This window comes from Alkalibacillus salilacus, assembly GCF_030812915.1.
Classification (GTDB): domain Bacteria; phylum Bacillota; class Bacilli; order Bacillales; family Alkalibacillaceae; genus Alkalibacillus; species Alkalibacillus salilacus.
On record NZ_JAUSTQ010000002.1, the window covers coordinates 1 to 115,343 of the forward strand.

At 37.0% G+C, this 115,343-nt stretch carries 120 protein-coding genes and 2 pseudogenes (1 of these 122 running past the window's edge); 11 read left to right on the plus strand and 111 right to left on the minus strand.

The window, feature by feature from the left end; genetic code table 11:
- Nucleotides 1-362: 362 nt before the first annotated feature.
- The 37 genes from lhaT to J2S77_RS02300 all read right to left on the minus strand — a co-directional run bounded on the left by lhaT (nucleotide 363) and on the right by J2S77_RS02300 (nucleotide 33,365).
- Nucleotides 363-944, minus strand: coding sequence for a lipoprotein heptaprenylglyceryl N-acetyltransferase LhaT (gene lhaT / locus J2S77_RS02120; protein ID WP_306974221.1), 582 nt, complete (start codon nucleotides 942-944; stop codon nucleotides 363-365).
- A gap of 72 nt (nucleotides 945-1,016) precedes the next feature.
- Nucleotides 1,017-1,868: a menaquinol-cytochrome c reductase cytochrome b/c subunit gene (locus J2S77_RS02125; RefSeq protein WP_306974223.1), complete on the minus strand. Its 852-nt coding sequence runs from the start codon at nucleotides 1,866-1,868 to the stop codon at nucleotides 1,017-1,019.
- A gap of 30 nt (nucleotides 1,869-1,898) precedes the next feature.
- Nucleotides 1,899-2,573 (minus strand): menaquinol-cytochrome c reductase cytochrome b subunit, encoded by a 675-nt coding sequence (gene qcrB, locus J2S77_RS02130; RefSeq protein WP_167262401.1) that lies wholly within the window; start codon nucleotides 2,571-2,573, stop codon nucleotides 1,899-1,901.
- Between the two features lie 3 nt (nucleotides 2,574-2,576).
- Entirely contained in the window at nucleotides 2,577-3,086 is a 510-nt protein-coding gene (locus tag J2S77_RS02135; RefSeq protein ID WP_306974226.1) for a Rieske (2Fe-2S) protein, read from the minus strand.
- Between the two features lie 159 nt (nucleotides 3,087-3,245).
- Nucleotides 3,246-3,707, minus strand: a complete 462-nt coding sequence (locus J2S77_RS02140; RefSeq protein ID WP_306974228.1) for a DUF2487 family protein — start codon at nucleotides 3,705-3,707, stop codon at nucleotides 3,246-3,248.
- 12 nt (nucleotides 3,708-3,719) lie between these two features.
- Nucleotides 3,720-4,265, minus strand: coding sequence for a ReoY family proteolytic degradation factor (locus tag J2S77_RS02145; protein WP_306974229.1), 546 nt, complete (start codon nucleotides 4,263-4,265; stop codon nucleotides 3,720-3,722).
- Between the two features lie 9 nt (nucleotides 4,266-4,274).
- Complete coding sequence (locus tag J2S77_RS02150) at nucleotides 4,275-5,528, minus strand: tetratricopeptide repeat protein (protein ID WP_306974231.1); 1,254 nt, start codon at nucleotides 5,526-5,528, stop codon at nucleotides 4,275-4,277.
- Between the two features lie 15 nt (nucleotides 5,529-5,543).
- On the minus strand, nucleotides 5,544-6,848 hold the full coding sequence (gene aroA / locus J2S77_RS02155) for a 3-phosphoshikimate 1-carboxyvinyltransferase (protein ID WP_306974233.1): 1,305 nt from the start codon (nucleotides 6,846-6,848) through the stop codon (nucleotides 5,544-5,546).
- Nucleotides 6,849-6,860: 12 nt separating this feature from the next.
- A complete protein-coding gene (gene aroB, locus J2S77_RS02160) occupies nucleotides 6,861-7,967 on the minus strand; it encodes a 3-dehydroquinate synthase (protein ID WP_306974235.1) in 1,107 nt (368 codons plus the stop codon).
- Entirely contained in the window at nucleotides 7,964-9,130 is a 1,167-nt protein-coding gene (aroC, locus tag J2S77_RS02165; protein ID WP_306974237.1) for a chorismate synthase, read from the minus strand. Before aroC ends, aroB begins: the two co-directional genes overlap by 4 nt.
- A 14-nt stretch (nucleotides 9,131-9,144) precedes the next feature.
- The gene (locus J2S77_RS02170) at nucleotides 9,145-9,921 is read right to left on the minus strand and encodes a CheR family methyltransferase (protein ID WP_306974239.1); all 777 of its coding nucleotides are present in this window, start codon (nucleotides 9,919-9,921) and stop codon (nucleotides 9,145-9,147) included.
- A gap of 158 nt (nucleotides 9,922-10,079) precedes the next feature.
- The gene (gene ndk, locus J2S77_RS02175; protein WP_306974241.1) at nucleotides 10,080-10,526 is read right to left on the minus strand and encodes a nucleoside-diphosphate kinase; all 447 of its coding nucleotides are present in this window, start codon (nucleotides 10,524-10,526) and stop codon (nucleotides 10,080-10,082) included.
- A gap of 73 nt (nucleotides 10,527-10,599) precedes the next feature.
- Nucleotides 10,600-11,565: a polyprenyl synthetase family protein gene (locus tag J2S77_RS02180; RefSeq protein WP_306974243.1), complete on the minus strand. Its 966-nt coding sequence runs from the start codon at nucleotides 11,563-11,565 to the stop codon at nucleotides 10,600-10,602.
- Between the two features lie 21 nt (nucleotides 11,566-11,586).
- Nucleotides 11,587-12,291, minus strand: coding sequence for a demethylmenaquinone methyltransferase (locus J2S77_RS02185; protein ID WP_306974245.1), 705 nt, complete (start codon nucleotides 12,289-12,291; stop codon nucleotides 11,587-11,589).
- 11 nt (nucleotides 12,292-12,302) lie between these two features.
- Nucleotides 12,303-12,941 carry a heptaprenyl diphosphate synthase component 1 gene (locus J2S77_RS02190; RefSeq protein ID WP_306974247.1) on the minus strand — a complete coding sequence of 213 codons (639 nt, stop codon included), beginning with the start codon at nucleotides 12,939-12,941 and terminating at the stop codon, nucleotides 12,303-12,305.
- A 190-nt stretch (nucleotides 12,942-13,131) separates the two neighbouring features.
- Nucleotides 13,132-13,404, minus strand: coding sequence for a non-specific DNA-binding protein Hbs (hbs, locus tag J2S77_RS02195; protein ID WP_306974248.1), 273 nt, complete (start codon nucleotides 13,402-13,404; stop codon nucleotides 13,132-13,134).
- A 445-nt stretch (nucleotides 13,405-13,849) separates the two neighbouring features.
- Nucleotides 13,850-15,328, minus strand: coding sequence for a stage IV sporulation protein A (gene spoIVA / locus J2S77_RS02200; RefSeq protein ID WP_306974250.1), 1,479 nt, complete (start codon nucleotides 15,326-15,328; stop codon nucleotides 13,850-13,852).
- 123 nt (nucleotides 15,329-15,451) lie between these two features.
- The gene (locus J2S77_RS02205; protein ID WP_306974253.1) at nucleotides 15,452-16,195 is read right to left on the minus strand and encodes a YphF family lipoprotein; all 744 of its coding nucleotides are present in this window, start codon (nucleotides 16,193-16,195) and stop codon (nucleotides 15,452-15,454) included.
- A gap of 16 nt (nucleotides 16,196-16,211) precedes the next feature.
- On the minus strand, nucleotides 16,212-16,412 hold the full coding sequence (locus J2S77_RS02210) for a DUF2768 domain-containing protein (RefSeq protein ID WP_306974254.1): 201 nt from the start codon (nucleotides 16,410-16,412) through the stop codon (nucleotides 16,212-16,214).
- 177 nt (nucleotides 16,413-16,589) lie between these two features.
- Nucleotides 16,590-16,853 (minus strand): stage VI sporulation protein F, encoded by a 264-nt coding sequence (locus tag J2S77_RS02215; RefSeq protein WP_306974255.1) that lies wholly within the window; start codon nucleotides 16,851-16,853, stop codon nucleotides 16,590-16,592.
- Nucleotides 16,854-16,920: 67 nt separating this feature from the next.
- Nucleotides 16,921-17,937 (minus strand): NAD(P)H-dependent glycerol-3-phosphate dehydrogenase, encoded by a 1,017-nt coding sequence (locus J2S77_RS02220; RefSeq protein ID WP_306974257.1) that lies wholly within the window; start codon nucleotides 17,935-17,937, stop codon nucleotides 16,921-16,923.
- Nucleotides 17,938-17,952: 15 nt separating this feature from the next.
- The gene (der, locus tag J2S77_RS02225) at nucleotides 17,953-19,263 is read right to left on the minus strand and encodes a ribosome biogenesis GTPase Der (protein WP_306974259.1); all 1,311 of its coding nucleotides are present in this window, start codon (nucleotides 19,261-19,263) and stop codon (nucleotides 17,953-17,955) included.
- An 83-nt stretch (nucleotides 19,264-19,346) separates the two neighbouring features.
- Nucleotides 19,347-20,486, minus strand: coding sequence for a 30S ribosomal protein S1 (gene rpsA, locus J2S77_RS02230; protein ID WP_306974261.1), 1,140 nt, complete (start codon nucleotides 20,484-20,486; stop codon nucleotides 19,347-19,349).
- A 68-nt stretch (nucleotides 20,487-20,554) separates the two neighbouring features.
- Nucleotides 20,555-21,136 carry a lysophospholipid acyltransferase family protein gene (locus J2S77_RS02235; RefSeq protein ID WP_306974263.1) on the minus strand — a complete coding sequence of 194 codons (582 nt, stop codon included), beginning with the start codon at nucleotides 21,134-21,136 and terminating at the stop codon, nucleotides 20,555-20,557.
- 20 nt (nucleotides 21,137-21,156) lie between these two features.
- The gene (gene cmk / locus J2S77_RS02240; protein WP_306974265.1) at nucleotides 21,157-21,816 is read right to left on the minus strand and encodes a (d)CMP kinase; all 660 of its coding nucleotides are present in this window, start codon (nucleotides 21,814-21,816) and stop codon (nucleotides 21,157-21,159) included.
- Between the two features lie 35 nt (nucleotides 21,817-21,851).
- On the minus strand, nucleotides 21,852-22,508 hold the full coding sequence (locus tag J2S77_RS02245; protein WP_306974267.1) for a flagellar brake protein: 657 nt from the start codon (nucleotides 22,506-22,508) through the stop codon (nucleotides 21,852-21,854).
- Between the two features lie 91 nt (nucleotides 22,509-22,599).
- Nucleotides 22,600-23,931, minus strand: coding sequence for a germination protein YpeB (ypeB, locus tag J2S77_RS02250; RefSeq protein ID WP_306974269.1), 1,332 nt, complete (start codon nucleotides 23,929-23,931; stop codon nucleotides 22,600-22,602).
- A gap of 13 nt (nucleotides 23,932-23,944) precedes the next feature.
- Nucleotides 23,945-24,751 carry a spore cortex-lytic enzyme gene (gene sleB / locus J2S77_RS02255; RefSeq protein WP_370871779.1) on the minus strand — a complete coding sequence of 269 codons (807 nt, stop codon included), beginning with the start codon at nucleotides 24,749-24,751 and terminating at the stop codon, nucleotides 23,945-23,947.
- Nucleotides 24,752-24,878: 127 nt separating this feature from the next.
- Entirely contained in the window at nucleotides 24,879-25,838 is a 960-nt protein-coding gene (locus J2S77_RS02260; RefSeq protein WP_306974908.1) for an asparaginase, read from the minus strand.
- Nucleotides 25,838-26,824, minus strand: a complete 987-nt coding sequence (locus J2S77_RS02265; protein WP_306974272.1) for a YpdA family putative bacillithiol disulfide reductase — start codon at nucleotides 26,822-26,824, stop codon at nucleotides 25,838-25,840. The genes J2S77_RS02260 and J2S77_RS02265 overlap by 1 nt, the downstream gene beginning before the upstream one ends.
- A 107-nt stretch (nucleotides 26,825-26,931) precedes the next feature.
- Nucleotides 26,932-28,206, minus strand: coding sequence for a Glu/Leu/Phe/Val family dehydrogenase (locus tag J2S77_RS02270; RefSeq protein WP_306974274.1), 1,275 nt, complete (start codon nucleotides 28,204-28,206; stop codon nucleotides 26,932-26,934).
- A gap of 121 nt (nucleotides 28,207-28,327) precedes the next feature.
- Nucleotides 28,328-29,263, minus strand: coding sequence for a D-alanine--D-alanine ligase family protein (locus J2S77_RS02275; protein WP_306974276.1), 936 nt, complete (start codon nucleotides 29,261-29,263; stop codon nucleotides 28,328-28,330).
- Nucleotides 29,264-29,278: 15 nt separating this feature from the next.
- The gene (locus J2S77_RS02280; protein ID WP_306974278.1) at nucleotides 29,279-29,857 is read right to left on the minus strand and encodes a genetic competence negative regulator; all 579 of its coding nucleotides are present in this window, start codon (nucleotides 29,855-29,857) and stop codon (nucleotides 29,279-29,281) included.
- 153 nt (nucleotides 29,858-30,010) lie between these two features.
- Nucleotides 30,011-30,289, minus strand: coding sequence for a hypothetical protein (locus tag J2S77_RS02285; RefSeq protein ID WP_306974280.1), 279 nt, complete (start codon nucleotides 30,287-30,289; stop codon nucleotides 30,011-30,013).
- A gap of 5 nt (nucleotides 30,290-30,294) precedes the next feature.
- Nucleotides 30,295-30,876, minus strand: a complete 582-nt coding sequence (locus J2S77_RS02290; protein ID WP_306974282.1) for a CPBP family intramembrane glutamic endopeptidase — start codon at nucleotides 30,874-30,876, stop codon at nucleotides 30,295-30,297.
- Between the two features lie 10 nt (nucleotides 30,877-30,886).
- Nucleotides 30,887-32,326: a RecQ family ATP-dependent DNA helicase gene (locus J2S77_RS02295; protein WP_306974283.1), complete on the minus strand. Its 1,440-nt coding sequence runs from the start codon at nucleotides 32,324-32,326 to the stop codon at nucleotides 30,887-30,889.
- Nucleotides 32,319-33,365, minus strand: coding sequence for a YpbB family protein (locus J2S77_RS02300; RefSeq protein ID WP_306974284.1), 1,047 nt, complete (start codon nucleotides 33,363-33,365; stop codon nucleotides 32,319-32,321). Before J2S77_RS02300 ends, J2S77_RS02295 begins: the two co-directional genes overlap by 8 nt.
- 116 nt (nucleotides 33,366-33,481) lie before the next feature.
- On the opposite strand from J2S77_RS02300, the gene J2S77_RS02305 reads away from it, so the two are divergent.
- Nucleotides 33,482-33,706 carry a ferredoxin gene (locus tag J2S77_RS02305; RefSeq protein WP_306974286.1) on the plus strand — a complete coding sequence of 75 codons (225 nt, stop codon included), beginning with the start codon at nucleotides 33,482-33,484 and terminating at the stop codon, nucleotides 33,704-33,706.
- 97 nt (nucleotides 33,707-33,803) lie between these two features.
- Entirely contained in the window at nucleotides 33,804-34,298 is a 495-nt protein-coding gene (locus J2S77_RS02310) for an inorganic diphosphatase (RefSeq protein ID WP_306974911.1), read from the plus strand.
- 46 nt (nucleotides 34,299-34,344) lie between these two features.
- Here the strand turns inward: J2S77_RS02310 and J2S77_RS02315 are convergent, their stop codons facing one another.
- The 33 genes from J2S77_RS02315 to J2S77_RS02475 form a co-directional block, all read right to left on the minus strand.
- On the minus strand, nucleotides 34,345-36,102 hold the full coding sequence (locus J2S77_RS02315) for an ATP-binding protein (protein ID WP_306974287.1): 1,758 nt from the start codon (nucleotides 36,100-36,102) through the stop codon (nucleotides 34,345-34,347).
- Nucleotides 36,102-36,818 carry a response regulator transcription factor gene (locus J2S77_RS02320; RefSeq protein ID WP_306974289.1) on the minus strand — a complete coding sequence of 239 codons (717 nt, stop codon included), beginning with the start codon at nucleotides 36,816-36,818 and terminating at the stop codon, nucleotides 36,102-36,104. Before J2S77_RS02320 ends, J2S77_RS02315 begins: the two co-directional genes overlap by 1 nt.
- 26 nt (nucleotides 36,819-36,844) lie before the next feature.
- The gene (ccsB, locus tag J2S77_RS02325; RefSeq protein ID WP_306974291.1) at nucleotides 36,845-38,035 is read right to left on the minus strand and encodes a c-type cytochrome biogenesis protein CcsB; all 1,191 of its coding nucleotides are present in this window, start codon (nucleotides 38,033-38,035) and stop codon (nucleotides 36,845-36,847) included.
- A 27-nt stretch (nucleotides 38,036-38,062) separates the two neighbouring features.
- Nucleotides 38,063-39,694, minus strand: coding sequence for a cytochrome c biogenesis protein ResB (gene resB / locus J2S77_RS02330; protein ID WP_306974293.1), 1,632 nt, complete (start codon nucleotides 39,692-39,694; stop codon nucleotides 38,063-38,065).
- Between the two features lie 16 nt (nucleotides 39,695-39,710).
- Entirely contained in the window at nucleotides 39,711-40,253 is a 543-nt protein-coding gene (resA, locus tag J2S77_RS02335) for a thiol-disulfide oxidoreductase ResA (RefSeq protein ID WP_306974295.1), read from the minus strand.
- A gap of 66 nt (nucleotides 40,254-40,319) precedes the next feature.
- Nucleotides 40,320-41,063 carry a pseudouridine synthase gene (locus J2S77_RS02340; RefSeq protein WP_306974297.1) on the minus strand — a complete coding sequence of 248 codons (744 nt, stop codon included), beginning with the start codon at nucleotides 41,061-41,063 and terminating at the stop codon, nucleotides 40,320-40,322.
- Between the two features lie 83 nt (nucleotides 41,064-41,146).
- Complete coding sequence (locus tag J2S77_RS02345; protein ID WP_306974299.1) at nucleotides 41,147-41,674, minus strand: spore maturation protein; 528 nt, start codon at nucleotides 41,672-41,674, stop codon at nucleotides 41,147-41,149.
- Complete coding sequence (locus J2S77_RS02350; protein WP_306974301.1) at nucleotides 41,671-42,264, minus strand: nucleoside recognition domain-containing protein; 594 nt, start codon at nucleotides 42,262-42,264, stop codon at nucleotides 41,671-41,673. The genes J2S77_RS02345 and J2S77_RS02350 overlap by 4 nt, the downstream gene beginning before the upstream one ends.
- On the minus strand, nucleotides 42,258-43,163 hold the full coding sequence (locus J2S77_RS02355; protein ID WP_306974303.1) for a D-alanyl-D-alanine carboxypeptidase family protein: 906 nt from the start codon (nucleotides 43,161-43,163) through the stop codon (nucleotides 42,258-42,260). The genes J2S77_RS02350 and J2S77_RS02355 overlap by 7 nt, the downstream gene beginning before the upstream one ends.
- 149 nt (nucleotides 43,164-43,312) lie before the next feature.
- Nucleotides 43,313-43,774, minus strand: a complete 462-nt coding sequence (locus tag J2S77_RS02360; RefSeq protein WP_306974912.1) for a DUF3907 family protein — start codon at nucleotides 43,772-43,774, stop codon at nucleotides 43,313-43,315.
- Nucleotides 43,775-43,812: 38 nt separating this feature from the next.
- On the minus strand, nucleotides 43,813-44,385 hold the full coding sequence (scpB, locus tag J2S77_RS02365) for an SMC-Scp complex subunit ScpB (RefSeq protein WP_306974305.1): 573 nt from the start codon (nucleotides 44,383-44,385) through the stop codon (nucleotides 43,813-43,815).
- Nucleotides 44,372-45,124, minus strand: coding sequence for a segregation/condensation protein A (locus J2S77_RS02370; RefSeq protein WP_306974307.1), 753 nt, complete (start codon nucleotides 45,122-45,124; stop codon nucleotides 44,372-44,374). The genes scpB and J2S77_RS02370 overlap by 14 nt, the downstream gene beginning before the upstream one ends.
- 420 nt (nucleotides 45,125-45,544) lie before the next feature.
- A complete protein-coding gene (locus J2S77_RS02375; protein ID WP_306974310.1) occupies nucleotides 45,545-45,889 on the minus strand; it encodes a GNAT family N-acetyltransferase in 345 nt (114 codons plus the stop codon).
- Between the two features lie 181 nt (nucleotides 45,890-46,070).
- On the minus strand, nucleotides 46,071-46,502 hold the full coding sequence (locus tag J2S77_RS02380; RefSeq protein ID WP_306974312.1) for a peptidylprolyl isomerase: 432 nt from the start codon (nucleotides 46,500-46,502) through the stop codon (nucleotides 46,071-46,073).
- A 20-nt stretch (nucleotides 46,503-46,522) separates the two neighbouring features.
- The gene (lysA, locus tag J2S77_RS02385; RefSeq protein WP_306974313.1) at nucleotides 46,523-47,800 is read right to left on the minus strand and encodes a diaminopimelate decarboxylase; all 1,278 of its coding nucleotides are present in this window, start codon (nucleotides 47,798-47,800) and stop codon (nucleotides 46,523-46,525) included.
- Nucleotides 47,801-47,919: 119 nt separating this feature from the next.
- Nucleotides 47,920-49,341 carry a spore germination protein gene (locus J2S77_RS02390; RefSeq protein WP_306974914.1) on the minus strand — a complete coding sequence of 474 codons (1,422 nt, stop codon included), beginning with the start codon at nucleotides 49,339-49,341 and terminating at the stop codon, nucleotides 47,920-47,922.
- A gap of 65 nt (nucleotides 49,342-49,406) precedes the next feature.
- Nucleotides 49,407-49,757, minus strand: coding sequence for a stage V sporulation protein AE (gene spoVAE / locus J2S77_RS02395; RefSeq protein ID WP_306974916.1), 351 nt, complete (start codon nucleotides 49,755-49,757; stop codon nucleotides 49,407-49,409).
- 2 nt (nucleotides 49,758-49,759) lie between these two features.
- Entirely contained in the window at nucleotides 49,760-50,770 is a 1,011-nt protein-coding gene (gene spoVAD, locus J2S77_RS02400; protein ID WP_306974918.1) for a stage V sporulation protein AD, read from the minus strand.
- Between the two features lie 10 nt (nucleotides 50,771-50,780).
- On the minus strand, nucleotides 50,781-51,233 hold the full coding sequence (spoVAC, locus tag J2S77_RS02405; protein WP_306974315.1) for a stage V sporulation protein AC: 453 nt from the start codon (nucleotides 51,231-51,233) through the stop codon (nucleotides 50,781-50,783).
- Between the two features lie 15 nt (nucleotides 51,234-51,248).
- Nucleotides 51,249-51,668 carry a stage V sporulation protein AB gene (locus J2S77_RS02410; protein WP_306974921.1) on the minus strand — a complete coding sequence of 140 codons (420 nt, stop codon included), beginning with the start codon at nucleotides 51,666-51,668 and terminating at the stop codon, nucleotides 51,249-51,251.
- The gene (locus tag J2S77_RS02415) at nucleotides 51,658-52,269 is read right to left on the minus strand and encodes a stage V sporulation protein AA (RefSeq protein ID WP_306974317.1); all 612 of its coding nucleotides are present in this window, start codon (nucleotides 52,267-52,269) and stop codon (nucleotides 51,658-51,660) included. Before J2S77_RS02415 ends, J2S77_RS02410 begins: the two co-directional genes overlap by 11 nt.
- Nucleotides 52,270-52,393: 124 nt before the next feature.
- Nucleotides 52,394-53,146, minus strand: coding sequence for an RNA polymerase sporulation sigma factor SigF (gene sigF, locus J2S77_RS02420; protein ID WP_306974320.1), 753 nt, complete (start codon nucleotides 53,144-53,146; stop codon nucleotides 52,394-52,396).
- 5 nt (nucleotides 53,147-53,151) lie between these two features.
- Entirely contained in the window at nucleotides 53,152-53,592 is a 441-nt protein-coding gene (gene spoIIAB / locus J2S77_RS02425) for an anti-sigma F factor (protein ID WP_167262453.1), read from the minus strand.
- A complete protein-coding gene (gene spoIIAA, locus J2S77_RS02430) occupies nucleotides 53,589-53,942 on the minus strand; it encodes an anti-sigma F factor antagonist (protein ID WP_306974323.1) in 354 nt (117 codons plus the stop codon). The genes spoIIAB and spoIIAA overlap by 4 nt, the downstream gene beginning before the upstream one ends.
- A 101-nt stretch (nucleotides 53,943-54,043) precedes the next feature.
- Nucleotides 54,044-55,186 (minus strand): D-alanyl-D-alanine carboxypeptidase family protein, encoded by a 1,143-nt coding sequence (locus J2S77_RS02435; protein ID WP_306974325.1) that lies wholly within the window; start codon nucleotides 55,184-55,186, stop codon nucleotides 54,044-54,046.
- A 154-nt stretch (nucleotides 55,187-55,340) separates the two neighbouring features.
- On the minus strand, nucleotides 55,341-56,645 hold the full coding sequence (locus tag J2S77_RS02440) for a pyrimidine-nucleoside phosphorylase (RefSeq protein WP_306974327.1): 1,305 nt from the start codon (nucleotides 56,643-56,645) through the stop codon (nucleotides 55,341-55,343).
- Nucleotides 56,646-56,659: 14 nt separating this feature from the next.
- Nucleotides 56,660-57,481 (minus strand): purine-nucleoside phosphorylase, encoded by an 822-nt coding sequence (locus J2S77_RS02445; RefSeq protein WP_306974329.1) that lies wholly within the window; start codon nucleotides 57,479-57,481, stop codon nucleotides 56,660-56,662.
- Nucleotides 57,482-57,556: 75 nt separating this feature from the next.
- Nucleotides 57,557-58,735, minus strand: coding sequence for a phosphopentomutase (gene deoB, locus J2S77_RS02450; RefSeq protein WP_306974331.1), 1,179 nt, complete (start codon nucleotides 58,733-58,735; stop codon nucleotides 57,557-57,559).
- A gap of 111 nt (nucleotides 58,736-58,846) precedes the next feature.
- Nucleotides 58,847-59,734, minus strand: coding sequence for a site-specific tyrosine recombinase XerD (xerD, locus tag J2S77_RS02455; protein ID WP_306974922.1), 888 nt, complete (start codon nucleotides 59,732-59,734; stop codon nucleotides 58,847-58,849).
- A 146-nt stretch (nucleotides 59,735-59,880) separates the two neighbouring features.
- The gene (fur, locus tag J2S77_RS02460; RefSeq protein WP_306974333.1) at nucleotides 59,881-60,318 is read right to left on the minus strand and encodes a ferric iron uptake transcriptional regulator; all 438 of its coding nucleotides are present in this window, start codon (nucleotides 60,316-60,318) and stop codon (nucleotides 59,881-59,883) included.
- 110 nt (nucleotides 60,319-60,428) lie between these two features.
- Nucleotides 60,429-61,061 (minus strand): stage II sporulation protein M, encoded by a 633-nt coding sequence (spoIIM, locus tag J2S77_RS02465; RefSeq protein ID WP_306974335.1) that lies wholly within the window; start codon nucleotides 61,059-61,061, stop codon nucleotides 60,429-60,431.
- A 78-nt stretch (nucleotides 61,062-61,139) separates the two neighbouring features.
- Nucleotides 61,140-62,303, minus strand: a complete 1,164-nt coding sequence (locus J2S77_RS02470; RefSeq protein WP_306974337.1) for an endonuclease Q family protein — start codon at nucleotides 62,301-62,303, stop codon at nucleotides 61,140-61,142.
- Between the two features lie 4 nt (nucleotides 62,304-62,307).
- On the minus strand, nucleotides 62,308-62,859 hold the full coding sequence (locus J2S77_RS02475; RefSeq protein WP_306974339.1) for an NUDIX domain-containing protein: 552 nt from the start codon (nucleotides 62,857-62,859) through the stop codon (nucleotides 62,308-62,310).
- A gap of 225 nt (nucleotides 62,860-63,084) precedes the next feature.
- Between J2S77_RS02475 and J2S77_RS02480 the strand changes: the two genes are divergently transcribed.
- The gene (locus J2S77_RS02480) at nucleotides 63,085-63,939 is read left to right on the plus strand and encodes an MBL fold metallo-hydrolase (protein WP_306974340.1); all 855 of its coding nucleotides are present in this window, start codon (nucleotides 63,085-63,087) and stop codon (nucleotides 63,937-63,939) included.
- A gap of 143 nt (nucleotides 63,940-64,082) precedes the next feature.
- Nucleotides 64,083-65,009, plus strand: a complete 927-nt coding sequence (locus J2S77_RS02485; RefSeq protein WP_306974342.1) for an aldo/keto reductase — start codon at nucleotides 64,083-64,085, stop codon at nucleotides 65,007-65,009.
- A gap of 65 nt (nucleotides 65,010-65,074) precedes the next feature.
- On the opposite strand, the gene J2S77_RS02490 is transcribed toward J2S77_RS02485, so the two are convergent.
- Both J2S77_RS02490 and J2S77_RS02495 read right to left on the minus strand, forming a co-directional pair.
- Nucleotides 65,075-66,037 (minus strand): MBL fold metallo-hydrolase, encoded by a 963-nt coding sequence (locus J2S77_RS02490; protein ID WP_306974343.1) that lies wholly within the window; start codon nucleotides 66,035-66,037, stop codon nucleotides 65,075-65,077.
- Between the two features lie 67 nt (nucleotides 66,038-66,104).
- Nucleotides 66,105-67,721 (minus strand): M20/M25/M40 family metallo-hydrolase, encoded by a 1,617-nt coding sequence (locus J2S77_RS02495; RefSeq protein WP_306974344.1) that lies wholly within the window; start codon nucleotides 67,719-67,721, stop codon nucleotides 66,105-66,107.
- A 70-nt stretch (nucleotides 67,722-67,791) separates the two neighbouring features.
- Between J2S77_RS02495 and J2S77_RS02500 the strand changes: the two genes are divergently transcribed.
- From J2S77_RS02500 to J2S77_RS02515, 4 genes are read left to right on the plus strand one after another with little or no spacing between them, the layout of a single operon-like run.
- A complete protein-coding gene (locus J2S77_RS02500) occupies nucleotides 67,792-68,511 on the plus strand; it encodes a glycerophosphodiester phosphodiesterase (protein WP_306974345.1) in 720 nt (239 codons plus the stop codon).
- 6 nt (nucleotides 68,512-68,517) lie between these two features.
- Nucleotides 68,518-69,537 carry an NADPH dehydrogenase NamA gene (namA, locus tag J2S77_RS02505; RefSeq protein WP_306974347.1) on the plus strand — a complete coding sequence of 340 codons (1,020 nt, stop codon included), beginning with the start codon at nucleotides 68,518-68,520 and terminating at the stop codon, nucleotides 69,535-69,537.
- Nucleotides 69,538-69,561: 24 nt separating this feature from the next.
- Nucleotides 69,562-70,488: a ribonuclease Z gene (gene rnz / locus J2S77_RS02510; protein WP_306974349.1), complete on the plus strand. Its 927-nt coding sequence runs from the start codon at nucleotides 69,562-69,564 to the stop codon at nucleotides 70,486-70,488.
- Nucleotides 70,489-70,491: 3 nt separating this feature from the next.
- The gene (locus tag J2S77_RS02515; protein ID WP_306974351.1) at nucleotides 70,492-71,865 is read left to right on the plus strand and encodes an aldehyde dehydrogenase; all 1,374 of its coding nucleotides are present in this window, start codon (nucleotides 70,492-70,494) and stop codon (nucleotides 71,863-71,865) included.
- Nucleotides 71,866-71,909: 44 nt separating this feature from the next.
- Here the strand turns inward: J2S77_RS02515 and J2S77_RS02520 are convergent, their stop codons facing one another.
- The 5 genes and pseudogenes from J2S77_RS02520 to J2S77_RS02545 form a co-directional block, all read right to left on the minus strand.
- Nucleotides 71,910-73,142, minus strand: coding sequence for a DNA polymerase IV (locus tag J2S77_RS02520; RefSeq protein ID WP_306974353.1), 1,233 nt, complete (start codon nucleotides 73,140-73,142; stop codon nucleotides 71,910-71,912).
- Nucleotides 73,143-73,213: 71 nt separating this feature from the next.
- Nucleotides 73,214-74,335, minus strand: a complete 1,122-nt coding sequence (locus J2S77_RS02525; protein WP_306974354.1) for a M20/M25/M40 family metallo-hydrolase — start codon at nucleotides 74,333-74,335, stop codon at nucleotides 73,214-73,216.
- 19 nt (nucleotides 74,336-74,354) lie between these two features.
- Nucleotides 74,355-75,902: an acyl-CoA carboxylase subunit beta gene (locus tag J2S77_RS02530; protein ID WP_306974356.1), complete on the minus strand. Its 1,548-nt coding sequence runs from the start codon at nucleotides 75,900-75,902 to the stop codon at nucleotides 74,355-74,357.
- Nucleotides 75,903-75,913: 11 nt separating this feature from the next.
- Nucleotides 75,914-76,712: pseudogene (mce, locus tag J2S77_RS14425) on the minus strand (methylmalonyl-CoA epimerase).
- A 17-nt stretch (nucleotides 76,713-76,729) separates the two neighbouring features.
- Nucleotides 76,730-78,388, minus strand: a complete 1,659-nt coding sequence (locus tag J2S77_RS02545; protein ID WP_306974361.1) for an acyl-CoA mutase large subunit family protein — start codon at nucleotides 78,386-78,388, stop codon at nucleotides 76,730-76,732.
- A gap of 143 nt (nucleotides 78,389-78,531) precedes the next feature.
- Here J2S77_RS02545 and prli42 point away from each other — a divergent pair, with 143 nt between their 5' ends.
- Nucleotides 78,532-78,675, plus strand: a complete 144-nt coding sequence (gene prli42 / locus J2S77_RS02550) for a stressosome-associated protein Prli42 (RefSeq protein WP_306974363.1) — start codon at nucleotides 78,532-78,534, stop codon at nucleotides 78,673-78,675.
- A 184-nt stretch (nucleotides 78,676-78,859) separates the two neighbouring features.
- Nucleotides 78,860-81,892: an efflux RND transporter permease subunit gene (locus J2S77_RS02555; RefSeq protein ID WP_306974365.1), complete on the plus strand. Its 3,033-nt coding sequence runs from the start codon at nucleotides 78,860-78,862 to the stop codon at nucleotides 81,890-81,892.
- 36 nt (nucleotides 81,893-81,928) lie between these two features.
- Here the strand turns inward: J2S77_RS02555 and J2S77_RS02560 are convergent, their stop codons facing one another.
- From J2S77_RS02560 to J2S77_RS02605, 10 genes are all read right to left on the minus strand, one after another.
- A complete protein-coding gene (locus J2S77_RS02560; protein ID WP_306974367.1) occupies nucleotides 81,929-82,882 on the minus strand; it encodes an aromatic acid exporter family protein in 954 nt (317 codons plus the stop codon).
- A gap of 106 nt (nucleotides 82,883-82,988) precedes the next feature.
- Entirely contained in the window at nucleotides 82,989-83,420 is a 432-nt protein-coding gene (locus J2S77_RS02565; RefSeq protein ID WP_306974369.1) for a BrxA/BrxB family bacilliredoxin, read from the minus strand.
- Between the two features lie 140 nt (nucleotides 83,421-83,560).
- The gene (locus J2S77_RS02570) at nucleotides 83,561-84,832 is read right to left on the minus strand and encodes a dihydrolipoamide acetyltransferase family protein (protein ID WP_306974371.1); all 1,272 of its coding nucleotides are present in this window, start codon (nucleotides 84,830-84,832) and stop codon (nucleotides 83,561-83,563) included.
- A 33-nt stretch (nucleotides 84,833-84,865) separates the two neighbouring features.
- A complete protein-coding gene (locus J2S77_RS02575; RefSeq protein ID WP_306974373.1) occupies nucleotides 84,866-85,849 on the minus strand; it encodes an alpha-ketoacid dehydrogenase subunit beta in 984 nt (327 codons plus the stop codon).
- 2 nt (nucleotides 85,850-85,851) lie between these two features.
- Complete coding sequence (locus J2S77_RS02580; protein ID WP_306974374.1) at nucleotides 85,852-86,862, minus strand: thiamine pyrophosphate-dependent dehydrogenase E1 component subunit alpha; 1,011 nt, start codon at nucleotides 86,860-86,862, stop codon at nucleotides 85,852-85,854.
- Nucleotides 86,863-86,880: 18 nt separating this feature from the next.
- Nucleotides 86,881-88,302: a dihydrolipoyl dehydrogenase gene (gene lpdA / locus J2S77_RS02585; protein ID WP_306974376.1), complete on the minus strand. Its 1,422-nt coding sequence runs from the start codon at nucleotides 88,300-88,302 to the stop codon at nucleotides 86,881-86,883.
- A gap of 27 nt (nucleotides 88,303-88,329) precedes the next feature.
- A complete protein-coding gene (gene buk / locus J2S77_RS02590) occupies nucleotides 88,330-89,400 on the minus strand; it encodes a butyrate kinase (protein WP_306974378.1) in 1,071 nt (356 codons plus the stop codon).
- 19 nt (nucleotides 89,401-89,419) lie between these two features.
- On the minus strand, nucleotides 89,420-90,517 hold the full coding sequence (locus tag J2S77_RS02595; protein WP_306974380.1) for a Leu/Phe/Val dehydrogenase: 1,098 nt from the start codon (nucleotides 90,515-90,517) through the stop codon (nucleotides 89,420-89,422).
- 18 nt (nucleotides 90,518-90,535) lie between these two features.
- Nucleotides 90,536-91,435 (minus strand): phosphate butyryltransferase, encoded by a 900-nt coding sequence (gene yqiS / locus J2S77_RS02600; protein WP_306974381.1) that lies wholly within the window; start codon nucleotides 91,433-91,435, stop codon nucleotides 90,536-90,538.
- Nucleotides 91,436-91,470: 35 nt separating this feature from the next.
- Nucleotides 91,471-93,525, minus strand: a complete 2,055-nt coding sequence (locus tag J2S77_RS02605) for a sigma 54-interacting transcriptional regulator (protein WP_306974382.1) — start codon at nucleotides 93,523-93,525, stop codon at nucleotides 91,471-91,473.
- Nucleotides 93,526-93,659: 134 nt separating this feature from the next.
- Between J2S77_RS02605 and J2S77_RS02610 the strand changes: the two genes are divergently transcribed.
- A complete protein-coding gene (locus J2S77_RS02610) occupies nucleotides 93,660-93,878 on the plus strand; it encodes a DUF2627 family protein (protein ID WP_306974384.1) in 219 nt (72 codons plus the stop codon).
- Between the two features lie 43 nt (nucleotides 93,879-93,921).
- Here the strand turns inward: J2S77_RS02610 and J2S77_RS02615 are convergent, their stop codons facing one another.
- The 24 genes and pseudogenes from J2S77_RS02615 to spoIIIAA all read right to left on the minus strand — a co-directional run.
- Nucleotides 93,922-95,274, minus strand: a complete 1,353-nt coding sequence (locus J2S77_RS02615; RefSeq protein WP_306974386.1) for an aspartate kinase — start codon at nucleotides 95,272-95,274, stop codon at nucleotides 93,922-93,924.
- A 117-nt stretch (nucleotides 95,275-95,391) separates the two neighbouring features.
- The gene (gene spo0A, locus J2S77_RS02620) at nucleotides 95,392-96,171 is read right to left on the minus strand and encodes a sporulation transcription factor Spo0A (RefSeq protein WP_306974388.1); all 780 of its coding nucleotides are present in this window, start codon (nucleotides 96,169-96,171) and stop codon (nucleotides 95,392-95,394) included.
- Nucleotides 96,172-96,380: 209 nt separating this feature from the next.
- A pseudogene (gene spoIVB, locus J2S77_RS02625) lies at nucleotides 96,381-97,355 on the minus strand (SpoIVB peptidase); the annotation flags it as partial.
- 258 nt (nucleotides 97,356-97,613) lie between these two features.
- Nucleotides 97,614-99,335, minus strand: a complete 1,722-nt coding sequence (gene recN, locus J2S77_RS02630; RefSeq protein ID WP_306974392.1) for a DNA repair protein RecN — start codon at nucleotides 99,333-99,335, stop codon at nucleotides 97,614-97,616.
- 17 nt (nucleotides 99,336-99,352) lie between these two features.
- The gene (gene ahrC / locus J2S77_RS02635) at nucleotides 99,353-99,802 is read right to left on the minus strand and encodes a transcriptional regulator AhrC/ArgR (protein WP_167262497.1); all 450 of its coding nucleotides are present in this window, start codon (nucleotides 99,800-99,802) and stop codon (nucleotides 99,353-99,355) included.
- 23 nt (nucleotides 99,803-99,825) lie between these two features.
- Nucleotides 99,826-100,647, minus strand: a complete 822-nt coding sequence (locus J2S77_RS02640) for a TlyA family RNA methyltransferase (protein ID WP_306974925.1) — start codon at nucleotides 100,645-100,647, stop codon at nucleotides 99,826-99,828.
- 5 nt (nucleotides 100,648-100,652) lie between these two features.
- The gene (gene dxs, locus J2S77_RS02645; RefSeq protein ID WP_306974394.1) at nucleotides 100,653-102,545 is read right to left on the minus strand and encodes a 1-deoxy-D-xylulose-5-phosphate synthase; all 1,893 of its coding nucleotides are present in this window, start codon (nucleotides 102,543-102,545) and stop codon (nucleotides 100,653-100,655) included.
- A gap of 52 nt (nucleotides 102,546-102,597) precedes the next feature.
- The gene (locus J2S77_RS02650; RefSeq protein ID WP_306974397.1) at nucleotides 102,598-103,182 is read right to left on the minus strand and encodes a hypothetical protein; all 585 of its coding nucleotides are present in this window, start codon (nucleotides 103,180-103,182) and stop codon (nucleotides 102,598-102,600) included.
- Nucleotides 103,183-103,880: 698 nt separating this feature from the next.
- Nucleotides 103,881-104,753: a polyprenyl synthetase family protein gene (locus tag J2S77_RS02655; protein WP_306974398.1), complete on the minus strand. Its 873-nt coding sequence runs from the start codon at nucleotides 104,751-104,753 to the stop codon at nucleotides 103,881-103,883.
- Nucleotides 104,750-104,986, minus strand: a complete 237-nt coding sequence (locus J2S77_RS02660) for an exodeoxyribonuclease VII small subunit (protein ID WP_306974400.1) — start codon at nucleotides 104,984-104,986, stop codon at nucleotides 104,750-104,752. The genes J2S77_RS02655 and J2S77_RS02660 overlap by 4 nt, the downstream gene beginning before the upstream one ends.
- On the minus strand, nucleotides 104,986-106,338 hold the full coding sequence (gene xseA, locus J2S77_RS02665) for an exodeoxyribonuclease VII large subunit (protein WP_306974403.1): 1,353 nt from the start codon (nucleotides 106,336-106,338) through the stop codon (nucleotides 104,986-104,988). The genes J2S77_RS02660 and xseA overlap by 1 nt, the downstream gene beginning before the upstream one ends.
- A gap of 5 nt (nucleotides 106,339-106,343) precedes the next feature.
- Nucleotides 106,344-107,204, minus strand: coding sequence for a bifunctional 5,10-methylenetetrahydrofolate dehydrogenase/5,10-methenyltetrahydrofolate cyclohydrolase (locus tag J2S77_RS02670; RefSeq protein ID WP_306974405.1), 861 nt, complete (start codon nucleotides 107,202-107,204; stop codon nucleotides 106,344-106,346).
- Between the two features lie 12 nt (nucleotides 107,205-107,216).
- Nucleotides 107,217-107,597 carry a transcription antitermination factor NusB gene (nusB, locus tag J2S77_RS02675; RefSeq protein WP_306974407.1) on the minus strand — a complete coding sequence of 127 codons (381 nt, stop codon included), beginning with the start codon at nucleotides 107,595-107,597 and terminating at the stop codon, nucleotides 107,217-107,219.
- Nucleotides 107,598-107,777: 180 nt separating this feature from the next.
- Nucleotides 107,778-108,182 (minus strand): Asp23/Gls24 family envelope stress response protein, encoded by a 405-nt coding sequence (locus tag J2S77_RS02680; protein WP_306974409.1) that lies wholly within the window; start codon nucleotides 108,180-108,182, stop codon nucleotides 107,778-107,780.
- Between the two features lie 17 nt (nucleotides 108,183-108,199).
- Nucleotides 108,200-109,552, minus strand: coding sequence for an acetyl-CoA carboxylase biotin carboxylase subunit (gene accC, locus J2S77_RS02685; RefSeq protein ID WP_306974411.1), 1,353 nt, complete (start codon nucleotides 109,550-109,552; stop codon nucleotides 108,200-108,202).
- A gap of 14 nt (nucleotides 109,553-109,566) precedes the next feature.
- A complete protein-coding gene (gene accB / locus J2S77_RS02690; protein WP_306974412.1) occupies nucleotides 109,567-110,070 on the minus strand; it encodes an acetyl-CoA carboxylase biotin carboxyl carrier protein in 504 nt (167 codons plus the stop codon).
- Between the two features lie 196 nt (nucleotides 110,071-110,266).
- Nucleotides 110,267-110,872 carry a SpoIIIAH-like family protein gene (locus J2S77_RS02695; RefSeq protein WP_306974414.1) on the minus strand — a complete coding sequence of 202 codons (606 nt, stop codon included), beginning with the start codon at nucleotides 110,870-110,872 and terminating at the stop codon, nucleotides 110,267-110,269.
- Between the two features lie 2 nt (nucleotides 110,873-110,874).
- Nucleotides 110,875-111,498 (minus strand): stage III sporulation protein AG, encoded by a 624-nt coding sequence (gene spoIIIAG, locus J2S77_RS02700; RefSeq protein ID WP_306974416.1) that lies wholly within the window; start codon nucleotides 111,496-111,498, stop codon nucleotides 110,875-110,877.
- On the minus strand, nucleotides 111,498-112,097 hold the full coding sequence (gene spoIIIAF, locus J2S77_RS02705; RefSeq protein WP_306974418.1) for a stage III sporulation protein AF: 600 nt from the start codon (nucleotides 112,095-112,097) through the stop codon (nucleotides 111,498-111,500). The genes spoIIIAG and spoIIIAF overlap by 1 nt, the downstream gene beginning before the upstream one ends.
- 11 nt (nucleotides 112,098-112,108) lie before the next feature.
- Nucleotides 112,109-113,293: a stage III sporulation protein AE gene (gene spoIIIAE / locus J2S77_RS02710; RefSeq protein WP_306974420.1), complete on the minus strand. Its 1,185-nt coding sequence runs from the start codon at nucleotides 113,291-113,293 to the stop codon at nucleotides 112,109-112,111.
- A 17-nt stretch (nucleotides 113,294-113,310) separates the two neighbouring features.
- On the minus strand, nucleotides 113,311-113,697 hold the full coding sequence (gene spoIIIAD, locus J2S77_RS02715) for a stage III sporulation protein AD (RefSeq protein ID WP_306974423.1): 387 nt from the start codon (nucleotides 113,695-113,697) through the stop codon (nucleotides 113,311-113,313).
- A gap of 14 nt (nucleotides 113,698-113,711) precedes the next feature.
- Nucleotides 113,712-113,921, minus strand: coding sequence for a stage III sporulation protein AC (gene spoIIIAC / locus J2S77_RS02720; protein WP_167262511.1), 210 nt, complete (start codon nucleotides 113,919-113,921; stop codon nucleotides 113,712-113,714).
- Nucleotides 113,922-113,934: 13 nt separating this feature from the next.
- Nucleotides 113,935-114,447, minus strand: a complete 513-nt coding sequence (gene spoIIIAB / locus J2S77_RS02725; protein ID WP_167262512.1) for a stage III sporulation protein SpoIIIAB — start codon at nucleotides 114,445-114,447, stop codon at nucleotides 113,935-113,937.
- A protein-coding gene (spoIIIAA, locus tag J2S77_RS02730) for a stage III sporulation protein AA (RefSeq protein ID WP_306974426.1) crosses the window boundary here: on the minus strand, nucleotides 114,392-115,343 show its 3' portion. Its footprint extends 32 nt past the window's final position; the window shows 952 of its 984 coding nt (coding positions 33-984); the start codon falls outside the window, past its right edge; it ends in the stop codon at nucleotides 114,392-114,394. The genes spoIIIAB and spoIIIAA overlap by 56 nt, the downstream gene beginning before the upstream one ends.

Here is a 115,343-nt window from a genome sequence, read left to right on the forward strand (position 1 = left end):
TTTACCCATAAGAAAAACACCTCCTAAATTGTCGATTACTACCAAATACGACATAGGGGGTGTTTTTTCCTGTCTCAAATTATTGGGTCACTCTATTAATCGTTCGGAGGATTTTTATATTCAGTCTTTTGTGTATTGAAACTTCCATATAGATTGAGTTGGTTTCTTTTTTGATTAGACTGGTATAACCTTACACCAACATATAATAAAGTTAACAATACAATACATGTAATAACAATAATCATCTGAATTAATTCCTGTGAAGATACTATCAGCGAGCTAATTGTAGAATACCAGTTATTTATCACCCATTCAGAAATGACCATAATCTGACGTTCCCCTTTTAATCAGTTAATTTATATTTATGTCAGATTAGCGGTCTGTGTTCGTTTGATACAGAGAAAATATACAAGTGTGATCGATAATAAACTTAACCAAAATGTGAAATAACCAATATGTTGCTCATATTCAGTCAGTGTAGAATACATTGGCATTTGACCATAAACATAATCAATGATGTCATTATGTAATGTCCATATAGCAGCAACGATTAAGTGACGCCATTCTATCTTGTAAAAAGGTGCAAATAATAGCGCTTGTATAGCCATAGCTCCATGTGAAACGATGAGCATCAGAGACATGATACCGACTTCTTGACCATTAAAATAAGTTAGAATATTCATGACCACTGCCCATACACCATACTTGAATAAAGTCACCATCGCCAACGCCTCAACATAGCCAAAATGTCGACCAATTAAAAATCCAACTAATACAATAACGAAAAATAATGAAGCTGTCGGGCTATCTGGAACAAATGGGATAAAAACTGTTGATGTAATCTCTAATTGTGGTTGATACCATATGTAACCATAGATGGTCCCGAAAAAGTTAACGATCAATAAAAATACCAACAATCTTCGGTCTAAGAGCAAATATTTCATAAATTGACTCCTATCTAAAATGAACTATGAAAAATAAAGAGCTGACTTGTTGTTAAGTCAGCTCTTGTACCATTACGATTCTGAATCACTATTTTCGCCTTCACTACTTCCTTCGCTACTTCCTTCGCCATTACCTTCACCTTCACCATCTGATGATGGACGGTTATCAACAATGAAATTAGCAAGGTTTTCAAGTTCTTCATCAGAACCCTCGAATTGATTAGCCGGCATATCTCCTATACCATTACGGGCTATATCTTTAACAGCATCGACGTTCATTTGTGATTCTAATAAGGATGGTCCCATTCCTGCATTACCACCCATATTTTCACCGTGACAACTCATACAATTATTAGAGTATGCTTCGTAACCAGGGTGCTCTGTATCGACTTCGTGTTCAGTAGCATTGGCAATTGAATATTGCTCACGCTGCTCCCAGTCAACAGCCGTCACTGAAACATATGTTAACCAAACAGTTGCAATAACACCCATTAACATCATGCCATTAGCAATAGGTCGTTGAGATGGGCGTCGGCCTGGGCCACGGTCTAAGAAAGGTGCTAGTAATAGTGCACCAAATGCGAGACCCGGAATACCAACTGTTCCGATCACAACATAATCAGCTGATGCGAATTCAAACTTTAATAACTCATATAAGAATAAGAAATACCAGTCAGGAAGTGGAATATAAGCTGAGTTGTTCGGGTCAGCTTGTTGTTCCAAAGGTGATGGTGCTACGGCAACTAAGCATAAAAAACCAATTAAGAAAACTGCACCAACAAGCCATTCTTTTAACAAAAAGTTTGGCCAGAACGCTTCCGTACGACCAGGATATTCAGAATAATCTTTAGGGATCGTATTACGTTGACCTTTGTCTTGGATACGTGAGTCTCCGACAAATTTCATTCCTTTACCTTTGTGCACAGTGTTCCCTCCTTTTCAGACGTTTTTATCTTATAATGGACCTGAAATACCTTGACGACGGATCATAATGAAGTGAGCTGCCATCAAGCCAAATAATGCTGCTGGTAAAAAGAATACGTGAATCGCAAAGAATCTTGTTAAGGTTTGAGCACCAACAATCTCCGGATCACCAGCTAAAAGCGTTTTAATATCTGTACCTATTACTGGTACACTTTCAGCAATCTCAAGACCAACTTGCGTTGCGAAGAATGCTTTATTATCCCATGGTAATAAATAACCAGTAAAACCTAGTCCAAACATAACAAAGAATAATAGAACACCCACAACCCAATTCAATTCACGCGGCTTTTTATAAGCACCTTGGAAGAAAACACGCAAGGTATGTAAGAAAATCATGACGATTACTACACTCGCGCCCCAGTGGTGCATACCTCTAACAATTTGTCCATGTGCAACTTGTGATTGAAGATACTCAACCGAAGCGAAAGCATTTTCAATATCTGGCACATAATACATGGTTAAGAACATTCCTGACAGCACCTGGATAACCGTAACGAAAAAGGTTAGTCCACCAAAACAATATACGAATGCTGAAAAGTGGTGAGCTGGGTTAACATGCTCAGGAACTTCGTGGTCAGCGATATCGCGCCAAATCGGCGTAATATCAAGTCGTTCGTCAACCCAATCATATAATTTTTGAAGCATCTATTACGCCCCTCCTCTCGGTTGAGCCTTACCTAGGTAAAGCTTACCTTCTTCTACGCGATATTCATAAGCTGGTAGTGGTGCAGTTGGTGGAGTATCCGCAATATTGACACCCATCCGATCATAACGACCATTGTGACAAGGACAGAAGAATTCATTATCATGATCCCCAGACTCCCAGTCTACTGTACAACCTAAATGAGTACAGACAGGTGATAACGCTAAGATCTCATCGTTTTCAGTTCGATAAATCCAAGCAGTTTGTTCACTCTCAGATTCATACCAACCATCTTCTTGTGGTACTGTAAAAGATTTACGTTGTGGTTCTTGAGTTATTTCGCTTACATCCATAACATACTGAAAGTCACTTGAACCTTCTGCTTGCAATAATGGATCTACAGCCATACCAACCATTGGTGAAACCATTGCAGCCCCCATAAAACCACCAACACCAGTCAGCGTGTAGTTTAAGAACTGTCTTCTAGAAACTTGGTTATTTTTCTTTTCGCTCATGTCTTTCCCCCCTATCCAATCTATTCAACGTTCAGGGTATTTTACATATTTATTAGGACAATATCATAATAGCGTATCCCACCATTTCGGTCAATAAAAACTCGTTCAAGAATCGAAAAATGTCACAATTTCTTTACAATATTGTCATAAAGATTTCTATTACCATTGTTCTTTAATTAGCGTTTTTAATTCATTTGCATGTGATTGAATCATTTGTTGAGTTTCAATTTGGTTCAAGTCATTTTCTGTTGGTGCTGGTAGCCAAATGAGTTCGCCATTTAATTCACTCTGGTGCTTTCGCCATTTATTATCAAACGTAAAAAGCATGACATGTTTGAATGGTTGCCGTTGAATTAATTCATCAACACTTGTCCTTAATCGCTCAACCTCTAATTCTAGTGTGTTTTGTTTCATGTAATGATATACAGGTAACAACAACACTCGTCCTTTAAAATGCTTTTCAATCTGCGACATTAGAATATACATAGCTTCTGATTGGAATGTATATTTCTTTAATTCATCATCAGTTTCAAATGAAAAAGGAACGAGTGGTATCACTGCCGTATCTATATAATCCTTTGCTTGGATAAATTGTTGAATATCATTATACGTCCATTTCAAAATCGTCATCCCCTATTCACTCATTTGGTTCCGCTGGTTTAATAACCAGCTGTAAAAATAAAATGCCTCATCATCACCGTTGTCTAATGATTCATCTATTTTCAATTTCAATTGTGTCATATAGTGTTCATCTGTAACAAATTGTAAAAGTGAATCAACCATTTGATAATCACTTTCTTCTAAATAATAATCATCTGGAAGATACGGATTATCTGTTAAGACATCGCTATGGGCTGTTGACTGCCTAACTTCTGGGAAGTTCAACTCGATATAAAGATCTTCTTGATGATTCATCCGAATATCATGAAATGCTTTTTCAACTTCAGAAGTAACCACATGTTCTTTATAATATCGAAAAGGCCTTTTGTCTTGCGAGTCAACTGATACAACCATGCCACGTGGGCATAAATGGGCTTCATAGACAAAGTGGATGTGATTCAATAATTCATCACGTTTTAAAATATAATCAAACAACCAAACGATTTCACGCTTCGGTAATTCAAATTGATTTAGAAACCAATTTAAAAAAACCTTTTTTTGAATTGGTGAGACATGCATTCAAACACCTCATTCATCTTGGATTCGTGCTACAAACTCACGGATTTCTTCGTCATCAGGTATAATTTGTAAATATTTTGTCAGTTGTTTTAATGCAAGTTCAGTTTCGCCTTCTTCCATTAAGAACAGACCGTATTCTTTAAGGAAATCAGGATCATTTGCATATGATATTGCCGCTTGCTTGTACATATTTTTCGCTTGATCAAATTCCTCTAGTTCATTATAAATTTGTGCTGAACGCCAATTTAATACAACTGGGTAGCCTTCATAACTCATAAGTTCGTCCACTAATTCTTTAGCCTTCATATACTCATCATTTTCAAAGTAAATATGAAGTAACATCTCTGCTCCATCTTCATAAGCTGGATCAATGGCTAATGACTCCTGAAGATAATGGACGGCATCTTCTGACTTTTGTAATTTCATGGCATACTGTGCTGCTAATAAATATAACTCATTATTATGTTCATCTTTTTGAATACCTTGAACAGTTGTATCAAATGCCTCTTGTACAGCTCCTTCTTCATAAAGGGCTTGAGCTAACATAGGATAAACACTTGTATATTCTGGATCTAGGTCAATCAACTGATTCCAAACTCTTGTGCAAATATCATAGCGATCTAATTGATAAGCTGTATAACCATACTTGAATAATTGGTCAGGTGTTTCAAGTTCAATTTGTTCATAATAGTGAAGAGCTTGCTCCCAATTACCTACAGACGATAGTGATTCAGCTAATCGTTCCTTAATATTAACAACACTAATTTCTCCGTCATATTTTTCAACCTTTTCGTAATATGGAATTGATTTCTGATATTCACCATTAGAAAAAGCTAATTCACCCAATGCTAAATCGATAATTGGTTCTTCTGGATCAACAGCTTTGGCTTCATTCAGCTTCTTTTCAGCAACTTCATATAAACCTTGTGATTGATATAAATCTGCTAACTGTACTAATGCAGGAATATACGCTTCTGCTTCTTCATCAATATCCTCTAATAGATCTATGACTCGATCATCTTCCCCTAAGTCTGTGTATATTTCAGCTAATAGCAATTTCACATAATGGTCGTCCGGATATAGAACAAGCATATCTTCATAAACTTCTTTAGCGTCGTTCAATAATCCCCATTCTTGTAATAACTGTGCAATATCGAGTCGCTCAGCATCATCCGCTTCAGCGACATAGTCTTTTAATAGTTGAACTGCTTCGCTAATTTTACCTTCATTTTTTAATTCTAAAGCTTCACTAATTGTTTCCATAATATATACACCTTTCTATTCATCTCGTACATAATCCTGCAAAATACCATTCAAATTTTGGAAAAAATTTGGATAAGATATGTTGATACAATCAATATTATCAATAATCACTGGGGTGTTGCTAATAAAAGACGCTACGACTGCTAACATTGCCATTCGGTGATCATTGTATGATGTGACGTGACCCCCCTTGAGATCACTTTTTCCTTCAATTTTAATTGATTCTTCTTCCTCGTTTAAATTAGCACCTAGAGAATTTAATATTTCAACAGTTGCATGAATTCGATCTGTCTCTTTAAACCTTAGTTCATTAATATGTTCTAAAGTCATGGTCCCTTCTGTTTGTGTTGCAACAAGAGCTAATAAGGGGACTTCATCAATAAGGGAAGGAATTTCTTCTTTCGACAAGGAAGTAGGCATTAATGTCGAAGACCGAACATAAACATCTCCAACAGGTTCTAACCCTACGTAGTCTTTAACAGTCACATCAATAGATGCACCCATTCGTTGCAATACACGAATAAATCCAATCCGTGTTTCATTCAAGCTTAAATCTTCAAGCTGCAATTCACTATTTGGTGTTATAACTGTTGCTGCTATCCAAAAAGCCGCAGATGAAGGATCACCAGGTATGGTAAGATGAGCCCCTTTAAGAAACTGCTTACCTTCTACAGAACGAAGTGTATGGTCTTCATCAATAGTTCCACCAAAAGCTTTTACCATCTTTTCGGTATGATCACGCGTTTTAATCGGCTCTCTAACTATTGTTTTTCCGTATGTGGACATCCCTGCTAAAAGAATAGCAGATTTTACTTGTGCACTAGGGAGTGGTAATTCATAAGATATTGATTTTAATTCTGATCCTTGAATAATAAATGGCAACCGATCAGGTTCACCTTCAAATGTAAATCGAGCACCCATAGTGGATAAAGGGCCAATCACGCGTTTCATCGGTCGCTGTTTTAGTGATTCATCACCGGTCAGTTTAACTGGATGTTGAAAGGCTGCCAAAACCCCCGATAACAATCTTGCCGTTGTTCCAGAGTTTCCTAAATTAATAGGTTGTTTTGGAGGACGCCATGAGCTAATACCAGGGCTTTCAATAAATGTTTGTTGACCAACTGTTTGTATATCTACACCCAATGCTTGGCATGCTTCAATCGTACTTTTGCAATCTTCAGAATCTAACAACCCATTAATGACACTCTGTCCTTTTGCCATTGCAGCTAACAATACCCCGCGATGACTCATAGATTTGTCACCCGGGACTTTAAGTCGACCATTAATAATACAGTTAGGAAAATGATAAGCGTTATTCATACTACCCCCCCTTTAAGTCAGAACATTTAAATATTTATATTGATTCAGTCGTTCGACAAATTTTACTAATAATTTGTTTAGTTCATTAATAGAGAAAGTCTTAGCATAAGGTTTACCCATGTTTTCTAATAAAATACATGTTATATTCCCCGTTTGATTCTTTTTGTCGTGCTTCATAGCTTGAATTAAAGAATCGCATCGCCATTCAGCTAAATTTAATGAATAACCTAGTGTTGTTAACCAATGCAACAGCCCTTCATGAAAGAAGGGATCACGACGTTTCTGAACCTGGTCAGATAAATATAAGTCGAATAATATCCCAATCATGACAGCCTCACCATGAGTCACTTTATATTCACTATATACTGATTCTATGGCGTGACCTAGTGTATGGCCAAGGTTCAAGACTTGCCTCAAATTCTGTTCATATTCATCTTGTTCGATGATTTGTTTTTTCACAAGAATGGACTGAGTTAATATATTTTCAATTTCATAACTAGTCATTTGAGTAAAATCATTCACTTCGGCAATCATCTCGTGTAAAGGGTCAGGCATTAAGTAACTATGTTTCACAACTTCCGCAAAACCTGAGCGAAATTGAAGCGAACTCAATGTATCTAACATTTCATAATCATATAACACGATATTTGGAGAATAAAAATGGCCAATAATATTTTTTATATAATGATGATTAATAGCTACCTTTCCGCCGACGCTACTATCATGCGCGAGTAATGTCGTAGGCATTTGAACAAAGCCAATTCCTCGCATATATGAAGATGCAACAAAACCTGCCAAATCACCTGTAACGCCACCACCTAGAGCAATAATAGCAGAATGACGATCAAAATAATTTTCACTCAAAAAAGTAATAATAGATTCGAATTGATCAATATTTTTGGACTTTTCACCTTCAGGGATTACATAGTCAAAAACATCATAAGATTGACTTAACTGCGATTTAAGATCTAATAAATAAAATGGTGCCACTTGTTCATCTGTCACAATGGCTATTTTATTAAATCGAAAAGGTTTAAGCCATTCTGCGATCGAATAACGCAAACCTTTGTCAATAATTATTTGATACGGGCGGGTTCCGTGAACAGTTAGTTTATTCATCCAAATGTTCGCACCCTTTCTCGGTAATCTGTCAGAGCTGCTTTCAATTGTTCCATATAATCAGAAGGAAATTGGTCTACAATAGCTGCTGCGACCTCCCAAGCCACGACATGTTCCATCACAACTGAGGCTGCTGGAACAGCACAGCTATCAGACCGTTCAATACTTGCTTTGAACGGTTCTTTAGAGTGAATATCAATGCTTTCTAGCGGTTTATATAGTGTGGGAATCGGCTTCATAACCCCTTTTACAACGATCGGCATACCTGTTGTCATGCCTCCTTCAAAACCACCTAAACGATTCGTCTTTCGGTAATAGCCTTTATGTTCATCATAAGCTATTTCATCATGTGTTTCACTTCCACGTGTACTAGCAGCTGAAAAACCGATACCAAATTCTACACCTTTAAATGCATTAATGCTCATCACAGCAGCTGCAATTTTTCCGTCTAATTTTCGGTCATATTGAACATATGAACCTAGCCCAGGTGGTAAGCCATCTACCGTTACTTCAACGACACCGCCAATAGAATCACCATCTTGTTTTGCTTGATCAATAACGTGTTTCATAGATTCCTCTTGGTTCGGATCAATTGTATTAACTTCAGACTGACGAGCGCGCTCAATTTTCTCATCAATGGTCAATTCTAAGTCAGCGGCCTGAACGTCATAAATTTGCCTTACATAACCCGCTACAGTAATGCCTAGCTCTGATAATAATTTCTTAGCCATTGAACCTGCCGCTACACGAGCAGCGGTTTCTCTTGCTGATGAACGTTCTAATACATTACGTAAGTCATCATGATTGTACTTCATTCCTCCGTTTAAATCAGCGTGTCCTGGTCGTGGTTTTGTAACTTGACGTCTAATATGCTTCTCTGGGTCAACTGGTTCTTCTCCCATAATGTCCTGCCAGTTTTTAAAATCATCATTAGTTAGAGCTAATGTTACGGGTGAACCTAATGTGTAACCATGTCTAACACCACTCATTATGGAAACTAAGTCTTTTTCAATTTTCATTCGTCTACCACGACCATAACCCCCTTGTCTTCTAATTAAGGAGTCATTGAGTTCGTCAGCAGAAATAGGTAATTGCGCAGGCAAACCTTCAATAATCGTTGTTAATTGTTTTCCGTGTGACTCGCCAGCAGTTAAATATCGCAAAGAATAACACCTCTTTATGCTTGTTTTTCGTAAAAGAATGTTCGAGCAACACTTAGATTAAATTGTTGCGGATCAAAAATTTGTTCCGTACTACCAACAAATAAAACGCCACCAGGTACGAGGGATTGTGAGAATAATTGGTAGACCTGACGCTTAGCTTCTTCAGTAAAATAAATAAGTACATTTCGACACACAATCAGATCGTAGGTCGACTTATATTGGTCTGCTAATAGATTATGTTTACTGAACTTAACACATCTTTTCACATCATCTGATAATACATAGTGGTCTCCTCTTTTAGTGAAGAATTTGGCTATTTTATCTTTGGGCACTTCCTTAAGTGAACGTTCTGGATAAACAGCTTCCTGAGCACGATTTAATGCTTGATCATCAATATCTGTAGCATGTACTGTGATATCTTTTAGTGGGAAGTAGTCACTTAAAATCATTGCAATCGTATATGGTTCTTCGCCTGTGGAACAAGCTGCACTCCACACTTTTAATTTGTCTTTCCCTTCTTTAATAGAAGGTAAGATTTGAGTTCTTAATGTTTCCCAACGATTGAAATTACGATAAAATTCAGAAACGTTTATGGTCATTCGGTCAAGAAATTCGTAATATAATTGCTCGTCTCTCATCATCGCATCAAAATATTCAACAAAAGTCTTGAAACCTCGTTTATCTCGTAATGTTGTAAGACGTCGTTTCATTTGTTTCTCTTTGTACAAAGACAAGTCAATACCTGTTCGATTTTTGATTCGTTCTATAAACTCTATGTAATCGTCGCGCACTTTTCTCTCTCCTCAATTATGTCTCATTACACCATATTATATAATAGATAACGTTTGAAATGCTATTGTTTCAATCGTTGAAAAGTATGAAGTGATCAATAATTTATCAAACTAAAAAACCTTGTGCTAATGTGCACAAGGTTCATTCAACACTAAAATTAGTAAACCCACTGGTCAATGTTTTTAGTGTAGTTAATTAGCCCGCCTTCTGGGAAGAATAGGCCAATCTCACGCTCAGCAGATTCTGGAGAGTCAGAACCATGAATCACGTTTTTACCTACTGTAATTCCATAATCGCCACGGATTGTTCCGATGTCGGATTCTGCAGGATTAGTCGCACCCATCATTTTACGTGCTGTAGCGATCACATTCTCACCTTCCCAAACCATCGCAAAAACTGGGCCTGATGTAATGAAGTTAACAAGCTCACCAAAGAATGGCTTGTCTTTATGTTCACCATAATGCTCCTCAGCTAGTTCTGTAGGTACTTGCATTAATTTAGCTGAAACTAATTTATAGCCTTTGTTCTCAAAACGAGACACAATATCTCCAACTAAATTGCGTTGTACGCCGTCTGGCTTAACCATAATAAAAGTTTGTTCCATGTTTCGTCACCTCTTCGTCAAATTATCATTCAAACCGTTAAAAAGTTTAACAAAATTTATGACAAATTACAATTCAAAATTTACGTTTACCTAGATAACCTGCAACTTTTTGTAAGGTTCTTTTTGCTTTTATATCTGGTAACGTGTCTAATTGATGTAATGCTTTACGCAAATAGGCTTGACTATATTGAAAAGCGTCTTCAATCGCATCCGATTTCTTGATAGCTTGAATAGCATGTTCAGCGTATTCTTGATTATTAGGGTATTTAAAGAATTGTTGGACTTGTTCAGCGATCTTTCCATTTTGACAAGCTAGAATAGTTGGTAATGTAAGATTACCGGATAACAAATCACTTCCAACTGGTTTTCCTAATTCTTTTTCAGTAGAAGTAAAATCAAGAATATCATCAATAATTTGATATGACATGCCAATATAATAGCCATAAAGCGTTAACCGCTCGATTGTATCGTCACTACAATTGGCTGCGATTGCTCCTAATTTAGTACTTGTTGCGATCAATAAAGCGGTTTTACGTTTAATTCTTCGAAAATAATTAAATAGACTTTGGTCATATGTATACTTATCTCGAATCTGTTCAATTTCTCCAACACAAACTTGATAAATCGTATCAGCTAGTACTTGATGAATCGCTATTTCATTTCTCCCACGAACCAACTCAAGTGTTCGTGCAAATAAAAAATCACCTGTGTACATGGCTGTTAAATTGTCCCATTTGGCATTAATGGTTTCATGTCCCCGCCTTGTACTTGCAACATCAATGACATCATCATGGACTAAGGAAGCCATATGAATTAGCTCCAAGGCAACCGAGACATTTCGTACTTGATCGTGATCCGCCTCACCGAACTGTGAAGATAATAAAACAAAAATAGGTCTAATTCGTTTGCCGCCAGCTTGAAGCAAATGACTAGAAGCAGTCGAAATTAAAGAATGCTCTTCACCTGTGATTTGTTTCATTCTGTTTTCTATTTCAGCAATATCCTCATTCATATAATTAATTGCAGTTGCCAATTTCATCTCATTCACCTTTTTATATCTTTACTTACGTCCTAAGTGCATAGCCGCAACACCTAAGGCGTAACTTTTTACTTTCACATTTGAAAATCCGGCTTCTAAGAACATGTTTTTTAACTCTTTTTTTCCGGGAAAGTGTTGCGTTGATTCATTTAACCAAGCATACTCATCGTAACTCTTGGCAAACATTTTACCAAGGAGTGGCATGATATATTTAAAGTAGACAAAATATGTTTGTTTAAATATAGGCAAGGTAGGTTGTGAAGTTTCTAAACATACGACTTGTCCGCCAGGTTTAACAACACGATGCATTTCTTTAAGAACTTGCATATAATCTGGCACATTACGTAACCCAAAGCCAATCGTCACATAATCAAATTGGTGGTCATCATATGGTAATTCCATCGCATTTCCGTGAACAAACGTAACGTTTTGTACTTCTTGTTCTTCTTTCTTTGATTCACCAACAGCTAACATGTTCTGACTAAAATCAAGCCCGATGACAGACCCATTTGTCCCGACAGCCTCACTTAAAGCTAATGTCCAATCTCCCGTGCCACAACAAACATCCAAACAATTAGCTCCTTGCTGGACATTCATTTGTTCCATGACATTTTTACGCCACGCTTTATGACGTTTAAAAGATATAATGGCATTCATTTTATCGTATTTGGTTGAAATTGATTCAAAAACATGATGTACTTTTTCAGATTTTGATTTTGGATCCATTATGTAGACTCCTATATATAAGTATTGTTCTCGCTGTCACTAACTTTTAAACGACTCTGAATAGCATGCCTCATTTCTTCAGATGATGAGTTCATCCAATAAAGCGGTAATGCCTCAGCATGTTGTAAAACAAATTGTTCTATAAATAGATTGTCATACTCACTCTCTAAGTTAAAATATTGTATAACGCCTTGTAACAAGCAAGAATAAACATTAGTCACCTTATTTAAACGTTCTTCTATTGAATGATCATGATGAAGTAATTCAATTTTATACTCATTAATCTCTTTTATGTAAGTTAGGAAAAAATGTAACATATTTGTTTCATGGTGAGTGGATAGTAATTTATAAAAGAAGGCACTATGATAATCGCCCATCAATACATGCAATTGATTCGATTTCAATTGTTCTACTTCAATATCTTCATCAAAATGATGGTCTAGTTGATCATGGATATTTAGTGATAATTGCATGTTTACTAGAGCATCAGCCAAGACATTATGATGACGTGTCGTTACATCATAAAGGAATAGTAATAATGGTGTTGCAAAAAATGAATCATACATTGTTAATTCAATGTAATCATGCTTATACCGCCCCAAAAATGAGTGTTGAAAAGATATCAATGCTTGATCGTTATAATCAGTCATAATTTATCACCCGCATCAAATCACATAGTTGCATTTCAAAAATATTACCATGTTTATTTTAGCATTTATCGCATGTTTTCGCTATCTTTAAACACACGACCAGCATCATTGCTTTTGAATTTAATAATAGTTCATCAACAAGAAAAAAAGAGAGGTGAAAAAACACCCCTCTTTCGCCCTATGTACACTATTATTTAACAGCATCTTTAAGGGCTTTACCAGGTTTGAATGCTGGCACTTTGCTTGCTGGAATATCAATTTCTTTTCCAGTTTGTGGATTACGTCCTTTACGTGCAGAACGCTCACGTACTTCAAAGTTACCAAACCCAATTAATTGTACCTTTTCAGATTTTTTAAGAGAAGCTGTAATTGCTTCAAATACTGAATCTACAGCTTTTGATGCATCTTTCTTTGAAAGATCAGCCTGATCAGCAACTTCATTTACTAAGTCTGTTTTGTTCATCCGTCTCACCTCCTCTCAGAAGTGTTTTGACTTATAACCTTAACTTGTATTTCATTTCAAAATCAAATACAAGTTAATCACGATTTCAAAATGGTACTTAATTTTGTCATATTGCTACTGATACAATCACAATTAATTTGAATCGAATTATTACGATTGTATCCAAAGTTAGATGAAATATACACTTAAATATTTCATAACCACTGACATGACTGTATGTAGCATATTTTTCTAACTGATGTAACTGCATATTATCACATGCTGTACGCTCTTTCAACACGAATTTGCATCAAATCAGGGATTTTGTCGCGTTTTTAGGTAATTAAGCCTACAAAATACAGCTATTATTACAAAAATCTTCAGTTATTTCAGTATTTTATATCGCCTTCCAAGCACAAAAAAAGCCGTGACTGTTTACATTCAGTCACGGCTTAAATACTATGCTTTATAAGATAATTGCAATCAGTCCACCGTTGCCTTCGTTAATAATACGTTCTAATGTATCTTTAAGTTTATATCTCGCATTTTCTGGCATCAGTGTTAATTTGGCATGAATTCCTTCTCGTACGATTGAGCTAAGTGATCTTCCGAAAATATCGGATTTCCAAATCGATAATGGATCCTCTTCAAAATCTTGCATCAGATAGCGTACTAATTCTTCACTTTGCTTCTCAGTACCAATAATTGGTGCAAACTCCGATTCTACATCTACCTTCACCATATGAATGGATGGAGCTACTGCTTTAAGACGAACACCAAAACGTGAACCTTGTTTAATAATCTCTGGTTCTTCTAAACGCATATCTTCAAGAGTTGGGTTAGCAATGCCATAACCTGTTTGTTTGACCATGTTTAAAGCGTCTGAAACTTGATCGTATTCGCGTTTTGCTTCTGAATAATCTTGTAGCAGTTCTAGTAAATGATCTTTACCGCGTATTTCTACTCCTACAATTTCATTCAATACTTGATCATACAATTCATCTGAAGCAAACAAATCAATCTCAGCAATACCTTCTCCCATTTCAATACCGCCCATTTTGGCATCTGCGATAAATTCATAGGAATGAAAGTCATCTACTACGCGGTCAACATCGCGCACACGCTTAATATTTTGGACAGTACCTTGAATAGCCTCTTGGAATTCAGCTCTCAACCAATGGTCTTGTTTTAATGACATCACCCAACTTGGTAAATTAACATTCACCTCTAGTACCGGGAATTCATATAAAGCTTCACGCATGATGTTTTGAACATCATCTTCACTTAATTCTTCCACAGATACCGGAAGCACTGGAATGTCATATTCGTCTGCCAATGATTCTCTTAATAGGCTTGTTTCATAAGCATGAGGTTGATTTGAATTTAATATCATAATAAATGGTTTGCCTACTTCTTGTAATTCTTGAACAACTTGTTGCTCTGCTTCACGATAGTCTTCTCGAGGAATGTCACTGAATGAACCGTCTGTTGTCACAACAACACCGATTGTCGAATGATCTTGTATGACTTTTCTTGTTCCTATTTCAGCAGCATCATGAAATGGTATTGCCTCTTCATACCATGGCGTTTGAATCATTCGCGGTCCATTTTCATCCTCGAATCCTTGAGCACTTGGTATTGTGTAACCTACACAATCAACTAACCTTACATTCGCCTCTAAGCCCTCGTCTACCTTAATGGAGACAGCATTATTGGGTATGAACTTAGGTTCAGTTGTCATGATTGTCCGTCCTGCAGCACTTTGTGGCAATTCGTCTTGTGCTCTTGCACGATCTTGTTCATCACTAATATTAGGTAAGACAATCGAATCCATAAAATGTTTGATGAAAGTTGACTTACCTGTTCTTACAGCCCCTACTACTCCCAAATAGATGTCACCGTTTGTCCGTTTTGATATGTCATGTAACACGTTGAAATTATCCATTTTGATCCCTCCGACTTCATCAATTGATCGACCAATATTTTATAAGCCACTACTAGATTATGTCGGGGTGGGACAGAATTATGATAAAAAATAAAAAAAGATTCTATCATGATGAATAGAATCTTAATCATTATTCTGGTTATTCATGTTTTGATTATCTGACGTTTCTAAAACAATTTCTCCATCTTCTAGGTACATTTCAGGAGAATGCACGGGTACAATAGGGTAATGTTCTAATAACAAGTTGCGTAAATCGCCTTCATAAGCTTCGATTCCCTCTTCTTCTAATAGACGATAAACATCCGGCCGATAATCGATCGCAGCTTCTGCCTGAGACGTCATAATGATATCAAGGGATTGATTTGAATATGGACTTGATACACTTAAGCTATCTTGAAGGTCTATATGCTCTTTATTAATAGTAAAGACACCATCTCCGATTGACTCTCCATAGGGAGGATGACCGTTTTCATTTTGATATAAATTAATATCATAATTTACTGAACGAAGTGATTGTGTAACTCGTACATCAGACACTTTGACCTCAGCTGTTTCTTCTGGATCCAGAATGACATATGAATAATAGCCACCTTCTTCAAATGAGTTAGCAGGAATTTCACCTAAATAATTTTGGTCAATTAACGGCGTAAAATTAACTGGATATTTAATAAATAGCGGTGTGTTCTGATCTCGTGTTTCAATTGGTAATATCCCATTTTCTTGCTCACGAAATTGATCAACTGCTTGTTGAACACGTGACAGTTGCTGTTCATTAGACACTTGGTTTTCCGAGCGTTGTTCATTTGGATACAAACACGCAGATAACATGGATAAACCAATAATCATAACTAATAATTTACGTAACATCTTTCAAGCGCTCCTTTTACTCCGGGGTCGGTCCACTAAAAACTATATAGAAAATAATAAAACCGCCCACAACCATACATAGATAAGCTATAACGGCAACGACAACACTTACAACGCCTTTTAATTTATGGCGAGCCAACAAAATTAAACCCGTAGCCACAAATAATAAAATCATACCTAAGAAAGATATGTACATCCTTAACAATGGTTCTGACATAGTGCATCTCCCTTCGCGATGTATACTCCAACAGCTTGTCCAAACACAGTTAAAAGAGGTGTTGGGGCACACACCTCTTTTTATGACTAACTCCTCAAACGTAGCTCACTTAATCGAATACATTTCATAATATGAATTTTATCATAGTGTTTCAACGTTTGATTGCCTAATATTCAACTATTTTTTGAAAATTTGTTGTAACGTTGATGCATCAAGAGATCCGTTTTGATGAACGATTGTCTTTACAATTTTGTCTTCGCGTTCTTGACTTAAAGGTTTACGAGCCATTCTTGCCAAATGACGCACAAGTTGTCGCACAGTTCGCTCATCTGAAAAATCTGCATTTTGAACAGATTGAGCAACTTGCAAAATATCATCAGAAGAAATATTGGCTGATTCTTTTAAATGATCAAATATCGACTGCTGGAATTCACGATTCATTATTAACCTCCTTTAGTACCGTTCATCATAATATATGCATGACTAAAGAAGGTGTTCAATCAAATGCCTAAGTTAAATGTTCTAATTCATCGGTTTTCCCACGATTCATTAAATCATCCACAACATCTTTAGGTGGTCTTTCGTTAACGATTAAGTCGTATAATCCTGATGTGATTGGCATATCTACTTGATGTTTTCTGGCCATTTGATAAACAGCTTCGGTTGTGCGAACACCTTCAACAACCATTCCCATCTGCTCTAAAACATCATCAAGTACATAACCTTGACCTAACATATTACCCGCACGGTAATTACGGCTGTGTTGACTTGTACATGTGACAATTAAATCGCCTACTCCTGTCAAACCAGCAAATGTAAGTGGATTTGCATTTAATCGTTTACCGAGTCTTGCCATTTCAGCTAGACCTCTAGTTATTAGTGCTGCTTTTGCATTATCACCATAACCTAATCCATCAGAAATACCAGCACCCAATGCAATAATATTTTTTAACGCCCCACCAATTTCAACACCAACTAAGTCTTCGTTCGTATAAACTCGGAAGCGATCATTCATGAATAAATCTTGGGACATGACGGACTGTGCTTTGTTTAAGGAAGAAACCGTAACAGTCGTAGGTAGACGCTTTCCTACTTCTTCAGCATGACTAGGACCTGATAATACTGCAATATTTTGACCTATAGAATCACCTAATTCTTCAGCCATCATTTCAGAAATCCGTTTATTAGACCCTGGTTCGATTCCTTTCGAAGCATGAATGATTAATTGCTCTTCTTGGATATACGGTTTAACTTGTTGACATACATCACGGATTGCTTTCGTTGGCACGACAAATAGTATCATTTCCGATTGATTAACTGCCATAGCCAAATCTGATGTAGGTGCTATATTGTCAGGTAATTTAACATCCGGTAAATACTGAGTGTTCTCACGATTATTGTTAATTTGTTCAGATAATGCTTCACGGTGTGACCATAATGACACTTGGTGTCCATTATCTGCTAGTACTAAAGATAAAGCAGTTCCCCAGCTTCCAGAACCTAATACTGTCACTTTCTTATTCATATTGACACCTCATTCTTATGATCTTTGTCTTGCGTAGATTTTAATTGGTGATCCTTCAAAACCGAAAGCTTCACGAATTCTATTTTCTAAGAAACGTTCATAAGTGAAATGCATTAAGCTTGGATCATTCACGAAAACAACAAAAGTAGGTGGTTTTGTTGCTACTTGTGTTGTATATAAAATTTTCATTTTCTGTCCCTTAATCGATGGAGTAGGGTTCATAGCTAATGCATCTTCCACAACTTCATTAAGTAAGTTGGTTTTCACACGTTTAGCATGATTTTCACTAGCTTCAATGACTTTAGGCAATAAGGTATGAATTCTCTTCTTCGTTGATGCTGATAAGAATACAACTGGTGCGTAAGAAAGGAATTGAAACTGTTGTCTTATATCATCTTCAAATTTCTTCATACGATCTTGCTCCGAATCGACCGTATCCCATTTATTGACAACAATAACAATCGCTTTGCCTGCTTCATGAGCGTAACCAGCAATTCTTTTATCTTGTTCAATTATACCTGTTTCTGCGTCTAATACAACTAGGACAACATCCGATCGTTCAATGGCTTTTAATGCTCGTAAAACACTATACTTTTCCGTGTTTTCGTATACTTTCCCACGCTTTCGCATACCAGCAGTATCAATAATTTTAAATTCACGGTCATCGCGTTTGAACTCAGTGTCAATCGCATCCTTAGTTGTACCTGCTGTGTCACTTACGATAACACGCTCTTCTCCTAGCATGGCATTAACGAGTGAAGATTTACCTACATTCGGTCGACCAATAAGCGAAAAATGAACACGATCATCATCTTCCTCTGAACCTAAATCAGTCGGAAAATGTTTTACCGTTTCATCTAAAACATCACCTATTCCACGTCCGTGAGTACCTGAGATCGGAAATGGTTGTCCTAAGCCTAACGCATAATATTCATATAAAAGATCTTGCATCTCATAGTTATCAATTTTATTCACTGCGAGAACGACAGGTTTATTTGACTTATACATAATTTGTGCCACTTCTTCATCAGAAGCTGTAATCCCGTCTCTTCCATTAACCAAAAAGATAATCACATCTGCCTCATCAATGGCCACTTGTGCTTGTTCTCTTATCTGAACAATTAATGGTTCATCACTTAAATCAATTCCACCAGTATCTATGACATTAAAATGATGGTTTAGCCATTCAGCTTCAGCATAGATACGATCTCTTGTTACGCCAGGCACATCTTCTACTATGGATATTCTCTCGCCTACAAGACGATTAAAAATTGTTGATTTTCCTACGTTGGGTCTTCCTACGATTGCCACAACCGATTTTCTCATGATTACTCATCCTTTTCGCATAACTAACACTTGTTCAACATTCTATTTTGGAAGAAAAAGAGTGGCAATACGCCACCCCTTTCTTACTCCTTATTAAAATCTTTTAGTTTATCACCAATAAGATCACCTAATTGGAAACCTTCATCATCTTCTTTTTGGTATTTCGCGACATCAGCATTTTCTTCAACTTCTTGGGCTTCTTTAATGCTTAGCGAAACACGTTGATTGGTTTCATTAACATCAAGGACTTTAACGTTGACCTTCTGATCAATTTCAAGTACTTCTTGAGGTGAACCAATATGCTCTTTAGAAATTTCCGAAATATGAACAAGACCTTCTACTTGTGAAAGTACTTCGATAAACGCTCCAAAATTAACTAGTCGTTTAACCGTTCCTTCAACAATTTGTCCAGGTTTTAACTTCAGTTCAATACCTTCCCAAGGGCCAGGTTGTAATTCTTTTATGGATAAACCAATTCTTTCAGTATCACGATCAACTGTTAGAACTTTAACTGTTACTTTTTGACCAACTTCTACAGCATCTTCTACTTGATTAACGTGATCATGTGATAATTGTGAAATATGAATCAAACCATCTATTCCACCTAGATCAACAAACGCACCAAATGATGCTACACGTTGAACGACACCTTCAAGAACGTCACCTACTTCAATACTTTGCAATAGTCGCTGTTTCTTCAACTGTTTTTCAGACTCTTCAACAGCTTTATGAGATAGAATGATACGATTTCGTTCTTCATTCACTTCTATAATTTTAACTTCTAGTGTCTTACCTTGATAAACGGACAGATCATCAACATAAAAAGTTTCAATATGTGAAGCTGGTATAAAGCCACGTACACCTACATCAACTATTAGACCAGCATCGACTACATCTGAAACAACTGCTTGAATAACATCATCTTGTTCATAGTGTTGCATTAATTGATCCCATGCCATTTGCTGGTCTTTCTCTTTCTTTGAAACAACGATTACTTCATCTTCAATTTTTGTAACGATACCTTCAAACGTATCGCCTTCGGATAACACTTCATTTGTATGGTCAACATGTAAATGCGACAGTTCTGAAATCGGTACAACACCATCAAATTTTGCACCTATATTAACAACAACTTGTTTTTCTTCTAATTTAACAACTGTTGCTTTAACTTCATCTCCAATTTGGATCGCTTGTTCTGATACATTTTCTTGATTTTCAGTCATTATGATTCCTCCTTCTTCCTCAAACAAAACAAAATACATTATGTAATAATAACACCTTAATCATAACATTATTTTGTATTTTCTTCTAATAATGATTGGATATTCGCCATAATTTCATCTGTCACATCTTGAGCTCTAGGGTTTTCAACTTTTAATGTTTCAAATTCAATTGCTTGTCCATATACGACGTGTAATGGTTCAGATCGGTCATAGCTCCCAATAATGGCGCATGGTATAACCGTTGCATTGGAGCGCATCGCAAAAAATCCTGCTCCTGCAAGCCCTTTTTGTAATTGACCATCCTTACTGCGTGTTCCCTCTGGAAACAAGCCTAATGTTCCACCTTGTTCTAATAATTCTAACCCTCTACGAAGAGCGTTACGATCGCGCATTCCCCTTTTAACTGGAAAAGCATTTAAATGAGGTAATAGAAAGCCTAACCCCTTCTTCTCAAACAACTCTTCTTTTGCCATGAAGTGTATGTCTCTCGGTGATGTAATACCGACAACAGGAGGGTCAAAATTAGAGATATGATTTGAACATATAATAACTGGACCTTGATCAGGTATATTTTCCTGGCCATGAATCTTGATTCGATATAAAAATTTAAATATTACCCAAACCACGAATTTAGCAAACTTATAGATCATCTCATAAACTCCTTTATTACTTACTGAGCTTGTTGAATCAATGAAAGAATTTGATTAGTTACATCATCAATTGATAATGATGTCGTGTCAATCTCGATTGCATCATCAGCCTGAATGAGCGGTGCCATTTCACGCTCTGAATCAATTTGGTCACGACGCTCAATATCACGTTTTAACTCTTCTAAGTCCGACTCAATTCCTTTTTGTAAGTTTTCTGTATGTCGTCTTTCAGCCCGCTCTTCCACAGAAGCAATTAAGAATACTTTTACATCTGCCTGAGGTAAGACATATGTGCCTATATCACGTCCATCCATTACAACATTAGCAACTTCAGCTAATTCACGTTGCATAGCCACCATATGATCACGTACCGATTTGTGTTTAGCCACATCTGAGACATGATTTGTGACATCTGTTTGTCTAACCGCCTGCGATACATTTTCATCATTTAAAAATACGTCTTGACCATGCTCTTGATACTTGAATGAAATGGTTACACGTTTAGCTAAATGTGATAAGCCTTGTTCATCATTAGGGTCAATTCCTTCTCTAAGAGCCTGTAATGTTAGGGCTCGGTACATTGCACCAGTATCAATGTATACATAACTAAGTTGGTTTGCTACTTTTTTAGCAACAGTACTTTTACCCGCTGCCGCTGGTCCGTCAATTGCTACTTTCATGATCGTTCCTCCTAGAATTTTTAAGTTTTCGCATGTTATGATTTAAGTTTTCGACGGCGTTGTAATTGGTGATCAAAACAAAATTTAATGATGGCTTCTCGCTTCTCATCATCAATGGAATTAAATTTGATCGATAATTTCCAACTTGATCCATCCATTTGGCTATAACGAATCACTTCACCTATAGCATTTAAATAAATATATTGATTAGCTTCAAGCGGTAACACGATCATCATGTCAAGTTCTTCACCTTCATTAAACTTGATATCGTGAGCTTTAACAGCGATACCTCCACCACTTATGTCTAGTGTGTAAGATATTAAAGGCTCCCGTTCTTCGTCTAATGGGTGCAGGGCAATATCTAAATTCGTGTTGACACGAACATATTCACGGCGCTGTATTTTCATTAATTCATCTTTATGAGGATAGTCTAATTCGAGCACAGCCATCCCTTGCCATTTTCTACGCTTAACTTCCGAATAAAATTGAAAAACTACTTCATGATCGGATACGAATGAAACCCTGACTTTTGTGTTCTCAATAAAATAATGGGTTCTACCTGTTTGTTGATTTACAGGATAATCAATAAAAATGTGATCATTCGTCAGGTCAAATACTTTAGAATGTAATTTTCCTTCTATTTGTTCTCCTTTGACTGTCTCAATGGAAAGCTTTTTACCTACTGACAGCATAGAACCTATCTCCTTTTTCCCCAGCTATTATAATTATGACAAAAAAAACTAAAAAGGAAAAGGTAAAGTTACCTTTTCCTCTAATTATTTATTAATAAACTTCTTCACTTTGGGTTAAACGCTCGACCCGTTCTTCAAACCCGTCATTAGCATTAATATAAACACGATAAGTTGTACCATCAATTGTCCCTAACACTTCATACGCTAACACTTCTCCGTTTTCCTCTGTTTCAATGACTGCTAGGCGAGTTGTTTGAACATCTATTTGTTCATGAATATAATCGATTGCTTCTTCCTCAGACAAGGTTGGTTCGAATTCGCGTTCTTCTCGTTTATTTTCATTTAATATAAAGTCTCTAGCTGTTAGTCCTGTAACTTGACCATCATCTAAAGCCACTTTCACTTGAATTTCATCAGGATAATAGTAGGTATCATCATGAACATGAACGAACTTATAAACGCCTGTTTTTTCATATTGTTTACTTTCAACCATTTCAACTTGGTTATAATCTAAGTCTTCTAATAATGTTTCAGCGACTAAACGTCCATCATGTAAACTTTTCGTCGACTCACCAACATCACGGTTTAACAAGTATGATAATACATTTCCACCTTGCTTCGTGACTTCAGCGTAACCATGAAAAGAATCAGTATTGAATGAAACATTATAAATAGGTACTTCAGAACCTTCTCCATTTTCTGTAATTGTTAATTCTGTTTGTTCATTTAGTTCAAAATAATCTTTAACAACTTGTTCTATATCACTCTGATTATATGACTCCCCCGTAAGCTCTATAGAATTCTCATTATTAGCGCTATCATTCAACTGACTTAATCCATCAAACTGACCAGCATCTTCTTCTACTACCTGCAATCCATTTAATACTTCATCGTCACGTTGATCATTTGTTGCAACACTGACTTCAATATCCATCCACCTTACACCATCTGTTAAAACTTGATCTTGCACCTGTCTTAAGTCACTTTTCATTTGGTTTGATTGATCTTTAAGCTCACTTAACGCTTGTAATTCTTGATCATTTAATGGCTGATCATTTAAATCTCTAATTGATACATCGTAAGCGAAATCACCAATTTGATTTAATAACTGCTGCGTTTGATTAAATGGCAATAATGACAACGGAAGCTGTGAAACGTCAGCTTTCGCTTCAGAAGTTATCTTCCAAATATTAGCCATCTGAGGCGAAATATTACTTGGAGCATTCATTGCTAGTACAGTTGAAATTTTCTCATCTAATTCATCCATACGGTATGTTAAATCATGAAATGCTCGCTGATAGTTATTCTCCGCTTTAATTAATATAGCATTTTTCTCCTGCTGTTCTTGGTAACCCCAAATGATTGCTCCAACTAATCCTATAAGCAGTACAATATATATTATCCAACGTATCCATCCTGGCATTTAATTCACCTTCCTACTTCATAAAGATATGCTTACCAATTCGTTTGATTTGAGGTCTTGACCAAATCCAATCTGATGTCGCGGTGTCTGGGTTGAAATAGTAGATAGCACCACCTGAAGGATCCCAGCCGTTCGTGGCATCCATAACTGCTTCACGTGCTTGTGCATTCGGCTGCATATTAATCTGACCATCTGCAACTGCTTCAAACGCAAGGGGTTCATAAATGATTCCTGAAATTGAATCTGGAAAATCAGAGTCATCGAGTCGATTTAGTATGACAGCAGCGATCGCAACTTGGCCATTATACGGTTCTCCCCGTCCTTCAGCATAGACAGCTCTGGCCATTAAATTTATATCATTTTGTGAAAAACCATTAGGAACATTAACTGCTTGTGGTTCGTTGGTCGCTGCGTCTTGATTGTTTTGTGATTCTTGTGTTGATTCATTGGTTTGTTGATTAGATTGTTTACCACCTTCATAGTTAATATCACGATTATTATTGATTTGTTGATTAATATAATTCTCATCATATTCTGTCGCATCCACTAGCATTTGTTTTGTTTTATCCCCTACTAAGCCATCCACATTCTCTAAACCAAAAGCTTCTTGAAAATTACGAACAGACCAATAAGTTCCCCAACCAAATACGCCATCAACCTTTCCATCATAGTATCCGTTATATTGTAGGCGTGCCTGCAATTCAATGACATCATCACCTGTTGCACCTTTTTGAATCACTTGGTCGGAAAACCCGTTGACCGTCAAGTTTGTTCCTAGTATTACTAAACAAACAATGGTGATTCCTAATAATTGTTTCATCATCTCATGATCCTCCTGTTCCTTAACTCACGTTATGGCTTAGTTTCTACTTTTTATAACGGATTATACAAAGGAACTCTGGTCAAATGAAAACCCCCGACAACAAGTGTCGAGGGTCTATTAATCATTATGAAAATGTTAGTGAGGCATTGCCATCTGCTAATTGTACTGCTAACCTTACACGAGCCTTTTTACTATCATAATCACTTCCTAGAATGACTCCATAATTATATAAATCATAAGCACTGCCTTCATAATCGTAAGTTGGATAAACAGCTCCTTCTTCTGAGGCTGTGGTAATGACAACTTTGACTCTCTTATTTAAACTACGTTTAATCGCGGGCATCATTTTAGGAGGAACCTGTCCACGCCCTACACCTTCTAGTATTATCCCTTCAGTGCCTGCAGCAACCAATGCATCTATCATAACACCATCTGAATCTGTATAACATTTTACGATATCTACACGTGGTAAAGGTTGAGATACTTGATATATATCACGTTGGATTGGACGTTGGAATATCTGGACCAAATCATTATCAATAATGCCTAAATAACCAAATCCAAATGAATTGAATCCTTGTATATTACTAGCGTGTTCCTTTTTAACGTGCTTAGCAGCAAAAATTCGTTCATTGAAAACAACGACGGTTCCTGCATGATGTAGATCAGGACTACAAGCTGTATAAATTGCATGACGCAAGTTAATATAAACATCACTGCCTAAATCAGTAATCGAGCGTTGAGATCCTGTCACAACTACAGGGCGCTCGTCACTAATTGTTAAGTCTAGAAAATAAGCCGTTTCTTCAATCGTATCAGTTCCATGAGTCACTACTACACCCGATACTTCAGGATCTTCAAAATAATAATCGATTGTTTGTTTTAATAAAAGCCAATCATTTGAATCAAGATGTATACTTGGCTTTTGAAAAGCAGAATCAATAACAAGTTCAATTTCATTAGGTAATTCACATAATGATGCTAATTCTTCACCAGTCATTTCTCCTGATGACAGTTTACCACTCGGTTGCTTAGGTTTACTCGCAATTGTTCCGCCTGTCGTGATTAATACAACCTTATTCATCATCTCACCTGTTCCTTCTCAGCAATATGTTGTGCGATTTGCTCGCCGTGATGACGACCATTTTCAATAAATATTTCATTATTATTATAACCTGCAGCAATAACACCCGAAATATAAACATTACTTATATTCGTTTCCATTGTTGCTTCATTAAATTCAGGTCTTCCTGTTTCAATGTCAATATTGATCCCAATCGACTTTAAAAACTGGTGGTCAGGGTGATAACCAACCATAGCAAATACAAAATCTGCCTCAGCTTGATAGTTGGCCTCACCTATATTGTAATGTACCTTTTCTTCAGTTATCTTCTGTACTTCAGCATTAAAAACCATTTGAATTTTATTATGTCGAACTAATGCTTCAAAATTAGGTAATATCCACGGTTTGACACTTGAAGAATAATCAGCCCCACGATATAAAACGGTCACATGAGCCCCTGCCTTTTCCAGTTCTAAAGTGGCATCAACCGCCGAATTTTTCCCACCGATTACCACGACGTTCTGGTTATAAAACGGATGTGCTTCTTTAAAATAATGAGAAACATGCGGTAATGATTCACCAGGAATATCTAAACGATTAGGATGGTCATAATATCCTGTTGCGACAACTAAGTATGTGGTTAAATAATCATGCGCGATATTATTTTGGTCCACCGTGCTTATATGATAACCATCAGGATTTGATTGCATATTTAAAACTTTCTCATAAGTGTTAATTCGTAACTTAGTTCGATCTGCTACCGTTCTGTAATATGTTAATGCTTCATTACGCACTGGTTTTTGTCTTTCAGAAATAAATGGTATTTGTCCGATTTCAAGCTTTTCACTTGAACTAAAAAAGGTTTGATGAGTGGGATAATGATAAATTGAATTAGCTACATTTTTCTTTTCGATAATAAGCGGTTCAAAACCCTGACGTTTAAGTTCAATGGCTGCCGAAAGACCACACGGGCCACCACCTATAATGATGATCTTTTCTTCTTTCATTTATAAACACCTCTATGTATTGGCTTCATTATGTTGGATTATGACAATATAAAACTCCTACCAAATTAATGATAGGAGATTTTAATTAGCGATTCAACTGTTTTTAATTAAATCCAACCTCTAAAGCGAGCTGCTTCTGTCATCTTACGTACTCCAACCATATATGCCGCAAGACGCATATCAATATTACGGTTTTGAGACGTTGTATAAACGTTATTAAATGCTTTAACAAGCACTTCTCTTAATTTTTCTTGGACTTCTTCTTCTTTCCAGTAATAACCTTGATTGTTCTGGACCCATTCAAAATAAGAAACCGTCACACCACCAGAAGAAGCTAACACATCTGGAACAAGTAAAATTCCACGTTCTGTTAAGATTTGAGTTGCTTCTAATGTAGTCGGGCCATTTGCTGCTTCAACAACAATTTTAGCATTAATATTATGTGCATTATCTTCACGAATTTGGTTTTGGATGGCTGCGGGCACTAAAATATCTGTTTCTAGTTCAAGCATTTCGTCATTTGTAATGGTATCTTCAAATAAGTTAGTGACTGTACCAAAACTATCGCGACGATCTAATAAGTATTCAATATCTAACCCATCTGGATCATGTAGTGCGCCTTCTGCATCAGAGATTGCAATAACCTTAGCACCCATGTCATGCATGAATTTAGCTAAGAAGCTTCCAGCATTACCAAAGCCTTGCACAATTACACGAGCCCCTTGAAGTTCAATACCTTGCTTTTTACAAGCTTCTTCAATACAGATGGTAACCCCTTTAGCTGTTGCTGTTTCACGTCCGTGTGAACCACCTAAAACAATTGGTTTACCTGTAATAAAACCAGGATTATTAAATTCATCAATACGACTATATTCATCCATCATCCATGCCATAATTTGTGAATTGGTAAACACGTCTGGGGCTGGTATATCTTTCGTTGGGCCAACTACTTGAGATAAAGCACGAACATAACCACGACTTAATGCTTCTAATTCTCGGAATGACATCTCACGAGGATCGCAGATAATGCCACCCTTACCACCGCCATATGGTAAATCAACAATACCTGATTTTAACGTCATCCATATAGATAAAGCTCTTACCTCTGTTTCTGTAACATCAGGATGGAAGCGGACTCCGCCTTTTGTTGGGCCTACCGCATCACTGTGTTGTGCTCGATAACCAGTAAAAACTTTAACTTTTCCATCATCCATACGGACTGGTATTCTCACCGTAATCATACGTACAGGTTCTTTCATTAACTCGTATGCTTCATCAGGATAACCTAATCGTCCTAACGCATCTTGAACGACCTCTTGTGTCGACTTTAGAATATTATTGTCTTTTTCTTTTTTAGAATCTTCTGAGTTCTGGGCCACCATTTGTTTACCTCCTATATTTATGCAAACAATGTTGAGTTAAAATCTTTCAATGTTTAGTATACATCTTAAATAAGAATATGCAACAACATAACAGGACAAATTATCCATTCTTATATGAAATTTAGCTATATTTCTCCAAGCTTAAATCAATAAATAGTTGGACCATTTCTGTATAGCTGATTCCAACTGCCCCAGCAGCATCTGGATATAAGCTTGTCGGTGTCATACCTGGTAAAGTGTTCACTTCTAATATAACAGGGCCATGTACTTCACTTAAAATAAAATCGACACGAGAATAGGTTTCACAGCCCAGTGCTCGGTGCGCTTGATTTGCGTAGTGTTGAATCGTTTCGGTTAACTCTTCACTGATCTCAGCTGGAACTATATGTTCACTTCCGCCTTCAGCATATTTTGATTCATAATCATAATATTTACTTTTAGGTACGATTTCTATTATAGGCAGTGCTTGTTCATCACCTTTATTACCTAAAACTGAAACGGTTAATTCCCTTCCACTCACATAGTCTTCTACAATAATATCCGAATCATGTGTGAAAGCCATTTGAACAGCGTCAGCAATTTGTTCATCTGATTCTACAATGGTTAAGCCTAAAGTTGAACCTTCTTGATTAGGTTTAATCACAAACGGTTTTGTAAATGTTGCCTTAATGGAATGAATCATATCTTCTCTAGATTCTTTATAATGGAAGGATTGACTTCTAGCAACTGGAATATCGTGCATAGCAAATACCTGTTTAGCTTTTGATTTATCCATAGCCAGTGAAGATGCTAAAACTCCTGAACCTACATAAGGAACCCCCATCAATTCAAGCATTCCCTGAACAGTCCCGTCTTCTCCTTGTTTACCATGTAAACCAATCAAAACAAGATCTACTTGCATTAATTGTTTCCACAACTGTTCCATTTGATTCGGGTCAAAGTCAATAGCCATAACATCATGATCCAACTGTTCTAATGCTTGAATCATCCCTTTTCCTGTTGATAGAGAGACTTCTCTTTCTTTTGATGTTCCACCGTATAACACTGCGACTTTCATTTGTTCACCTCAAATTTAATTAAAATGTTGATTAATGGTTTTGATTGCATTTTCTAAAATGACATGGTTTCCATATTCGTTTAAAACATGCGAAGTAATCGTACTAGGCGAACCAAATTCAGATAAAATTGAAATCAGATCTTCACGTTGATTACTCGCTAGATAGTGATCATCAATCTTCATATAATACATCTGCTCATAATGATAAATTGACGAAGACATTTCATTCAACGATTTTAGAGTTTTTGCAACTTGAATGACAGATTCAAATGTATCAAAAGAAAAGATTAGTTCTTGACTTTCATCCATTGTAACCTTTAACTCAATATAGTCGTCTCCATCTTCAATTTCACTTTCATTTTGTGTCACAACAATGATCATACCTTGAGCTTGCAACATGTGAACGCGAACGATTAATCGTCCATCTAATTCCATTTCCAATTCCTCTGAAGCTTCATGCAACATATCTTGAAAAAGACGGTTTGCTTGAGGAAGATTATTCCATAAGTCGTCTTTCGAATAGCCTCGATCATACAGATCATCGTATGTTAAAAAGATTTTAAACTGGTTTATACTAATACGTTCTAATCTCATGTCACCACCTCCAAGATTATTACTGCTATTATATGTGATGGATACAGCGAAAATTGCCTGTTTAAGTAAGTATAATTTTACACATACTAATATTCTAAAGGATAAATGCATATTTAAAAACGGTTTATAGGTAAATCATCCAAAAACTTATGATTAGGGCAAAATAAAATAATAGTAAATCGGAATAGCCATACTTGTTAAAAGAAATAAAATTAGGACAATATGAAGCGTTAATCGATGATAATAAAGTGTTGGTTCGTGTTCGATTTCTTCTTTTTCATTTAATTCTTCATATTGATACTCATCTGTATTTGGTTTTGGGGTCTGCTTAAACCATTTTCTTTTTTTTCGATGCACTTCGCGACGTGGTGGCAAAGACATGACATCAGCAGAGTCTGACGGTTGCAATTCTTGTTGCTTTGATGCTGACACTAAAATCACCTCATTTTTTTCCAATAATAAACACCTAACAATAAATCAATCGTGTAATGCGCAGTAATAGTAACCATTAAGTTATTAGTTATATGATACATATACCCAATTCCAAATGATAATAACACAACAGACAACAGTAATACCCATTTACGCAAATATCGAACATGAACTAAAGCAAATAATATACTTGCAACCCAAAAACCAAAATTTGTTTGGATAACGCCACGAAATAACACCTCTTCAGAAAGCGCTACTACCAGTGTCAGTAAAGCAACATGTGGAATCGAAATCGATGTAAATAAGCGGCGATTGATACCTCCATCATCATATAATCGACCCGGTAATAATTGAAGCATGATTATGTCAACAAGGACGATCATGACCCCTGGGACCAGGCCAAACCAAAAAATTTCATGAGTATTAAATTGAAATAAGGTCCAAAAATCACCCCATTCATTAAATAGAAAGAGGCCGACAATATAAGCAATGACAAGGAATAAACCTTGTGATAAATAAACGTTCCATAACAATTCTTTATCTGATAGTTGTTTAACTAGATCGGCTTGTGTCGGTTTTCTAGACATATAATTCCCATCACCTTTTATTAAATAATTCATTTAGACGTTTTTCCCAATTAACTTCTAGAGAAAAGGAAACATCATTAGGTAATTCCCAATCATCAACTCTAAATCCACATTGATCACAACAATCATATTCAGGGGTTTTAACCTCTTCTTGAAATTTTTTATAAAGCACCTGGCGCCTGCATTGATCCGTATGAATCCATTTCAACAACCCTATAATACTGTCTTTTTTAACAGCTAACCTTTGATCACGAACTTGCTGAATGATGTGGAATAAATCATTAGATGAATATCTATTCTTCTCTGCTTGGAATGCTAAAAATCGTTCTTGTGTTTCTGTCAACTTGTCACTTAAGTCCTCAGCTTGTAGAAAAGCACTGATCATTTCATCATCTGGTAATTCTTGACCAATTAAATGAAATGGTAGGGATTCGTCGCCACGTTGATATAACAAACAAGCTAAACTAGGTCGTCCATCTCTCCCTGCCCTTCCTATTTCTTGTATATAGGACTCTAAATCAGATGGCATATGATAGTGAATAACTAGTCGAATGTTAGCTTTATCAACCCCCATGCCGAATGCACTGGTACAACAAATTACATCAAGTTGATCATACATGAACTGTTGTTGAATTAACAGTCGGTCTTCTGATTCCATTCCACCATGATAAAATGCGATCGATCGGTCAGGAAATTGTTGTTGTAGCATATAGCAAACAGACTCACTTTTCATGCGACTGGAAAAGTAAATCATGGTAGGCATTCGCTTCTTTTCTAAGAGTTTCGTTAATTGCCGATGTTTTTCCTCGACGGTTTCAACATTTCTGACTGATAGTGTAATGTTAGGGCGATCGATCGGATAGATTATTTTTTCAAAAGAAAGATTAAAATGATTGACGATATCCTGTTGTACTTCATCTGTTGCCGTAGCACTAAGAGCTAACAATGGCGGTTGCCCTAATTCTCTATGTACAGTATTTAATTTTAAATAATCGGTTCTAAACTCATGACCCCATTGCGATAAACAATGCGCTTCATCGATAACGAAATAATTAACGTGTTGTTGTTTTAAATAGTTCATCACATGACTTTGCTGCAACATTTCTGGCGAGCAATAGAGCAACTGGACATTTGATAAATGATTTAATATTCGTTGCTTTTGATGACTATTATGCAAACTAGTTAATGTAGCCACTCGTTTGATTCCTTTTGCTTTCAACACTTTCACCTGATCAATCATTAGTGATAGTAAGGGTGAGACAACAATCGTTATTCCAGCACTTAGCAAAGCAGGCAATTGATACGTAATCGACTTACCACTACCTGTAGGTAAAGTTGCTAAAGTGTTATGACCTGCTAGCACCGATTCAATAATAGATTGCTGGCCAACTTTAAATGTTTCAAAACCAAAATATTTTTTAAGATAATGTTCTAATTGATGCTCAACCATTCGAAATCGCCTCTTTTTCTTGCCCTAATCGCGCTATCACTAAACGAATTTGAAAATAAGACACTTGACCATCCAACTGTTCTTTTATCCTTTTTAATCGCTTAGTCATGTCTTCTTCTAAGACATAGCGAATTCTCTTTTCATCTTCTAAAGAAACAAATTTCCGAATTGAAAACAGAATTTCCTTCATCGCAAGTTCAACAATATGATCTTCTATCGTACTTGGCTTTAAGCGCCTCTTCTCAACGATTTGGTCAATAGACATACCTCTGTTATACATATGTTTTGTCAATAAAGCTGATTCTGTTAGTCGATTTTCATCTTGTTTAGGTATTAACTGTTTGATTAGATTAAATGAATTAGGATTAGATGTAATATATCCTAACCACTGATGTAAGACTGATTGAACGGATAATTCAATCATAATCGGATCCATCTGCCACTTTTCAGCAATTTGTTGATAACTTAAACCAATTTGATCAGATCCTGAAATGGTTAACATCATTAAGTTCGCATCATTTTCATTCAATAATCGAAACAATCGATTTAGTTCATCATATAGTACTTCACCATTTTGTGCTAATGGATTATAGTCATTAAATATTTTCTTAATACTTGCTTGCACAGACTCATCATCTGTAATCGGAAAGAATTGTGTTTGATTATGTATTAAATTTGAAACGGATTGGATGAGTAACTGTAATCGAATATAAAAAGGTCTAGTAATAGCTCCATAGTCCATGCCGTTCAGCTCTAATTGCCAATGATCTTGGCAAAAATGCTCACCCAATTCTGTCATTACTACGAGTGAATCTTGCTCTTCTATCAAGCCATCCTTTTTTAATTGATTAATCGCTTGATCAAATGCATCAACAGATAATCTGGGTAATACATGATAAAAATCTGCTAGATGAAACAACCGACTATCTTGAAAGGTTTGAGCAGATTTTTTTCCTCTTAAAATATGAAGAACAGAACGCGGGGTTCGCTCACCTTCGACTTGTTTTAAACGGGGAAGTAACCACCTTGAAAATGACATATGGATGACTCCTTTTAGTCAGGAAACTATATTTTTTGCAACAGTTAGAAATAGTAGATAGAATATAGTAAGATACTTTTATTATAGCATGTCATCATGCTGGAGGAACGAACAATATGCCTAATTTCACAAAAGTTGATCCTGATACCTGTATTGCTTGCGGTGCATGTGGTACAAATGCGCCTGACATATTTGATTATGATATTGAAGGAATAGCCTTCTCAAAATTAGATGACAACAAAGGAAATACACCGATACCAGAAAATTTAGTAGATGATTTTGAAGATGCTTTAGAAGGATGTCCAACTGAATCAATCAAACAATCTAATGAACCATTTTAAACTATTTGTCGAATGACCAAAACTATTTTCCAAGTTTCTTTTCTTACTGGTGAAACATTGGTATAATAATCAGTGAATTTGAAATCAAGGAGGAAGTATTGTGGCAAACAACAAAATTATCGATGTATTTGTCGAAATCCCGACAGGTAGTCAAAACAAGTACGAGTATGATAAAGACCAAGGTGTTTTCAAATTAGATCGTGTGTTATTTTCATCACAGTTCTATCCAGCGGAATATGGTTACATTGATGAAACATTGGCATTAGACGACGACCCTTTAGATGCTCTAGTTATCGTAACTAACCCGACATTCCCGGGTTGTGTCATCGAATCTAAAGTTCTTGGTTTCTTGAACATGGTTGACGACGGTGAAGAAGACCAAAAACTTATTGCTGTTCCAGTAGAAGATCCTCGTTTTGAAAATGTAAATACATTAGACGATTTACCTCAGCACAAACTTGAAGAAATCAAGCATTTCTTTGATACTTATAAAGACCTTCAAGGTAAAGAGACACAAATCGGGGAATATGAAGATGCTGATGCAGCAAGTAAATTAATTGATGAATGTCTAGAACGCTATCAAAATAATTAATCATTAAAAATGAACCGCCATTAATTTGGCGGTTCATTTTTAATCTTTATTCATCCAATATTAAAGGTAAAGTGAATGTAAATGCCGTACCTTCTTCATATTTACTACGTGCAACAATCGTTCCGCCATGTGATTCTACAATATGCTTGGCAATGGATAACCCAAGACCTGTTCCCTTTTTCGATTGATGACGGGTTCTTGCTTTGTCACTTTTATAAAAACGTTCAAAAACAAATGGTAAGTCTTCTTCAGCAATTCCTTTTCCATTATCAGTAACTTCAAAATGGATCTCATCGCCACTTTTCCAAACGGAAACATGAATCATTCCTTGCTCTTCTGTATGTCTAAATGCATTATCAATTAAGTTTGTTAAGACTTGTTCAATTCGGTCTGGATCGAACATAACAGTTGTTTGTTCTAAGTCAAAATGGGAATTGAATTGGATTTTTTGATTTTGAGCTAACGTGGTAAATTTATTCATAACACGCTGAACAAAAGTTTTCACATCTACTTGTTCAGGATTTAATTGAATATGACCAGCTTCCATTCGTGCTAAATCAAGCAATTCATTGACCAAGCGATTCATCCGCAACGACTCATCATAAATAATCTGAGCTAATTCCTGTTTTTCTTCTTTCGATTCGGCTACATCATCAACAATCGCCTCTGAGTAACCTTGCATCATTGAAATTGGTGTACGTAATTCATGAGAGACATTCGCTAAGAAGTCTTTACGTAACTTATCTAATTGCCGCTCATCTGTCATATCACGAATAATCGCAACAATTCCGACGATTACAGAGTTATCATAAAGTGGCGTCATGACTAAGACATATGAACGTCCTTGCACAGTTATCTCAACAGATTGCTCTTGTTCATCCATTAATACATCATTGAAATATGTTGTTAACATTTCTGGTAATGGTTCTTCTGCTAAATCATGTTCATATTTAAGTTGTTCAAGAAATTGTTCTGCTGGTGGATTGATAATTAAAACATCAAATTGTTTATTAACCGTAATCACACCGTCAGCCATCGATTTCAAAATACTAGATAACTGTGACTTTTCTTGATTAAGAGCATTGATATGATAATTTAATTGTCTACGCATTAAGTTAAATGAGTTAGCTAATTCACCGATTTCATCATACGTTAAAACGGGTACTTTTGTATGAAACTCACCCTTGGCTAATTCCGATGCTGCTTTACGCATTCGAATCAAAGGTGCAGTAATTCGTGTTGATAGGAAGAAAGCAAAAATTGTTGTCAATACAATTGCAATAGTAGCTGCTAACAAAATAATATCTGTGGTTTGATCCGTTGTTTCTTCAACTACATTTAAGGATTGATAGACATATATTGCACCTTGTTCATCTTTTGTTGGGATTCCAACAACCATGATTTCTTCATCAGAATTGGGCAATGTTGTAATCTCTCTAATCTGTTCGTCTTCTGATAGTGATTGGTTAATATCAGAACTAGCAATAAACCAACTTGGATCAAGTTCAAAGCTTTGTCCTTGACTCGCTTCGTTTTGCCAATATTGATGCTCATCAAAGAAGATAGTGACCCGTGTTGAAGGATCCATCAACTGGTTAACCGTTTCAATGCTGACATCTTCTTGTTGATGACTTTCCACCAATGATTGGACACTCTCAGCTTGATTAACTAGATTTTGTTCAGCATCGTCGATATAAAAGTTCTCGAAAAACTCAAGCAATAATACGGTCAAAATCATTAAAACAAAAGCAACAAGAAGGATAATGGTAGACCATAATTTGAAAACAACACTTTTCCAAAACATTATGTGTCAGTTACCTCAAATTTATAACCAACACCCCAAACAGTCACAATCATACTCCCTGCAGCCTCAGATACCTTGTTTAATTTCTCCCGCAATCGTTTAACGTGAGTATCCACAGTTCTTAAATCACCAAAGAACTCATACTCCCATACTTCCTTTAACAATTCTTCACGATCGAATACTTTATCTGGTGCTTTTGCTAAATAATATAATAGTTCATATTCTTTCGGCGTTAGACTGACTTCAATATTATCTGCGAGTACTCGATGAGCGTCTTTATCAATCGTTAAATGCGGAAAAACTAATACATTTTGTGTATCTGGTTTTGTTTCTAAATACTTTGTCGCAGAAGCACGTCGTAATAGAGCTTTGACACGCAAAACAACTTCGCGCGGACTGAATGGTTTAACAATATAATCATCTGCACCCACTTCAAACCCCTGGACTCGATTAGATTCTTCACCTTTTGCTGTTAACATGATGACAGGCGTTGCTTTTTGTTCTCGCAATTGAGCACAGACATCCACCCCGTCTTTTCCAGGCAACATCAAATCAAGAAGAATTAAATCATAATCGGTTGCTAATGCTTTATCTAATGCTTCATCACCATTTGCAGCTTCATCAATCTGATAACCTTCCCGGTCTAGATATAATTTTAATAAGCGTCGAATCCGCTCTTCATCATCGACCACTAAAATATTTGCTTCTTCTGACATATACAACATCTCCTTTTATTGGACGATTAAGCATAAGAGTGTAATCCAGAAATAACTAAGTTGATTACAATTAAATTAAACATAATAATTACAAAACCAACGACTGCAAGCCATGCGGATTTCTTTCCATGCCAACCACGTGTTAAACGTAAGTGTAAAAATACAGCGTAGAATAACCAAGTCACAAGAGCCCAGACTTCTTTCGGATCCCAACCCCAGAAGCGGCCCCAAGCTTGTTGTGCCCAAATAGATGCAAAGATTAATCCACCAAGTGTAAATAAAGGGAAACCAATAGCAATCGCTCGGTACATTATGTCATCAACTATATCTGGGTTAATTTTATCAAACTTTTGATTTAATAACGCAGAAACTCTACGGCCTTTTAAGATTAACCGAAGCAATCCATACAGGATGCCACCCAATGTTAATGAAAGAACTAATGTATTTAATTTCAAACCAGCGTCTGCACCTTGCATCCAACCCGGTGTTTCGATACCAGAGTTAAAAACACCTTCTGTAACTAACTCTGAATCATGAGGCTGGAACAAAGCTGGCATGGAATAAGTCACATCAACCGTTTGTTCTTCTAATTCTTTAGTAAATGTTGCTTCATAATCCATAGCACCGAAACTACTAGATAAAATAATATAAGCAATTGTAGAAACAACACCAAATAAAATCAGTTCTAAGAATGTTGTTTCTTTACTAGATTGAGATTGATCGACTCGTTTGATTAAGAATAACAAGCCAGCTATGAAGCTTATAGACAATATTGCTTGAGCTAAGGCAACCGTTGTGACGTGAATATACAGCCAATTTGATTGTAGTGACGGCACTAAAGGCGATATTTCCTGTGGGAACATACTTCCGTAACCAATGATCACCACAGCTATAGGTAATGCAATTAAGCCCAATGCAGGAATCCCATAGATGAAATAAATTACCACAAAGGCTAAGATAAGCATCATACTAAAGAAGTAGATATACTCAAACATATTACTGACTGGAATATGTCCCGCTTGAAGCCACCGGAAAATGTACGATGTCATTTGAGATGCAAAACCAATGATCGTAAACGTCATAGCAATTTTTATAGCTTTTGATTTTTTATTGGATTCTCTGTTTTTCCCTAAGGTTAATCCAAAAAATGCTGTCGCAATTAAATATAAGAAGAATGTAATATTTAAGAACAAACTACTTAATTCATAGAAACCCATGAAATGCCTCCTAAGCAAACAATGTCATTACTTCATTTCTTGTTGGTCAACAAATGGTTTGACATTCGTTCCTTTTCTGATTTTATCCAGTTCTTGGTTCATACCATACCAGTTTTTATTCGTATGGACACCAATATGATAACTCCCATCTTTTGGATGAATCCATATCCGTCTATGATACCAATATAATCCTTGTAATACACCAATCATGAAAATACCTGCCCCTAGTCCAAAGAGCGGTAATGTATTATCTTTTTTCACAGTTAAACCTGAAGCTGAACGGCGATCAACATCTGAGACACTAACGTTTGCTTGGTTATTATCTGCTAAAGGTATAACTTCTTCTTGTAAATAGAAGAAACGCTCGTCTTCATCTAGGTCAGGACTACTGACTGTGAATATAATACCTGGATTACGTGGATACTTCGAAAACGAAGATGGTCCTTCATCTGTAAACTCTAACTCAGGATACCAATTGTCAATTGTAATCGTAGTATCGCTTTCCTCTAAATTAAATTCAGAAGGTGCTTCATCGGTATCAAATGTGAAGCCTCCCAGTGATTCATCGTTCACCTGTAACTCCATAGAAATAGAATTATATTCTGATTCAACTTGTGTACCTGATTGGTAAAGAGAATAACCATCAAAAATAACGGGTTGATTTAATCTAATCTCTCCTTCGGTCACCCTTTCTAATTCAGGTTTTTCTCCCAATACTGGGTCATTGGTTGCCCGATAAATCGTTGCATTCGTTTGAAAGTTTTTCGGTACTGGATTCTCTACATCTTCTAATGCCCTTGTAAATCGTTCTTCAGTCTCTGGGTCATAAACTTCATAAATAAATTCATTGTTTTCGACAAAATATTCTTGACCCGTTCCTGGAATTGCTTGGACCTCACCTTCACGTACCCATACGTAATCATCAATGTGCATGACTTCAAACATTCTAAAAATCGAAGCTATTAGAATAATAATCAAACCGATGTGATTGACGTATGGTCCCCATCTTGAAAAGCGATTTTTTTCAGCAAATATATGGCCATTTTCTTCATGTACTTTATACCGTTGTTTCTTTAGATTAGTTTTTAATGTGTTCAAATCGTTTTCAGAAAGTTCATTGTCGAAGCTGACGACTCGTTGACGTTTAACAAAAACTTCATTCTTTTTAGTCTTTTGATTCTTTAACGCTCTCCGTAAAGGAACATAGCGATCAATACTTGAAATAATAATTGAAACGCCAATTAACGCAACTAAAATTATGTACCACCAAGAATCGTACATATTATGGAATCCAAGTTGATAGAATATTTTTCCAGTCAAACCGTATTCTTCTTCATAGAAAACAGACGATGGTAAAGGGGAATTCTTAAATTGTTCTTGCGGATATATGGTCCCGAGCGCAGAAAAAATTAGCGTCATTACAATTAACCATACACCAACCTTAACTGAAGAAAAGAATGCCCAAATCTTATCAACAAAGGTTCGTTTATACGTCTGAGAACGACGAGCACCACCTTCATAACGCATCTCTAGAACATTTTGTTGATCATTACCATCAATGTGCTGATTTTTTTCAATAGGCTTACCGCATGCTTCACACAGCACAGTTCCTTCTTTATTTTCATGTCCACATTCACATCGTATTGTTTCGTTAGCCATTACGATCCCTCACACTTCACGACTTCTCGGGTAATATTTCTTGAAAGTAACCTTCTAAACTTTCTAATGTCACAGGACCACGGACAATGCGTTCAATGGTGCCATCTGGATTAATAAAGAAAGAAGCGGGCAAATTCGTCACTTCGTAAACATCCATCACGGTTTCTTGTCGGTCAATTGTACTTGGAAAGGATAAATCAAGGCTATTATAAAAGTTATTAATGACTGATTCATTTCGGTCTACACTGACAGCGACAATTTCAATTCCTTGGTCTTTATAATCTTGATAGAGTTGATCCATATAAGGCATTTCTTTCTTGCATGGTTCGCAATAAGTTGCCCAAAAGTTTACCATGACACCTTGTCCACGTAATTCTTTCAGTTCAATTGTTTCTCCGGATTTATCTAATCGATCTAATTTAAAATTGGGAGCTTCTACCCCTTTTTCTAAATCAGGTCTTTCAGAATTCGCATTAACGATTAAAACGAAGACTAATGTTCCAACTAAAAGTGTTAAGACAACACTTCTAAATATTAGACGTTTTTTCTTCTTATTCACCGATAACCCTCCTACACTAACATTGTATCATGAGTGATTTTATCAGTATTTTGTGATGTTTGAACATTATTTAACATTTTGGTTCGTCAAATCCGCCAATTGTTTGACTTCATGTGGTGTTAACTCTCGATATTCTCCAGGTTGTAAATTCCCTAATGTTAATGTTCCGAATCGTTCTCGTCTTAATTTTTCAACTGAATAACCTAAACTTTCAAACATTCGTTTCACTTGACGGTTTTTACCTTGATGAAGTACAAGTTCAACTTTTGAAACATTTTTACGTTTATCAATTTCAATAATTCGTGCTTTCACAGCTTTTAATCGTTCACCTTCATGTTCAACTCCCTTTTTAAGCTGTGTTAAATCTTTTTTATCAAAGATCCCTTTTACTTTAGCAACGTAAACTTTGTCGACTCCATACTTAGGGTGAATTAACTTATTTGTCAAATCACCATCATTAGTAAGTAACAAAACACCTGTCGTATCGTAGTCTAAACGTCCAACAGGATAAACTCTTTGTTCAATGTATGGTGAAAGATAATCAGTAACAACTTGGCGATCTTTATCGTCTTGAACAGAAGACAATGTTTGACGCGGTTTATTGATTATATAATATACTGGCTGTTCTTTCTCAATTACGATATCATCGACTGCCACACTATCTTGCTTGGAGACTTTTGTACCTAGCTCTGTCACAACTTTATTATTCACTTTGACTCGTCCAGACACAATCATGTCCTCTGCCTTTCTTCTAGATGTGACCCCGCTATTAGCAATGACTTTTTGCAATCGTTCTTTATTTTCACTCATACTGACACCTCTTCATTTCTTCATTAATTATATTATGGCATAAGAAAAGCGCTAACACTACGGTTAACGCTTAGTTACTCTCATTATGATCCAAACAATAGATAACATACGATTAACGATGCTATTATACCAATCAAATCTGCTAACAGTCCAACTTTAAGTGCATCCCCCATTCTCTTAATACCTACGGCACCAAAATAGACAGTTAACACATAAAGCGTCGTATCTGTACTTCCTTGCATGGTTGAAGCTAGCCTACCTATAAATGAATCCGGCCCTTCTGAACGAATCAAGTCTGTCGCAATACTTAGTGACGCTGTTCCTGAAATCGGTCTTGTTAGTGCTTGAGGAACGATTTCAGGTGGAACATTGAAAATAGCCAATAAAGGGTCTATGACATTGACAAATGCATCTAATGCACCTGAGGCCCGGAATATACTAATAGAAACGATCATCCCTAATAAAAAAGGAAGCAAAGAGACTGCCATCTTTACACCCTCCTTACCTCCTTCAACAAAAGTTTCATAAGTTGGCACGCGTTTATAAGTCCCATGAAGAAATACCGTAAGTAAAAGAAGCGGAATAATCCAGTTACTTATCTGTACAATCATACAGCTTGTCTCCTCTTTCTTCGATAGTAAAAATAGCGATCAATCAAAATAGCACCAATAGAAGAAACGAGTGTCGCTAATATAGTAGAAATCACAATATCAGTTGGACTAATTGAATCATATCGCATTCGAATAGCAATCATTGTAGTCGGGACTAGAGTTACACTAGAAGTGTTTATGGCGAGAAAGGTTATCATAGACCTTGAAGCTACTTCACTATCACCATTTAATACTTTCATTTCATGCATCGCCTTAATTCCAAGTGGCGTCGCTGCATTACCTAAACCAAAAAGATTTGCAGATACATTAGATAAAATATACCCCATTGCTGGATGATCAGCTGGAATGTCAGGAAACAATCGTGTGAATAACGGTTTGAATAATTGGGCTAATGAATTTAATAGCCCCGACTTTTCAGCAATTCTCATAATACCTAACCAAAATACCAAAACACTAACTAAGCTTATGGTTAATGCTACTGCCTCTTCTGCACTTTGGAAAATAACTTCATTGACTTCTTCAATGGTGCCATTAAAAAACGCATAGATAATGCCGATGACAGCTAAACCAACCCAGATAATATTTACCATGTTGGACCACCTTGTAAATGTTGAAAAGCTTCCGAGATCATTGTACGAAAGGATGATAATGGTTTCTCTTCTTCCTCAGTAAAAGTAATCGGTATTTCTGGTTGATCTTCTAATTGCTCAAATCCATATTCATAAAGTTCTTTATGGTCTTGCCAGTCACGCTTAGCATCGATAGTCACAACAACAAGCTCGTGATGATCTTGTTTAGCAGTTGTAACCAACGTTCGTCCAGCTGTGCTTGTATATCCCGTTTTACCACCCGTACAGACATCATCATACGTCATCAATAATTTGTTTTTATTATGCCAAGGATAATCTTCTTCTTCAGATAAATATGTTTTAGAACCGAAGATCTCTCTAAAAACTGGCTCTGAATTCATAGCGTACCGTGTTAACTTAGCCATATCTAAAGCGCTTGAATAATGCCCTTCTTCATCTAAACCGTGTGGGTTTTGAAATTGGCTTTGTGTCATACCTAACCAATCTGCTTTTTCATTCATTAAGTAGGCAAATCCACCCTCACTACCCGCTATATGTTCTGCAATCGCCACTGCAGCATCATTGCCAGAACGAAGCATTAATCCATAGATTAAATCTCGTAATGGATACTGATCTCCTGGTTTTGTATAAATTGAAGAACCAACTGTACTTGCTGCTTGTTGTGATATTTCAACAGACTGATTAAGATCTCCATGCTCAATAGCTACAATAGCTGTCATGATTTTAGTAATACTCGCTATAGATTCTTCAGAATTGGCGTCTTTATTAAACAAAACTTCTCCTGTTTCCATATCAATAACGACTGCATGATGAGCCGACAAACTTGGTTCTGCTTGAACAGAATGTGGTAAAACATAAAACAAGATCATCATCACTATGAATATGCGTATCAGTTTCATCATTCATCCCCTATCCCTAAACCTTGTCCTTTCCTACAGCATTCTATGTTTGTGTCATTTGAGATATGAAAATCATGAGAGAAATAACGTTAAATATATAAAAAATTCGGCCAATCCATTAATGGATTGGCCGAAGGGGAATCGAACCGTTAAACGGCTTCTAAATAATCTAATTGTTCCCGTAAATCTTGAAAAGTAGGTTCAATTTGTTGCGACAAATTAAGCAAATCATCACCGGGGTCATATTGAAATTCAATTGATCGTTTGTCACGATAAGAAGCTCGACTGTCTTCATACCATAAATCATCCTTTGGAGAGAAAAACTGATTAACACACTTGTGATAAACGCCTTTAAGGATCTTTTCAAGCATATTAGTATCTAGAGGTTCAGACCGAATCAAACGTTTCAAAGCGTTTTTCCCTTCCATGCAATAAACTTCTAAGAAACGAAACTGTTTAATCACCCTTCCAATATATTCATAATTCAATGATTTATCTTGTTCAACGATTGAAGTAACACTCTTCTCGTTTAAAAAGCAAGTTAATTTTTGTTCAATCTCTTGCAATTGTTTATAAATTTGTTCAGCCTGTGAGAATAATTGTGTGCTCATTGGCACTGGTTGACCTCCCTAATTGATCAAGTTTTAAATTAATGGTTCTCGATTTCATTAAAGAATAAATCAGCTTCTTCTAAAGCGTGATCCACATCTTCATTCGGTAATGGTGGTAATTCTTCCAGTGAAGTCAAACCAAAGAATGTAAGAAATTCTTTAGTTGTCTGAAATAAAATCGGGCGTCCACTCGTTTCCTTGCGACCACATTCTTCAATTAGAAATCGAGATACTAGCGTTTGGATTGGACCATCACTTTTCACACCTCGAATATCTTCTATTTCCACTCTGGTTATTGGTTGTTGATAAGCGATAATAGAAAGTGTTTCTAATGCCGCTTGTGATAATTTTGATTGAGAAGTCGACTCTTGCATCTTCTCAAAATATAAGGCATGCTCTGATTTAGTCGTTAAATAATAAACGCCTTTTCTTTCCAAAAGCGACAATCCTCGTTGACTATGTTCATAGTCATATTTCAATTCTTCTAATAAAAGTTGTGCTGTTTCATCATTTACTGAAAGCACTTGTTTGATTTGATTCATCTCAAGCCCCTCATCACCCGAAGCAAATAACAAGCCTTCCAAAACGCCTTTAAATTCAGTCAGTTCCATGTTCATCCTCCATTAGTGCAACTGTGATGTCAGAAAAGTTATCCGATTGATAACACATAATCGTATACGTCTTCATTAGTTCTAATAATGCTAAAAATGTGGTGACAACTTCAAATTTTTCTTGATAAGAAAATAGATCATAAAAAGATGAACGCCCTTTTAATCGTTGAAGCGTATATATGACATCTTCCATACGATCTTCAATTGACACTTCTTGTCTTTGAATAGTTGTTTCCATAGGCGCTAATAATTTCTTACGTCGTAACACTTTTTGGAATGCTTCAGTTAAGTCAGTAACTGATAATACATCACTCCGTTTAACTACATATTCCGACTGATAAGGTGTCATATCCATCGGTGGACGAGTGAATATTTGGTTTGACTCTTGTTCTTTCTCTTGTAAGATGTTAGCGGCTTCCTTGTATTTCTTATACTCCACTAAACGTTGGATCAATTCTTCTTGAGGGTCTTCTTCATACTCATCTTCAACATCGAGTTCTTGTTTAGGCAGTAACATTTGACTTTTGATTTCAAGTAAAGTTGCAGCCATGACAAGGTATTCACTGGCGATGTCGAGATGTAGATCCTGCATGGTATGAATATAATTTAAATATTGATCAGCTATTTCTTTTAAAGGGACATCATAAATATCGATTTCATACTGATTAATTAAGTGTAATAATAAATCTAATGGCCCTTCGAATGAATCAATCTTAACTTTATATACTGATTCTGACATTTACTCACTCTCTTCACTACACTTTCCTCTTACTTATTATCGTATCAAAACTGGTGTCTAAAAGGAACAGACATCTGTCATTATTTATTAATAGGCTTTGTTAAAGTCCGTTGTTGATATTGTGATCCGCTACCGGTGGACGCTTTCCGCGGGCACGGCTCGAGCCTCCTCGGCCGAAAAGCGTGGCCTGCGGGGTCTCGAGACACGTGCTGTTCCCGTGACGGCCCGGACGGCCTAATGTCGACGTTGGTCACAGGACGTGACCGAACTTAGTCGACCGGGAGTCGCCACCTTCGCTTCTCACAATTCAACAACTAAGTGCTACATCATTTTGAAAATCAACATTAAATTTTAACAGAGCGTATTAATAAAAAAGGTTTCAACTTAATGATTATTAAGTTGAAACCTTTTTGAGTTTATTCAAGCGTGGCATTGCTCATAAAATTCTTTAGTCTGTTCGTTTCCACAAATAGTGTATTTCTCTCCATATTGTTCTTCTAATGCTTGAATCATTTGCTTTCCGATTCCTTGATTGCGATGCGAAGGGGTTACACTGATGTGTTGAATAACAAGGGTTTCATCTTCAAACCGCACACCTAGAGCACCTAAGATATCTTCTTCTTTCCAAAGAAATAATTGCCAATCGTCATTGGATTCATATTCTTTGATGGTTGTTTGAAGTTTTTTGACTTCTTTTTCGTCTGGCATAAAAGACAATAAGCCCATCGCAATCTTCTCGAAGCTTTTTTTATATTTGATTAACATAAAAACCCCTCTTTAACTAAGAACATCACGTTATAATGGTATGATTTTGCATTAAACATGTGCGTCTCGCTTAACATATCATAAACAATAATTTAGCATGACATGTAAGTTCACTATAATAGAATACGCTTTTTTTAGCTTTTGTCAATTCATACCGTGATATAGTCTAACGTGATACGAGTTAGGATTCAATTGTCACGGTTTGCATAACGTCACCAGGGCGTACTCGGTCTACAACATCCAAACCATCTGTTACTTTACCAAATACAGTATGGCGTCCGTCAAGATGTGGCTGTTGATCGTGACAAATAAAAAATTGACTACCACCTGTATCTTTTCCAGCATGTGCCATAGATAAACTTCCACGTTCATGTTGATAAGGATTGTCTTCTGTTTCACATTTAATTGTGTAACCAGGACCACCTGTGCCTGTCCCATTCGGGCATCCACCCTGAATAACAAAACCTGGTATTACACGGTGAAATGTTAACCCATCATAAAAACCGTCTTTTGCCAATTTCACAAAATTATCGACTGTATTGGGGGCACCATCCGGATATAATTCAAATTGAATTTGTTCACCATTTTCGAACTGGATTTTACCTTGTTTCATATTAATTCCTACCTTCTATTTTATTCATAAGTTAAGTCGAAACGTGTCAAATCTTGCACACTTTCTCTTTGAATCACTAATTGGTCCTTTCCATTTTCCACAAACACAACAGCAGCCTTAGGGAAGCGGTTATAATGACTAGCCATGGCATAACCATATGCTCCAGTAGAATAGACAGCTAATAAATCACCACTTTCCACTTTAGGAAGAGTTAAGTCCCAAATAAGCATATCGCCAGTTTCACAACTTTGTCCAGCAATAGCCACGGTTTCTTCCAAGGCTTGGTCACGTTTATTTAAAATCGTAGCCTCATATTCAGCTCCATATAACGCTGGTCGTATATTATCCGTCATACCACCGTTAACCGAAACATACTTCCTTACATTCGGTATATCTTTAATTGCTCCAATTTCATAAATTGTCACGGCCGCTTCACCAACAATTGATCGACCAGGTTCAATCCAAATTTCTGGTATAGTTAATTGGTACTCTTCTGCCGCCTTTTTAACAGATTTCACTAAGGCGTGCACATATTCAGAAAGAGGTAACGGCTCATCATCTTTGGTATATTGGATGCCGAATCCTCCTCCTAAATTAACAACTTCTGCTTCAAATTGATATCGTTCATACCACTCACTGAGTGCGCGAAATACTTTCTCTGTCGTCATCTCAAAACCTGTTGTTTCAAATATTTGAGAACCAATGTGACTGTGGACACCTTGCAAGTGGATGGAATGATGTTCCATTAGATGAGTTAAAGCTTGTTCTGCCTGTCCACTAATTAGGTCAAACCCAAACTTGGAATCCTCTTGTCCTGTTAGTATATATTCGTGAGTATGAGCCTCAATACCTGGCGTTATTCGAATAAGTGCATTAATGGTTTGTTGTTTTTCTTCTAATATTTCTTCAAGTAAAGCGATCTCATAGAAATTATCAATTACAATACACCCTACTTGATAATCAACTGCCATTTCTAAAACTGTTCGACTTTTATTATTACCGTGGACATGGACTTTTTCCATTGGATAATTTGCTTGAATAGCCGTATGAAGCTCTCCTTCAGAAACGACATCTAAACTCATTTGTTCTTGTTTAGCAACTTGAAGCATCGCAATGGAAGAAAAAGCTTTGCTAGCATAAGCAACTTGATAATTTATATCATATTGTTTGAATGTTTCAACAAAAGAACGAGCATTACGTCTTATGTGATCCACATCGTAGACAAACAATGGTGTTCCGTATTTTTCTGCAAGTTCAGTTAGTTTTTGATCTGTTATATTAAACGCTGATTGACTCATAATTTCACCTGTCCGTTTCTGATTGCAATACAGTTAACTTATCATATAGGAAGTGTGCAAGCAATTTTTTTACCTCTAAAAAATATAAAACTTGAACCTATGAAAAGTCAATCATAGGTTCAAGTTTTGTTCGACTTTGTTCTTTTTTGATTTTGTGGATGAACGATACTTGGCCGTTGTTGTGCAAGCGGTACAGACACTCGAAATAATATATGATACATTGCACCTGGATTAAATGGAATAAGTGGCCACAAATAAGGAGTATTCAAAGAAAAAGTTCGAGCTAATAGTAAGACATACAATGTCGCTCCTAGAACAAGACCAATGACCCCCATCGATGCAGTTAAGATCACTAACGCAATCCTAGAAATTTTATTAGCCACAGACAATTCATAACTCGGAGTCGCATAACTTCCTATAGCTGCAATTGCTACATATAAAATAATTTCAGGCGTGAATAACCCAACATCTATTGCAATTTCACCAATCAATACCGCTGCAATCAAGCCTAATGCAGTTGAGACAGCTGTTGGTGTATGAATGGCTGCGATCCTCAAAAATTCCAAGCCAATATCAGCTAATAATGCTTGGATAACAATGGGAACATTCCCTTCTTCAGACGGTCCAATATAACCAAGGTTTTCAGGCAAACGTTCTGGTTCCATAACAAATAATAACCAAAGTGGTAATAAAAACAATGAAGCAAAAATCCCTAAAAACCTCACCCATCTTACAAAAGTACCCACAAATGGAACTTGGCGGTACTCTTCAGCATGCTGGACATGGTGAAACATGGTAGTAGGTGTAATCATAATAGTCGGAGATGTGTCCACCATGACAAGCACATGACCTTCAAATAAATGAGCTGAAGCAACATCTGGTCTTTCAGTATAGCGCACAAGTGGAAATGGGGTTTTCCCTTGTTTTAATATATATTCTTCGAGGGTTTTATCAGACATTGACATACCATCAACGTCAATTTTATCAATCTCACTTCTAACTGTTTCAATTAAGTTCGGGTCAGCTATATCGTTAATATACATAAGAGCTACGTCCATTTGAGAACGCTCACCCACTTGTTGAATTTCCAAACGAAAATGTTCATCTCTAACACGACGGCGTGTTAAACCAGCATTTTCAATGATATTCTCTGTATAGCCATCACGCGACCCTCTAACAACTCGTTCTGTGTCTGGTTCTTCCGGTCCTCTTCCTGGATAGTTACGGACATCGACTACAAACGCTTGATCAAAACCATCTACAAATACCACCAGTAAGCCAGACATAACTTCAGTCATCGCATTATCATATGAATCCATTGACTCAAATTGATGATTGACAAGACGGTTTTTTACAATCTCTTCAACTTTATCTCGATTAGATTCAACATCATTTATTTCAACAATGTTTTCCAATATTCTCATCACGAATCGCGTATCCACTAGCCCGTTAACATAGTAAAAATCTACATCTCGGCCTAAAACTTTAATTGTTCGGTAACCTATATCAAAGGAAACACCAATCCCCAATCTATCTTCCATTACTCGACGATTTTGTTTAATCGACCGTTTTATTTGATCTTCTTTCGACACGGTTACTCACACCTTTATCCTTTTGGTTTAAAAATGACGGCTACTATAAAACCGAATAAAATAGCAGATGCAATACCTGCAGACGTTAATTGAAAAATACCAATCGCAATCCCTAAAAAGCCATGTTCTTCTGCTTGTGACATTGCGCCGTGCAATAAAGAATGGCCAAAACTCGTGATCGGTACTGTTGCGCCTGCACCAGCAAACTCAATTAATCGATCATATAATGAAAAACCATCTAATACAGCTCCTGAAACGACAAATAACGACATCACATGAGCTGGCGTTAATTTAAAAATATCTAATAGTAATTGACCAATAACACATATGGAACCACCGACAATAAACGCCCAAACAAAATCCATGATCATATTGCATCACTCCGTTTTAATACAACACCATGCGCAATACAAGGAATTGATTCTTTCTGTTGCATCATAGTAGGATTGAGAAGTGCACCAGTTGCGACAACCAAAACTCGATTCAGGTTTCCACTGCGCAATTGCTGAATAACATGTCCATATGCTACAAGCGCTGAAGAGGCGCAGCCACTACCACCAGCGAAAATATTTTGATCCTGATGATAGATCATTAACCCGCAATCATCATGAACCGTTTCAATATCTACACCAGATTGATACAGAATTTTTTTTAAAATAGGAGTCCCTACACTCGATAAATCACCTGTTAAAATTAAATCATAATCATTTACTTCTCGATTAAAATCAGTTAGATGTTGAAGAATTGTATTAGCAGCAGCCGGTGCCATTGCCGACCCCATATCAAGTGGATCTTGAGCTCCGTAATCGATCACTTGACCAATTGTTGCTCCCTCCACTTGTATATGGCTCGTTTGTGATGACACTAACGCAGCCCCCGCCCCAGTTACTGTAGAAGTTGCTGTGTCAGGCTTTTGACCACCATATTCAGTGGGGTAACGAAATTGTCTTTCTGCAGTAGCATAATGACTTGATGTTGCTGCTAAAGCAAATTGATTATCTTGACTATTAATCAGTGAACCAGCTATCGCCAAGCTTTCCATCGACGTTGAACAGGCCCCAAACACACAAAGCATTGAACTGGAGTAGTCCCTGGCAACATAATTACTCGTAACATTTTGATTAAGCAGATCACCACTCACAATTAAATCTAACGCATCTTCCCGAATTCCTGATTTTTCCATACACAAATTTGTTGCTTTGCTTAATAAATTCTGTTCTGCTTGCTCCCACGTTTTTCCATCACAATGAAGTTTTTCATACGAATAATCAAATGTTGACCCTAATGGCCCCTGCTTTTCTTTAGGCCCTGAAACCGTTGCTGTGTCAATTATATAAACACCATTTTGAAACAACCACGATTGCTTCCCTTGTTTCATTTTACTCACCTTAACTTCCTAGTATTGTCTGCGCAGTAAATCGAATTAAGCCAACTACATAGGCAGCTACAGTACCAAACACAATCACTGAACCAGCTAGCTTGAACATATTTGTAGCTACGCCTAAAACTAACCCTTCACTTTTGTGTTCCAATGCTGCACTAGCTATTGAATTCGCAAAACCTGTAACAGGTACAGCTGAACCAGCACCTGCAAATTGGCCCAGTTTGTCATATACACCAAAACCCGTTAGGATGGCTGCGATCAGAATTAATGTCGTAATGGTCGGATTCCCAGCTTCTTTTGCAGTGAACCCAAACATTTCCATGTACAACACCGTTAATCCTTGACCAACAACACAAATCAGACCACCAACTACGAAAGCTTTAATACAATTTTGAATTAAATTTGGCTTCGGTTGATACGGTTTAATCGATTGTTGGTAGTTATCTTTTGTAATCATAAGTTAATTGACCTCCTACCGCGTAAAAATAATCCATTGAAACAGTGAGCCTACAATTTTCCCAAGAACTAATGCTATTAATAAATAAGGTATATAATCATGAACATGCATCCTTCTTGCCAAAATAGGAAACACGTTTAATACTTCTGTCAGACCTGCAGCTAACATTCCGATAAATATGCCATGTAATAAGCCCCAATAAGCTTCAAATATTGGATGCGTCACAAACTCCATCTCACCAAATGACAAATAGATCCCTACCATCGCGCCTAAAACAACCGCCCATTCAAAATGCCTTATGAATTCCCGTGCTTTCGATAACTGAACTAATCTTGGAATGACACCTAAGACTGTTAAGAATGCCACAAACCCTGAGCCAACCGCTAATCCAGCTGATAAACCAACAATAATTTCAATAAGATAACTAATGATCATCACGATCCAACTCATTTTCATTGAACGTGACATATTCATATAAATTCTGATCATAATTAAACATTTCTACTTCAAGCGGACTTGGCTCTTCATTGAATTTCTTCTTAAGAAAGTGATTAAAGAAAAGAATCATTCCTATTCCTAAGCCGAAAGAATAAGGAATTTGCAACCATAAAACACTCCGATCAAGATCGTAAGCAATCATCTCATGTAATTGATCTTGAACAGCTGGCATGCTTACATCAAAATGAAAGTTCATAACTGCCATAGCAGCCCCAATAAACAATAAAGTCCATACAAAGAAGACATATAACGGATAAAGCTTAGGCTGACGTTTTTCTATAGCCAAAATGGTTTGTGTAGGACCAACTGTTTCAATATCTACCTCTGGATAAAGCTGTTTTAGTTTTTGAATGACATGGTATACATCAATGACCTTATACGTTAAATCAGATTCTTTAACTTCGTATATAAATAGGGTTAGAACTTTTTCACGTAGTGCCTCTTTACAACATACCCACGCAAGATCACCCAAACGAATGTGGTGACCTTTTCGCACGGAGATTTTTTGTTTTAGACGAACGTACACCACATCTGACATATTAAATCCTTCCTTAATTGATTTTCAGTTATATTATGTCCGATTCCATTTAAAGCATGTATTAACAATCCTTATAAATAACAAAAAGCGATTTCGCATTTTACGAAATCGCTTTTGTCATCAACTATGAATTTAGCCAATCTTCGAGTTTAGCTAAAATACTTTTTTCTAACCTTGAAACTTGAACTTGTGATATTTGCAGTCTTTTTGCGACATCTGCTTGTGTTTGATCTTTATAATAACGCATGTAAATAATTAATTGCTCTCGTTGATCGAGTTGTTCAATTGCTTCTCTTAGCGCAATGTGATCAAACCAATTAGAATCTTGATCAGCAATTTGATCCATCAAAGTTATCGGGTCACCTTCATTCTCATAAACGGTTTCATGAATTGAATGAGTCCCTTGATTAGCTTCAATCGCCAAAACAAGATCTTCTTGTGGGATTTCTAAAGCCTCACTTAATTCCTTCATTGAAGGTGAACGATTAAATTGCTTTGTTAATTCTTCGGTTTTTGCTCGAATTTTATGGTTTAACTCTTTTAACGATCGACTGACTTTAATTGTACCATCGTCTCTAATAAACCTTTGAATTTCACCGATAATCATAGGAACTGCATACGTAGAAAAACGAACTTCATAACTTATATCAAATTTATCAATCGATTTAATTAAACCGACACATCCTATTTGAAATAAATCATCTGCTTCATAACCCCTGTTAATAAAGCGCTGAACAACGGACCAAACCAGTCGAGTATTACGTTCAATAATCTTATCACGAGCTTTTGTATCTCCTTGCTGACTTTTTTGGATTAACGATATCAGTTCTTCATGAGACAGTGCCTGTGATTCTTGTACTTGAGTATTTTCTCTCATACACATCACTTCGCAATTGGCCGATGATCATGATTAAACCGTTTAACCAATGTTACTGTTGTACCTGTTTCAGAAGAATGAACATCAAGTTGATCCATAAAATTCTCCATAATAGTAAAGCCCATACCCGAACGTTCTAATTCTGGTTTTGATGTATACATGGGTTCCATCGCTTCGTGAACATCATCAATTCCACGACCAAAATCTTGAACCCAAATAGTCACTTCATCATCTTCAATTGAACACGCTAATATAACGACTCCTTCTTCATTTGCTTCATAGCCATGGATTATGGCGTTCGTTACAGCTTCAGATATAACCGTTTTAACTTCCGTTAATTCGTCTAAAGTCGGATCAAGTTGTGAAATAAAAGAAGCAATGACAACACGGGCAAATGATTCGTTTTCACTTTTCGCTGCCATTTCTACTTTCATATGATTAGTCATGATGCCACCCCCAATCGAGATAAGGCATCAGCTTCATTTGCTTCAGTTTGCACAACCTTAAAAAGACCAGAGAGCTCAAACAATCGTTTAACAGAACGATTAATCGAACACACCACCATTTCACCCTCTAAAGCTTTAACTTGTTTATAACGACCTAAAAACACACCTAATCCTGAAGAATCCATAAAGCTTAACTGTTCCAAATTCACAATGACATGCTTTATGTCTCCTGTACTAAGGTAACTTTCCCAATCCGTTTTCAATGTTTCAGCTTCATGGTGATCTAGCTCTCCAACTAAACGAATTAACAAAACATTTTCTTTTTGTTCAAAATAAGAAACAAGACCCAATAGCTTTTCCTCCTTTTTCAACATGCTATTGAACCTTGTTCTTCTTTGATCATTCTTATTCCTTCTAAAAAACAAAACTAGTGTCCATTCGACGCAAAAAGCTAATCATTTAGTTGTTTCAACATACGTCCCCAAAGACTCCATACGGAAGATGGTTGTATCTCATCTCTTACTACAAGTGGTGTTTCGTTGATGATTTCACCGTCTTTCTTCACTGTAATCTGCCCTAACTCATCCCCTTTAGACACTGGCCACCTAGATTTTTTAAGCGAGACATCTGTTTCTATATCATCGGAAGTTTCACCTTTTTTTAATAGTAAAGTGACATCACGTTTTGGGGTGAGATGGATTGGATTTTGACTAGATTTCACGTGATCATATTCATAAACTGATTCTTCACTAGAATAAAGTGGGTCAACATGGTACTGACTGAATGCATAATCCAATAATGCCGTTGTATCCGCATTACGTTTCTGTGGAGATTCTGCCCCCATCACGACTGAAATTAATCGCATATTTCCACGCTTGGCTGTTGCCGTCAAGCAATATTCAGCTTCATCTGTGTAACCAGTTTTTAGCCCATCTAACCCCTGATAAAATTTGACAAGGCGATTCGTATTAACTAACCAAAATTCATCATCTGTTCCTTCACGTAAATAATCTTCATATATCTTGGTATATTCCGTAATCATGTCGTATTCTAATAGCGCTCGTGCTATAACAGCCATATCATTAGCGGTACTATAATGATCCTCATCTGGTAAACCTGTCGTATTTTTAAATTGTGTATTTTCTAAACCTAAATCATCTACTTTTTTATTCATTTGATCAATAAAAGCTTGTTCTGTAACGGCCACCGCTTCAGCTAAAGCGACTGTAGCATCATTCGCCGAAGCTACAGCAACTGCTTTTAACAATTCTTCTACTTTCATTTCTTCAAAGGCTTCTAAATAAATTTGTGATCCACCCATTGATGCGGCATTCTCACTAATCTGAATGGTATCACTTAATTTTAATTCTCCTTCATTGATTGCTTCTACGATTAGTAACATCGACATAAGTTTAGTCATACTAGCTGGCGGCAACCGTTTATCACCTTCTTCATCAAATAAAACTTCACCTGTATCTGCTTCCAGTAAAACAGCAGATTTTGCCGATTTAACTAATGACTCCTTCTCGTTAGCAAATATAGTCGTTGGCATTAGTACACTGAATAATAATGTTATGATACATAGTTGACGCATTATTCAATCCCTCCATTTCTAATAGATATTTTTTCCAAAGAAACAGAAATTATGACAAATAAATTATAATTATAGAAAAGAGGAATTGATTGAAATACTAAAAAACCCAAGATGTCTCGTTTAGATACGAAACACCTTGGGTTGGAGATCTTATTTATTCAGAAACAATCGTTTTGATTAATGCTGGAGCTTCAATTTGTTCACTCGTAATGGTCATATTGTGGTATAGTTTTTCTTTAATTGAATCTACATTCTCTTGATTACTGTGAATCGTTACAAGGGATTCGCCTTCTTCTACGTAATCGCCGACTTTCTTATTAAGAACTAATCCTACAGCTAAATCAATGACAGAATCCTTTGTCTGACGTCCTGCTCCTAATAAGCTAGCTGCCTGGCCGATTTCGTCAGCAATAATTTCACTAACGTAACCAGATGTTTTAGCTGGTAGTTCAATTTGATATTTAGCATGTGGTAAACCATCAACATTGTCTACGACTGAAGCATCGCCGCCTTGAGATGAAAGGAAAGTTTTAAAGGTCTCAAGTGCTTGACCATTCTCGATCACGGCTTCTAATTTTTCACGAGCTTCAGCTAATGTTTCAGCCTGTCCACCTACTACTACCATCTGACTACCCAGAGTTAATGATAATTCAGTTAAATCTTCTGGTCCTTCACCGCGTAATGTCTTAATGGCTTCTTCTACTTCTAAAGCATTACCAATTGCTCGACCTAGTGGTTGTCCCATATCACTAATCACTGCCATCGTTTGTCGACCAACATTATTACCAATCGACACCATTGCCTTAGCGAGTTCAATTGATTCCTCTTCACTCTTCATAAAGGCACCTGCACCTGTTTTAACGTCTAAAACAATCGCATCAGCACCTGCAGCAATCTTCTTACTCATAATTGAGCTGGCGATGAGAGGAATCGAGTTAACAGTTGCAGTTACATCACGTAGACCATATAATTTTTTGTCTGCAGGTGTTAAATTACCTGATTGACCAATAACAGAAATTTTATTTTCATTCACTAGTCGGATAAACTCGTCATTTTCAATTTCAACGTGAAAACCTGGAACCGCTTCAAGCTTATCGATCGTACCTCCTGTATGTCCTAGTCCACGACCACTCATTTTCGCAACTGGAACGCCTACTGCTGCTACTAATGGTGCTAATACTAATGTAGTCGTATCACCAACCCCGCCAGTAGAGTGCTTATCAACCTTGATTCCTTCAATTGGTGATAAATCAATCGTATCGCCTGACTCAACCATACGCATAGTGAGTGTTGCACGTTCCTGTTCGGTCATCCCATTAAAATAGATTGCCATCGATAAGGCACTCGCTTGATAATCAGGGATGGTGCCGTCTGTATAACCATCGATAAAGAAATTAATTTCTTCATCTGTTAAAGCTATACCGTCACGTTTTTTTTCAATAATATCGTTCATGCGCATTAAAAGCGCCTCCTTTACATCGTTTGTATAATTTGTTTCACGAGTTGAATGAATTGTTGTCTTACTTTTTCAGTTGTTTCAATAACTTCATCGTGGGAGAGCGGTTGATCCAAGATACCAGCTGCCATGTTAGAAATACATGAGATACCCAAGACATCAATGCCAGCATGGTTAGCTACAATAACTTCTGGTACTGTAGACATACCGACAGCATCGCCACCTAATGTTCTTAGCATTTTAACTTCACTTGCTGTCTCATATGTTGGTCCAGTATTACCTACATAAACACCTTTACGAACAGACAAATTTAAGTCTGCAGCAGCTGCTTCCGCTAATTTACGTAATTCACGGTCATACGCTTCTGACATATCAGGGAAACGCGGTCCAAGTTCATCAATATTTTTTCCGATTAGAGGGTTGTCCCCCATGTTGTTAATATGATCTTGAATAATCATTAAATCACCAGGATCAAATGATTCATTAATGCCACCTGCAGCATTTGTCACTAATAGCTTTTCTACACCTAACTGTTTCATGACACGTACTGGGAATGTCACATGTTGCATATCATAACCTTCATAATAGTGAAAACGCCCTTGCATAGCGACGACTTGTTTCCCTTGTAGTTTACCAACAACTAATTGTCCCTTATGACCAGAAACGGTCGATTGAGGAAAATGTGGGATTTCAGAATATGAGATTGTAACTGGGTTTTCAATCTCTTCAGCTAATATCCCTAAACCAGAACCTAGAATTAGACCGATTGTCGGTTTAGAAGCGTTTAATTGCTGAGTAATATATTGCTCAGATTCTTGAATTTGTTTTAAGACTGACATAACTCCATCTCCTTTTCGATATCTTATCAAAACGCAGGGAAACAGTTTCAGCTAACTGTTTCCCAGACTATTTAATTATTTAGTTAAATCGTTTAAAAAGCTTTGTCCGTGTTCCGGTTGCTTAGTCTTAAAGTTTTCAGCAACTGTTGCACCAATGTCGGCAAATGTTTGACGTTCTGACATCGCTTGTCCAGTAGAAATCCCTTTGTGATAAGCAATTAATGGTACATATTCACGAGTGTGATCTGTTCCATGATGAATCGGATCATTACCGTGGTCAGCTGTAATTAATAATAAGTCATCTTCTTTTAATTTATCTAAGACTTCAGGTAAACGACGATCGAATTCTTCTAGAGCTTCACCATAACCTTGTGGGTCACGACGGTGGCCGTATTTAGCATCAAAATCAACCAAATTTAAGAAGTTTAAGCCATTAAAATCTTTATCCATGGATGCGACTAGTTTATCCATCCCATCAGAATTATCATCAGTGCGAATGGCTTCAGTCACACCTTCTTCATCGTAAATGTCTGAAATCTTACCTAAGGCAACGACATCATAGCCATCGTCTTCTAGGAAGTTCATCACTGTACGACCAAAGGGTTTTAATGCATAGTCATGACGATTAGATGTACGTTCAAATGATCCAGGTTCACCTACAAATGGGCGTGCAATGATACGACCAATCATGTATGGCTCGTCTTTCGTAATTTCTCGTGCAAACTCACAAATTTCATATAGCTCTTCGACTGGGATCACTTCTTCATGTGCCGCAATTTGTAAAACAGAGTCCGCTGATGTATAAACAATCAAAGCTCCTGTTTCAACATGCTCAGGACCTAATTCTTTAATAATTTCAGTACCAGAAGCAGGTTTATTGCCGATTACTTTCCGACCTGTCTTTTCTTCTAAACGCTTAACAAGTTCGTCTGGGAATCCGTCTGGAAATACACGGAATGGTTGATCAATGCGTAGTCCCATAATTTCCCAATGACCTGTCATCGTATCTTTACCAGCTGACGCTTCTACCATACGAGTATGATGAGCTTCTGGTTGGTCAATAGCTTGAACCCCTTCTACTTCACGAATATTACCTAGACCTAAACGTTCCATGTTAGGCATGTTCAAACCACCCATATGCTGCGCTGTATGACCTAGGGTGTCTGCACCAACATCATTAAAATGTTTAGCATCTGGTGCTTCTCCAATTCCCACAGAATCCATAACAATTAAAAATACTCGATTAAATGACATGTTATAAACCTCCACTTTCTATCCTTTATCTTGATCTTTCTGTAACCGCTTCAATTTTGAAAGCGAATTAATCTAAGGAAACGACTATCACTATATCATAATCTTGTTCCATTATGCACGGGGATGAAAATCTTTATAAATTTCTGTCAATCTTGCTTTTGATACGTGTGTATAAATTTGAGTCGTCGATATATCAGCATGACCCAACATCTCTTGTACTGCTCGTAAATCAGCCCCATTCTCTAATAAATGCGTAGCAAACGAATGGCGCAGCATATGAGGCGTGATCTCTTTAAAAATATGTTGCTCACGTGCATGCTTTTTTAGTACTTTCCAAAAACCTTGCCTAGTCATGGTATTCCCTCGATGGTTTAAGAATAACGCCTGATTTGTTTGATTTTTTAACAATTTGTGACGTCCATAATCAACATAATTTTGAATGGCTTCTTGTGCATGCTTACCAAGTGGGACAATCCGTTCCTTTCCACCTTTACCAACAATTCGAACGAATCCCATCAGAAGATGGAGGTCATCAATTGTTAACGACAGCAATTCAGAAATACGTAACCCTGTCGCATAAAGTGTCTCAAACATGGCTTGATTACGTAAATCTATCGGTTTATCACCTGAAACACTTAATAATCGCTCGACCTCATCATTAGTTAATACTTTTGGTAGTTGGCGTTCTGATTTTGGTCGTTCAATATGTAAAGTGGGATCATGTGAAATTTGATATTCACGCACAATAAACTGATGAAAAGATCTTAAGGTTGAAATCATTCTAGTTATACTAGCTGATGATTTACCATTTACTTTCATCTCATTTAGCAAGCCTCTAATATGGTGACGTTCTATTGCCTCAAGCGACGAAATATCTTCAGTTTCGGTTAAATAGGATATGTACTGTTTTAGGTCACGGCGATACGACTGAATCGAATTATCTGCCAACCCTTTTTCAATTTTTAAAAAATGTAAAAAATCTTGTGTGGCATCATTAATCATAATCTGGACCCCTTTTAGATCAAGCTAAGGTGCATCAACTTAATTATAACATGGCTCATTCTAAATGTACGCCACCATGCTTATTTAATAGCCATCATAAAAGGCCTTTTTCAATTTTGAAAAAGGCCTTATCACATATTAATTTAATTATGACAATTCTTGCATACCCCATGAAAGGTTAAACGATGGTCACGAACATCAAATTCAAATTTTGATTCGACAATGTCTTCTACATCACCGAGCAAATCTTCTTCAATCTCTGTAACTGAACCGCATTCAACACAGACTAAATGGTGATGAAAATGTTCAGCTCCTTCTTTTCTTAAATCATAACGTGAAACCCCGTCACCGAAATTGATTTTATCAACAACTTTAAGCTCGGTTAATAATTCTAGTGTCCGATAAACAGTCGCCAAACCAATTTCTGGCGCTTTATCTTTCACGAGGAGATAGACATCTTCTGCACTTAAATGGTCTTGTTCACGCTCTAGCAACACTCGGACAGTCGCCTCGCGTTGAGGTGTTAATTTATAACTTTGTGAGTGCAATTGCTTCTTTATGTTTTCAATACGGTCTTCCACTCGTATCTCTCCCCTCATGTCATACACTCATATTATAAAAAACGGGAGGTAGAGTGTCAAATTATAATAATTTTAAATTGCTCATAAAAATCATTATCTTTTTATAATAATTACAATTTATCAGCCATCCAACTTAAGGCATGAAAGGAAACCGAAACTTCCACTAACGAACCGAAACAAACTAACACAATCCCAATCACATAGGATTTTAAATAATGTCGGGTTGCATCTCCTAATGTCCGTGAACTTTGATGCTTAATAAATAAAATTCTCAAGACGTGTAACGTAAATACAATACTACTTGTTGTCATAATGAGATAAGCTGCGACAATGAATACATTCTGTGGCGCAATAGCTAATAATGATAAGAAAAAACCTTGCCATGATAATTGATGGACTAAAAACCCTACTGTAAATCCAACGACAACGCCTTTAAAAAATAACAAAAACCAAGCAACTGGTAATCCCACAAACGACAAACCAAATAGAAATATAAATGTTAGAAACTTACCATGCGTCCATAGTGAGTCTGTTAGATCAGACAGCCATATTCTTGATTCGTTTTGAACGGATTGAAAATATTGTTCAACAAAGAAAAATAAATCTTGTTGTTGTAAGAAATCAAGACTACTAACCATCATTGAACCAAACACAACCCCGATTGACCACAAAATAAATAGAAAGACGTAAAGACTCAAATAAGGTTGGACGGGTATTGTCAGTGCATTAGGCCAATACTTCATGCGATATCCTCCATTCATTTCAACTCTATTAAAACCCTATGTTAATAGAAATAAATGTAGAACATCTATCTTTTAAAATTAATTCATTTTACCATATCGGCCCCCACCACCCGGAGTAATAGCTAAATTACCTTCACGTAAAGCTATAATTCGAGAAGCGATTTGCTCATTTGTTACAGTTTGGATCTCTTCAAAGCTTGCATCATGAATCACATACATATCATGATGTAGATGCTTCCTTAATTTTGATAATGATTTAGGGCCTAATCCAGGAATATATTTTAATGGTACTTGTGAGATATAAGGAGGCCGTTTCGGTTTGACTATATGGCCTTGGCTCATAGCTATTTCATTTATACGATTTGGTACACCCTTTAATATTTTGGTTGAATGACAATATTCACATTGCGATGGATTATGAATTTGACGATGACAAGACTGACAAACTGATGAATAATACTTGCCTAGCTTGGGATTTAAACCATAGTTATAGCTGACTTTCGACTCACCCTTCTCTGATAAGGCTTGTCTAAGCGAATCAAAGCTTGGCTGTTCCAACGATAACGCTTGATATTCTCGACCTATCATTTCTAACGAATGTGCATCTGAATTCGTTAGAAAAGTATAATCTTTTAATTCACTAATAACATTCGCCATAGATGTATCGCAACTCAAACCAAGTTCAATTGCATCAATATCATTGGGCTCAAAAACTTCAGACAGGTGTGTCTTAACGCCTTTTCCGTACAAGCTTTTAAACGGTGTGAAAATATGTGCTGGTATGAATAACCCGCTACGAGCTTTTACTTCAGACTGTAATGTTTGAGCATCACAATAGATCCTTTGTGAACTTAAGTGAGGATTACTCACATAAGACTGGTACCAATTTGAAAATGATTTCATTTGTTTTAATGTTGGAACATAACACAAAACGTGAATAGGACCAGAACAATTGTGATCATAGAGTTCAATTTCACTACCAAGTAAAATCGTTAACTCTCCATCTGATAAACCTCCTCCTTCTAATTCCTCGAAACCATGCTCCTGTACTAACTCAAGACACTCTTCGAAAACGAATGGTGAATGTGCATCAATTATGCCAATCATATCGAGCCCTTTTGCTTCTTTGACAAATGAAATAATTTGATGAAGAGTTAGCTGATCTGATGCCGTAATTTTTACAGCCTGATTCTCTTTAGTACGACCGATATGAATATGGCCATCAAAATAATAGGTTTGCATCTATTTATTCACCCTTTAGACGTTCAACCATGACGTAATAGATCGCCTGAATTGTTTTTGCATCATGGATGCGTTCCATTTTAACCAAATCTAATGCTTCTTCTACTGTTACCTCAATTAGGTCAACGAATTCATCTTCGTCCATATCAGGGCGTTGCTCTAATAGGTTTAATCCTGTTGCTTGATATAAGTAAATAATTTCATCAGCAAAACCTGGCGATGTGTAATAGGAAACCAAATAGTCAAGTTGGTTTGCCTGATAACCTGTTTCCTCTTCTAACTCACGGTTTGCTGTTATTTTAGGCTCTTCTCCTTCTTCCAATTTTCCAGCTGGAATCTCAATAATACTTTTCCCTAATGCTTTACGGTATTGTTCGACCATCACGATCCGACCTTCATCTGTAAGGGCTAAAATACCAACAGCTCCAGGATGCCTCACTAATTCCCGCTTTGATACCTGCCCATCAGGAAGTTCAACATCTTCTACGTCAACATTAATAACTTTTCCTTTATAAATAGATTCTGTATGGATTGTTTTCTCAAAAAATTTACTCAAATTAGTTCACCTCGTATTCATTTTATCATAACTAAGTCAGATTATATGGAGGATCGAGCACACTTTACTAGTCAGATGAGAGAAGATCATATATGTTACAACAACAAAATAATCTTCCCATTTTGGTTTGTGCTCATTTTTTCAAAAGAAATTAATCGTCATGATAATTACTTTAATATTAGAGAGAATAAAGTGGTATCTAGACAATTTTGAGGAGGCTTTTAAATGGATAAAGATATGAACTATGGTGATGATTATAAATATATCCCGGCAACTTCTATAGGCAGCGGTGTCGGAATTAATGTATTGCCAGATTTGTACAGCCATACTATCCAGATCGTTAATATAATTTTAGTTGGCAGTAGTAAGGAAGACTTTGTTTTAGTCGATGCAGGAATGCCTGAATCTGCAAACGAGATCATTTCTGTTGTAGAAGAACGTTTTGGTCCAAATAGTCGTCCTAAGGCAATCATCTTAACACATGGTCATTTCGATCATGTTGGTGCAATAATCGACTTGATTGACCACTGGAAAATTCCTGTTTATGCTCATGAGTTAGAGTTACCTTTTTTAACAGGAGAAAAGAGCTATCCAGAACCAGATCCTTCAGTTGAAGGTGGTATGGTGGCAAAGCTATCATCAATGTTCCCTAATGAGCCTGTCAACTTAGGAGAGTATGTAGAAAAACTCCCTTCTGATAGAAGTGTCCCATATATGTCTGGTTTTAATTGGATTCATACACCTGGGCACACGCCAGGACATATTTCGTTATTCAGAGAAGATGACAGAACACTAATTGTAGGAGACGCATTTATTACAGTTAAACAAGAATCCCTTTTAAAAGTGTTAACGCAACAACAGGAAATAAGCGGACCACCAAGGTACCTCACACCTGATTGGAAAGCTGCGAAGGAATCAGTCGAAAAATTACAACAGTTGAACCCGTCTGTTGCCATTACAGGCCACGGAATGCCGATATCTGGTGAATTATTATCGGAGAGTTTAGAGAAATTGGTTCAAGATTTCGATCATATTGCTGTGCCCGATTACGGTGAATATGTTAATAGGGATGAACATTAACAAAGACTATAATGTAAATGTCTATAAATTCTTCATTGTAAACAAAAAGCTCTTCTCTTCCATCTTTTAATGATTCAGAACACAGTGACGTTTGTTTCTAACTTTTATGAGCAGTAAAATATAGTCTAAGGAGGGATCAAACGATGCAAACGAATAGATTAGGACAAACAGACTTACATGTTTCCGAAATTGGCTTAGGATGTATGAATTTAGGGACAGATGAACAAAATGCTCAAGCTATTATTAAGGAAGCTACTCAAAATGGAATCAATTACTTGGATACAGCCGATTTATATGGTTTTGGAGAAAATGAAAAAATAGTCGGCAAAGCTATAAAAGGGAATCGTGACAACCTCATAATTGCGACTAAAGGTGGTAATCATTTTGAACCTGGTCAAGACAATTGGTATTGGGATCCATCTAAAGCTCACCTAAAAGAAGCTGTTAAAAATAGTCTACTTCGTTTAGGTTTAGATGACGTCGATCTATACCAGCTTCATGGCGGGACAATCGAAGACCCAATAGATGAAGTTGTTGAAACATTTGAGGAATTACAACAAGAAGGGTTAATTCGTCATGTCGGATTATCTTCAATTCGCCCTAATGTCATTAAAGCATTCGTTAATCGCATGAACATATCAAGTGTTATGATGCAATATAGTATGATCGATAGACGACCTGAAGAGAATATGCTCGACTATTTAGATGATCATCAAGTTAGTGTGATGGTTCGCGGTGCATTAGGCAAAGGAATGCTAACGGACCAAGGAATAAAACAATGGAAAACAAAGGGTCAGAATGGTTTTCTAGATTATAGTGCAGAAGAACTGAAACATTTGATTGAACAGGTAGAATTAACCGCAAACAATCATGAGGTTTCACCTCAAGCTCTAGCTATGAGTTATGCATTAGAACACCCTGCTGTTTCAAGTTTAATTTTAGGAGCAAGTCATCCAGAACAAGTTAGAAAGAATCTTGAAGCTTATCACAACCGTCCGACTGAATCGTACATTTTCAACAATCTAATGCCTTCATTAAAAACTCAAATATATGAGCAACACCGTGCTTAAAACACTAATAGCTGAGCAAATCACCAGATTATGCTCAGCTATTATTATTGATGTAAGCACCTCACTTACGTATATAATGGTGCTAGTTTATATGTTAATACACCATTTCTTATGATTGAATCCACATATCCCGCTTCTTCCAAATAATCGAGTTGCCCAATCGTTTCAGACATCGTTAACCCAAATTGTTTATCATAATGTTTCGGGAATAAAAACTGACAGACTTCAAATGGGGTTACCTCATGATCTCGAACATAATCCAAAACTTTTTGAGCTCGTTCTTCCTGCCTCTGCAGGCGATGATCGATTAATTTAGGTTGAAACTCAAATATGTCACCGTGACCAGGTAAGACCGTTTCAATATTGAATGACTGTAAATTCTTTAAAGTTCTTCGATAATGTAACAATGGTTTGGGGCGTTCATTTCCTGGAAGTGGTGCTTCTAAAATCGGATTTGATGAAATGTGTTTTAATAAATGATCCCCTGCCACCATTGTGTGATCCATTTCGTTTAGGAAAGACAAATGACTTTGTGCATGACCTTTCGTTTCTATAATACGCCAGTTCTCAAGACCAGGTATCTCTTGACCTTCATCAATGATGTTCGTTAATTCACGCTTTCCTTGAAAACGAAAAGCATTGTGGATCGTTTTTTGAACATTACGATACTGTTCGGGAACTGCAAACTTGTCATATAGGGATGAAAAATAGGCTTCATAATGAGCGAAATAAGCTTCATCTTGTTTTAACCACAGATTTGTAATAGCATGCCCGTACACAGCATTTACATTTTCAAATCGATGAATAAGCCCTGTATGATCTGGATGGTGATGGGTCAGAACAATTTGTTGAATATCGTTTGGTTTCAGACCCATTTCATTTAATTGTTTCACCATGGCTTCCCAAGCTTCCTCCGTGTCAACACCTGCATCAAACATCGTAATCGGGTCTTCTTTTAATATATAACAATGCACGTCCCCCACCGCATATGGTGTAGGTAAAGTTATTTGATATATCGTATTATTCATAGAATAAGCCACCTTTACAACATTTCTTATTATTATATTACAATATTACTAATAAAATCTAATTCGATCACGATTCATAAAAGACCTTTTCTATTGCACTGGACAAAATATCAGGTAATACGTTGAATGAATACTCTAATTCTAATCGCTCTGTCCACTGATGAGGAACTTTACCATACGGACCAACATTAACGGTTGGAATAGCTATATTTGATTTTGTAATATAATGTCCATGAAAACGCTGCAGGGGCATGTTTTGGGCTAATAAACTTATATCATATTCTTCGTTCAATTGTTCTCCTATAAAACTCAAATCAGATATTCCGTTAAAATAAAATTTTCGCTTACTATCATAACCTTCTGATGAAATAGCGGATTGAACCTCATCCACAACGTTCATTACTTTTCGACTATTACTAGTAACAGCAGGGTAAAATGGTGGACTATAAAACAACACCATCATTGGTGCCAAGTGTTGGCAAAACTTAGAGAGTTCTTGTACGAATTGGATCGTTAATTCCCGTTCAGTTAACCGAGAATTTTCATTTATCTGTTCTAATTTATGATGAATGTATTGTTCTCCATGACGTTTTACAGCTTCATCATACAGTTGAGAAAATGTTAGGACATTAATTGAAACCTGATAGGAAGAGCCTTCTAAATTGGCGACTGACTGGTATTGGTTATATTGCTTTAATAAATGGTTTTCAATGTCTTCTTTGGCTTCTTCCATAATCGAAAATAGCTTAGCATTTATATTAGAAACGGTTTGTTTCATAAATAATATATTATACATTGCTACAGCACTCACCGTCGTTTTAACCGAATAATCTTCTTTTAAATCTCGCATCATTAAGCTGACAGGTGGAGGTGTCACTTCCTCCCCTACTTTTTCAATAAAGTCTGTATTTAATTCAAGCTTATGATTGAGAACACTGAGCATGAAATTCGCATTTAATCCTTGAAATGGCTCGCCAACATGTGTTTCTTTACCATAGCACAAGAAACCTGGTAATGCTTTACCTAAAGAACCTGTATAAACATAGTTCTGTTCGTCTTCCCTATGCTGACGGAAAGCCGACTCACTATTAATGCATAATTGAAACGCTAAGTTATGTTGTTTTTGAAAATCATCTAAATACTTAACAGATTCAATCATACCTTGAGAATTCACTTCTTCATCCGGAACGACTAAAATTAACACATTACCAGAAAACGTTCCATTTAAGGCTCGTTCAATCATCGATAAATGTATAGCTGTCCCAGCTTTCATATCCATCGTCCCTCTACCAAATAACCATTCACCTTTACTTAAATCATCTCTAGCTTCTTGCGGTAATGCATCTTGGTGTTGTTTAAGTGAAGTTGTTAATTGATTAGGAGAAAAGGCTAAATCTTGAAACACACCATATCCTTCAGTATCAACAACGTCTATATGACTTAGTAAAATCACCGTGTCTTCAGTTTCTGGCTCTGCTTTAACCAAGCCCATCAGAGCTTCACGTCCATCACTCAGTGGAATCTTGTTAAGATAATCTGGATGTTGTTGAAAATATGAAGCTTCATGAAGCCAATCATAAATTCTAATCACGATATCTTTTTCAGACTTAGAATATGTTACACTTGGATATTCAACAAGCTCTATTAATAACTGTTTTAATTCTTCTTTTGACTGCCATTTCATAATCGTCACCCTTTATATTGACTTTTCTGACATCATACACCACAATCATAACAGAGAATTGAAAGAGGTGTTGGCAATTCATACGAAAATTTTTGCTCACCGAGGCGCAAGCCGATATGCACCAGAAAACACCATGTCTGCTTTTCAATTAGCTCATAAACAAGGAGCAGGTGGAATTGAACTTGATATTCACTTATCACGTGATAATGAGATCGTCGTTATTCATGATGAAACGCTGAAACGAACAACAAACCATTCTGGATTAGTGAATCATTTCACCCTTCAAGAACTACAAGCCCTTGATGCCGGCAGTTGGTTCCATCAGGATTTTAGCCAAGCCGTCATACCGAGTCTTGAACAAGTGTTAAATTGGGTTAAAACAACCGATTTACACCTTAATATTGAATTAAAAACAGATACCATTCCATATCATCAAATTGAAGATCGGGTAGTTGAGCTTATCGAACATTTTCGATTAGAAGATAGAACAATCTTATCCTGTTTTAATCCATCAACTATTCATCATTTGCATTCAATTCAAAATCACATAGAACTGGCGTGGTTAAGACAAAAGCGAACCAAAAACTTAGCTTATCAATTAGGTGCTATTGGAGCAGATAGTGTTCATATTCACCAGCGTCTATTAGGTGGCCCTATGACTCATGAAATTCAGACGAAACAGATTCCTTTTCGTGTTTTTACTGTTAATAAAGCTAAACAATGGAAACAATGCTTAAATCTACATGCTAACGGGTTAATAACAGATATCCCAGATCTAATGAAGGAGTGACAAACCTTGGATACTAAACTTTTTTCACCTATTACATTTGAAAATGTAGAACTTAAAAATCGTATCGTGATGTCACCTATGTGTATGTACTCATGCCATAATCAAGATGGTCGTGTGACACCATTTCATATCACACATTACGAAAGTCGAGCAGTGGGTCAAGCTGGTCTTGTTATGCTTGAAGCATCAGCTGTTCAACCTGAGGGTAGAATTTCATATGAAGACCTTGGGATTTGGTCTGATGAACAGATCGATGGCCTACAACAAGTGACTTCAAGAATACATGCTCACGGGGCAAAATCAGCTATCCAATTAGCTCATGCAGGGCGTAAAGCTAATTTAGACGAAACCATTCATGCGCCTTCTCCATTACCATTTAATGAACAATTACCTAAGCCAACAGAGATGACACAAGACGACATTCAGGCTACAATCGAGGCCTTCGGTGACGCCGCTAGACGTGCAAGTGAAGCAAACTTTGATATTATCGAAATTCACGCTGCACACGGCTATTTAATCAACCAGTTTCTATCACCCTTAACGAATACACGTGATGATCAGTACGGTGGTGATTTACATAATCGAATGCGCTTTTTGCTAGAGATTATTGAAGCTGTCCAGCAAACTTGGAACGGACCGATTTTCGTTCGCCTTTCAACAGCTGAATACCATGAAAAAGGTAATGAATTATCAGATATCATTCAAATATCAGAAGCATTAAAACAAAAAGGTATTTCTCTAATTGACTGCAGTTCAGGGGGCGTTGTGCCTGCTCGAATTAAACCTTACCCAGGCTATCAAATCCCTATGGCGGATCAAATTCGAAATCAAGCTAGAATATCAACTGGTGCCGTAGGTCTCATTACAACAGGCATTCAGTCTGAAGAAATTCTTCAAAATAACCGAGCTGATTTAATCTTTATCGGCAGACAAATGTTACTTAATCCATATTGGGCTAAGCAAGCTGCTCTTGAATTAAATGAAACAATAGAAAGTCCGAAACAATATGAACGTGGTTGGCGATAAAAGCATTAATAGGAGGCATTCATCGTGGAATTAACTTTTTTAGGAACTGGTTCAGGCGTTCCTTCTAAACAACGGAATGTATCTTCATTGGCATTACAAATGCATCAAGAACGTGATGAAATTTGGCTTTTTGATTGCGGTGAAGCTACTCAACACCAAATCTTACAGACGACCATTAAACCGCGTAAAATTACAAAAATTTTCATTACTCATATTCACGGTGATCATATTTTTGGCTTACCAGGATTACTGAGTAGTCGATCATTTCAAGATGGCAATACGACTTTAGAGATCTATGGACCTAAGGGTGTTCAGGAATTTGTTGAATCTGCTCTAACATTATCTGAAACTCGCTTAAGGTATCCGATCCATTACCAAGAACTTCATGAGGGAGTCATCTTTGAAGATGAACATATTCGGGTTAAATCAATGCAACTTGTGCATGGGGTTCCATCATATGGATTCGTGATCGAAGAGGCTAATCAAATCGGCCCTCTTTTACCAGATCGTCTGAAAAGCTTAGGCATTAAGCCTGGTCCCATTTATGAACAAATTAAAGCGAATGAGGTTGTGACATTAAATGATGGAACGACGATTAATCGTGATGACGTGACAGGGCCGATGATTCCAGGCAGAAAAATAGCTATTTTAGGTGATACATTGCCATATGATCGAACGATTGATTTCATTCGAAATTCTAACGTGTTAGTCCATGAAGCAACGTTTATCGATGAAGATGCAGATTTAGCCAGTGATTATAACCATTCAACTAACACACAAGCTGTTAAAATTGCAGATGAAGCGCAAGTTAAACATGTCTTGTTAAATCATATTTCAAGCCGGTATTTACGACAAGACTTAGAAAATGAACTAGATACACTTAAACAAATTCATCCTTCAGTCAATTACGTCTATGACTTCGATACATTTCAAATCCAAAAGGAGGGATAGAACGTGAACTCAATTGAATCTACCATCCAAAAACAAAAAACATTATTTAAAGCTGGTAAAACGATGACCCATACATTTCGTGCCCATCAATTACAACGATTGAGGCAGATGTTAAAACGCCATGAAACAGATATATACGAAGCTCTTAAACAAGACCTAAATAAATCAAGCTATGAAGTCTTATTAACTGAACTCGGTTATTTATATAATGAAATTGATGAAACACTACATCATTTACAGAGCTGGATGTCACCAGAGAAGGTTAAGTCCCCCACATCTCATAAAGGGGCCAAAAGCATGATCTACAAACAACCTTATGGAGTCAGTTTAATCATCAGCCCATGGAATTATCCACTTCAGTTGGCATTAGCTCCCCTAATTGGAGCAATTGCTGGTGGAAACACAGCGGTCATCAAACCATCTGAATTCACTAGTCATACCAGTCAATTATTAGAATCAATGATTCAAGAAACATTTGAAGATCAATATATTACGGTTTTTCAAGGCGAAAAAGATGTGAGTGAAGCTCTACTAGAACAACCATTTGATTATATTTTCTTTACAGGAAGTACCCAAGTCGGAAAAATCGTCATGGAAAAAGCGAGTAAACAACTCATTCCAGTAACTCTAGAATTAGGCGGAAAAAGTCCTGTTATCGTTGATGAGGATGCGAAGATTCAACTGGCAGCTCGCAGGATTGCTTGGGGTAAATTCATGAATGCTGGACAAACTTGCGTGGCTCCAGACTATGCACTCGTCCATCGTAACGTGAAAGACCAATTAATCGAAGCACTAAAAACAGAAATCGAAACGATGTACTCTGCAAATCCAATTCAAAACGAGGACTATACTAAAATTGTTAACGATCGTCATTTTGAGCGACTCTCAAACTATTTAACAGAAGGTCGTATTTTGTATGGCGGTCAGAAGGATCAAGCTAGTCACAAGTTTAACCCAACCATTGTCGATGATATTGATTGGCAGTCAAAGGTTATGCAAGATGAAATATTCGGTCCTATCCTACCCGTTATATCATTTGATTATCTTGAAGAGGTTGTTGATCATGTAGAACAGGCACGAAATCCTCTAGCGCTCTATTATTTCTCTGAGAATAGTAAAAAGCAGGATTGGGTAATCAAGAACTTGTCATTTGGTGGCGGGTGTATTAATGATACGATTATGCACTTAGCTAATCCTCACTTACCATTCGGTGGCGTTGGGACAAGTGGAATTGGAAGTTATCATGGTGTTCATAGTTTTGAAACATTCACACATCACAAAAGTGTTGTGAAACAAACAACTAAATTTGATCTATCATTCCGCTATCCTCACTCAAAAATTGCTGAAAAAGTCTTTAATAAATTGTTTAATAAATAATAATAACCACCTCGATCATCAAAAACATCCGATGAATGAGGTGGTTATTTTTTCTTTCTTTCACTTAAAAAATCCTTTTGAAAACTGGTAGAAACAGGCGTTTCTTCTTGGTGATTTAATTTAACGAATGTATCCTTGCCGAATTTATCTTCTATTTGTTCAATAGCTTTATACAATGGTTCTTTCTCAGCTTCTTGTTCATAGGTGAATAGATCGAGTTGTTTACCTATTTCCTCTTTATGCGTTAAGTGCTGCACGGTCACACCTAATAACCGTAAAGGTTCTTCTGTCCAGTGTGCATGAAATAAGTCTAGAGCAAGTCGTTCGATATCCGCTTCAGATTCGACGTAGTCTCTTAGAGCGCGACTACGCGTTATCGTTTTATGATCATGATAGCGAATCATAATTTGAATATTTTCAGCTACAACTTGTTTAACTTTCATACGTTCAGCCACTCGACTGCTTAACTGTTTGATCAAGGGATGAATATCAGTTAATTCCGTTGTATCATATGGCAAGGTTTGAGAATTACCGATACTTTTAAAGTCATGGATAGCTTCTGGGTCTACTTCTCGCTCATCAATCCCATTAGCTCTCATATGCAATCTTTCACCATTCACGCCTAACAAGTTCTTAATCGTTAGAACATTCTTATGGGCTAAATCTCCAATCGTTGCCATATCCAGTTGTTTTAGCTTCTCAGCTGTTTTATGGCCTATACCATACATTTCTTCGATTGGCATGGGCCAAAGCTTATCCTGTAGTTCTCGTTTTCGTAAAACCGTGATTCCAAGTGGTTTTTTCATATCTGAGGCCATTTTAGCTAGAAATTTATTCGGTCCAATCCCAATAGAACAAGGTAAATCCAATTCTGACGTTAATTTCTCTTGAATCCATTCTGCTAACTGAAGAGCCGTTAATTCACCGTCATAACCCGTAACATCCATATATCCTTCATCAATAGAAATCGGTTGAACATAAGGAGTCACCGATTCTAGGACAGAAAAAATCTGTTTCGATGCTTCACGATACCTTGGAAAATTCGGTTTTAAGGCAATAAGCTGGGGACATTTCTCATAAGCCTGCCATAAAGGCATCGTCGTTTTAACACCATATGCCCTTGCCTCGTAATTACTCGTCACAACGATTCCCTTACGCTTTTCTGGATCACCTGCAATAGCCACAGGTTTCCCTTTGAGATCAGGTTGATAAGCCATCTCAACAGAAGCGTAAAAACTATTCATGTCAACGTGGAAGATAACGCGTCCCTTTCCCACTTCCTACACCTTCTTTAAAACAAAAATAATCGAGCGCAAGATTCTAATCCTACACTCGATTATAACACGTTTTATTTAGCTGCCTCTACTGAAATTGCCGTAAGTAATTCAGCAATTTTCACTAATTCTTGCACAGGTATTCGTTCTTCAGTGGTATGAATATTTTCGTATCCGACACATAAATTGACCGTTGGAATGCCATAACCTGCGATAATATTAGCATCACTTCCGCCACCACTTGATAAAAGCTCGCTGTCACGACCGATTTGTTGAGCTGCTTGCTTAACAACTTCAACTACACGTTCGCCATCTTCATGTTTATAACCTGGGTACATATGGCGAACTTCGACTTTTATGGAACCGCCAACTTCTTCTTCCGCTTGACGACAAGCTTCTTGCATATGTTCGATCTGCTGATCAAGTTTACTCGGCTCTAGTGACCTAGCTTCAGCTAAAATATAGGCTTCGTCACAGACAACATTAGTCGCTTGACCACCTTCAAATCGACCAATATTAGCCGTTGTTTCGTCATCAATTCGACCTAAAGGCATTTTTGAAATAGCTTTTGCTGCTAATGTAATCGCTGAAACACCTTCTTCTGGAGCAATACCAGCGTGTGCTTTTTTGCCTTGTGAGGTGATTTCTAATTTAGCTTGGGATGGTGCCGCGACGATCATGTTCCCGACTTTCCCGTTAGAGTCAACAGCATAACCATACTTAGCTGTTAGAAGTGAGGAATCAAGAGCACGCGCCCCAACTAAACCTGATTCTTCACCAACCGTAATGACAAGTTGGATATCCCCATGCTCTATTTCCTGTTCTTGTAAAGTACGAATCATTTCAATAATAGCGGCTAATCCAGCCTTATCATCTGCTCCTAGAATAGTTGTTCCATCCGAGACGATATAACCATCTTCAATTGAAGGGTTAATCCCAACACCCGGTGCAACAGTATCCATGTGAGACGTAAAATAAATCGGCTCTGCATTGGAGTTAGTCCCTTTTAATGTGCAAATTAAATTGTTTGCACCATGACCTGTTTGTTCCATCGCTTGATCTTCTTCTACAAGTAATCCAAGATCGGTAAATTTAGTTTTTAAAGCCTCTGCAATTTTTGCTTCATGTTGTGTTTCTGAATCAATTCGAACGAGTTCGATAAACTCATCAATTAATCGTTGTTCATTAATCTGCATGTTCGTTTACCTCCGACATCTATAATGGAATATTTCCGTGTTTTTTCTTTGGTCTTTCTTCTTTTTTATGCTGTAGCATTTTAAGTCCTTGTTTTAATTTAATTCTAGTTTCTCTAGGGTCAATCACATCATCAACCATGCCCAAGCCTGCTGCTACATATGGATTGGCGAATTTCTCACGATATTCATCAATTTTCTCTTGTCTGACTGCCTCAGGGTCATCGGCTTCTTGAATATCTTTTGCAAAAATAATATTAGCTGCGCCTTCAGGACCCATGACCGCAATCTCAGCATTTGGCCAAGCAAAAACAAGGTCAGCTCCTATTGATTTACTATTCAAGGCAACATAAGCGCCGCCATACGCTTTTCGAGTAATAACCGTCATCTTAGGAACCGTTGCTTCAGAATAAGCATATAAGATTTTCGCACCATGACGAATAATTCCACCATGTTCTTGTTTAACTCCTGGGAAAAATCCTGTAACATCTTCAAAGGTAATAATCGGGATATTATAAGCGTCACACGTTCTAATAAATCTTGATGCCTTATCACTTGAATCAATATCTAGGCCACCAGCCAAAAACTTCGGTTGATTACAGACTAAACCTACTGATTCACCATTTATTGTCGCAAAACCGACGACGATATTTTTAGCAAAATTAGGATGAATCTCAAAGAATGATTCATAATCGACCACTTCTTCTATGACAGAACGGACATCATATGGTCTAATCGCATCAAAAGGGACTAAGTCAGCTAATTCTGGCCTTAGATCCTCTTTTTCATCATAGGGTTGTAATGGTGTTTTCTCTTGGCTATTTTGAGGTAAATAATGAATCAATTGTTTCACTTGATCCAATGCTTCTTCTTCACTCTCAGCTTTTAAGTGGGCATTTCCGCTTTGACGGTTATGTACATCAGCACCACCTAGTTCCTCTGATGTAATCTGTTCACCTGTCACTGTTTCAATTACTTTTGGTCCAGTGATAAACATTTGTGATGTTTTTTCAACCATGATGACAAAGTCGGTGATCGCTGGTGAATAAACAGCTCCTCCTGCTGAAGGTCCCATAATCACAGAAATTTGTGGGATCACACCGGAAAAAATGGAGTTACGATAAAAGACGTGACCGTAGCCATCTAAAGAAGCTACGCCCTCTTGGATTCGAGCCCCACCTGAGTCATTTAAACCGATAAATGGTGTGCCATTTTTAGCAGCTAAATCCATAACAGCTGCAATCTTCTTTCCGTGCATTTCACCCAAAGCACCGCCATAAACCGTAAAATCTTGCGCAAATAAATAAATCGGCCGATCATTAACGGTTGCATAACCTGTAACAACGCCTTCACCTGGCACTTCTTTTCCGTCCATACCAAAGTCTGTAACACGATGTTCCATGAATGGATTTAGCTCAACAAAAGATCCTTCATCTACTAGATAATCAATTCGTTCTCGGGCTGTCATTTTACCTTTATCACGTTGTTTCTGAATTTTTTCATCGCCGCCACCAAGTTCAACTTTGCGGCGTTTATCATACAATTCATTGATTTTATCAAACATGTCCATAAGCGCCCCTCCTATTTTTGCTGACATAATTCAAATAAGACACCATTCGCTGCTTTTGGATGAAGAAAAGCAACTTGACTATCGTGAGCACCTGTTTTAGGCTTTTCATGAATAAGGGGTATCCCTTCTGATTTTAAATGATTTAAACGCTTTTGAACATCATCAACATCAAATGCTATGTGATGAATACCTTCACCTTTCTTCTCAATATATTTCGCAATTGGTGACTCTTCACTCAACGGTTCGAGTAATTCAATCGCACTTTCTCCTATTTTGAAAAAAGCAACATGTACTTGTTCACTGTTCACTTGCTCTTTTCCTTCAAAAGTCAATCCTAATTGATCACGATAAAACGGAATCATTTCATCAAGTGACTTAACGGCAATGCCAATATGTGCGATCTTATTCATTATCTTCACCTCTTACAGTTGATTTGATGAAATCGACTGTTTCTGTCGTAGGTGTGCCAGGTGTAAATACTTTTTGAACACCTTGTTCTTCTAGATAAGCAATATCCTCATCAGGAATAACGCCTCCACCAATAACTGGAATATCCTCTGCATTTCTTTCCTTTAAGGCTTCAACAACCCTTGGAAACAATGTTTTATGGCCGCCAGATAGTGATGACAAACCAACAACATCAACATCTTCTTGTATAGCGGCCTGAGCAATTTGAGCAGGTGATTGTCTTAACCCCGTATAAATCACTTCTATACCATGATCGCGTAAGGCTTGTGCGATGACAAGTGCCCCTCGATCATGACCATCAAGTCCTGGTTTTGCAATTAGCACTCTAATCTTTCGATCCATTTCAACCTCTCCCCCTATTATACACCTGTATATTCACCGAATTCATCTCGTAATGTATGGCAGATCTCGCCAACTGTTGCATATGCCTTCACACATTCTAAAATATAAGGCATAACATTAATGGATTCATCTTGAGCAGCTTGTTTTAAGTCATTCAGTTTAGAATCGACAGTTGATTGATTTCGTTCTTTTCGAACCTGTTGTGTTTTCTCAACTTGACGTTTTTCTAAAGCGTCATCGACACGCAATAAATCTTCATGTACTTCTTCTTCTAACTGGAATTCATTTAGACCTACAATAATATCTTCTTTTGATTCAATTTTCTTCTGTGTTTCATAGGCTGTTTGATGGATTTCACGTTGCATATACCCCTCTTCGACCGCTTGAACTGCGCCACCCATCTCTTCAATTCGGTCTATATAAGCCATGGCTTCTTTTTCAATCTGATCTGTCATCTCTTCGACATAATAAGAACCAGCAAGTGGGTCGACAGTATCAGCTACACCGCTTTCATGAGCAATGATTTGTTGAGTTCGAAGCGCAATTCGTGCTGATTCCTCTGTTGGTAAAGCTAACGCTTCATCTCTTGAATTCGTGTGTAAGCTTTGGGTTCCACCAAGTACAGCTGATAGAGCTTGTAATGCCACTCGTACCACATTATTATCAGGTTGTTGCGCCGTCAGTGTTGACCCACCTGTTTGTGTATGGAAGCGCAACCTTAAACTCTTCTCATTTTGAGCTTGGTATTTCTCTTTCATTAATTTGGCCCAAATACGTCTTGCTGCACGGAATTTAGCAGTCTCTTCAAAGAAATTATTATGTGCGTTAAAGAAAAAGGCTAATCTTGGAGCAAATTGATCAATTTCTAAACCGCTTTCAATTGCCGCGTCAACATAAGCCATACCGTTCGCTAATGTAAATGCAACCTCTTGTACGGCTGTCGAGCCCGCTTCACGAATATGATATCCTGAGATACTAATCGTATTGAATTTCGGCACTTCACTAGCACAATATTCAAATATATTCGTAATTAATCGCATCGATGGTTTCGGCGGATAGATATATGTGCCACGCGCAATGTATTCTTTTAATATATCATTTTGAATGGTTCCTGTAATCTTTTCTTTCGGGACGCCTTGTTTCTCTGCAACTGCAATATACATACATAATAAAACTGAAGCGGGCGCATTGATTGTCATAGATGTACTAACACGGTCTAATGGAATGCCATCTAGTAATGTTTCCATATCTATTAAAGAATCAATGGCGACTCCTACTTTACCCACTTCTCCTTCTGACATATAATCGTCTGAATCATAGCCTATTTGAGTCGGTAAATCAAAAGCGACGGATAAACCTGTTTGACCTTGATCAAGTAAATAACGGAAGCGTTCATTCGTTTCTTCAGCGGATCCAAAACCTGCATATTGTCGCATCGTCCAAAAACGGTTACGATACATGGAAGGCTGGATTCCTCTAGTAAACGGAAATTGTCCAGGAAAACCAATGTGTTCAACATAATCATTTGTTTGCCCTTGTTCATCAGGTAAATATAAACGGTCAATTTCTATGCCAGAATGATTAGTAAATTGCTCTTTCCGCTCTGGAAATCGTTCGTTCGTTTTATCCACTGCATCTTTCCAGCGCTCATACTGTTTTCGAAATTGTTCATCCATTCTCCCATCCCCTTTAATGATCTAGTTTATAATTTTGAGAAAAATTCGTCATCTAACCTTATTGTAAAGGAAAGTTTAGGCTTGTCCAATCTTCTTTTTTCTTTTACAATATGTTTATTAGAGATTTTAAAGGAGGTATAAGTGTGTCTAAAAAGCAAAATCAACCTCGCGCTCCTTATGCATCAAATCGACGCAAGAAAAACACATGGACAACAATTGTAATCTATCTTATGATTATCGCCATGCTTCTTAGCTCTCTTATGATGGGCGTCAGCATGTTCGTATAAATCAATTTCCCAAGTCATAGCTATTGCTATGGCTTTTTTTATTAGCAAGTAGAAAATAAATACGAGCTTATTGAGATAATAATCACAAAATGGACACATATTTTTTAATGGTGTGGTTATTTTGTCTTAGATTCGGGTATGACGATATTATATTAAAATATTTTCACATCAAGGAGTTGGAAACATGGCATTTTGGCTAAAGCGATATAAAATGATTTTTTTATTTTTCGTCCTATTATTAATCGTTGGTATTTATACATTCTTTAATATACCTCAGCGTGATTTTCCAGAAACACCAGTCAATCAAATAACAATTTCAACACCCTCTCCTGGAGCATCTCCAGTAGAAGTTGAACAAAATATAACAACCTTGATTGAGAGTGAAGTCAGTCAATTGGATGGGGTTGATTCTTATCAATCAACATCTACTCGTGGATTTTCAAATATAGTGTTGTCCTTAGAGGATAGCACGAATGAAGCTGAGCTTGTCGCTGACCTGAATCAACAAATTAGCTCTCTAGACTTACCAGATTATGCATTAGAGACGAATGTTGAAGCTGTTAATTTAGAAACACCAAGCCAATCTTATTATTTCACAGCTTCTGAACGCGATCAGTTATATGATTTACAAGATACACAACAAGAATGGCAAGATCGTTTAACATCCATTTCTGGTGTAGCTTCAGTTGAGTTTAATGGCCTAGAAGAAGAACAAATGGTTATAGATTTAGACCCTGAAGCTTTGCAAGAGAATCAAATTCAATTCCAAAATGTCTTAACAGCATTAGAAGAAGAATGGCAACCAACACCAATGGGTCAAATTCAGACGGAAGATGGATATGAAACTTTGACGATTGATCACTATGAATCAATCAATGAAATCAGTAACACAACCATCCCTTCACAAAACGGTTCGGTTCCACTAAGTGACTTAGCTACAATTGGTCTAGAACCTGTTGAGCAACCAGACTATGTCACTTATCAGGGTGAGGCAGCTATTAATCTAACCGTTTATTTAGAAAGTGGTGAAGATATACCGTCAGTTAGTGATCGAGTTGATAATGAGGTTCAAAACCTGGCTTCCAATTTACCTGAAAATATTAACTTCCATCATTATTTCGATCAGTCTTCATTTATTTCTAATATTTTCGATGACTTATTTTTATCATTAGCAATCGCTGTGATTGCTGTCATTTTAACAACGACATTAGGCTTAACCTGGATTGGGTCGTTCGTTGTTGCAATAGCTATTCCAAGCTCACTTATACTCGGGCTGATTCCCTTACCATTCTTAGATGTAACATTAAATCAAATATCTGTCATCGGAGCGATCATTGCGCTCGGGATTTTAGTTGATGACTCCATTGTACTAAACGATAATATCGAGAGACGTTTTCGACTTGGTGATGACCCATTAAAAGGAACCTTTATGGGAATCAAAGAAGTTCGCAACTCAATCTTAACGTCAACATTAGCGATTGTGTTCACCTTTTCACCATTAATCTTCTTATCAGGTGCAAATGGAGCTTTTATTCGAGCATTACCTAGTGTATTAATCGCGACCATTATCGCTTCAACGATTGTAGCACTAACATTAGTACCAGCCATTCGGTACGTGCAGTATAAACACAAACGTAAAACCATCAAAGCTAATCCAGGTCTACTCGGAAATTGGTTAAATAAAAGTGGGAAATGGTATGCCCATAAGTTAGTTAAACGATTGATTCGTGTTCCTAAACGGACAGCTGCATTAGGGTTAGTTTTAACAACAGGTCTTTTTGCATTAGTCGTATGGACACCTTTTGAATTCTTTCCTGCTGCGGACCGTGAAGAAGTGACAATTGACGTATCACTTAACAACGGTCTAACGAAAGAAGACACGTACGAAACCTTGCAACAAATTGAATCAGACTTAACTCAAAGCAATGAACCCATTAAGGATGTTAGTCTATTCACAAGTGGCAGTGCCCCTCAATTATTTACGCAAGGTCAAGGAAATACAGGTGAAGAAACTGGCCGATTGTATGTCCGAATCGACACTTCAGAAACGAACGCTGAAGCTTTTAAAGAAGAATGGGAACCTGAGTTACGTAGTGACTATGAGGATGCTACAATTTTTATTGAGACAATTGAACAAGGACCGCCTTCAGGTGCACCTTTAACCGTAACGATTGAAGGAAATAATCTAGACGAGATGATCAACCTAAGAGATCAGTATAATGAACGGTTAAGAGAAGAAGGTGCTAATCTTGTCGTTGATAATATTGGAAACTTAACAGATCAAACGGTCTATCAACCGAACCGCGAATTATTGAGCGACTATCAAATTTCAATTGAAAGTATCAATCAACAGTTAGCATTAAGAACGACAGGCAACCCTTCTACGACTATTAATGATGGTCTCGAACAGTACGATGTCCAACTTTACCTTGATCGATTACAAGACGATGAAACGCTTGACTTAGAAGAAATTGTTATTCCAGTAAATTCAAACTCTGGTCCACCTGTAGTACCTGCATCTGAACTAATCGAAGCAGAATCAGAAGAAGTCATTCCAACCATCTATCATAAAGATGGTGATCGTACAATAACAATTAGAGCGTATGCTGATGACACGACTCCTATTAAAGAAGCTATCCAACCAGATATAGATGAATTCAATCAATCACATGAAGAGCTTTCGTTATCAACTGGAGCTGAAACAGATAATCAGGATAGCTTCTTCACAGAAATTATTGTTATTTTCTCGATTGTAATTTTATTAGTCTATTTATTAATTGCCTTTCAATTCAATTCATTATCTATGCCGTTCTTAATTTTGATTTCGGTGTATCTAGCTATAGCTGGGGCAATCTTAGGATTATTCGTTACGCAAACTCCGATCAGCTTCTTAGCAGTTACGGGTATGGTTTCGTTAACTGGTATCGTTGTCAGAAATTCATTAGTTCTTGTTGATTTCATTGAACAATCAATTGCTTCGAATGAAACAATGAGTAAAGCAGTGATTAACGCTGCAGAAGCAAGATTTAAACCAATTATTTTAACAACGATTACCTCAATTGTAGCCTTAACACCAGTCGCATTAGGTGGCGATGCATTATTCAAGCCACTCGCCATAACCATTATTGCGGGGATTATATTCTCAACTGTATTAACCTTAATCCTAGTCCCAGTGTTATATATCATCTTTAATAAAAGACGTCACAAGACATCATAATTAAAAAAGGATTGCTGGAATTTCCAGCAATCCTTTTTATATATCACTCTTTTTAAATGACCTTTTTAAAATTAAATATTGCTCAATCTCATTAAGCAACAAATATAGATTAGCACGGTCTTCAAATGTTTGGCGGTCATGTGGTAATGGTTCATCATTAAATTGTTGACGTATCCTCCTTAGTGAATCTAAATATTTAACAGCCGTATTCCCTGGATGTACATGTGTTGCAAGATCTTCAAACAATTGACCAATATAATGGTATTCCTCTTGTGAAGCGTCGATTCGACTAATTAGAGGTAACATACGTTCTAAAATATCGAATTGTTTCTCCCTCATGTGAAAATAATGATAAAACGGATGATGACGACGTAATAAATGATTTTCGACGTCTCGGGAGGCTAGTTGATTTGCTTCTTCTAATAATTGCGCCGTTTCTGTAATTTCTTGGCCTGACCAGTGATAATCACCAGTCTTTAAATAATTAGCAATTTCTTGAAGGATAACCGCGAAATTATCTTCTAACTGATTACGAATTTTTACTAGCTCTGAATCAAGACTTGGCATATACATATTCAATAATAAGGCTACACCTAAACCAATTGAGATAAGAATGATTTCATTAGCGACTAGTGCAAGAGTCAATTGCCCAGCCCCATAGATATGCAACATAATAACAGAACTCGTAACAACACCCTCCGTTATTTGCAGTCGGACGGTAATAGGGATAAAAAGTATTAATACCACCCCAAAAACAATGGGATTATATCCGATCAATTCGAAAAGCAATCCTGATACCAAAATCGCTATTAAACAGGCATAGAAGCGATACCAAGCACTTTGAAGCGAACGTTGACGAGTAACTTGAATACATAAAATTGTTAAAATCGCAGCACTAATGGCATTTTCCAGCTGCAAAGCATTTGCTAGCACGATTGAAATCGGTGCACCAATCGCTGTTTTGCTTGTTCTAGACCCGATTTTAAACATTCTCATGCCTCTTTCTAAAATATATTTCTTCTTCTATCATATATGTCTTATTCAAGATTATAAAGCAAAAATAAAAAGGTGGCTATTAACCACCTTCTTATTGTTATTAGTATTCTTCACAATGTTGATCAAAGATCGTTTGTAACTGCTGAACGACTTCCATTGGTGTTGAGCTTTCAATTTCATGACGTTCAACCATTGTTACAATTTTACCATCTTTCATTAACGCGAATGATGGTGAAGAAGGAGCATAGCCTTCAAAATAACTTCTTGCTTTCTCTGTTGCATCACGATCTTGTCCAGCAAAAACTGTCACAAGATGATCAGGTCTATAATCATAATGAATAGCACTTGATGCAGCTGGGCGGGCAACACCACCAGCACAACCACAAATTGAGTTAACAGCAACTAATGTTGTTCCTTCACGTGATAATGCCTGATCAACGTCCTCAGGTGTTTTCAATTCTTCATAACCCGCGTCAGCAATTTCTGAACGTGCTTGATCGACGAAATCTTGCATATATAAATTAAAATCCATAATATACGCCTCCCCTATCTTTAAAACTCTAACTATATAGTATCAACAAATGGAAGTCGTTTCAAATTGTTTAACTTCAAAATTTTTAATCTACAAAAAAGAAACACATCTTATCTTAAGATGTGTTTAAATAGCAATAATTAATAAATAGATGTATTCTCTTCTGTCATATTTTCGAGTATTTCTTTCACACGTTGTAAGAACTGACCACAGATCAGACCATCTAATACTCTGTGATCCAGTGATAAGCATAAATTAACCATATCACGTGCACCGAACATGCCATCCATGTAAACAGGTCGCTTAACAATTGATTCTACTTGTAAAATAGCTGCTTGTGGGTGATTAATGACGCCCATTGACTGCACGGAACCAAATGAGCCTGTATTATTAACTGTAAATGTACCACCTGACATATCTTCATTCGTTAATTTACCATCACGTGCTTTCACTGCTAATTCTACAATATCTTTTGCAATGCCTTTCACACTTTTATCATCAGCATTCTTAATAACAGGGACAAATAATTGATTATCACTAGCTACTGCAATCGATAAATTAATATCTTTTTTCTGAATAATTTTATCGTCTGCCCACATACTGTTAAGCTCTGGGAATTCTTTTAATGCCTGGGCAACAGCCTTAACAAAGAAGGCAAAATACGTTAAAGAATAGCCTTCTTTCTGTTTAAACTCTGATTTCTTCTGCTCACGTAATTGAACTAGATTGGTCACGTCGACTTCAACCATCATCCAAGCATGTGGAATCTCAGTTGTTGATTTAACCATATTTTGAGCAATCGCTTTACGAACACCTGAGACGGGAACTTCGACATCTCCAGTTTGAGCACTTGGTGCAGGTTCTTTACTTGGCTGGCTTGGTTTTGAGACTGGTTGGTCTGCATCGCTTGTCGTTGGTGCTGGCTCTTGTTTAGTCTGAGGCATTTCACCTGATTCAACAATAGCTTCAATATCTTTACGCGTAATGCGGCCACCTTTACCTGAACCTGACACTTGATTTAGATCAATGTCATGTTCTTGAGCCATTTTAAGTACGGCTGGTGAATATCGTTTCTTCATAGATTGATCAGATTGTGACGATTCTGTCTGCATTTCTTCTTGTTCTGACTCGGAATCATCTTTAGAACTTGAAGATGATTGTGATCCCGCACCTTCCACTTCTATATAAGCAATCAATCCACCAACTTCAATGGTGTCGCCTTCACTTGCAACAAGTTCAGTGATTTTACCTGTAAAAGATGAAGGCACTTCTGCGTTTACTTTATCAGTCATGACTTCAGCAATAGGATCATATTTATTGACGTGATCGCCAGCACTCACTAACCAAGAACTAATCGTTCCTTCTGTTACACTTTCGCCTAACTGAGGCATCTCTACCTTTTCGACGGACATGAATGACTACCTCCTCTATTTTGCGGACTCAACTTAAAATTCAGCCAGTTCACGCATAGCATTTTCTAATTTATCTGGATTAAGCATGAAATACTTCTCCATTGTCGGTGCATAAGGCATCGACGGAACATCTGGTCCTGCTAATCGTTGAACAGGTGAATCTAAATCAAATAGACAGTTTTCTGAAATGATTGCTGATACTTCACTCATAATACTGCCTTCTTTATTGTCTTCAGTAACCAATAATACCTTACCTGTCTTTTTCGCTGCCTCAATAATAGATTCTTGATCTAATGGGTAAACTGTACGTAAATCTAATATGTGTGAAGAAATACCGTCTTCTTCTAGTTTTTCAGCAGCTTCTAATGCAAAATGAACACCTAAGCCATAGGTGATGACTGTAATATCATCGCCTTCTTTTTTTACATCAGCTTTTCCGATCGGTAATTCATAATCATCTTCTGGAACTTCACCTTTGATCAAACGATAAGCGCGTTTATGTTCAAAGAATAAGACAGGGTCATCATCTCGAATAGCTGCTTTAAGTAATCCTTTAACATCATGTGGTGTAGAAGGCATGACAATTTTAAGACCTGGTTGATTGGCAAACACAGCTTCAACAGATTGTGAATGATATAAAGCACCGTGTACACCTCCACCATAAGGAGCACGAATCACCATTGGGCAATTCCAATCATTGTTTGAACGATAACGTATACGAGATGCTTCTGAAATGATTTGGTTAACGGCTGGCATAATAAAATCAGCGAATTGCATTTCTGCAACAGGACGTTTACCATACATCGCCGCACCAATACCTACACCAGCAATGGCGGACTCCGTTAAAGGTGTGTCCATCACACGCGATTCACCAAATTGATCATATAGTCCCTCTGTTGCTTTGAAAACGCCACCTTTTTTACCGACGTCTTCACCAAGTACAAATACGGAGTCATCACGTTCCATTTCATCTTTTAAAGCACTAGTCACTGCTTGGATATAAGACATAACTGCCATGACTATTCCCCTCCTTTTTCTGCGTAAACATACTTCAATGCATCTTCAGGTTCAGCATAAGGAGCATTTTCAGCTGCTTCTGTTGCTTCATTAATTTCATCATCAATCTCTTTATTTAATGCCTGTTCTTTTTCTTCTGTTAGAACGCCAACATCACGTAAATATTGAGAAAACGAAATTAAACTGTCTTTTTGTTTCATTTCTTCCAATTCTTCTTCAGTACGATAAGCTTTATCATTATCATCACTCGAGTGAGCAGTCAGACGTTCAGTCATTGCTTCAATTAGCGTTGGTCCTTCTCCATTTAAAGCACGATCATGAGCATCTTTAACAACACGATAAACTTCTAATGGGTCATTTCCATCAACTTGATACCCTGGCATACCATAAGCTACACCGCGGTCAGCTACGGATTCACTTGAAATCTGACGTTCAAGCGGAACAGAAATGGCATATTTATTATTTTCAACCATCGTAATGACAGGTAGTTTATGGACACCAGCAAAGTTTAGGCCTTCATGGAAATCCCCTTGGTTTGAAGAGCCCTCACCCAATGTTACTAGAGAAGCAATGTTTTCTCCGTCCATTTTAGCTGCTAAGGCTACACCTACTGCATGCGGCAATTGTGTAGTAACAGGTGACGAACCTGTTAAAATACGATTTTTCTTCTGACCAAAGTGTCCTGGCATTTGACGGCCACCTGAGTTCGGGTCGTCTGCTTTAGCAAAAGCAGCTAAGAAAACCTCACGTGTCGTCATTCCAAACGCCAATACTACACCTAAGTCACGGTAATACGGAGCTACATAATCTTTGTCCAAATTCAATGCATAGCTTGCCCCGATTTGTGCAGCCTCTTGTCCTTGACATGAAATCACGAATGGTATTTTACCTGCACGGTTTAATAACCACATTCGTTCATCAATTTTTCGTGCTAACAGCATCGTACGATACATTTCAAGCACTTGTTCGTCAGATAAGCCCATATCACTATGACGATTCTCAACTTGACTCATAGAACAACCTCCTTATTATTAACCATGAATTTGTTTCCCATCAACAGCTAAAGCCGCTTCACCGATTACTTCTGATAAAGTAGGGTGAGGGTGAATCGTTTCACCGATCTCCCAAGCCGTAGCATCTAATACCATCGCAAGACCAGCTTCCGAAATCATATCTGTTACATGTGGGCCAATCATATGCACACCAAGAAGATCATCATTTTTTGCATTCGTGATAATCTTCGTAAATCCTTCTTTTTCACCATGAACCAATGATTTCCCAACGGCTTGAAATGGAAACTTGCCTACTTTAATCTCATAACCTTGATTTTTCGCAGCTTGTTCTGTTAACCCGACACTAGCCATTTCAGGATGCGAATAAATACAAGAAGCCACTTGATTATAATTGATTGGCTCTGGATTTTCATTAGCCATATGTTCGACCGCTAAAATCCCTTCATGTGATGCCACATGTGCTAGTTGCATACCACCAATGACATCACCAATCGCATAAATATGGGATTCTTTCGTTTGTCCAAATTTATTGACTTTGATTGCGCCATTATCAACCTGAATATCTGTATTTTCTAATCCGATATTATCGACAATAGGTGCTCGACCAACTGATACCAGTAAGCGATCAGCCTCAAAGCTTTGTTCCTCACCATTTATATCAGCTTTTATAGAAACACCATCTTGTTTTTCTAACGTTTCTGGCTTCACTTTAGCTCCAGTAATAATTTCAATACCCTTTTGCTTTAAGGCCTTCTCTGCTTCTGTAACGACATCTTGGTCTTCAGTTGGTAAAATCTGATCCAGATATTCAATGACTTTCACATTCACACCAAAATCAGCCAACATCGAAGCCCATTCGATACCAATCACACCACCACCGACAATGATCATTGATTCTGGTAATGACTCCATTTGTAAAGCTTCATCAGATGTCATGATCGATTCACCGTCAACTTCTAATCCCGGTAAAGTCTTAGGTTTAGAACCTGTTGCCACAATGACATTTTTCGGAATGATCATATCATTTTCCTCTCCATTATTCATCTCAACCGAGATTGTACCAGCTGTTGGAGAAAAGATACTTGGGCCTAAAATACGACCGTGACCTTCAATCACATCAACTTTTCCTTTTTTCATTAAACCTTTGACACCTTGATGTAATTGATCAACAATTTGCTGTTTACGTTCTTGAACTTTAATGAAATTCAAAGATGTATTTTCAGTTTCTACACCGTAAGTGTCAGCCTGTTTGGTTTGTTGATAGACTTCTGCACTTCTTAACAAAGCTTTTGACGGAATACAGCCTCTATGTAAACAGGTTCCGCCTAATTCGCCCTTTTCTACAATTGCAACACTTAAGCCGAGCTGACTTGCTCTAATGGCTGCAACATAACCGCCTGTTCCGCCACCTAAAATGACGAGATCATATTCTTTAGCCATAGCCTAACCTCTCCCTTCAAAGACAGTTTACTGATATATTTTGGCTTCTTCATCACCATCTAAAACGCGTTGTGCCCCTTCAGCAAGAGCTGTAAGTTCATTCTCACCTGGGTACACACGAACATCTGCAATCCAACTGACTTGTTCTGTAATCCAATTGACAAGTAGGTCGCTATGAGCCAGCCCACCTGTTAGTACAATAGCGTTTATATCACCTTTAAGAACAGGACTAATCCGACCTATTTCCTTAGCGATCTGATAGGCCATAGCTTCATATACTTCTTTAACCTTCTCATCACCATTGTCTATTGATTCTTCTACTTGTCTTGCATCATTCGTTCCTAAATGAGCAACTAAACCTCCATGACCCACCAGCAATTTATGTAGCGACTGATGAGTATACTGATTAGAAAAACACAAGTCAATGAGTTGACCTGCTGGTAAAGTTCCAGCACGTTCTGGTGAGAAAGGGCCTTCTCCATTCAACCCATTATTAACATCTATGACTTTTCCTTTATGGTGTGCACCGACTGTGATTCCACCGCCCATATGACATACGATAAGATTCACGTCTTCATATGATTGGTTGATTTCATGGGCAGCTTTTCTAGCGACAGCTTTTTGATTAAGGGCATGAAAAATACTTTTGCGAGGAATTTCAGGAACACCAGAATATCTCGCTATATCAGATAATTCATCCACCACAACTGGATCAACAATATACGCTGGAATATTGACATTATTCGCAATCTCAAATGCTAGCATAGCTCCTAAATTAGATGCATGTTCACCATTTTCAGCTTTTTTCAAATCATCGATCATGTTCTGATCTACTAAATACGTCCCGCCTTCAATTGGCTTTAATAAACCACCACGACCACACACAGCGTCTAATTTAGATATATTAAACCCTTCATAATCCAATACATTTAAGATAACATTTTTACGAAATAAATATTGATCTGATACTGAATCAAATGCATTAAGTTCATCAGTTTGATGCCGAATTGACTTTTCAAATAGCTGGTAGTCTTGTTCAAATACAGCAATCTTAGTTGAAGTCGAACCTGGATTTATGACTAATATTCGATTTTGCATCGTTCAACTTCCTCCTATTTTATTGACGACGTGAAATAATGTTATGTTCATTTTGTAGGAATGTACTACGAGACTTTCGAACACTTTCAATACGTTCCTCTGCCATACGGTCTGCCGCTGCATGCGTTGAAATGTTATCGCGTTTTGAAATCTCGAAAATTTTCGTTAAACTATCATAAATTGTTTCAATTTGCTTATAAGCACGTTCCTGATTATATCCGTTTAACTCATCTGCTACATTAATAACGCCACCAGAGTTAATCACATAGTCTGGCGCATAAACAATGCCTAATTCATGAAGCTTGTCACCATGACGCTCTTCTGCTAATTGATTATTGGCTGAACCAGCAATAGCTTTCGCCTTCAATTGAGGAATTGTATCATCATTAATGGTTGCACCTAAAGCACATGGAGCATAAATATCACAGTCAACTGAGTAAATATCATCTGGAGCTACTGCCTGAGCACCAAAATCATTTACGGCACGATCAATAGATTCTTGGTTAATATCCGTGACAATTAACTTAGCACCTTCTTCATGCAAATGCTTGCACATATGATAAGCAACATTTCCAACACCTTGAACAGCTATTGTCTTACCTTCTAATGAATCTGTTCCAAAAGCTTCCTTCGCTGCCGCTTTCATACCACGATACATACCGTATGCTGTTGCTGGTGATGGATTACCTGAAGAACCGAACTCTGGTGAAATGCCTGTTACATAATCGGTTTCCATGTAAATATGATCCATATCATGTTCTGTTGTACCTACATCTTCTGCAGTAATATAACGACCATTTAATCCTTGGATATAACGTCCAAATGCACGGAACATCTCAGAATTTTTGTCTACTTTAGGGTCGCCGATAATAACAGTTTTGCCACCACCAAGATTTAAGCCTGCAGCAGCATTTTTATATGTCATACCTTTAGCTAGACGTAGTGCGTCAATGACTGCTTCTTCTTCTGAATCATAAGTCCACATTCTTGTTCCACCTAATGCAGGTCCTAAAGTTGTGTCATGTAAAGCTATAATTGCTTTAAGTCCTGAATTTTTATCTTGGCAAAAGATCACCTGTTCATAATCGTATTCTTCCATGTAAGTAAATAATTCCATGATTAATCCTCCTAAAAATTAAGATGACGTTAACGCAAAGGCTAACGAGTAAATTTTACTATCTGCTGTATCTGCCCGTGAAGTCAAAACAATTGGAGCTTTAGCTCCACTTATAATACCAGCAACCTTAGCATTAGCAAAATAAGTGAATGATTTATATAACGTATTCCCCACTTCAATATAAGGACATACGAGAATATCTGCTTGACCAGCGACCTCAGACTCGATTCGCTTCTCTTCTTTAGCTTCAGGTGAGATGGCATTATCAAAACCTAACGGACCATCAACTGTACAACCTGTTATCTGGCCTCGTTTTTGCATTTGAGATAAAACAGCTGCATCTACTGAAGCCTGCATTTGTGGGTTAACTATTTCTACAGCTGCAATTGGCGCAACTTTAGGATTAGTAAATCCAATTCGATTCGCTACATCAGCAGCATTTTGTATAATTTGTGCTTTTTCTTCTAGATCAGGTGCAATATTCATACCTGCATCTGTTAAAAATAACATCCGTTGACGTTCAGGCATCTCAAATAATGCAACATGAGAAAGAACCCGCCCATTACGTAATCCTGAGTTTTTATTTAACACTGCTTTTAGTACAATTTTAGTTGCAACATCCCCTTTCATCAGCACATCCGATCGCTCCTCAGAGACTGACATCACCGCTTTTTCTACTGCATTTTCAACAGAGGTTGCGTGGTGTAAGGTGATTCTTTCCTGTTGAAGATCTAAATCAATCATCTCTGCAGCTTCTTGGATTTTTCCCATATCACCAAACAATTTAAACTTCGCTAAATCTTGTTCAACACCTTCCTTAATTGCTTTTAACGTTTCAATATTAGTTGCCTCAGCAACAGCTACTGTTTTCTTCTCTTGCATTTGACATAAGTCATCAACAAGTTGATCTAAGTTCATATTTTAATCACCTTCATGTTGTCCTATTTCGATATTCAGCCTTGAACATGTTTGCCTAAATTATGTTTTTCCATCTTGTAATAAAGGTTACGAATCGAAATATTTAATTGTTTGGCTGTTTTCGATTTAATATAATTATTCTTTTCTAATGTTTCTAAAATCATTTGTTTTTCAAATTCATCTAATGCATCTTGTAATGAAATGCTTTCTTGATAATCAGGTTCCTGAAAAAGATCTAATTCATGAAATGTTTGTTTTCGCAATTGTGGTAAATGACGTTCAACAATATTTGTTTCAGTTGGTCCCATACTAATGATCGCTCTACCTATGATGTTCTCTAATTCACGAACATTTCCAGGAAAGTCATACGAGCTCAATTTTTCCAAAGCTTCGGGTTTTATTGAATCAACATAACGACCATACTCTGCATTGAGTTTAATAATAAAATGGTCAATAAGAGGTTTTAGGTCCTCTTTCCTTTCTCTTAGCGGAGCAATCATGATTGGTAATCGATTTAAACGATAAAACAGATCTTCTCTGAATTCTTTTTCCATCATCGCCCGTTCCAAATTGACATTTGTCGCTGCAATAATTCGAACATCTACTGGTAATGGATCTTGACTATTAACACGAACCACCTGTTGATTTTCTAAGACATATAAAATCCGAGCCTGTAGATGAAGCGACAAATCTCCTATTTCGTCTAAGAACAACGAGCCATTATGCGCCTCTTCGATCAATCCCCTCTGTTGTTCAGGAGGTCCATACGCATTACCGAATAAAGATTTTTCTAGCGAGTCCTCGTCCATTGCAGCACAATTCACACGGATAAATTTATAATGTTTGCGATTACTTTCATTATGAATCGCATGCGCCATTAATTCCTTACCCGTACCTGATTCCCCACGTAATAAAATAGTTACTGGATTCTTCGCACCTACTTTTGCTTGTTCTAAGGTCAATGCCATCTCAGTTGAGTGAGCAATTATATCATCAAATGTATATTTTGCCTCTAGATTACGGATAATTTGTCTTGCTTTTTTCAATTCCGAGGTAAGCGACTCTATCTCTGATAAGTCATGGATAATCGCCACACTACCTTTCAAAACACCGTCCACTAAAATAGGAGCGGCATTCACTAAGACATCTCGTTTGGATGGGCCAACTTTCATTCTAGCCCCGCGAACAGGTCGACGTGTTTTTAGAACCTGCATATGCATGCTTTCGCCTTCTGAGATATCTGTTGTCGCAGGCTTACCTATGACCTCATTTTCTTTTAATCCGGTTATGTTAGTATAAGCAGGATTAATCAGTATACCAACACCATTTTCATCCACTACAGATATAGCTTCTTCACTGGATTGAATAATCGCTTCTAACATGTTTTGAATGTTTTTTAAATCTGTAATTTCTTCAGCTAATTCTACAACTTCAGTAATATCCTTAAATACGGCAAAAGCACCAAGGAGTTCGCCACTATTCGTAATCAATGGAATTCGTGTTGTAATAATTTGTTTACCATTATGTAAGCGAAGAGATTGATTTAATTCTTTTTGTTTCGTTTTCATTACTTTCGGTAAATGAGAATCCGGAATAATCGTTTGTATCGTTTTTTCCAACATATCTTCTTTATTTAAATTCAAAACATTCTCAGCAGCTTCATTTACATAGGTTACTGTTTGGTCTAATCCAATTACAATCATTCCATCATGAATTGAATCAAGTAACAAATTGCGAGAATCAGTTTCATTTTTCAATTCATTAAATAATTCTTCACGCTCATTTAATAAGTTATAAATAATATGAGCAACCGTTCCTGGAATAAGCACTGATTGTTTCGGCTTATGTTGTTTGAGGTCTTCAAACACATCCTCTTTCCCAGTTGTTTCTACAATGATATCAATCGGTTCGGTTAATGCATCCAAATAAGATTGAAAAGTTTTAATTTCCTTTTGTTCTGCTAATAAAATCCCAGAAGCTTTTGTATCAATATCTGCAACAGCTTGCACATTGATCATATCTATTTGTTCAAATAAACGAATAAGTGCCGTTCCGCCTTGACCAGCACCGACTATTAACACATTTTGCATACTACGACACCTACATTTGCAATTTTTTGCACACTTCCATCATATTGAAAGCGCTTTAAATATGCAAGTATTTTTCATTTTTTTTATGGATAAATTTTGATATACTACTAGAAGTGAATGAAGGGGAGACTACAATGCGTTCAATTGCCTTATTTATAATCATTATTCCAGGAGTTATTGCAGCTTACGGTATGATTTTAATGCGAGATGCTTTTTTCGGGCAAGTTGCTGCAATATTTTTCAATAATGTTTTTCTACAATTTATTGGCGGTTTGATATTGTTTATTGGAGGACTCGGCTTTATTGGTGGCTTTATTGTATACCGAGATAAAAAACGAGGTAAGCGATCATAAAAAAAGGGGCTCGAAAATTTCGAGCCCCTTTTTTTTATTTAAGCTAAGATTCTAAGAAAAATTCACGATATAATGATCGAACAGCTTGGTCTACTTTGTTTTCATCAATACCGAACATCATCGACACTTCAGACGACCCTTGGTTAATCATATTAATTCTCACATCTGCATCAGCAAACGCTTTCGTTGCTTTAGAAGCCACATGCAATCGTTCACTCATACCTTCACCGACTAACATAATCATCGCTAAACCATGAATGACATCAACTGTATCAGCATTAAGTTCATTTTTAATTCGGTTTTTTAATCGTTCTTCCTTGTCACCTTTAATATGATCACGTCTTATTATGACCGACATATCATCAATTCCAGAAGGTGCATGCTCAAAAGATATATCCATATCTGCCAGGATCCCTAATAAGCGCTGGCCAAAGCCAATTTCACGGTTCATTAAGTATTTCCGTACATATATAGAAGAAAATCCTTCATCACTTGCAATACCAACGACTTGCTGGCTAAGGTCTTCTTTACTTGCTACAATCATTGTTCCTTCAGCATCAGGATCATGCGTGCTCTTAATACAGACCGGTATATTTTTCTGGAAAGCTGGAATTAATGCTTCATCATGAAAAACTGTAAAGCCTGCGTATGACAATTCACGCATTTCTTTATAAGTTAGTGTATGAATTTCTTGTGGTTGATTAACAATTTTAGGATTCACACAATAAACTGAACTTACATCTGTGAAATTTTCATATAAATCTGCTTGTACTCCTGCAGCAACGATTGAACCTGTAATATCTGATCCACCGCGTGGGAATGTGGTTAAAACACCCGTTTCTGTATACCCAAAGAATCCAGGAATCACAACAACGCCATCACGTTCAGTTAATTTATGGATTTCATCATAACTTTTTTCTAAAATCTGTGCGCCTCCTGGCTCAGGATTAACGATGATTCCTGCGTCTTTTGGATTGACATAAGTTGCTTGTGTGCCACGTTTATTAAGATAAGCACTCAGTATACGAGCTAAAGAATCTTCACCCATCGCTTTTAAACCATCTGTTAAATGCGTTGTGTTCGTTGTTTCGCGTAATAAACGACGTGATTCATTTTCAATTCGCGCAACTATATCATCTGATAAACCTAATTGATCGGTAATGGCCTGAAAACGTTGGGAGATTTTGAATAATGTTACTTCATAATCTTGACCACTGTTAAATTGTTCTCCAAGTTGAATGAACAGGTCTGTCACTTTTTCATCTTCATCATAACGTTTACCAGGTGCGGATACGACGATAAATTTTCTGTCGGGATCTGATTCAATAATTGAAGCGACTTGTTCAAGCATTGCATGATCCGCTACTGAACTTCCACCAAACTTTGCTACTTTCACTATAATCACCACTATTTTGAATTGTTTTATAACGAACAGTGATTATTTTAACATATCCGTCACAAAAGAAAAGGGTGTTAGCCAATCAATAGCCAACACCCTTGTATATAAACCCCTTTATCCCACTTTATGCTCTAATCGTAATTTATCAGCAATCATTGCGATAAATTCTGAGTTAGTAGGTTTTGCTTTAGACATACTTACCGTGTAGCCAAAAATAGCGGAAAGCGAATCAATATTGCCTCGATTCCAAGCAACTTCAATAGCATGACGAATCGCTCTTTCTACTCGAGATGCTGTTGTATTATATTTCTTTGCAATATCTGGATAAAGTACTTTCGTGATGGATCCAAGTAATTCAATATCATGATAAACCATACCAATAGCTTCTCGTAGGTATAGGTAACCTTTAATATGAGCTGGGACACCAACTTCATGAATAATTGATGTAATATTAGATTCTAAATCGATTGGTTTTGCCTTTGGCTCACTTGTCACTTGTTTTAAAGGTGAGTAAGGTTTTGATCCAGCTACATTAACAACTTGATCTTTTAACATATCTAAGTCAAATGGCTTCAGCATATAGTATGTAGCCCCTAACTCCACAGCTTTCTTCGTTACCGACTCATGACCAAATGCTGTTAACATAATAACTTTTGGGGGTTTGTTAAGTGCTAAAGATCGTAATTGCTCCATAACTGCCAACCCATCCATATGCGGCATAATGATGTCTAAAATAAGCACATCAGGTTCTTGTTCCTTAATAACATCAAGACACTCATTTCCATTAAAAGCGGTTCCAACTACTTCTGTTTCTGCTCCCTCTCTAAAATGCTCCTCAAGCATGTGTACGAGTTCGCGATTATCATCCGCGATTGCAACTTTAATTGTCTCCATCGTATTCCCTCCTAAAAATTATCCGTATCGCTCTCATATAAGACTTTCGACAGTTAGCCGTATTTTCCTTTTTAAAAGGTAAAATTTTTTATATTTTTTCATATTTAATAACTTTATATCCAAAAATCGACAATTAATTGATTGATTCGACACAGAAATCAGACTCTAATATATTAAGCTCAATACGAGTACTCGTATTGAGCTTAACATTAACTGGCTTTATTTTCTTCACTTGATTGTTTAATTTCTAGTCCAGCTTCCTCTAACATCCATTCAAGATGTACACCATAACCACTTGTAGGATCGTTTAAGAAGACATGTGTGACGGCACCAACGATTTTTCCATTTTGAATAATTGGACTACCACTCATTCCTTGAACAATTCCTCCTGTTTGTTCAAGCAACGCTTCATCTGTAACTTGAACAACCATACCTTTTGTTTCTGGATTCTTTGATGGGACACTACTGACAATTTCAACATCAAACTCTTCAACTTTTTTCCCTTCAACAACTGTTCTAATTTTCGCTTTACCTTCTTTAACTTCATTAGCTGGAGCAACTGGTATTGGCTCGATATCCTGCTTATTCGTAAAGTCATTCTGAGCCAGTTTACCATAAACACCATAATCAGAGTTTTTCTGAATTGAACCGATTGGCTCATCTGTTTTAGAAAATTTCGCTTTCTTTTCACCAGGAGAGCCACTTTCTCCTTTATTGATGGATGTGACATCAGAAAGGACGATCTGGCCATCAAAAATATCTAATGGCTTCTTCGTTTGTTGGTCTGCGATCACATGCCCTAAAGCACCATATCGCATTGTTAATGGATCGTAAAACGTCATTGTGCCAATACCAGCTGTCGCATCGCGAATATACAGGCCTAATTTATAGTTATCCTGATCTTTTTTAGGTTCGATTTCAACTGGGAAAATATGCTCCTTACGTTTAATTCTTAATTCAATTGTAGAATCAGAATTTTGGTACTTCGTCATAAACGTTTTAAACGTTTGCATATCATCGATTTTGTGACCATTTAGTTGTAGAATGATGTCTCCTATTTCCACACCAGATTCTTCGGCTGGGGATTCCTTCGAATCATTTGTGCTTATTTCGTTAAAACCTACAACAACGACACCAGACGTATGCAATTTAATACCTAATGATTGTCCACCAGGTACAACTTCTTCGACTGGCTGTAATGATTGAGCGAATGCTGGATGGATGATCGTAAGCGGAAGAACAAATGAAATAAGGAGGATTAAGTGTATTCTAATTTGTGAACGGCTCAATGATTCCTCACTCCTCATTTCAATTTAATTGAAGCTTTAATGTTAATTTGAGCCGATTAAATACTTTTTAAACGGGAAAAGTAAAGTCAATATAGTTTAACTTTTCCTAAACAAAACTGGATTATAAATGAATAAAAGCTAGACAAAGGCTGTCTAGCTTTTTAAAGAAGCGGCTTGTTTGATTAATTCTTCAGCATGTTGAGTCGTTGTTTCAGTTAATTCACCGCCTGAAATCATTCGACCAACTTCATCAATTGTTTCTTGTTGATCCAGTTTTTGTACAGAAGTATTCGTAAACCCTTTTTCGGTAATATCTTTTTCAATTAAATAATGATGATCGGCCATAGATGCTACTTGAGGCAGATGGGTGATACAAAGCACTTGTGATTGACTCGATACGCCATGTATTTTTTGGGCAATAGCCTGTGCGACTCGACCACTAACACCTGTATCAACTTCATCAAAAATAACACTTGTGATGCCTTGATGTTGAGAAAGGATACTTTTAATCGCTAACATAATACGGGAAATTTCCCCACCTGAAGCAACCTTATGTAGAGGTTTCAAAGGTTCTCCAGGATTAGTTGTGATTAAAAATTGCACAAGATCAAGACCTTGTTTCATTAATTTAATGTTTTGATCACGCCAAGCTACTGGTCCTGATTGAGTCGAAAATGAAACATCAAACTGAGCCTTCTCTAGATAAAGATCTTTTAACTCATATTGAATTGCCTTTGATAAGTCATTTGCTATCTCTTGGCGTAATTTATGTAAATGCTCAGCTTCTGTAAGTGCGTCTTTTTGAACTTCATGTATTTCTTTTTCCAAAGATTGTAAATGGGTATCTTTATTTTGTAATTGTTCTAATTCTTCTTCCATCTCAGCCATACGAGTCATAAGCTCATTAAGCTCAAGGCCATATTTACGTTTCAACCGATTGAGTTCAAAAAGCCGAGTTTCAATTTCATCTAGTCGACCTGGTTGAAATTCGAGATCATCCACACGATTACGCAGGTCATGTGATAATTCTTCTAATGAATAATAACTCGTTTTGAGTTGTTGTGATAATTGCTTAAACTCGTCATTAACATCTTCTAAGGACTCTAAAGCTGTCATGGCATGACCTAAATAATCTAAGGCATGACTTTCAGCAGCTAGAGACTCATAAGCCGTATTTAACCCTTCATAAATCCGTTCATAATTCATTAACTGACGTCGTTCTTCTTCGAGTTGCTCGTCCTCTTTCGGTTCAAGATTAGCTTCATTTAGCTCTTGCCACTGAAAAGTCAGCAAATCAATTCGTTGAACCACTTCTTGTTCATTATGAGATAACTCATCGTATTTTCGTCTTAATGATTGTAATTCATCATATAACTCTTTATAATGCTCTTTTGTCTGTTGTAATCGATTTGGAGCAAAGTTATCCAGCAAATTAATATGACTGTCAGGATTCATAAGGGATTGCGTTTCATGTTGACTATGAATGTCAATGAGTTGACGTCCGATTTCCTTTAAGACAGCAAGTGTGATTAGTTTTCCATTAACTTTGCATATGCTTTTTCCTTTTGCTGTTATTCGACGTTCAACAACAACACTGCCCTCATCATAATCGACAGGTACATCAAATTGCTCCAGTAAGTTCTGAACAGAGTCTGAACGACTATCAATAAAGAACAGCCCTTCGATTAATGCTTGTTCAGCTTGATGGCGCACATATTCAACTGAAGCACGTGCACCAGCTAATAATTGAATGGCATCAATAATAATTGATTTACCTGCACCTGTTTCACCTGTTAAGACCGTCAAACCATCATCAAAAGTTAATGAAACTTCATCTATAATGGCAAAATCTTTAATCGTAATTTGTGCTAACACAAAAGCCACCTCTTATTCTAGAGCATAGTCATAAACGCATCATACACAGCTTGACTTTGTTCAGGCGTTCTACAAATAATTAAACACGTATCATCCCCGCAAATACTTCCCATAATATCTTCCCAATCTAATTGATCAATTAAAACACCTACAGCTTGGGCATTTCCGGGAACTGTCTTTAAAATAATAAAATGATCCGCACGGTCAATCGAAACAAAGCTTTCAATTAAAGTACGTTGCAACTTCTCAGTAGGGTTAACTTTCGTATCACCAGGTAAACTATACTTATACCCGCCTGACTGTGTTGGAACTTTAACTAATTGAAGCTCTTTGATATCCCGGGAAATCGTTGCTTGTGTGACATCATACCCTAAATCATGAAATGTCTGAACTAATTCATCTTGTGTCTCTATATCCTGCTTGTAAATTAAATCACGGATTTTTAATAAACGTTGCGTTTTCTTCAATGACTTTGTCACCAACTTTTTTCTTATGATCGGTTGTTGAAATCGTGATGTGCTGCTTCAATCACTGTTTTTATTTGAGTATCTGGAACATTAGACGTTTGACTATTTTCATCCCATCTTGCATGCAATAAAAATTCAATATTTCCGTCCCCTCCAGTGACTGGAGAGTAATCTAAATTGACTAAGGAGAAACCTTCATCATAAATAAATTGTAACACATCTTCTAGAACCGCATAATGTGTTTCTGGATCTCGTACAATCCCTTTTTTTCCAACAGCATCACGACCTGCTTCAAATTGAGGCTTAATTAAAGCAACAATATCTGACTGAGATTTTACAATCGATTTAATAACAGGGAATATTAATTTTAATGAAATAAACGAAACATCAGTCACAGCCAGTGTAGGTAAGCCAAATTCAAAGTCATCCTTTGTAACATAACGAAAATTAATACGCTCCATCACAACCACTCGGTCATCTTGTCGTAATGACCACGCTAATTGATTATAACCAACATCAATTGCATAGCTTAATTTAGCTCCATATTGAAGGGCGCAGTCTGTAAACCCTCCGGTAGAAGAACCTATATCGACTATTCGATGATTATTTAAATTTAAGTCAAATTGTTTAATTGCCTTCTCAAGCTTTAAGCCGCCCCGACTCACATACGGGACAGCTTTACCTTTGACATAAATATTAATATTCGGATCAATTTTAACACCAGGCTTGTCTAAAAGTTCATGGTCAGTATAAACCAATCCAGCCATAATCGAACGTTTTGCTTTTTCTCTCGAATCGAAAAAGCCTTGCTCAACTAAAAATGTATCCAATCTTACTTTTTTCATCATGTTTAAGCTCTTTTCCTCTGGGTCGGCACAATTTCTTTTACTTCTTGTTCAATTTTTTCAACTGTCAAACCAACTTCTTCTAATAAATCATCAACACTTCCATGTTCAATGAATCGATCAGGAATTCCCATTCTAGAGATATATGGAAAAGGTAATTTTTCTACTTCAAAAAACTCTAACACAGCACTACCAAATCCACCTTGAAGTGCATGTTCTTCAATAGTTAAAATTGGTAGTTTTTCTTGTGCTAATTGATGCATGAGGTCATGATCTAATGGCTTAATAAACCGTGCATTTATCACCCGAACGGATATGCCTTCTTTTTCTAATGAATTAGCTGCTTCAAGTGCTCGAGGTATCATGGTACCAAATGTTAAAATCACTAAATCATCGCCATCTTTAAGGACTTCCCAAGAACCTAAAGGAATACTTTCATAGTCGCCTAATTTCGGTTCATCACTTGCATTCCCACGTGGATAACGTAACGCCATTGGACCATCGTCATTTTGAACAGCGGTATAAACCATGTTTTGACCTTCTTTTGCATCTTTTGGCATCATGATTTTCATGTTTGGAAGATCTCGTAAAAACGAAATGTCAAAAACACCTTGATGCGTTTCCCCATCAGCTCCAACTAAACCAGCTCGGTCAATACCAAATATTACATTTAAATTTTGGCGGCAAACATCATGAATGACTTGGTCATACCCACGTTGTAAGAACGTCGAGTAAATTGATAGTACTGGTTTCATTCCTTGTGTCGCTAAACCAGCCGATACTGTTGTCGCATGTTGTTCAGCAATGCCTACATCAAATAATCGATCAGGAAAGGCTTTACGGAAGTCTTCTAATTTTGATCCTACAGTCATCGCAGGTGTAATGGCTACGATTCGCTCATCTGTCTTGGCAAGATCCATTAAGCTGTCACTGATCACTTTACTCCATGCTTTGCCTGATGAACCTTTTTTCACTGATTCCCCTGATTCAATCTTATAAGGACCAACACCATGCCAAGTTCCAACGGTGTCATTTTCCGCAGGGTGATATCCTTTACCTTTAGTAGTTAAAACATGAATTATAATTGGGCCTTCGGTTTTTTTAGCATAATCGATCGACTTAAATAAATCATCATAACTATGACCATCAACTGGTCCGTAATAAGTAAAACCTAACTCTTCAAAAAACATACCTGGTACAACTAAATATTTCATACTGTCTTTGATTCGTTCAGCTGTATTAGCAATTCGTCCACCTACTGTAGGGATCTTTTTAAGAAGAAATTCAAGTTCATCCTTCACCCAATTATACCGTTGTCCACTTCTTAACCGTGCTAACATATTATGCATCGCACCCACATTAGGTGCAATTGACATTTCATTATCATTTAAAATGACAATCATGTTTTTCTGTTCATGACCGATATGATTAAGTGCCTCTAAAGCCATACCGCCAGTTAATGCACCATCCCCAATAACAGGTACAACGTGATGGTCTTCTTGTTTAATATCACGAGCAATAGCCATACCCATGGCTGCAGATAAGGAAGTGGAACTATGGCCAGTTTCCCAAATGTCATGTTCACTTTCATTACGTTTTGGAAAACCGCATAGTCCTTGGTATTGTCTTAAAGTTGAAAATTGATTAGTTCTTCCGGTTAACATTTTATGAACATAAGCTTGATGGCCTACGTCCCACAAAAACTTATCATTAGGGCTATCAAATTCTTGGTGCAATGCCAAAGTTAACTCCACAACACCTAAATTAGGGCCAAGGTGACCACCTGTTTCTGACAAATTATTAATTAAAAATGACCGAATATCTCCACTAAGCTTAATCAATTCATCTCTAGACAAATGTTTAATTTGAGAAGGATGTTCAATGCTTTGAAGATCCATTTTGGATCACACACCTTTATGTTGAAATAAATTTTCTATCGTTATGATTAAATTATTGCTTTTTATTTGATGGTAACAAACGTATTCTTAGTGTGTCTTCAATTATAGCTGTAACTTTACCTGCAAATAAAACTAAATCAGTTGATAATCTTACAGCTAATGATTTCCCTAACGCTTTACCACCTACAGTTAGCGCTGCGACTAAACTTGTAAAAATAATACCAATCACAAATTGATATGTACTTATGTCACCATCTGAAATAACTGTTGCTAACTGAATCACAACAAGTGTTGAAGCGGTACCACTTATGACACCAGCAATATCTCCAATGACATCATTACAAAAAGTTGCAAACTTATCAGCATTTCGAACAATTCGAATAGCATTTTTAGCACCATAAACTTTTTCCGAAGCCATGGAATGGAAAGGTTTTTCACTCGCTGCAGTGGCTGCTATTCCTAACATATCTGATAGTACACCAATCAAAACGATTGTTAAGACAATGATCATACCTATAAACCAATTCACGCCACCTAGAACACCTTGTGAAACGATTGAAAAAATGGCCGCTAACACAAATGTGATAACGGCAATACTTATACTAAACCTTATGGATTCTTTTATAATCTTGAGCATTTCTTGACCTCGTATTATTATGCATTCCAACCCTATTATGTAACGAAAGGGATGGTCATTTAAAAGGTAAAAATTGCGGCTTAGGTCCAGCAGGTTTTCCCAGGTCGTTACCGTGTGTTGCCACTACGGCGGTTCCCCATTAAAACGACCTCAGCTCCGTTTCCGGAAGCTAAACTGGATTACCACTTAGCCCGCACTATAATCCCTTTTAAATGTCTTGTGGAACAGTCTAGGAGTTTTCCTCGGCAGCCTTTAACCACTCCCTAGCCTCTTTTGCAGTGTCTATTTCATACAACGTTTCGAGCGTTTCATTCGCTGGCCACACGACTGAACACTATATGTTGTAATCCCCTACACACCACTCAAGGCAGGCTACGCTGCAGATAACGAATTCCTCGCTATCATACAGGTTCATACCCCATTTCATACCTTATACTCGTGTGTTATAAGGCACAAATATGGGCCTCCACGGAAGCAGGGTCAACGCCCACATGCCATTGTGGATCGCCCTACGACCTTAACTCCCAGCATCGACCCAAGGCTGGGCGCCTCAAGCCAACACCAGGAACTTCATCGATGTGCCCTTTGGCGGATTTTTAGGCCCGCCTTCAGAAGCGGAGGACCGACTAGAATACTGCACCACCCCTTGTGTAATTCCTATTTTACCATATTACGATTATACTCACAATTATGTGCACTCAGTTATTTCGCCGACCAAATAGATTAATAAATGCAATTAGATTCTCATTATTAACATTAGCCTCATTTAATGCATTTTCAGCTTTAGTCATACAATCTTCTCGCCATTCTATTGCCTGTTCTAAACCAAGCAAGCTTGGAAACGTGTTTTTATGTAAAGATATATCACTTCCTATTGGTTTCCCTAACTCATCTTCACTTCCTGTCACATCCAAAATATCATCCTGTATTTGAAAGGTCATTCCTAAGTAGAATGCGTATCGATCAAGTGATTCAATTTGCGGTGGTATAGCACCGCCCAAATAAGCCCCTATTTTAACTGCTGCACGAATTAGTGCCCCTGTTTTGTACCGGTGTACTAACTCCAATTGGTCAATTGAGATCGTCTCACCTTCTGATTTTAAATCAAGAAATTGACCTTGAATCATTCCTTCAAATCCACTAGCCTGACTTAATTGCTGTGTGACGTATACTTTTTCTTCAGCATCCAAATAAGAACTGTTTGCGATCAATTGAAAAGCGTAGGTTAAGAATCCATCGCCCACAAGAATGGCTGTCGCTTCATCAAATTTTTTATGGATGGTAGGTTGTCCGCGTCGTAAATCGTCATCATCCATAGCTGGTAGATCGTCATGAATTAATGAGTATGTATGGACAAGCTCAAGCGCAAGCATGACATCAGTCACTTTATAGGTTTCTTCTGAAAAAACACGAAAGGTTTCTTGCATTAATATAGGGCGAAGCCGTTTACCCCCTGCATTAATTGCATATTGGACAGCTTGTTGAAAATCTTGTGGCAGATTTAATTGTTCGAGACGGTTTACTAGCAACTGATCAAGGTCATATTTATACTTCTCTAGTTGAATAGTCACTCTGAATCGTCCTCCACCGTAAATGGTTCTGTTTCACCATTTTCTTTCATGATTTCTGCCATCTCATTTTCAACATTTTTTAATTTATCATGGCATACCTTCGATAACTCCATGCCATCTTTGTAATACTGAATTGCTTGTTCTAATGGAACATCGCCCTGTTCAAGTTGGTCAACTATCTTTTCTAAACGTTCCATCGCTTGTTCAAAATTAAGTTCCGTTTTCTCCTCCATCATTCCTCAGTCCTTTCTTCCTTGTTTTGCACTTCGCAATATAATGAACCATCACTCAACGTAATATCAATTTGCTCTCCTAAAGATACCTTCTCAATAGACTTAACAATATGTCCACTTTCATTGTAAGTTATTGAATAACCTCTTTTCATTGTGGTCATTGGATTAAGTAATTCCAATTTATCAACCATACGGTCAAGTTGGTGAACATTATTTCGATAATGAGAGTTTATGGTATGAATAAGTTGGGTTTTGAGCGTTATTAAAGATTGATAACGTTCATTAACAAGTTGTTGGGGGGAATTAGCTAACAGCCTTTCCTTCTTTCTACTTAACAATTGTTTATGATCATGAATAAGTTGTTTCATATTACGATTTAATTGGTTTAAAGCTCGATCCAAATCCTGCTCTTTTTGTTGAGTTAACTGGACTGGGTATTTAAAAGCGTACGACTGTTTTAATCGCTGCAGGCGATCTGTTTCATTTTTAATTCGTTGTCCCATTTGCTGTTGAATTCGCTGACGAATGACATGAAGTTGTTGAGAGAGTTCATCTTGAGACGGGACAGCTAGTTCTGCTGCAGCAGTTGGGGTGGGTGCACGTAAATCAGCAACAAAGTCTGCAATCGTGTAATCCGTTTCGTGGCCTACAGCTGAAATAATTGGAATGTCAGATTGGAAAATAGATCTTGCTACGATTTCTTTATTGAAGCCCCACAACTCTTCAATCGATCCACCACCACGTCCAACAATCAATGTATCAAAATCGCCTACTTCATTTGCATAATTAATCGCACTCGCTACAGATTGGCCTGCCTGCTCACCTTGTACAGACGCAGGTATAACAACACGCCTAGCTTGTGGATAACGACGATTAATCGTCGTCATAATATCTCGAACCGCAGCACCTGTCGGTGAGGTAATCACACCTATCTTTTCAGGAAACTGTGGAATAGATTGTTTTATACTTTCTTCAAACAACCCTTCTTGATCTAACTTTTTCTTTAATTGTTCATACGCTTGGTATAAGGCACCTAGCCCATCAGGTTCCATTCTTTGTACATACACTTGATACTGACCTGTTCGTTCATAAACCGTAACATCTCCCTGTATAAGTACCTTCATACCATCTTCTGGATTGAATGCTAATGTTTGATTGTGTGAGGCAAACATGACAGCCGAAATTCTTGTTTGTTGATCTTTTATTGTGAAATACATATGACCGCGTGAATGATGTTTGAAATTTGATATTTCACCTTGTAATAAAACCTGTTTCAGGTGACGATCTATATCAAATTTCTTTTTGATATATTTAGTTAAAGCGGTCACCGTTAAATATTTTGGTTGCTCCATTACGCTCAATCTCCTTTAAAAGAAAGACGCTTGGCTGCTTCAACAGTATTGTTTAATAACATGGTAATAGTCATAGGCCCAACACCCTTAGGAACTGGCGTTATATAGCTCACATGGTTTTGAACATCATCAATGTCAACGTCTCCTAACACTTCTCCTGTTGCTTGAAAAGAATTACCAACATCAACGACTACAGCTCCAGGCTTCACATCTTCTTTTTGAATCAGGTGAGCACGACCCGCTGCAACAATTAAAATATCGCCTTGCGTCGTATGGTGAGACAAATTTGTTGTTTTTGAATGACAATATGTAACAGTCGCGTCACGATTTAACATCATTTGTCCAATTGGTTTGCCGACAATATGGCTTCTTCCAACCACTACGACATGTTTTTGAGCAATGTCTATATTATAGTAATCCAATAATTTCATAATACCTAGTGGTGTACAAGGGTAAAAAGCATCCTCTTCTACGGCTAATCGACCAATATTGATCGGATGAAAACCGTCTACATCTTTTTCAGGAGAGATTGTTTCTAAGACAGCATTTTCACGAATATGATCTGGTAGAGGTAGTTGAATAAGAATGCCATGTGTGTCTTGGTCATTATTTAAAGACTCGATCAAATCAAGTAATTCACGCTCGGTCATCATTTCGTCTTTTTCAATTATTTCAGCCTTAATTCCAATTTTCTCAGCTGCTTTTTTCTTAATTCGAACATAGGTTTGTGAAGCTTTATGTTCACCAATTATAATAACAGCTATTTTAGGAATAACTTGTTGCTCACTTAATCTTGTTACTTCATCTTGTAATGCTAATCGAATTTGATCAGCGGCTGGCTTTCCATACATAATAGTTGTTTCCATAACAATCACCTTCTATTGGTCTGCAAGTTTCGATAAAACACCATTCACAAATTTACCTGATTGGTCATCATGGAATCGTTTAGCTAGTTCGACAGCTTCATTAACAGCTACTTTATAAGGTGTTTCTTCAACATATTTCATTTCGTAGATGGCTATTCGTAATAACGCTTTTTCAACTGCACCGATTCTTGAGAAGCTCCAATTCTCTAAATAACCATCAATAATATTATCAATCTCATCTTTATGATCGATTACACCTTTTATGATCTGCGAGGCAAAGGGGCTTACATCTTCATCCATGACTTTCATGAGATTTTCTTCTTTCACTTCTTCGTTAATGTCGATTTGAAATAAAACTTGAAAAGCTTTTTCTCGACTATGCTTTCGACTCATTCTATAGTTAACTCCTTCATAAATTCGGTTTTAATCAAGATTTATACATATGTCAGTTTACCATGAAATTCGTGAGAAATAAAAAATAAACCATCATTCTATATGGATTTGAATAACACATATGACATAACCAACCCCCAGTAAATAATTGACCATTTTACTGGGGGTTTAATTCAAGACTTATTTAGAATCTTGTTTTGATTCATCTGTTTTTTCTTCAATTTGAATTCCGACAACATGAACATTGATTTCTAAAATTTCTAATGCTGTCATATTTTTTAATGTTGTGCGTATATTTTCCTGTATTTTTTCAGTTACTTTAGGAATTGAAACGCCATAATCTAATACCGTAAATACATCTATTTCAATTCCTTCTTCGGTTAATTCAACCTTGACACCTTTACCATGCTGTTTCTTTTTACCCAGTCTTTCGGTTACATTAGACGCTATATTACCGCGCATATTAGCTACACCACTGATTTCATTAGCCGCAATACCTGCAATAACCTCTATAACTTCTGGTGCGATTTCGACACGACCTAATGATTGATCATCACTGACATTTAATAAATGATTCTCTTCCATTCATGTCACCTCAAATTTTAGTCTTCCATGACTTGATATGTTTCAAGGAACTTCGTATTAAAATCACCGTCTCTAAAAACCGGATGATTCATCATTCGTTTATGGAACGGAATAGTCGAGTGAATACCCTCAATAACAAATTCATCTAATGCGCGATTCATCTTATCCATAGCTTCTTCTCGTGTAGAACCATGAACTATTAGCTTAGCGATCATTGAGTCATAATAAGGCGGAATATTCCATCCTGTATAGGCTGCAGAATCGACTCTCACTCCAAATCCACCAGGTGGTAAATACATAGCCACTTTACCAGCAGAAGGCATAAAATCTTTAGCTGGATTCTCAGCATTCACACGGCACTCAATTGACCAACCATTAAATTGAATATCCTCTTGATTAAATGATATCGGTTCACCATTAGCTACTAGAATTTGCTGTTTGATTAAATCAATACCTGTAACCATTTCAGTCACTGGATGCTCAACCTGAATACGTGTGTTCATTTCCATAAAGTAGAAGCTTGAATCTTTTTGATCAAAGATAAATTCAATCGTACCAGCACCTACATAATCGACCGCTTGGGCTGCTTTAACTGCAGCATTGCCCATTTTTGCACGAATTGTTTCATCAATTGCTGGAGAAGGTGTTTCTTCAATTAATTTCTGTAAACGTCGCTGAACGCTACAATCACGTTCACCTAAATGAACGGTATTACCGTGTTTATCAGCCAATACTTGAATTTCTACATGTCGAAAATCTTCAATAAATTTCTCTAGATAAACGCCTGGATTACCAAATGCTGTCTCAGCTTCATTCTGTGTAACACGGATGCCTTGTACAAGATCTTCCTCATTTCGAGCAACGCGAATCCCTTTACCACCGCCACCAGCAGTAGCTTTAATAATGACAGGGTATCCGATTTCATTTGCCACTCGTTTACCTTCTTCTTCATTGGCAATAATCCCATCGGATCCAGGTACAATTGGTACACCAGCTTCTCGCATTGTCTCACGCGCGACATCTTTGGTTCCCATTCGAGAAATCGAGTCCGCACTAGGTCCAATAAATGTCACATTACATTCTTCACATAACTCTGCGAAATCAGCGTTTTCAGATAAGAAACCATAACCAGGATGAATGGCATCACAGTCCGTTAATTTAGCCACACTCATAATATTGGTTTTATTTAAATAAGAATCTTTACTCAATATAGGACCTACACAATAAGCTTCATCTGCTATTTGCACATGTAATGATTCACGGTCAGCTTCTGAGAAAATAGCAACCGTTTCAATGTTAAGTTCTTTACAAGCACGAATAATTCTTACCGCAATTTCACCACGATTTGCAATTAATACTTTGTTAATCACAGACAACCCCTCCTTTATTTCTGTTTCACTCTGAATAGTGGTTGTCCATACTCAACAAGTTCGCCATCGTCTACTAATATTTCTACAATTTCACCCTTTGTTTCAGCTTCAATTTCGTTAAAGAGCTTCATTGCTTCAACAATACATACAACTGAATTTTCTTCAACTTGATCGCCAACTTGAACATACACATCATCATCAGGTGATGGGGCTTCATAGAATGTCCCAACCATTGGAGATACAATCTCTGTGTCATAATCAACCACATTATTTGAAGCTGTTTCTTCTTTTGGTGCTGGAGCAGGTTCTGACTCTGCTTTCGGTTCAGCTGGTTGATTTTCGACTTTTGGCTCCGCTGGTTTTTCAGCTGTTACAGGTTGTGGAGTTGCAACTTGTACAACTTCCCCATTTTGTTTACTCATCGAAATTTTGCCATCATCTGTTTCATACGTAAAATCGGAAATAGATGATTCATCTAATAATTTAATCAATTCTCTTATCTCTTGAACTTTTAGCATGACAAGTAGCACTCCTTTAAATTTAATAACAGGTACTAATAATTCCTAACAACATTGTACGATAAAGTGAAAGCAACCTTCAACTTAATATTAAATATAATTTTATATTTTATCTAATAATACGTCCCCCTTTTAATTGATATCTTCTACAAACAATCTTAAACCTCCATACCCTAATCGGATATGGAGGTTTAATTTACGCATCTTCTTGTAAGCGTACGCGTGGTTCTAATTCATTGAATTCATCTCGTGCTAACTGCATGATATGATTGGCATCTGTTTTAGACAATTCTTCTGCAATTACTCTAATCTGCACAACTTCCTCATCTGTGCGAACTAACACGTCTTGAAAACCTTTTTCTTGTTTAATCATTTCTTCTAAAATCATTTCTTTCTGAGCAGATGTTTGTAAGGCGTACATTTCTTCCATTGCTTCATTTTTCTCTTCTGTTGTTGCAGAACTTGAAGCCACAATTGACGATAATTGCTCTTTCATTTCACTACGAGCATCTTCTTTTTCTAATCGAATCGTTGTAAACAGTTCATGAGGTGATAATTCATCTGTACTCACATCCACATCTAAATCACTTTCAGCACTTGTCTCTGTTTGTGGATCGCTTGTACTATCACCCTCACTTTCCTCTTGGTTTTCATCACCTTCTATTTGTTCTTGCCGTTCCTCATCTTCGTCTGGAATTAAAGCCACCTCTTCACTTCCAGGAGACATCAAATAATAAACACTCAACACAATTAATAAACTCAACATTGTAATTAACCAAACTGTTTGCTTTCTTAACACCATCATCATTCCTCCTCACCCTTTGGCATTACTGCTATACGATGGGTTGATACATCTAACAATCTAGAAACTGAATCAATGACTCTTTCTTTAACGTGAATTTGATCAACTCCTTTGGCTACAATTAATACGCCTCGAATGGCGGGGGTTTGTGTTTGTATAAGTAATGGTTCTTCACTATTGTTTTGACGTAATAAGACAGTCTGCTCTTCTACGGACTCATCTTCAACACTTCTAGTTCCACCATTTTGATCATTTTCATCTGTATATTGATTTGTTGTGGTCGTATTTTTTTCAAAGACTTTTATAGCCGATGAATCTAGTTGTAAGCTTACTTCAACATCATGAACATCAGATATATTTTCCAAAGCTTGTTCAAGTTCTTGTCGCATTTGGTTCTGGAGTTGCTCATAATTAGTATTTGTCTCATTTCCAGACATTTTTTCTTTAGTCTCATCTTCCCATTGACTTTCTTCAATAGGTGCTTGTGTATCATCAGATGATCCCGAAAACACATTAGATAGAATTAAAAACAATAATCCAATTAGCCCTATTAAAATCATATATGATCGCTTCGTCGGCCTGTCCGTCTCACTTTTCAACTTGAACCATTCTTTAAATCGCATCATTAACGCCCCCCTTCCCATTCAATTGATATTTTAGATAAAGGTAGATTTAAATATGAGGCGATTGTTTGTTTAATCATGTCATCATCCATCGTCTCCTTATCCTGGTCTGCAGGAATCTCTACTTCTTCAACCTGTTCAACACCAGTTTGTTGCTCTGTCACTACAAACGTGACGTGATCAACCATTTCACTAATCTCTTCAGTCTCACGGTCTTCCTTCCATTTCATTAAGACATCTTGAATGGCTAAATCATATTCTTCCATCAACTCCTCTTCTACAGAATTTTGTAGCTCTTGGGTCAGTTGTTCTAATATATATGCATCTGAAGAGGCTTGTATTTCTTTTTTTTGTGATTCTATTTTCTCTTCAAATGTATCCACATTGATTAAATCAGATGAAAATTCAAAGTTATCAACGACTTCCTCAGGATTTACTTGAAATAAAGTCGTTAAGGGATGTAAGAAAAGAAGTAAAATAATCATGCCGAAGACAATACGAATTACTTGTTCATGAGATGTTTTAGGAATGAGCAAAGTAATAATCGTCGCTATAAATACAAAAACAACAAGCTGAGTAATCCAATCCGTAATAAATTCCATTTGCTCCCCCATTAACGAACCATTAATGATGTATTACTGATCACAATTAGCATCACAATTGAAAAGAAAAACATAATTGAAACCATTAACAAAGCTAACAGTAAATATAGAATATGTTTGCCCATATCATCTACCATATGAACGACCGGACCATCAGCAACTGGCTGTAAGATCGCTGCGGCCAAACGGAAAACCATACCAAGAACAAGCACTTTTAAAATAGGAAATAATATCATGACGAATAATACAATTAATCCAGCGACACCAATTGTGTTTTTTACTAGAATTGAAGCGGATAAAACCGTATCAGTTGCATCTGTAAACATTCTGCCAATTACAGGTATAAAGTTGCTTGTCACAAACTTCGCCGCTCGTACAGCAACCCCATCTGATGCAGCAGTTGTGATACCTTGTACAGACATAATCGTTAAAAAAATGGATAAAAAAGCTCCCATTAGTAATAGCGCGCCTTGTTTAAACAAGTGTGCCAATCGAGATAAGTTATACGTTTCATTAACATGACTAGCTATGTGTAAAATAGCCGACAAAAACAATAATGGTATAATAATTTTTGAGATAAACAAGCCACTTGCTTGTGTTAAAAACAATATAAAAGGATTAAAGAAGGCAACCGTTGCTATATGGCCAAATGCCGCCATCATACTCAGGAATAACGGAAGAAGTGATACCATAAAGTGACGCATCGTTTCGATCGTATCAGTCGTAAAATTAGCCGCCGTATGAAACCCTGTCATGGCAATTGTCATGAGTACTCCAAAAATGACAAATTGACTCACTTTAGTAACGGTTTGTGTCTCAAATGACTGAGCCAGCACATTTAATACAGCACTTAATAACGTAATAAATATTAACAAACTTAGTGTTTGACCGTTTGCCAATAACTCATCGACTAAAAAGGATACAATCCCATCTACCCAGGCGCGCCAAGAAAAGATCGACTCATTATCAGTAATATCCCTCCATTGACTCCCTGAATCTAATGGCATATAATCTCGATATTCATTGAGTAAATCTTGCCATTGATTTTCAATCGTTGAGCTTTCAAAAAAACCTTCAAGATCTTCTTCTACTTCACTTTGATCTAACTCCTCACCTTCGTCTTCAGCAATACTTTGTATATCCGTTAGTAAGATCATGATGACGACAATAAGTAGGGAGACAACTGTTTTTTTCATAAGCGATCTCCTTTGAATTACGGCACAAATCCTAGTAAGGTTTCGATAACAGCTATAAAGATAGGAATAGCCATTAATAATATAAATAACTTACCAATAATCTCTACTTTGACAGCGATCGAATTAAGTTGAGCGTCTTTCAAAACATGCGCGGCAAATTCAGTCATGTAAGCAACAGCAATAACTTTAAAAATAGTATCTAAATGCAACAATGATACATCTATATGAGAAGTGATCTCCTGAAAAGCACTGATCACTTCATTCATTTGCAACAGAACATATAAAAAGATTAAAATGCCAGTTAATATGATTAATAAAAAGCTAATCGACTGATGGTGCTCTCTCACAACAACGATTAAAATCGCAGCAATAATTATGATGACCATTATTTGTAAAAACGGCATAATAAACCTCTACTCTATAACATCATTTGAAATAAAAACACAGAACGAATTTGTTGAAAGAGCTGACCTAAATAATCAATGACAATAACGAGAACAATAATAAACCCTATTAAAGTCACCCACTGAGCTAAGTCATCCTTACCCATTTGTTTAAGTAGGGCACTGAGCATAGCGACGATGATTCCAATCCCTGCAACTTGAAATAATAGAAATACATCAGACATGAAGTAAGCTCCTTCAAATTAAAATTAAAACAAATAATAGTCCTGACAATACCCCTAACACCCGATACATACTCGAAAAGCGTTTTTCCTCTTCTAATGCCTCATCAAGTTCATATTGCAGATGAACTCGCGCCAGTTGAATTTGTTTTCTCTGTTGTTCAATATTATGTCGTCCTAATGATTGCCCAAACTGCAGCATGATTTGTTTTTCTTTCGATTTTAAAGCTGTAAAGTGCCATTCTTCTTCGATCACATTCTCCCAACAGTCATCTAAAGAAATCTCAGTTTCATTTAATTCATTAACTAAACGCTGAAATAATGACCCAATTGGAAATGATAGCTGTTTGGAAATGTAACGACAGATAGTTTCAATTGGCTTTTGAGCATATACAATTTCTGCTTCCATAATTTGCAACGCTTGCAGTAGGTCCCTGATTTGTTGTGGCCTTTTTTTATATTGATTGGCGAAATCAATTCCGACCCATGTACACGTTAATAGAATTAGGATCGCGCCGACCCACTTCATGACTATGACTCCTAACTTTTGTCGTTATAATTTCACGTTGATGATTATAAATGGCATGTACAGTTCCTGGTTGTGGTAGAGAATTTAACAAGATAAATCGTTGGAAAACACCTTGTTTTAAAAGTGGTTGTAACTGTGGACGTTGTTTAATGTCTGATAATGTGTGACCATGCACACTACAAATTAAACCGACCCCTGTATAAACGGCTTCCATCAGACTATCTACATCTTCTTTTCGTCCAATCTCATCAACAGCTAGTAATTCAGGTGACATCGAGCGTACCATCATCATCATACCTTCAGCTTTAGGACAATCACTCATAACATCTGTTAAGGGACCGACATCATGTTGGGGAACTCCTTGAAACGCTGCAGCGATTTCAGAACGTTCATCAACTAATGAAACACGTTGCCCCGTAAACTGCTCAGTTCCAGTACTTATCAAACGAATCAGATCTCTTAAAATCGTTGTTTTACCACTCTTAGGAGGCCCAATGAGTAAAGTGTTTTGGATTTCATGTTCAAATAAATAAGGAAGGATGTGATTAGCTGCTCCAAAACGTTCTGAAGCGATACGAACATTAAATGACGTCACATTCGTAATGGCTTGGACTGATCCATTTTCTACTGTCACTTGTCCACTGATTCCAATTCGGTGGCCACCACGGATGGTAATAAATCCGTTTCTTAATTCTTCTTCTAAACGATAGACTGAAAAATCACTTATACGTGCCAACAATGCATTCGCATCATTTTCATAAAAAACAAAACCCTCTAAAAACTGACTATGGTCTGAGAAAATTAATTGTACTTGATGCCCCACACGTAATCGAATTTCTTCTAGTTGGTTTAACGCTTGTTGAGAAATGTTTGCTTTGATCAGACTAGTGATGGTT

Coding starts and splice junctions, on each gene's coding strand:
- J2S77_RS02340 (WP_306974297.1), bottom strand. CDS start 41,063: ATGAGTGAAAATAAAGAACGATTGCAAAAAGTCATTGCTAATAGCGGG.
- spoIIAB (WP_167262453.1), bottom strand. CDS start 53,592: ATGACTAATCATATGAAAGTAGAAATGGCAGCGAAAAGTGAAAACGAA.
- dxs (WP_306974394.1), bottom strand. CDS start 102,545: ATGGATCTTCAAAGCATTGAACATCCTTCTCAAATTAAACATTTGTCT.
- xseA (WP_306974403.1), bottom strand. CDS start 106,338: ATGGAGCAACCAAAATATTTAACGGTGACCGCTTTAACTAAATATATC.
- J2S77_RS02190 (WP_306974247.1), bottom strand. CDS start 12,941: ATGACTGATTATAACGATCAAGCATTGATATCTTTTCAACACTCATTT.
- J2S77_RS02305 (WP_306974286.1), top strand. CDS start 33,482: ATGCCTAATTTCACAAAAGTTGATCCTGATACCTGTATTGCTTGCGGT.
- spoIIIAD (WP_306974423.1), bottom strand. CDS start 113,697: ATGCCGTTTTTACAAATAATGGTCATCATAATTATTGCTGCGATTTTA.
- rpsA (WP_306974261.1), bottom strand. CDS start 20,486: ATGACTGAAAATCAAGAAAATGTATCAGAACAAGCGATCCAAATTGGA.
- spoVAC (WP_306974315.1), bottom strand. CDS start 51,233: ATGATTACAAAAGATAACTACCAACAATCGATTAAACCGTATCAACCG.
- J2S77_RS02695 (WP_306974414.1), bottom strand. CDS start 110,872: ATGGTGTTAAGAAAGCAAACAGTTTGGTTAATTACAATGTTGAGTTTA.
- spoIIIAF (WP_306974418.1), bottom strand. CDS start 112,097: ATGGAATTTATTACGGATTGGATTACTCAGCTTGTTGTTTTTGTATTT.
- J2S77_RS02295 (WP_306974283.1), bottom strand. CDS start 32,326: ATGGTTGAGCATCAATTAGAACATTATCTTAAAAAATATTTTGGTTTT.
- J2S77_RS02215 (WP_306974255.1), bottom strand. CDS start 16,853: ATGAATCGTGAATTCCAGCAGTCGATATTTGATCATTTAAAAGAATCA.
- J2S77_RS02570 (WP_306974371.1), bottom strand. CDS start 84,832: ATGTCCGTCGAAAAGGTAGAGATGCCTCAGTTAGGCGAAAGTGTAACA.
- resB (WP_306974293.1), bottom strand. CDS start 39,694: ATGGCTAACGAAACAATACGATGTGAATGTGGACATGAAAATAAAGAA.
- J2S77_RS02205 (WP_306974253.1), bottom strand. CDS start 16,195: ATGTTACGTAAATTATTAGTTATGATTATTGGTTTATCCATGTTATCT.
- cmk (WP_306974265.1), bottom strand. CDS start 21,816: ATGAAAGTAGCAATTGACGGACCAGCGGCAGCGGGTAAAAGTACTGTT.
- J2S77_RS02490 (WP_306974343.1), bottom strand. CDS start 66,037: ATGAATAATACGATATATCAAATAACTTTACCTACACCATATGCGGTG.
- sleB (WP_370871779.1), bottom strand. CDS start 24,751: ATGAAACAATTATTAGGAATCACCATTGTTTGTTTAGTAATACTAGGA.
- J2S77_RS02350 (WP_306974301.1), bottom strand. CDS start 42,264: ATGGTAAATATTATCTGGGTTGGTTTAGCTGTCATCGGCATTATCTAT.
- J2S77_RS02270 (WP_306974274.1), bottom strand. CDS start 28,206: ATGGTGGCCCAGAACTCAGAAGATTCTAAAAAAGAAAAAGACAATAAT.
- J2S77_RS02185 (WP_306974245.1), bottom strand. CDS start 12,291: ATGGATCCAAAATCAAAATCTGAAAAAGTACATCATGTTTTTGAATCA.
- J2S77_RS02345 (WP_306974299.1), bottom strand. CDS start 41,674: ATGATTGTACAGATAAGTAACTGGATTATTCCGCTTCTTTTACTTACG.
- spoIIM (WP_306974335.1), bottom strand. CDS start 61,061: ATGAAGTATTGGCCTAATGCACTGACAATACCCGTCCAACCTTATTTG.
- J2S77_RS02555 (WP_306974365.1), top strand. CDS start 78,860: ATGGCATTTTGGCTAAAGCGATATAAAATGATTTTTTTATTTTTCGTC.
- J2S77_RS02320 (WP_306974289.1), bottom strand. CDS start 36,818: ATGTCAGAAGAAGCAAATATTTTAGTGGTCGATGATGAAGAGCGGATT.
- qcrB (WP_167262401.1), bottom strand. CDS start 2,573: ATGCTTCAAAAATTATATGATTGGGTTGACGAACGACTTGATATTACG.
- J2S77_RS02640 (WP_306974925.1), bottom strand. CDS start 100,647: ATGAAAAAAGTAAGATTGGATACATTTTTAGTTGAGCAAGGCTTTTTC.
- J2S77_RS02245 (WP_306974267.1), bottom strand. CDS start 22,508: ATGCTGTCAGTAGGTAAAAAGCTTTCCATTGAGACAGTCAAAGGAGAA.
- spoIVA (WP_306974250.1), bottom strand. CDS start 15,328: ATGGATAATTTCAACGTGTTACATGACATATCAAAACGGACAAACGGT.
- J2S77_RS02390 (WP_306974914.1), bottom strand. CDS start 49,341: ATGGAAGATAGATTGGGGATTGGTGTTTCCTTTGATATAGGTTACCGA.
- accB (WP_306974412.1), bottom strand. CDS start 110,070: ATGCTAAAAGTTCAAGAGATAAGAGAATTGATTAAATTATTAGATGAA.
- spoIIIAC (WP_167262511.1), bottom strand. CDS start 113,921: ATGTCTGATGTATTTCTATTATTTCAAGTTGCAGGGATTGGAATCATC.
- spoIIIAG (WP_306974416.1), bottom strand. CDS start 111,498: ATGATGCGATTTAAAGAATGGTTCAAGTTGAAAAGTGAGACGGACAGG.
- ccsB (WP_306974291.1), bottom strand. CDS start 38,035: ATGGGTTTCTATGAATTAAGTAGTTTGTTCTTAAATATTACATTCTTC.
- J2S77_RS02610 (WP_306974384.1), top strand. CDS start 93,660: ATGCGTTCAATTGCCTTATTTATAATCATTATTCCAGGAGTTATTGCA.
- J2S77_RS02440 (WP_306974327.1), bottom strand. CDS start 56,645: ATGCGCATGAACGATATTATTGAAAAAAAACGTGACGGTATAGCTTTA.
- J2S77_RS02180 (WP_306974243.1), bottom strand. CDS start 11,565: ATGAAATTGGCAACTGCAATTAATTATATGAATGAGGATATTGCTGAA.
- spoIIIAB (WP_167262512.1), bottom strand. CDS start 114,447: ATGAAGTGGGTCGGCGCGATCCTAATTCTATTAACGTGTACATGGGTC.
- J2S77_RS02680 (WP_306974409.1), bottom strand. CDS start 108,182: ATGGAAGAGAATCATTTATTAAATGTCAGTGATGATCAATCATTAGGT.
- J2S77_RS02290 (WP_306974282.1), bottom strand. CDS start 30,876: ATGTCTAGAAAACCGACACAAGCCGATCTAGTTAAACAACTATCAGAT.
- J2S77_RS02410 (WP_306974921.1), bottom strand. CDS start 51,668: ATGATCATTAGTTATCTTATTGAAATTATTGTTGGTTTATCAGCTGGA.
- yqiS (WP_306974381.1), bottom strand. CDS start 91,435: ATGAACTTAGATCAACTTGTTGATGACTTATGTCAAATGCAAGAGAAG.
- J2S77_RS02260 (WP_306974908.1), bottom strand. CDS start 25,838: ATGAATAAGGTTGTATTAATCACGACAGGCGGAACAATTGCGAGTAAA.
- J2S77_RS02605 (WP_306974382.1), bottom strand. CDS start 93,525: ATGCAAAATGTGTTAATAGTCGGTGCTGGTCAAGGCGGAACGGCACTT.
- J2S77_RS02415 (WP_306974317.1), bottom strand. CDS start 52,269: ATGTCAGATGTGGTGTACGTTCGTCTAAAACAAAAAATCTCCGTGCGA.
- J2S77_RS02145 (WP_306974229.1), bottom strand. CDS start 4,265: ATGCATGTCTCACCAATTCAAAAAAAGGTTTTTTTAAATTGGTTTCTA.
- spoVAD (WP_306974918.1), bottom strand. CDS start 50,770: ATGAAACAAGGGAAGCAATCGTGGTTGTTTCAAAATGGTGTTTATATA.
- der (WP_306974259.1), bottom strand. CDS start 19,263: ATGAGAAAATCGGTTGTGGCAATCGTAGGAAGACCCAACGTAGGAAAA.
- J2S77_RS02575 (WP_306974373.1), bottom strand. CDS start 85,849: ATGGCAGTTATGTCTTATATCCAAGCAGTGACTAGTGCTTTAAAAGAT.
- J2S77_RS02375 (WP_306974310.1), bottom strand. CDS start 45,889: ATGTTAATCAAATATAAAAAAAGCTTCGAGAAGATTGCGATGGGCTTA.
- J2S77_RS02210 (WP_306974254.1), bottom strand. CDS start 16,412: ATGTCAGAACCATTGTTAAGGATGTACATATCTTTCTTAGGTATGATT.
- J2S77_RS02300 (WP_306974284.1), bottom strand. CDS start 33,365: ATGTCATTTTCAAGGTGGTTACTTCCCCGTTTAAAACAAGTCGAAGGT.
- J2S77_RS02560 (WP_306974367.1), bottom strand. CDS start 82,882: ATGTTTAAAATCGGGTCTAGAACAAGCAAAACAGCGATTGGTGCACCG.
- lysA (WP_306974313.1), bottom strand. CDS start 47,800: ATGAGTCAATCAGCGTTTAATATAACAGATCAAAAACTAACTGAACTT.
- lpdA (WP_306974376.1), bottom strand. CDS start 88,302: ATGGCTAAAGAATATGATCTCGTCATTTTAGGTGGCGGAACAGGCGGT.
- J2S77_RS02435 (WP_306974325.1), bottom strand. CDS start 55,186: ATGCGTCAACTATGTATCATAACATTATTATTCAGTGTACTAATGCCA.
- ypeB (WP_306974269.1), bottom strand. CDS start 23,931: ATGCCAGGATGGATACGTTGGATAATATATATTGTACTGCTTATAGGA.
- J2S77_RS02220 (WP_306974257.1), bottom strand. CDS start 17,937: ATGAATAAGAAAGTGACAGTATTAGGTTCTGGAAGCTGGGGAACTGCT.
- J2S77_RS02650 (WP_306974397.1), bottom strand. CDS start 103,182: ATGCTCAAGATTATAAAAGAATCCATAAGGTTTAGTATAAGTATTGCC.
- spoIIIAE (WP_306974420.1), bottom strand. CDS start 113,293: ATGAAAAAAACAGTTGTCTCCCTACTTATTGTCGTCATCATGATCTTA.
- J2S77_RS02150 (WP_306974231.1), bottom strand. CDS start 5,528: ATGGAAACAATTAGTGAAGCTTTAGAATTAAAAAATGAAGGTAAAATT.
- ndk (WP_306974241.1), bottom strand. CDS start 10,526: ATGGAACAAACTTTTATTATGGTTAAGCCAGACGGCGTACAACGCAAT.
- J2S77_RS02565 (WP_306974369.1), bottom strand. CDS start 83,420: ATGGATTTTAATTTATATATGCAAGATTTCGTCGATCAAGCACGTTCA.
- J2S77_RS02470 (WP_306974337.1), bottom strand. CDS start 62,303: ATGCAAACCTATTATTTTGATGGCCATATTCATATCGGTCGTACTAAA.
- J2S77_RS02315 (WP_306974287.1), bottom strand. CDS start 36,102: ATGTTTTGGAAAAGTGTTGTTTTCAAATTATGGTCTACCATTATCCTT.
- J2S77_RS02265 (WP_306974272.1), bottom strand. CDS start 26,824: ATGAAAGAAGAAAAGATCATCATTATAGGTGGTGGCCCGTGTGGTCTT.
- aroB (WP_306974235.1), bottom strand. CDS start 7,967: ATGAATAAACTAACTGTTCACGGAACCCGCCCGTATCAAATAATTATT.
- deoB (WP_306974331.1), bottom strand. CDS start 58,735: ATGTCATTTAATCGAGTATTTTTAATTGTTATGGATTCTGTGGGAATT.
- J2S77_RS02660 (WP_306974400.1), bottom strand. CDS start 104,986: ATGGAGGAGAAAACGGAACTTAATTTTGAACAAGCGATGGAACGTTTA.
- hbs (WP_306974248.1), bottom strand. CDS start 13,404: ATGAACAAAACAGACTTAGTAAATGAAGTTGCTGATCAGGCTGATCTT.
- J2S77_RS02525 (WP_306974354.1), bottom strand. CDS start 74,335: ATGCAGATTAATGAACAACGATTAATTGATGAGTTTATCGAACTCGTT.
- sigF (WP_306974320.1), bottom strand. CDS start 53,146: ATGAGAGAAAATACTCAAGTACAAGAATCACAGGCACTGTCTCATGAA.
- nusB (WP_306974407.1), bottom strand. CDS start 107,597: ATGAGTCGAAAGCATAGTCGAGAAAAAGCTTTTCAAGTTTTATTTCAA.
- scpB (WP_306974305.1), bottom strand. CDS start 44,385: ATGGAACTGACTGAATTTAAAGGCGTTTTGGAAGGCTTGTTATTTGCT.
- J2S77_RS02275 (WP_306974276.1), bottom strand. CDS start 29,263: ATGAAAGTCGCAGTGTTATACGGTGGAACATCAAAAGAAAGAGAAGTC.
- J2S77_RS02485 (WP_306974342.1), top strand. CDS start 64,083: ATGCAAACGAATAGATTAGGACAAACAGACTTACATGTTTCCGAAATT.
- J2S77_RS02280 (WP_306974278.1), bottom strand. CDS start 29,857: ATGAGATTAGAACGTATTAGTATAAACCAGTTTAAAATCTTTTTAACA.
- lhaT (WP_306974221.1), bottom strand. CDS start 944: ATGAAATATTTGCTCTTAGACCGAAGATTGTTGGTATTTTTATTGATC.
- J2S77_RS02135 (WP_306974226.1), bottom strand. CDS start 3,086: ATGAGCGAAAAGAAAAATAACCAAGTTTCTAGAAGACAGTTCTTAAAC.
- aroA (WP_306974233.1), bottom strand. CDS start 6,848: ATGAATAACGCTTATCATTTTCCTAACTGTATTATTAATGGTCGACTT.
- J2S77_RS02595 (WP_306974380.1), bottom strand. CDS start 90,517: ATGGAATTATTTACTTACATGGAAGAATACGATTATGAACAGGTGATC.
- J2S77_RS02480 (WP_306974340.1), top strand. CDS start 63,085: ATGGATAAAGATATGAACTATGGTGATGATTATAAATATATCCCGGCA.
- spoVAE (WP_306974916.1), bottom strand. CDS start 49,757: ATGGATTTTGTTTGGGCGTTTATTGTCGGTGGTTCCATATGTGTTATT.
- J2S77_RS02235 (WP_306974263.1), bottom strand. CDS start 21,136: ATGATCTATAAGTTTGCTAAATTCGTGGTTTGGGTAATATTTAAATTT.
- J2S77_RS02370 (WP_306974307.1), bottom strand. CDS start 45,124: ATGTCAGAATCAGTATATAAAGTTAAGATTGATTCATTCGAAGGGCCA.
- J2S77_RS02530 (WP_306974356.1), bottom strand. CDS start 75,902: ATGGACATGTTTGATAAAATCAATGAATTGTATGATAAACGCCGCAAA.
- spo0A (WP_306974388.1), bottom strand. CDS start 96,171: ATGGAGACAATTAAAGTTGCAATCGCGGATGATAATCGCGAACTCGTA.
- J2S77_RS02495 (WP_306974344.1), bottom strand. CDS start 67,721: ATGAAATGGCAGTCAAAAGAAGAATTAAAACAGTTATTAATAGAGCTT.
- J2S77_RS02380 (WP_306974312.1), bottom strand. CDS start 46,502: ATGAAACAAGGTAAAATCCAGTTCGAAAATGGTGAACAAATTCAATTT.
- J2S77_RS02360 (WP_306974912.1), bottom strand. CDS start 43,774: ATGAGCACACAATTATTCTCACAGGCTGAACAAATTTATAAACAATTG.
- J2S77_RS02670 (WP_306974405.1), bottom strand. CDS start 107,204: ATGGAAACAACTATTATGTATGGAAAGCCAGCCGCTGATCAAATTCGA.
- J2S77_RS02445 (WP_306974329.1), bottom strand. CDS start 57,481: ATGTCAGTCTTAAAACAAATTCAAGAATCTGAGCAATATATTACTCAG.
- J2S77_RS02580 (WP_306974374.1), bottom strand. CDS start 86,862: ATGAGTCAAGTTGAGAATCGTCATAGTGATATGGGCTTATCTGACGAA.
- buk (WP_306974378.1), bottom strand. CDS start 89,400: ATGCAAAATCGAATATTAGTCATAAATCCAGGTTCGACTTCAACTAAG.
- J2S77_RS02355 (WP_306974303.1), bottom strand. CDS start 43,163: ATGAAACTGATACGCATATTCATAGTGATGATGATCTTGTTTTATGTT.
- J2S77_RS02545 (WP_306974361.1), bottom strand. CDS start 78,388: ATGGATGAACAATTTCGAAAACAGTATGAGCGCTGGAAAGATGCAGTG.